The following is a 109469-nucleotide window of genomic DNA, read 5'->3' on the forward strand; positions in this document are numbered from 1 at the left end:
CCGCCGCCAGCGCCGCGCCGGGTATAAAGAGATCAAGACCCCGCAGGTCGTCGACCGCGTGCTGTGGGAGAAGTCGGGCCACTGGGACAACTACCGCGAGAACATGTTCATCGTCGAGGTCGACGAGGAAGGCGCGAAGGAAAAGCGCATCAACGCGCTCAAGCCCATGAACTGCCCCTGCCACGTGCAGGTCTACAACCAGGGCCTGAAATCCTACCGCGACCTGCCGCTGCGGCTGGCCGAGTTCGGCGCGTGCCACCGCTACGAGTCCTCGGGCTCGATGCACGGGCTGATGCGGGTGCGCGGCTTCACGCAGGACGACGCGCACATCTTCTGCACCGAGGACCAGATCGAGGAAGAGTGCGGGGCGTTCATCGCGCTTCTGTCCTCGGTCTACAAGGACCTGGGCTTCGAGAGCTTCGACATCAAGCTGTCGACCCGCCCCGAGGTCCGCATCGGCTCGGACGAGACCTGGGACAAGGTCGAGGGCGCGCTGAAGGGCGCGATCGAGCGGCTGGGCCTGCCCTACGAGATCAACGAGGGCGACGGCGCCTTCTACGGGCCGAAGCTCGATTTCAAGCTGACCGACGCGATCGGCCGCCAATGGCAGTGCGGGACCTTCCAGGTCGACCCGAACCTGCCGGACCGTCTGGGCGCGGAATATGTCGGCGAGGACGGGGCCAAGCACCGCCCCTACATGCTGCACCGCGCGATCCTGGGCTCGTTCGAACGCTTCATCGGCATCCTGATCGAGAACTACGCCGGGAAATTCCCGCTCTGGCTCGCGCCGCGGCAGGTGGTGGTGGCCTCGATCGTTTCCGATGCGGACGATTACGTGCGCGAGGTCGTCGCGGCGCTCGAGGCGGTGGGGATCCGGGCCGAGGCCGACACCCGCAACGAGAAGATCAACTACAAGGTCCGCGAGCATTCCGTCGGCAAGGTGCCGGTGATTCTCGCGATCGGGATGAAAGAGGTCGAAGAGCGCACTGTTTCCGTTCGGCGCCTCGGCGAGACCCGGACCGAGACCTTGGGGCTTGATGCTGCAGTTGCACAACTGGCAGCCGAAGCCCGGACGCCGGACCAGCGCTGAGGCGCCGGCGGGCGGGGCAAGCCCCCGTCCGCCGCACGCGAGGCTTGATTTTCAGGCCGAATCCCTCACTCTGATTGTTGCGTGGACGCAGACTTTCCTACCGCTTCCTTACCAAGGCAGCCGGAGCCGAAAGAGCTGGCTGCACGGCTCGCGGGCAATTCAGCCCGCGGATGAAGGGATGATTGTGAGGAGAGGCGCGGTCATGGCCACTGGCACCGTGAAATGGTTCAATAGTACGAAGGGTTACGGGTTCATTGCGCCCGACGAGGGCGGGAAGGATGTGTTCGTCCACATCTCCGCGGTGGAACGGGCGGGTCTGAAGGGCCTCAACGACAACCAGAAGATCGCCTACGAACTGCAATCCGGACGCGACGGTCGATCGTCGGCGACGGACCTGAAACTGCTCTGACGCCTTCCGCAGGGAAGGCACGCAACGGCTCGCCACCGGCGGGCCGTTCGTGTTCGTGCCGCCCGGCCGCCGCCGAATGCGGGGCCGCATCCTGAAGCCGGGGCGGCCCGCCGCGATCAGGCGCCGGCGGCCATGAGGTCGTCCAGCGTCGCGGCCGACCACCCCAGCGTCAGCGTCGCCCCCGCCCGCACCACCGGGCGCTTCATCAGCGTCGGATGCGCGGCCAGCAGCGCGTCGGGCGCCGCGGCACGCTCGGTCTCGGACAGCCCGCGCCAGGTGGTCGAGCTGCGGTTGATCAGCCTGTCGCCGAAGGCCGCAAGGAACTCGGCCCGCTCGTCCGGCGTCAGCGGCTCGGCCCGCAGGTCGCGGAAGGTGACCTCGGCCCCCGCCTCGGCCAGCGCGCGCCGCGCCTTGCGGCAGGTGTCACAGGTCGCAATGCCGTAAAGGATCATCAAGAACGCCCCCAGATCTGTCGTCCGCCCCCGGGCATACCCGATTTTCAGGCCCCGTCCAGCCAGTGCCGTCCAGCCAGTGCCGTCCAGCCGGAGCGATCCGGCCATTGGCCCCATGCCGCCCCCGCCGGGGCCGTCAGCCGGCGATCGCGCGGGTGATGGTGACCCCGGCCCAGGCCGAGATCCCGGTCAGCACCGTGCCCCAGACGAGGTCGGTCGCCACCATCGCCGGGTTCCAGCCCCGCAGCGTCGCGAAATTGGTGAATTCGTAGGTGCCATAGGCCATCGCGCCGACCAGCGCCCCCTGCCACAGCGCCTGCGCCGGCGCGCCCTCGCGCAGCGCGGGCCAGGACACCAGCGCGATCAGCCCCGCGACATAGGCGGCATAGAAGGCCGCCGCCGGCGCCATCCGCAGCTCTGGCGCCATCAGCGCGCCGACATGGCGTTCGAACAGCGGGTGGATCACCGTCTTCAGCATCGCCGCGTCAAGCGCGAGGAAGACGACGGCGGTCGACAGGTAGAGTGACAGCATCTGCATGGCGCGGGCCTCCGGTTGCAACGGGGGTACGCGCCGCCCCCCGTGCCGGATCACCCCGGCGCGAGGCCGCGGGCGCCTGGCCGCCCCGCCCCCCCGGGCTGCACCGTCACTGGCAGTGCACGCGGTAGGACAGCGCCGTCACCGCCGCCGCGCCGCGGTTGCCGATCACGATGCTCGACGGCTTGTGCCCGACCGGGATCTTGCCGCGCGCGCTGCACAGCGGCCGGATCAGATGCGCCGCGCCGCCGGGGCCGACGAAGCCCGGATCGACGACGACGGTGTAGTTGTCCGCGCCCGAGCGGGTCACCCGGTAGAGATAGGGCGCGATGTCCAGCGGCACGCTCAGCGTGGTCACGCCGCCCCGGGCGCCCGCGACGGTGCCGGCGGCGCTGGCCGGGGTGGCGATGCCAAGGCCGGCCGTGGCCAGCGCCAGCGCCATCCCGGCGGCCATGGCGCGGAAACTGAGGGTACGGAAGCTGCGGAAAAGGGTCATCGGAACATCCTCGGGTCGACTGCGGCTACGCGCGAGACGATAGTGCGCGGCGCGCCCCGGGCAAGACAGCGGCCGGCCTTCATGGTATACGTATGCATACCAAATCGGGAGGCCCCGCGATGATCCTGGCCCTGCACCATGTCCAGCTGGCGATGCCGCGCGGTGGCGAGCCCGCGGCGCGGCAGTTCTACGGTGGGGTCCTCGGCCTGCCCGAGGTCGCCAAGCCCGCCGCCCTCGCCGGTCGCGGCGGCTGCTGGTTCGAAAGCGGCGAGCTGAGGCTGCACCTCGGCGTCGAGACGCCGTTCGTTCCGGCGCGCAAGGCCCACCCCGGCCTGCAGGTCGCGGACCTGTCGGAGCTTTGCGCGCGGCTTGACCGCCATGGCATCGCCGTCACGCCCGACGCCGCGCTACCCGGGCTTCGGCGCGTCCACGTCGCCGACCCGTTCGGCAACCGGCTGGAACTGCTCGAGCTGCTCGCACCCGGCCCCTCCGGCTGATCCCGCGCCCGGCCCCCGAAGGTCCGCGCCGGGGCGACGGCCGCGCCCCGCCGGCCGGGCACGATCCGCCCGGCCTCCCGACCGGATCCCGCCCTGCGCGGGCCGCCCGCACCCGGCCCTTGCTGCGCCGGGAAACCGCCTGCCGCGCGCGGTACGGGATCGCCCCGCGCGTCCTCCCGTCACGGCGCCACGGCAGGGGGCCCGGTCAGGCAGCGAAGTCAGTCGGCGGTGTCAGTCGGCGGGGCGGTGCTGCCGCGCCAGCGCCTCGACCAGACCCGCGTCGCGGGCGCGGGCCAGCGCCTCGACATCCTGCCCCGCCGCGGCCTCGGCCATCGCCGCGACCAGCGTCGCCTTCACCGTGTCGTCCAGCTGCGGCGCCCCGAGATCGGCCCACCAATCCTCCATCGCCGGCCCGATATGGTCGAGGAAATGCGCCATCCCGCCCTCGCCGCCGGCGAGGTGGAAGGTCAGGTGCGGCCCCATCAGCGCCCAGCGCAGCCCCGGACCCGAGACCAGCGCCGCATCGACATCGGCAAGCGAGGCCACGCCCTCGGTCACCAAGTGCACCGCCTCGCGCCACAGCGCGGCCTGCAGCCGGTTCGCGACATGGCCCGGCACCTCGCGCCGCAGCCGGATCGGCCGCTTGCCCAGCCGGCGGTAGAAGGCCATCGCCAGCGCCAGCGTCGCCTCGGACGTGTCGCCGCCCCCCACCACCTCGACCAGCGGGATCAGGTGCGGCGGATTGAACGGGTGGCCGATGACCAGCCGCTCGGGGTGGCGCATGTGCACCTGCATCGGCGTCGGCATGATCCCCGAGGTCGAGCTGGCGATCACCGCCCCGGGGTCGAGCACGGCCTCGATCTCGGCCAGCAGCGCGCGCTTGACCTCCAGCCGCTCGGGCGCGTTCTCCTGCACCCAGTCGGCGCCCTCGGCCGCCTCGGCCGGGGCGGCGAAGCACGACAGCCGCACCAGCGCGGGCTCGAGCGACTCGGTGGTCAGCCCCAGCCGCTGCATGTCGGGCCAGGCCCGGGCGACGAAGGCCGCGACCCGCGCGCCGGCGCCCGTGGCCGGGTCGGCGACCCGCACCGACAGCCCCGCCGCAAGGAACCGCGCGGCCCAGCTGGCCCCGATGCTGCCCGCCCCGATCACCGCGACGGTACGGATCGCGCCCGCCTGTTCCGCCGCCTGTTCTGCCGCCTGTTCTGCCATCTGCATCGGTTCCCCCGGCTGTGCGTTGCGCCAGCATAGCCGGTGGCGGCGGGGATTCCAGCGCGCGAGGGACATCGGGTTGCGCATTTCGCGCCGCGGTTGACGTCGTTTCGCCACGGTTCCGGCACCGGCCCCGTGGCCCCCGGATTGTTGCGATGCCCCTAATATCTGCCCCGGAATCACCTTTGCGGCTGTCGATTAAGGCCGGATTTCGACGCCAGTCAGGCCGGCGTAGACACAAAGGAAAGGTCCCAGAATGGGTCTCCTCAGCAGTATCGGAAGTGCCGGAAGCGCCCTTACCCCTGCGCTGGCCACGCTGGCCACCCCGACCACCGTCGCCCCGGCGGATCAGGACACCACCACCACCGCGGCGTCCCAGCCCGCGACCGCCAGCCCGGCCGAAAGCGAACCGGCATCGACGGCGCCCGCGGTCGTGATCGACATCTCGCCCGAGGCGCTCGCGGCGGCCGCGGCCGCCTCCGAGCCGCAGGCGGACATCTCGACAAAGCCGCAGGCGGACACCCCGACAGAGCCGCAGGCGGCCATCTCGACAGAGTCGCCGGCCGAAATGCTCGCCGAAGCGCAGGCCGAAGCCTCCGGTCCCGCCGCCTCCGGTTCCGCTTCGGACAATGGCGCCTCTTCGGCCAGCGCCGTCGCGGCGAGCCGCGCCGCGTCCGGGGCCGGGCTTGCCGCGGACAGCGCGACCGCGGGCACCGCCTCGGTCACGGTCACGGTCACGGACTCGCTGGCCGAGACCGCCAGCGCCACCGACGAAGAGACCGCGGCCGACCGCTCCGCCGCGCTCGCGCTGCGCGACCGGCTGGCCTTCGCCGAGATCTTCGCCGAGGCCGAAGAGACCGACGACACGTCGGGCACGCTGCTCGCCCCCGTCGACCGCAGCGCCCGCGCGCAGGGCGCCTATGGCGAGGCGCGGCAGCTGGGCGCCGCGCAGTCCGGCGCCGCCGGCGACAGCATGCGCAGCCTCTAGGCCGCGGCGCCCTCGGGCGGCCGGGCCCCGGGCCCGGCCGTCACCCGCAGCACGACCACGGTGACATTGTCGCCCCCGCCCGCCGCCAGCGCCGCATCGACCAGCCGGCGGCAGGCCTCGGCCGGCGTCGCCCGCCCGACCAGCGCCGCGATCCGCGCCTCGGCGACCTCCTCGGTCAGCCCGTCGGTGCACAGCAGGTAGCGGTCGCCGGGCTCGACCCGGTCCAGCAGCGTCTCGGTCATCGGCCGCGTCCCCACGCCCACCGCCCGCGTCAGCATGTTGCGCCGCGGCCAGCGCAGCGCCTGCTCGCGCGTCAGCGCGCCGGCGGTGACCAGCTCCTGCACCTCGCTGTGATCGGTGGTCATCTGCGCCAACTGCCCCGCGCGCAGCCGGTATACCCGGCTGTCGCCGGCCCAGACGCAGGCCAGCTGCCGGCCGTGCATCAGCACCGCCGCCACCGTCGCGCCGATCGTCGCCCCGCCCAGCACCTCGGACCGGCACTGGATCTCGGCATGGGCCCGGCCCAGCCGGTCGAGGAAGCGCGCGCGCTGCCCCGCCGCCGACCGCGGCCGCCCCATCGCCGCAAGCGCGTCGACGATGGCCCCGGCCGCGAAGGCCCCCGCCTCGTGCCCGCCCATCCCGTCGGCGACCACCCACAGGCCCGCCGCCGGATGCAGCAGGAAGCGGTCCTCGTTCTGCCCGCGCACGAGACCCCGGTCACTGGCCCCCGCACCCTCGAGCCTGAGGCTCTCGTCGATCATCCGTCCCTCCGCGCACCGCGACCGCCCCGGGGCCGAAGCCCCGCCCGGGATCGCCGGCCGCGCCCGGCCCGCGGCCGGCCGGCGCGACGGGGCGCGGGGGCACGGCGGAACGGACCGGAAGACGCAGCGAAGGGGCGGCGGGGGCGGATGCGTGGCAGATTGCAGGTTCCGCGCCGCGCGGCAAGACACGAGGCGCCACCGGACGGGCCCCGGATCGGCGCCGAACCGGGCCCGCATCGGCAGGCCGCCGCCGGCGCCGGGCGCAGGCGGCAACCCACCGCCGGTTCCGACGCCGGTGAAAGTCCGATGGCAGGGGTGGTGCGATGGCAGGGACGGTGCGATGCCAGCGGCCCTCGGGCGGAACCCGGCGCGGACGCGACAGCCCTTCGACGGCGTGCCCTGACCAGACGGCGCCGGACAGCCGGCGCGCCCGGCTTGGGCCCCCGGCTTGGGGCCCATCTCTCCGGCACCGGCTTTGCGAATCGCGGCATTGGCGCTAGGTACGGCCCCGCGCCCCTATAGCTCAGCTGGTAGAGCGTCTGATTTGTAATCAGAGGGTCGGCGGTTCAAGTCCGTCTGGGGGCACCATCCGAACCCGTCCCGTCTTTTGCCACACCGTCTTTTGCCACGCCGTTGCGGCGTGCCACGCCCACGGGGTGCAAAGCCCCCGGGTTGCAAAGCCCCGGCAGACGACCGGCGCCCCCCGCCCATCATCGCCGCGACCGCGGCCCCGCGCGGGCCATGCGCTTCGGGGGCCTTGTCCGGCGTCCGAACGCCATCAGGTCCCGTGCCCGACCGGAGAGGGAGCGGTCGCGCACGGGACCTTCCGGTGCGGCGGCCCCGGGTCTGGTGCGGCAGACAGGGCGCCGGATCACCGACTGCCCGGCCGGGGCCCGCGGGACCGGCTGCCCGCCCGCGACAGGGGACGGATCGCGACCGCCCCCCGCGGCCGATCCGCCCCCCGCCGGTGCGGGTCCTGCTCGATCCTCGCCCGTATCTAGTGCGCGCCGTACATCCGGGTGTGCGGCTCGCGGATCTCGCGCTCGGCCAGATCGTAATCCTCGACCGCCAGAGCGGCGCAGATCTGCATCAGCTCGTCACGGACCGGCAGGCTCTCGCGCCGCTCGATCCGGGCCAGCCGCTCGGGGTCGAGCCGCGCGCGCGCGGCCAGGTCCAGCCGGCGCAGGCCCAGCGTCATCCGCCAGGCCGCGACCGGGCTCACGCCGCGGTGGATCATCCGCTCGGCGATGCGCCGGCTGCGTTCGTCATGATATGCCAGGGTCGGCTCGATCTGCTGATACGCGGTCATTCTATCCTCCGTGCGACCGTTCATGGGCTCCTCACACGTTAAAGGTGACTCGGAATTGTGAAATAAGTTGGGCAATCAACCATAAGATGCACTCTGCATCGCGGCATGGCGATGCTGCCGGTTGCAAGCCCGCGCCGGATCGGCTTGCATCCCGGTATCCGGCCCCTCCCGCCGGAGCCGTCTCCCCGTTGTGCTGCCAGAGGTGCCATGCTCTACGCCCCCGATCTTCTCGACCGGCTTGCCGCCGGGCTGCGCGCGGCGCTGCCGGCCTGGGGCCTCGGGCCCGGGACCGACCTGCGGCTGCTGACCGTGTCCGAGAACGCGACCTTCCTCGCCACCCTGCCCGACGGCAGCCGGCGGATCTTCCGCGTGCACCGCCCCGGCTATCACACCCGCGCCGAGATCGAGAGCGAGCTGGCCTGGATCGCGGCGCTGCGCGACGCCGCGACGGTCGACACCCCGCGGCCGATCCCGACCGCCGCCGGCGCGCTGCTGCACGAGATCGACGATGCCGGCACCCCGCGCGAGGTCGTGTGCTTCGACCATGTGCCGGGCGTCGCCCCGGACGAGGACGGCCAGCTTGGCCTGTGGTTCCGCCACCTCGGCGCGATCGCGGCGCGGCTGCACGGCCAGGCGCGCGACTTCGCGCGGCCGGCGGGCTTCGTGCGCAAGCACTGGGACTGGGACACGATCATCGGCCCCGGCGCGCACTGGGGCGACTGGCGGGCGGCGCCGGGGCTGTCGCCGGCCGACATCGCCCTGCTCGGGACCTGCGCCGACCGGCTGCGCGACCGGCTCGCGGCGCTTGGCCAGGGCGCGGCGCACTGGGGCCTCGTGCATTGCGACATGCGCGCGGCGAACCTGCTGGTCGACGGCGCACCACCGGCCGGGCGGTTGTGGGTGATCGATTTCGACGACTGCGGCTTTTCGTGGTTCGGCTACGACTTCGCGGCCTCGGTCAGCTTCATCGAGACCGACCCCGCGCTGCCGTCGCTGATGGCGGAGTGGATCGCGGGCTACCGCTCGGTCGCGCCGCTCGATCCCGCGACCGAGGCGGCGCTGCCGGTCTTCGTCATGCTGCGCCGGATGCAGCTGACGGCCTGGCTCGCCTCGCATGCCGAGACGCCGACCGCGGCCGAACTGGGCGCGGCCTTCCCCGCCGGCACCGTGGCGCTGGCGCGCGCCTGGCTCGCGCACGAGGGGGTGGCGGCATGAGCACGCAGATCCTCGACCTCAACCGCTACGATCCCGCGGCGCCGCTGCCGCCCGGCCGCCTTGGCGAACGGCTCGCGGCGCGGGCGCGCCATGCGGGCGCAAGCTCGGTCCTCGTGTATTCCCACCCGGTCGAGATGGTCTCGGGCGAGGGCGTCTGGCTGACCGATGCCGAGGGGCGGCGCTATCTCGACACCTACAACAACGTGCCCTCGGTCGGGCACTGCCACCCGAAGGTCGCGGCCGCCATCGCCGCGCAGGCGGCGCGGCTGACGACCCACACCCGCTACCTCAACGCCGTGGTCGAGGCCTATGCCGAGCGGCTGCTGGCGACCTTCCCGGCGCCGCTCGACAACCTCGTGATGACCTGCTCGGGCACCGAGGCCAACGACCTCGCGCTGCGCATCGCGGCCGCGGCCACCGGCCGGCGCGGGGTCATCGTCACCCGCGCGGCCTATCACGGCAACTCGGCCGCGGTGACCGAGATCTCGCCCTCGGCCTGGAAGACGCAAGGGCCGGCGCCGCATGTGCGGCTGATCGATCCGCCGCGCGGGCCGGACCCGGCGGCACGGTTCGCGCAGGACGTGAAGGATGCCGCGCAAAGCCTTGACGACGCTGGCATCGGACTGTCGGCGCTGGTCGTCGACACGATCTTCTCCTCGGACGGGATCTTCGCCGACCCCGCCGGCTTTCTTGCCCCCGCCGTCGCGGCGGCGCGCGCCGCCGGCGGCCTGCTGATCGCCGACGAGGTGCAGCCGGGCTTCGGTCGCACCGGCGAATTCCTCTGGGGATTCCAGCGCCATGGCGTGACGCCCGAGATCGTCACCATGGGCAAGCCGATGGGCAACGGCTTCCCGATGGCCGGCGTCGTCACCGATCCCGCCCGCCTTGCCGGGTTCTGCGAGGAAACCGGCTATTTCAACACCTTCGGCGGCAATCCTGTCGCAGCCGCCGCCGGGATGGCGGTGCTCGAGGTGATCGAGCAGGAAGGGCTGATCGCGAACGCGGGCCGGGTCGGAGCGTATTTCCTGCAAGGACTCCGGGACCTTGCGACCCGGCATTCCACCATCGGCGAGGTGCGCGGCGCGGGCCTGTTCATCGGTCTCGACCTTGTCGATGCCGAGGGCCGCGCCGACACGCCGCGCACCAATGCGGTGATCAACGCGCTGCGCGCAAACGGCATCCTGATCGGCTCGGCCGGGCTTGCGGGCAACACGCTGAAGATCCGCCCGCCGCTGCCGTTCTCGACCGGGAATGCCGACCAGTTCCTGCGCACGCTGGACCAGATCCTGACCGCCTGACCGCAAAATGGCAAAGGGGCGCCGAAGCGCCCCTTTCCGACGTCCCGGGCACCGCCCCCGTCAGGGATGGGCGGCGTAGATCTCGACCAGGCGGGCGACGGCGGCCTCGGGGCTCATCTCCTCGCTCTCGCCGGTGCGGCGGCAGGTCAGCTCGACCTTGTTCTGCGCCAGCCCGCGCGGGCCGACGGTGATCCGCCACGGCAGGCCGATCAGGTCCATCTTCGCGAATTTCGCGCCCGCGCGTTCGTCGGTATCGTCGTAAAGCGGCTCGAGCCCCTTGGCGGTCAGCGCGGCATAGAGCGCCTCGCAGGCCGAATCCGTGGCGCTGTCGCCCTGCTTGAGGTTCACGATCCCGGCCTGGAACGGCGTCACGCCCTCGGGCCAGATGATGCCCTTGTCGTCGTGGCTGGCCTCGATGATCGCGCCCAGCAGGCGCGACACGCCGATGCCGTGGCTGCCCATCTGCACCGGCACCCGTTCGCCCTTGTCGGTGACGACGACCGCGCCCATCGGCTCGGAATACTTGGTGCCGAAGAAGAAGATCTGCCCGACCTCGATGCCGCGGCCGACGCGGCGGCGCTCTTCGGGGATCTGGTCGAAGAGGGCGGCGTCGTGGGTCTCGTCGGTGCGGGCGTAGACGGTGGTGAACTCGTCGCAGATGCCCTTGACCTGCGCGCGGTCGTCGAAGTCGACGGCGCGGTCGCCCAGCTTCAGCTCGGTCACCTGCTGGTCGTAGAACACTTCGGACTCGCCGGTCGAGGCGAGGACGAGGAATTCATGGGTGTCGTCGCCGCCGATCGGGCCCGAATCCGCGCGCATCGGGATCGCCGTCAGGCCCATCCGCTCGTAGGTGCGCAGGTAGGCGACCATGTGGCGGTTGTAGGCGTGCAGGCCGTCCTCGACCGTCAGGTCGAAGGTATAGCCGTCCTTCATCAGGAACTCGCGCCCGCGCATCACGCCGAAGCGGGGGCGGACCTCGTCGCGGAACTTCCACTGGATCTGGTAGAGCGTCAGCGGCAGCTGCTTGTAGCTGGAAACGTTGGCGCGGAAGATGTCGGTGATCATCTCCTCGTTCGTCGGCCCGAACAGCATGTCGCGCTCGTGCCGGTCCTTGATGCGCAGCATCTCGGCGCCGTAGTCGTCATAGCGCCCCGACTCCCGCCACAGGTCGGCGGGCTGCATCGTCGGCATCAGCACCGGGATGTGGCCGGCGCGGGCCTGTTCCTCGTGCACGATCTGCTCGATCCGGCGCAGGACCTTCAGGCCCATCGGCAGCCAGGAATAGATCCCCGCCGCCTGCTGCTTGATCATGCCGGCACGCAGCATGTAGCGGTGCGAGACGATCTGCGCCTCGGCGGGGTTTTCCTTCAGGACGGGCAGGAAGTAGCGGCTCAGGCGCATGGGCGGTCCCCGGGGGTCGGACATGAGGTTTCCGAGGGGTGTAGGCGGAAGCGCCGCGCCGCACAAGACGCAGCCGCCCGGCACGGCCCCGATCGCGCGGCCCGATCGCGCGGACCCGGGCAGGACCGGGCGTCGGATGCCGGGCGTGCAGGGCGGGCGTGTCGCCCCGCCCCCGCCGCCCCGGTTGCTGTTGCCCCGTCGCTTTCGCCCCGTCGCTGTCGCCCCGTCGCCGGGCCTTGCGGTCAGCCCCGCAGGCCCGCGCCAGAGCCGGCGCCGGCGCCGGCGCCGAAGCCGTGGCGCAGCACCGTCACCAGGAAGACCAGCATCGAGGCGAAGCTGACCAGCGAGCCGATGATCGCGAGCCCGTGCCCCGCCCCGAGGATGCTGAGCGCGATCCCCGGCACGAAGAGCGCCACCCCCAGGATCGCGAGCCCCGCATGGATCCGCGCCAGCGGCCGCGCCGCGGCGGCGGGCGTCATGCGGTAATAGATGCCGAACAGCGCCAGCGTCACCCAGCCCACGAGGTTGAGATGCGCATGGGCGGGGGCGAGCATGAAATCCTCGGCGATGCCCATCTGGATGCCCCAGGCCATGCCCAGGGTCACCGAGACCGCGGCGGCGGCGAAGAAGGCGAAGGGGACGCCGCGGCTCATGGCTCGCCCTCGGCGGCGACGATCACGGAGAACCGCGCCGCGAGGCTGGTGACGCGCCAGTCATGCGCCACCCCGCGCGCGAGGCTGAGCACCTGCCCCGCCCGCAGCGCCCGGCGGCCGCCGGGCGTGGTGACCGACAGCTCGCCCTCGATCACCACCAGCGCGATGTCGCCGCGTATCTCGGCACGAAGGCCCGAGCGCGCGTCGAGCGGTTCGTGGTGGTCGCGCCGGATCGGCCGGCAGAGCGAGACGGAACAGGGATCGAGCGACGGCGGGCCTGCCAGGTCGGTGGGAAGCGTGGCGCGAAGGTCGGATGCGGCGCCCGGGTGCCGTGAGTCCGGCTGTTGAAAATGATCGAGCATGAAATCCTCGCGAAACAAAATGACTTAAAAACGCGCCCGGAAGATCAATTCGACCGGGTGCGCGCGGAGTAGCACGAAGCGGGCCGCCCGGGCAAGGGATTTCATGTGTCGACCAACAACCCGGGATTGTCGCGCCGGTGCCGCGGCGCGGCGGTCCGGGGCCGCGGCGGGGCCGGCAAGAGCCGAGCGCGGGGTGGTCAAATGCCGCGGCGCGGCGGGCAGAGGCGGCGGCGGACCTTGTGCTTCGGGCGCGGGACGGCAATATCTTGCAGGTCCGAAAAAGGAAAAACGCGATGGCACTGCCGGTGCGGCAACAGGTGAAGTACTGGGGGATCGCGGCGGTCGCGTTCCTGCTGGTGCTGTGGCTGCTGGGAGGCGTGATCGTGCCCTTCCTGATCGGCGGCGCGGTCGCCTATTTCATGGATCCGGTCGCCGACCGGCTTGAGCGGATGGGCTTTTCGCGCGCGGCGGCGACGGCGATCATCTCGGTGATCGCGCTGGTGATCTTCATCCTGGCCGCGCTGTTGGTGGTGCCGACGCTGGTGCGCCAGCTTGCGCAGCTGATCAGCACCGCGCCGCAGATCCTCAACCAGTTCCAGACCTTCCTGACCGAGCATTTCCCCTCGCTGATGGATGACCAGTCGGTCCTGCGCGAGACGCTGGCCTCGTTCGGCGAGATGATCCGCCAGCGCGGCGGCCAGCTGGTGACGACGGCGCTGTCCTCGGCGATGGGGGTGGTCAGCTTCGTCGTCTTCCTTGTCGTGGTGCCGGTGGTGGCGTTCTACATGCTGCTCGACTGGGACCGGATGATCCGCCATCTCGACAGCTACCTGCCGCGCGAACACGCGCCGACGATCCGGCGCCTGGCGCGCGAGATCGACGAGACGCTGGCGGGCTTCGTGCGGGGCCAGGTGCTGGTGTGCCTGATCCTCGGGGTCTATTACGCGGTGATGCTGACGGTGGTGGGGCTGAACTTCGGCTTCGTCGTCGGCGCGATCGCGGGCTTCCTGACGTTCATTCCCTATGTCGGGGCGCTGGTGGGCGGCGGGCTGGCGATCGGGCTGGCGCTGTTCCAGTTCTGGGGCGACTGGTGGTGGATCGTCGCGGTCTGGGCGATCTTCCAGTCGGGCCAGTTCGTCGAGGGCAACATCCTGACGCCCAAGCTCGTCGGCGGCTCGGTCGGGCTGCACCCGGTGTGGCTGCTGTTCGCGCTCTCGGCCTTCGGCACGCTTTTCGGCTTCGCGGGGATGCTGGTCGCCGTGCCGGTCGCGGCCGCGCTTGGCGTGATCGCGCGGTTCTCGATGAGCCAGTACAAGGACAGCAAGCTTTACCAGGGCATCGACGATCCCGTCTACGAACCCGACTATCGCGTCGAGGTGCGCATGACCGACGAGCTGCGCCCGACCGCGACCACCGTGCTCGACCGCGAGGGGCGCGTGATGCGCACCGGCGGGCCGGGGACCGGGACGGGTGCGGGTGCGGGACCGGCGGCGGGTGCCGCGGCCACGGACCAGCCCGCGCCATGATCCCCAACCAGCTGGCCCTGGACCTGCCCCTCGCCCCGGCGATGGGGCGCGAGGCGTTCATCCCGGCGCCCTCGAACGCGGTTGCGCTGCGCCAGGTCGACGACTGGGCGCACTGGCCGGCGGGCAAGCTCGCGCTCTGCGGGCCCGAGGGCAGCGGCAAGAGCCACCTGGCGCATCTGTGGGCCGAGGAGACCGGGGCCGAGCTGGTCCCCGCGCGCGAGCTGGCGCTGGCCGACCTGCCCGAGCTTGCGCAGGCCGGGCGCGTGGTGGTCGAGGATGCCGACGCGATCGCGGGCTACGGCGAGGGCGAGCGGGCGCTGTTCCACCTGCACAACATGGTCATGGCCGAGGGCGGCCGGCTGATGGTGACGGGCCGCGCGGCGCCGTCGCGCTGGGGCATCGTGCTGCCCGACCTCGCCAGCCGGATGCAGGCCACCGCCACGGCGGAGCTGCTCGAACCCGACGACCGGCTGCTGTCGATGGTGCTGGTCAAGCTGTTCGCCGACCGCCAGATCGCCGCGCCCGCCGCGCTGATCCCCTGGCTGGTGGCGCGGATGGACCGCTCGCTCGCCGCCGCCGGCCGCCTGGTCGAGCGTCTCGACCGCGAGGCGCTGGCCCGCGGCCGCCCGGTCGGCCGCGCGATCGCGCAGGCGGTCCTCGCCGAGGGTCTCTGACCCCCTCGCCCCCCCCCCCGCGGCAGCGGCGCGCCCCGCGCCCTCCGGCATCGGCAGCCCCCGGCCGGGCATCGCGCCCAGGCGCAGGGGGGCGGGGGGGGAGGCGCGCCTCCCCCCGCCCTTCGTCGGGCCGCGCCGGCGCCGCCGCCCGCAGCGCCCGCTCTGGCCAAGCGCCGCGCGGCCCGGCATAGTGGTGGCAAACCCGCAGATAACAAGCCCCAAGGGCGGAAGACCCCCATGAGCAGTGCCGATTTCCTCAGTGACCCCTTCCCCGCCGCCAAGGTTCCGACCGCCGCCGAACGGCGGGTGATGAAGCGGTACTTCAACCGCGAGATCAGCTGGCTCGCCTTCAACTGGCGGGTGCTCGACGAGGCGCGCAATCCCAAGGTGCCGCTGCTTGAACAGCTGCGCTTCCTGTCGATCTCGGCCACCAACCTCGACGAGTTCTACACCGTGCGCGTCGCGGGCCTGCGCCAGCTGCGCCGCTCGCGCCCGAACGGGCTGTCGGACGACGGGCTGACCCCGGCCGAGCAGCTTTCGGCGATCAATGCCGATGCGCGCCGGCTGATGGACACCCAGCAGCAGATCTGGAACCGCCTGCGGCGCGAGATCGGGCGCAAGGGCATCCACATCGTGCCGCGCACCCGGCTGCGCAAGACCGACCGCGACTGGCTGAACGACTACTTCCTCGCCCGGGTGTTCCCGGTGCTCTCGCCGCTGGCGATCGATCCGGCGCACCCGTTCCCCTTCATCCCCAACACCGGCTTCTCGCTGGGGCTGGAGCTTGAGCGCACCACCGACCGACGGCGCCTGCACGCGCTGTTGCCGGTGCCCGCGCAGCTGCCGCGCTTCATCGCGCTGCCCTCGCGCGCGGGCGAGGCGCGGTTCCTGCCGCTGGAGGAGCTGCTGCTGTTGCACCTGCACGCGCTGTTCCCCGGCTATGCCGAGGTCGGCCATTGCGCCTTCCGGGTGCTGCGCGACAGCGACCTCGAGGTCGAGGAGGAGGCCGAGGACCTGGTGCGCGAGTTCGAGACCGCGCTGAAGCGGCGCCGCCGCGGCGAGGTGATCCGGCTGAAGATCTCGGCCGGCGCGCCCGAGGGGCTGCGCGCGCTGATCATGGAAGAGCTGGACGTCGATCCCGACGAGGTGGTCGAGGTCAAGGGGCTGGTCGGCATGGCCGACGTGAAGGAGCTGGTGCTGGACGACCGGCGCGACCTGCTGTGGCCGCCCTTCACCCCGCGCATCCCCGAGCGGGTGCAGGATCACGACGGCGACATCTTCGCCGCGATCCGGCAGAAGGACATGCTGCTGCACCACCCCTACGAGACCTTCGACATGGTGATCCGGTTCCTGCAGCAGGCGGCGCTGGACCCCGACGTGCTGGCGATCAAGCAGACGCTCTACCGCACCTCGCGCGACAGCCCCGTGGTGGCGGCGCTGTGCGAGGCGGCCGAGGCCGGCAAGTCGGTGACCGCGCTGGTCGAACTCAAGGCCCGCTTCGACGAGGCCGCCAACATCCGCCAGTCGCGCCGGCTGGAACGGGCGGGGGCGCATGTCGTCTACGGTTTCACCAACCTCAAGACCCATGCCAAGATCTCGACCGTCGTGCGGCGCGAGGGCGACCGGCTGGTGACCTACACCCATTACGGCACCGGCAACTATCACCCGATCACCGCGCGGATCTACACCGACCTGTCGTTCTTCACCTGCGACCCGGCGCTGGGGCGGGATGCCACCAAGGTGTTCAACTACCTGTCGGGCTACGTGCAGCCGGTGGCGCTCGAGAACCTCGCGATCTCGCCGATCAGCCTCAAGCCGCGGCTTCTGGAGCTGATCGAGGCCGAGGCCGCGCATGCCCGCGCCGGCCGTCCGGCCGAGATCTGGGCCAAGATGAACTCGCTCACCGACGTGACGGTGATCGAGGCGCTCTATGCCGCGAGCCAGGCCGGGGTGAAGATCAGCCTGGTGCTGCGCGGCATCTGCGCGCTGCGCCCCGGCATCGCCGGGCTGAGCGAGAACATCCGCGTGAAGTCGATCGTGGGCCGGTTCCTCGAACACAGCCGGATCGTGTGCTTCGGCAACGGCCACGGCCTGCCCTCGAAGAAGGCGCGGGTGTTCCTGTCCTCGGCCGACTGGATGGGGCGCAACCTCGACCGCCGGGTCGAGACGCTGGTCGAGACCGCGAACCCGACGGTGAAGGCGCAGATCCTCAGCCAGATCATGGCCGCGAACATGGCCGACACCGCGCAAAGCTGGGTGCTGGCGCCGAACGGGCGCTACCTGCGCGACACCGGGCGCGAGAACCCGTTCTCGTGCCACCGCTTCTTCATGGAGAACCCCTCGCTGTCGGGGCGCGGCAAGGCCGGTGCGGGCGATGTGCCGCGGCTGGCGCACGCCAGCGACTGATCCCGGGCGTCAGCCGCCCGGCACGCCCTGCGAGAAGACCGACGGCGGCAGTCCGAAGAGGCTGCCGCCGGGCGCGCCCGCCGGGGTGGCCCGGCCCTGGCCGAGCCCCGCGCCGATCTCCCCGAACAGTTCCGGCGTCTCGCCCGGCGCGGCGGCGGCCGGCAGGGCGACGGACGGCAGGACGGGGTCCGACGTCGCCGGCGGCGCGGCGCCCATAGCGCCAGCCGGCGCGCTTCCCGTGACGCCATCGGGCGCGGTCCCTGCCACCTCTGCCAGCGCCGGCGGCGGCGCCATCGCCAGCGGGTCGAGCGTGGCGGCGCGGGCGCCGCCCCCGGGCGCTGTCGCCAGCGCAAGGCTCAGGACGGCGGCGGTGCAGGTCACGGGCATGGACACGGGCATGGACACGGAGCGGCGGGGACGGGACGGGATCACGGGCGGGCGGCCTCCTTGGCCCGGCAGGCCTAGCACGGCTGAGCGGCGGCGCACGCGAAATCGCCGCCGCCCCGGCCGATCCAGGGGCGGGCGGGGCTTACGCGCTTGAAATCGTTGGCGCGGCACCCGTCCCCGTCCCCGGGCCCTGGCACCGGCCGGCCCTGCCCGCGGCGCAACAGTGGCCCGCCGCGCCCCGATCCGGCGACGGCGCGGAAACGATGGCCGCCCCGCGCCCTGCCATGGCGTCGGCCGCGACATCCGCGCTTGTGCGGGACGCCGGGTCTTGGCATTCAGGGGCACGAAGGCCCGCGCCCCGGCACGGTCCAGCGAAAGGGAGCAGACCATGGACGACAACGCGGCGGTGCCCGGCGAGGACTGGGGCCCCTTCGGCCGTCCCCTGTTCGAGGATCCCTCGGCCCGCGCGCTGCGCCGGGTCGGTGTCGTCGACGTCGGCTCGAACTCGGTGCGGATGGTGGTGTTCGACGGCGCGGCGCGCAGCCCGGCGTATTTCTTCAACGAGAAGGTCATGTGCGGGCTGGGCCAGGGCCTGGCCGCGACCGGGCGGCTGAACCCCAAGGGCCGCGAGCGGGCGCTGGCGGCGCTGGCGCGCTTCGCGATGCTGGCGCGCGGGATGGACATGGCGCCGCTGACCTGCGTCGCGACCGCCGCGGTGCGCGACGCCGAGGACGGGCCCGAGTTCCAGGCCCGGGTGCTGGCCGAGACCGGGCTTCGGCTGCACGTGATCGACGGCCCCGAGGAGGCACGGCTGTCGGCGCAGGGCGTGCTGCTGGGCTGGCCCGGGGCCGAGGGGCTGGTGTGCGACATCGGCGGCAATTCCATGGAACTGGCCGAGCTGACCGGCGGCGCGATCGGCAAGCGCGTCACCTCGGCGCTGGGGCCGTTCCGGCTGCAGCAGATCGAGGCGGCCGAAAGCCCCGCGGCGCTGGCCGCGCATATCAAGGACACGATCACCCGCCTGCGCGAGCAGGTGCCGGGCAGCTATGACCGGATCTACCTCGTGGGGGGCAGCTGGCGCGCGATCGCGCGGCTGGACATGGAGCGCACCGGCTATCCGATGACGGTGCTGCACGAATACCGGATGCTGCCCGAGGCCGTGCTCGAGACGGTGGACTGGATCGCCGGGCACGACCTGCAGCAGCTGCGCGGCCGCGTCGGCATCTCGAGCGACCGGATGGAGCTGGTGCCGCTGGCCGCGCAGGTGCTGGCCGAGCTGATCCGCCAGTTCGGCCCCAGCGAGATCGACATCTCGTCCTACGGCATCCGCGAGGGGATGCTGTACGAGCAGATGCCCGAGAAGCTGCGCAAGCGCGACCCGCTGATCGAGGCCTGCCGCTTCGCCGAGGCGAGCCAGGCCCGCCTGCCCGGCTTCGGCAAGCGGCTTTACGACTTCCTGTCGCCGCTGTTCCGCGACGCGACCGATGCGCGGGTGCGCATCATCAAGGCCGCCTGCCTGCTGCACGACACCAGCTGGCGCACCCACCCCGACTATCGCGCCGAGGCCTGTTTCGACAACATCACCCGCGCCAACCTTGGCGGGCTGTCGCATCCCGAGCGGGTGTTCCTGGGCCTGGCGCTGCTGCACCGCTACAAGAACAGCCGCTCGGGCAGCCGGATGGAGCCGATGTTCGGCCTGCTGGACGAGGCCACGATCCGCGAGGCCGAGATCCTGGGCAAGGCGATGCGCTTCGGGGCGATGTTCACCATCGACGACCCGCGCGAGGCGGGCACGCTGAAGCTGGGCAAGAAGAACGTGCTGGAACTGACGCTGGAGCCCAAAGGCATCGCGCTGTTCGGCGAGGTCGCGCAGGCGCGCTTCGCCTCGCTGGCCGCCGCGCTGGGCGCGACCACCCGGGTCAAGGCGGCGAAGCGGGCCTGACGGCGCTCAGAGGTCGATCGACTGGCCCGGCGGCGGGTCGGGCAGGCCCGGCACCGCGTCGGGCACGTCGTCGCCCGGCGTCACCTCCTGCGGGGTGCGGCGGCGGATGATGATGTCGCCGTTCGGCAGCTTCTCGGGCATGTGGTAGTCGGTGACGTCGCCGATCATCGCCTGAAGCTCGCGCAGCATCGGGCCGATCTCGCGCAGGGCGGGTTCGGCATTCTCGAACATCTCGCCGAAGAACTCGCGCGCGCGGTCGGAAAACCCGTCGAGCCCCGGCCCCTCGTTGGCGGGCGGATCGGCGAGGGGCGCATCGGACTGCGCGACGGCGGGGGTCACCGCGACCCCGACGGCGGGCGCGGCAAGCAGCAGGCTCAGCAATAGCGGGGCGATCGGGCGTGTCATGCCATCAAACATAGCCCGTCCGCGTCACAGGTCGATGTCGAGCGCGACGGGAAAATGGTCCGAGGCATCCAGCAGCGCCTCGCGCAGCACGACGTCGCGGTAGATGTGGGGATCGTCGAACGGGTGCCAGATCGCCCAGCGCGGACCCGCCGCGCAGAGATCGGGCGAGACCAGCACATAGTCGAGCATGGCCGAGAAATACTGCCGCTCGCTCGCCAGCCAGAACCGGGCCGAGGCCGGCTGGGCCGAGGTCGCGTGCGCCGTGCTGGCGCGGGCATGGGGATCGTGCAGCCGCCGGTCGGCCGGCCCGCCGCTGCCGGTCACGATCTCGAGCCCCGAGCGGCCGAACAGCGCCTCGAACTCGTCAAGGCCGGCGCCGTCGTTGAAATCGCCCAGCACCACCAGGCTGTCGCCGCGCGCCAGGTGCTCGTCGACGCGGGTGCGCAGCCAGATGCACTGCGCCAGCTGCTTGCGCCGGTTCTGGATCGCGAGCCTGCGGGCATGGTCGGGGTCATGCGCGCCATGCGGGGCCTTGGACTTCACGTGCACCCCGATCACCCGCAGCGCCCGCCCGCCCGCGGTCAGCGCCGCCAGTTCGAGCGGCGGCTTCGAGAAGCGCACCTCGTCCAGCGTGGCGTCGATGTCGAGGTCGATGCGGAAGCTCTGGTCGAAGCGCGGGCTGCCGCCCTCGTCGCCGCGCCCGACCGGCGGCGCGACCGGGCCCTGCGGATCGTGCGCCAGCGCGATGCGGTCGGGGTCGTGCAGGGCCGCGATCTCTTGCTGGCTGTCGCTGGCAAAGCCGATCAGCGCGCTGCGCGCCCGCAGGCCGAAGCGCGCGGCGATCGCCTCGAGCATCGCGGCGGTGTGGCGGTTGCGCCCCTCGTCGGGGGCCTCGATCACCATCAGCAGGTCGGGGTCGAGCCGTTGCAGCACCGTGCCCACCGCCGCGACCTGGCGCGCGCGGCTGACGCCGTAGCGCGCCGAGGGCGCCGGATCCTCGGCCAGCGGCCGCCCGGCGTCGTCGAACAGCGCGTTGAACCATTCGACGTTCCAGGTGGCGATGCGCACCGCCCCGCCCTCAGCCCGCCAGCGCGGGCTTCTTGCCGCTGATCTCGTCCCAGGCGCGGTTGACCGCGATCAGCCGCGCCTCGGCCAGCTTGATCGCCTCGGTCGGCAGGCCGCGCGCGGTCAGCCGGTCGGGGTGGCTGTCGCGCACCGCCGTGCGCCAGGCCCGGCGCGCCTCGTCGACCGAGGCGGTGGGCTCGATCCCCAGCACGCTGAACGGGTCCGGATCCTCGCCCTCGACATGGCGGGCGCGGATGCCGCGGAAGGCCGCGTCCGAAATCCCGAAGATCCGCGCCACCTCGGACAGGAAGCCGTCCTCGGCCGGGTGATAGCCGCCATCGGCGACGGCGACGTGGAACAGCCCCTCGATCACGTCGTTCAGCACCGGGTCGCCGGGGCCGAACATCCGCGCGATCTTGGTGGCCCAGGCGTCGAAGCCGGCGACGTCCTGACGCGCGAGGTTGAAGACGGTGGCGGCATGGGCCTCTTCGCCCGGGGGGATCATGAACACCCGGCGGAAGGCCGCGACCTCGTCGCGCGTCACCGCGCCGTCGGCCTTGGCCATCTTCGCCCCCAGCGCGATCACCGCGATGGTGAAGGCGACCGAGCGCTCGGGCGCGGCCGGCTGGGCCCAGAGCCGGTCGAAGGCGGCCGACAGCCCCTCGCCCTTGGCAAGGGCGGCGAGGGCGTCGGCGATGCGGGTCCAGATCGACATGGCCGCGATCCTAGCGCGGGCGGGCGGCGCTGTCAGCGCGCGATCGTGTCGCTGGCGCGAGCGTGATGCCCTGAAATGTCAGAGGATCTTCTGCATCAGCAGCAGGTCGTGCCAGCGGCCGAACTTGTGCCCGACCTGCGGCACACGCGCGACCTCGCCATAGCCGATGGCGGCATGGAAGGCCCGGCCGGCGGCATTCTCGGCCGAGACGCCGCCGATCATCGCGTGCACCCCCGCGGCGCGGGCGTGATCCTCGAGCACCGCCATCATCGCCCGGCCAAGCCCGCGGCCCCGCGCGCCCGGCCCGAGGATCACCGTGTGCTCCATCGCCCGGGCATAGCCGTTGCCGGCGCGGAACTGGGCATAGGTGACATGGCCAAGGATCGTGGGCCCGCTCCCGGTCCCGGTCCCGGGTTCGGCCTCGGCCACCCAGAAGTCCCAGCCCTTCGCCCGCCGCTCGGCGATGGTGGCGGCCAGCCCCGCGGGCGTGCGCTCTTCGGACGAGAAGGTGACGATCGTGTCGCGGATCAGCGGGTTCCAATAGCTGCAGACGGCCGGCAGGTCGGCCTCGGTCGCGGGCCGGATCAGCACCCCGCCCGGTCCGGCGATCGCCCCGGCAGGCGCCGCGACACCCGCCCGGGCGGGGTCCGGCGGAGCGGCGGCGGGGTGCGGCGCGGGCCCATCGCCCGGCGGCGCCGCGGCGGTCATTCCAGCACCCGCACGCCATGCGGCGTCGCGATCTCGGCCCGCAGCGCGACCGGCCCGGGCACCACGACCAGCCGCGGATCGGCCAGCCGCAGCGCCGCCGCCAGCGCCTCGGCCTGCGGATGCGCGATCTCCAGCCGCTGCAGCCGGCAGCCGGACCCGGCCAGCAGATCGCGCGGATGCAGCCCGCCCTGCCACTGGATCAGCGCCGGGAAGGCATCGTCGAAGGGCAGCCGGCCGTCGTCGGGCACGGCCATCCGCCAGCGCAGCGCCCCCCGCTCGAGCGCCACCGGCAGCCCGAGCCCGGCGGGCGCGGCCCCGAGCGCGGCCTCGAGATCCGGGCAGGCCGCGACCCAGTTCGTCAGCCGCACCCCCTGGCGTTCGTCCAGCCGGAACCAGCGCGGCCGCCCCGGCCCCGGCACCGAGGGGTCGGGCGCGATCACCTCGAGATAGCTGTCGCCCAGCCCCAGAAGCCGGTTCCACGTCGCCATCAGCGGGTGGCGCCCGCCGGGCGCCAGCGCCAGCCCCAGCGCCGCCTCGACCGCCGCCACGCCCTCTTCGAGCGAGGGCGCGGTGACCGCCAGGTGATCGAGTGTCCACATCGCCGGCCCTCCATGGCCCCGCCGCCTGCGCTGTTGGCGGTCGTGCCGCCTGCCCTGCCGCCAGCCGCGCCGCCTGCCCGCCCGCCATCGCGTCCGCTTCCGCCGGGCCCCGCGACCCTACCCGCGCGGCCGGGCGCGCCGCAAGCGCGGCGCATCGGCACCGGTCGGGCCGAAAACGACCGCCCGGCCCTTGAAATCGCGCCGCCCAGTGTTGAACGCCCTGCATGGGAGCCCATCTCCCCTTGCAATGCTCAACGCTTTCGAAAGGACAGATCCGACGATGTCATTGATGACCGCCGTAACGAATATGCTGAAGCACGATGCCGCAGGCGGCATCGCCCTGATGATATCGGCGGCCCTCGCCTTCATCGTCGCGAACTCGGCGCTCCAGCCGGCCTACGATCACATCCTGCATCTCTACGCGAGCTTCTCGATCGGCGAGAGCGGCATCTCGCTGTCGCTGCTGCACTGGATCAACGACGCGCTGATGGCGGTGTTCTTCTTCCTCGTCGGGCTCGAGCTGAAGCGCGAGATGCTCGAGGGCAAGCTGAAGAAGCCCGCCGACATCGTGCTGCCGGGCATGGCGGCGGTCGGCGGCATGGTGGTGCCGGCGCTGATCTACGTGGCCTTCAACTTCGGCTCGCCCGAGACGATCGGCGGCTGGGCGATCCCGGCGGCGACCGACATCGCCTTCGCCGTGGGGGTGATGGCGCTTCTGGGCAAGCGGGTGCCGGCCTCGCTGAAGATCTTCCTGCTGACGCTGGCGATCCTCGACGACATGGGCGCGATCCTGATCATCGCGCTGTTCTACACGGCCGAGCTGAACACGACCTACCTGCTGCTCGCGCTGCTGCCGATCGCCGGGCTCTGGGCGCTGAACCGCCGCGGCGCGCACCGGATCGCGCCGGCGATCCTGCTGGGTGTCGTGCTGTGGTACTTCGTGCTGATGTCGGGGATCCACGCGACCCTGGCCGGCGTGGTGACGGCCTTCTTCATCCCACTGAAGGACCGCCACGGCAAGTCGCCGCTGCATTCGCTGGAGCATGGCCTCTCGCCCTATGTCTTCTTCCTGATCGTGCCGGTCTTCGCCTTCGCCAACGCGGGCGTGGTGCTGTCGGGCATGTCGGTCTCGGACCTCTTCGCGGCGCTGCCGCTGGGAATCGCGGCGGGCCTGTTCCTGGGCAAGCAGATCGGCGTCTTCGGCGTCACCTGGCTGATGGTGAAGATGGGCCTGGCCCGGATCCCGGCCGGCGCGAACTGGATGCAGGTCTGGGGCGTGGCCTGCCTTGCCGGCATCGGCTTCACCATGTCGCTGTTCATCGGCTCGCTCAGCTTCAGCGACGCGGCGCTGATGAACGAGGTGCGCCTCGGGGTGCTGCTCGGCTCGTTCCTGTCGGCGGTGGTGGGCTACGTGCTGCTGCGCACGGCGCCTCCGGGCGACGTGAAGGTCCGCGACCAGCAGCGCTACGACAGCCACGCCCTGCCCGGCTGAGGCGTCGCCCGGCCGAGCCGTCGCACGGGGGCGCTGCCCCCGCGCCTGCGGCGCTCCCCCGGGATATTTGGACAAAGTCGAAACCGCGTTCGACTTTGCGAAAATATCCCGGGGGTGAATTGGCCGCAGGCCAAGAGGGGGCGGCGCCCCCTCTTTTCCGTGTCCGCCTTGCGGGACCGGCCGCGTTTTCCTATATTTCCCGAAAGCGAAGGGTGCGCGATCCGGGATGGATCCCGCCCGGCCAGACCTCGACCCCACACGAGAACGGATCCCCCATGTTCGGCATTCCCGGCAAAGCCCCGGTCACCCTGACCCCCGCCGCCCGCGCCCAGATCGCGCGGCTGATGGCCAAGGACGGCGCGCATGGCCTGCGCGTCGGCGTCAAGAAGGGCGGCTGCGCGGGCATGGAATACACGATGGAGATCGTGGCCGCGCCCCAGCCGATGGACGAGGTGATCGAGGACGGCCCGGCGCGGGTGATGATCGCGCCGATGGCGCAGATGTTCCTGTTCGGCACCGAGATCGACTATCAGACCTCGCTGCTGGAATCGGCGTTCAAGTTCAACAATCCCAACGTCGCCGAGGCCTGCGGCTGCGGCGAGTCGATCTCGTTCAAGACCCAGCCCGCGGGCTGAGCGCGCGCGCCGCGCCGTTAGCGGTAACCAGCGGATTCCGCGCGCCTTTCCTGTGGCTTTCCCGCGCCTTTCCGGTTTGCTTCCCCGCGGCCGCGCCCTAGTGTCTGCTCCGGACCCTGAACGGAGGACGGGATGCGCAGCAAGCTTGCGGCCGGCAATTGGAAGATGAACGGGATCTCGGCGGCGCTGGCCGAGGTCGAGGCGCTGAAGGTCGACTTCGGTGCGCCGGGCGTCGAGATCCTGGTCTGCCCCCCTGCCACGCTGATCGACCGGCTCGCGACGCTGGCCAAGGGCAGCCCGGTGATGGTCGGCGGCCAGGACTGCCACGAGAACGAGACCGGCGCGCATACCGGCGACATCTCGGCGCGGATGCTGCATGACGCGGGCGCGAGCCACGTGATCGTCGGCCATTCCGAGCGCCGCGCCGACCACCACGAGACCGATGCCATGGTGCGCGCCAAGACCGAGGCCGCGCTTGCCGCCGGGCTTGTGGCCGTGGTGTGCCTTGGCGAGAGCGAGGCCGAGCGAGACGCGGGCGAGACGCTGTCGGTGATCGGCCGCCAGCTGCGCGGCTCGCTGCCCGATGGCGCGACCGCGGCCGGCGTGGTCGTGGCCTACGAGCCGATCTGGGCGATCGGCACCGGGCGCACGCCGACGCTCGGGCAGATCGGCGAGGTGCACGGCTACCTGCGCGCCGAGCTGGTGCGCCGCTTCGGTGCCGAGGGCGACGGCATCCGGCTGCTCTACGGCGGCTCGGTCAAGCCCGCGAACGCGGCCGAGATCTTCGCGGTGCCCGATGTCGACGGCGCGCTGGTGGGCGGCGCCTCGCTCAAGGCCGCGGATTTCGGCGGCATCATCCGGGCGCTGGAGCAGGCCTGACCGCGGCGCGACGGGACCCGAGCCCGATGCCCACAGGCCCCCTTCCCACCGCCGACCTTCCGAGCCTGGCGCAGGCGCCGACCGATCCTGCCTTCGTGCAGGATCCCTACCCGTTCTACGACCGGCTGCGCGCGGCCGGGCCGCTGGTGCGGTGGCAGGACTACGGGCTTGTCGTCTCGGCCCGGGCGGCGGTGGTGGGACAGGTGCTGCGCGACCGCCGGTTCGGCCGCGCGGCACCTGCGGGCTTCGGCCCCGCGATCCCCGAGCGGCTGCGCGCCTTCTACGACATCGAGGATCACTCGATGCTGGAGCTGGACGGCCCGCGCCATGCCCGGCTGCGCGGCCGCGTGCTGCGGGCCTTCACCTCGCGCCGGATCGCCGGCATGGCGCCCGAGATCGAGGCGCTGGCACACCGGCTGATCGACGCGCTGCCCGCCACCGGCAGCTTCGACCTGATCGAGGGCTTCGCGCGGCCGCTGCCGGTGATCGTGATCGCGCGGCTGCTGGGCGTCGACCCGGTGCATGCGCCGCGGCTGCTGGAATGGTCGAACGCGATGGTGGCCATGTACCAGGCCCGCCGCAGCCCGGCGATCGAGGACGCGGCCTGCGCCGCGGCCGCCGCCTTCGCGGCCTTCCTGCGCGACCGCCTTGCCGAGACCCGGCGCGCGCCGGGCGACGACCTGCTGAGCGCGCTGGTCGCGGCCCGGGAGAATGGCGGCGAGGATGGCGGCGGGGACGCGCGGCTGGACGAGGCCGAGATCGTGGCGACCGCGATCCTGCTGCTGAACGCCGGTCACGAGGCCACGGTGCACACGATCGGCAATGCGGTGGCGGCGATCCTGCGCCATCGGGCGCAGGCGGCGACCGGGCCCGCGGCGGTCGAGGCGCTTGTCGAGGAGGTGCTGCGATTCGATCCGCCGCTGCACCTGTTCACGCGCTGGGTGCACGAGCCGTGCGAGATCGCCGGCCACGTCTTCGCGCGCGGCGACCGGATCGGCTGCCTGCTGGCGGCGGCGAACCGCGACCCCTCGGTCTGGGCCGAGCCGGCGCGGTTCCTGCCGGGGCGCGCGGCGAAGCCCAACCTGTCGTTCGGGATCGGGCCGCATTTCTGCCTGGGCGCGCCGCTGGCGCGGCTTGAACTGCGGGCGGCGCTGGGGGTGCTGTTCGCGCGGCTGCCGGGGCTGCGGCTGGCCGAGAGCCCGCGCTTCGCGGATCTCTACCATTTCCACGGGCTCGAGCGGCTGGTGGTGCGGCGCTAGCGCCGTTCGGGGGTCTTGGCGAAGATCAGGATCCGGCCGTATTCGTAGACCCGGGCCAGGCGCAGCAGGTACTGCACCCAGATCGCGCCCAGCCGCACCCGCATCGGCGCCTTCGCCCCCATCAGCCGCAGCGAGGACGAGATCGACGGCAGCAGCCTGAACGGCAGCATCAGCAGGAAGCCCGCGATCAGCCGGCCGCGGCCGCGCTTCTCGACCTTCTGGAACAGCTTGCCGCCTTCGACCCGGCGGCGCTTGCGCACCAGCGCCGAGAGGCTGGCGCGGGCCGGGTGGGCGACCTCCATCGCGGGGTCGAGCGCGATGTCGAAGCCCTTGGCCTGCGCCCGCCGGCCCCAGTCCTGGTCGCCGCCCGACATCAGCCGGTCGTCGAAGGGACCGACCTTGGCGAAGAGGTCCGCCCGGGTCGCCATGTTGGCCGTCACCGACCAGCCGCGGTCGCGGTTGCGCTCTTGCCGGAAGGCGGTGAGCAGGTCGTAGCATTCGGCAAGGTTCGGCGGCTCGCCGGAGGTCACGCGCACCGGGCCCATCGCCCGCGGCGCGCGCCCGCCCTCGATCACCGAAAGCCCCGCCGCGATCCAGCCGGGCGCGGGCGTGCAGTCGGCGTCGGTGAAGAAGATCACCCCGGCCCCGCCCGATGCGTCAGGCCCGTTACCTTCCTGCCCCGTCCCGATCCCCGCCGCGTCGAGCGCGCGGTTGCGCGCGGCATAGGAGCCCGGGCGCGCCTCGTCCAGCACCCGCCCCCCCGGCGGCAGCCGGAAGCCCGCGGGCGCCGGGTCGGCGGGGGCGTTGTTGACGAAGATCACCTCGTCCGGGCGCCGGGTCTGGGCGGCAAGGGCGTCGGCGCAGATCTGGGCATCGGCCCAGTCGTGGTAGACGGGAATGATCACGCAGACGCGCATGGGGGCAACGGGCTCTGGCAAATGGCTCGAGAAGGCTTGGCGGCTCATGCACCCTGGCCCGGGGGATGCGCAAGCCCGGGATGCGCAAGATCGCGCGGCGCAAGCTCCGGGTGGCCGTCGATGCCGGCCTCGGCCCGGATCTTGCCCGAGCGGCGGGCATGGGTGATCTGGCCGCGGTGGATGCGGATCTTCTCGGCATCCTTGTAGCCGCGGGGATGGTCGAGATGGACAAGCGGCGCGGTGAAGCGCACGTGCCGGCCGCGGACGCCGGAATTTTCCAGCCGGATGCCGAATTCCTTGTCGCCGCCGCCGTATTTCATCGTCTCGTCGAGCCCGTTCACCTTCAGGATCGCGGCGCGGTAGGCCGAGCCGTTGGCGCCGCACCAGTTGCGCCCGACCGGGTAGAGCGCCTCGAGCGCCGAGGACAGCCACTTCGGCCAGGCCCCGGCCTTCAGCCGCGTGGTGAAGCGCCGGAGCGTGCCGGTCCGCGCGAGCCAGCCGCGGTCGAAGACCCGGCCCGACAGCACGTCGTCCTCGGTGACCGCCTCGGTGGTGGGCGTGTCGAGACGGATCAGGCTGCCCGACAGGAACCGGTCGGGCCGCGCGAGTTCGAGGTGGCGGGCGATGAAGCCGGGGTGGATCAGGCAGTCGCCGTCGATGAACACCATGTACTCGGCCGTCGACGAGCCGACGCCCTTGTTCAGGATCTCGTTCTTCTGGAAGCCGCGATCCTCGTGCCACAGGTGGCGCAGCGGGATCTGGGGATGTTCGGCGCGGAAGCGGGCGATCACCTCGGCGGTCTCGGGGCCCGAGCCGTCGTCGGCGACGCAGATCGAGTCCGGCAGCCGCGTCTGGCGGGTGACCGACAGCAGCGTCAGCCACAGCGCGCGCGGGCTGTTGTAGGTGGACAGGATCAGTTCGGTCTGCATGCGCGGGCGGCTCCTTGGTCCGAGCATATGCCTGCGGCGCGAGGCGGATTCAACCTCGGGGTCGCGCCGGCGCCTGCCCCTTGGGGCGGCGCCGGCGCGGTCGTCACGTCAGTAGCGCGGCGGGCACGGCGCCGGGGTGCCGTCCGCGTAGGTGCAGCGGCGCGCGCCGGTGTTCGAGCCGATGGCGGCACCGCCGGCGGCGCCGGCGAGGGCGGCGGCGACCTTCACGCTGTCGTTCGCATCGGCGAGGTCAGCGGCGGCGAGGCCGGCGGCGGCGCCGCCGAGGCCGCCGATCGCGGCGTTCTGGTTCGGGGTGTAGCTGGCGCAGGCCGAGAGCGAGAAGCCCCCGACGGCGAGCAGCAGCATCATGGTCTTGGTCATGCCCTTCATTCCTTCCTGGAACTGCAGTCTTTGTGGGCAATGAGCTAGGGCGGCCGGCGGGGAAAGTCGATCTCAAACCGTTGCTATCGGATAACCACTGCGTTTTCGCGCAGGCTCCCGCCGATGCCGCAGCGGCAGGCGCGGGCCCGTGGCGGCCCCGCCCCTTCGCGCCGGGTCAGCCGGTCTCGGCCGCCTGCAGCGGCAGCAGCGTGGTCGACTTGATCTCCTCCATCGACAGGAGCGCCGTGACGTTGTGGATCCGCACCTCGGAGATCAGCGCCTGGTAGAACTTGTCGTAGGCGCGGGCGTTGCGCACCCGCACTTTCAGGATGTAGTCGATGTCGCCCGCAAGCCGGTGCGCCTCGAGCACCTCGGGGCGCGCGCGCAGGGCGGCGAGGAACTTGCGCTGCCATTCGGCCTCATGCTCGGAGGTGCGGATCAGCACGAAGAAGCAGGCCTCGAGCCCCAGCGCCTCGGCGTCGAGGATCATGGTCTGGCGCCCGATCACGCCCGCCTCGCGCAGCTTGCGGATCCGGTTCCAGACCGGGGTCTTGGAACTGCCCACCTTGCGGGCGATTTCGTCGAGCGACTGGCCCGCGTCCTCCTGCAGCTCGGCAAGGATTTTCCGGTCCATCTCGTCGATGCGGACAGTCATTCGCGTCTTTCCCCGTTGCCGGAACATCCGGCCCATGCGGCGCGCATAATCGAACACCTGTCCTTTTTGGCAAGGCCGTATGGTGCCGAGGGGGGAGTTTTTTCTATATAGAGACCACGCAGCAAGCCACGCCGCAGCGCAGCAGCATGGGAGAGGAAGATGAGCCGCAAATACGTGCCGAAAGTCGTCACCGCGAACGACCTTCTGGAAGGCGATGTCATCTACCAGACCGCCGACGACCGCTGGACCCGCGAGCATCGCGAGGCCGAGCTGATCGAGGACGAGGCCCATGCCCAGCTGCGCCTGCTGAAGGCGCAAGGCCAGCCCGGCCGGGTCGTCGGCGCCTATCTCGCCGATGCCAAGGCCGGCCCCGACGGCCCCGAGCCGGTGCATTTCCGCGAGGCGTTCCGCACCCGCGGCCCTTCCAACTACGCCCACGGCAAGCAGGAGACGGCGCATGTATAACTACACCGAGTTCGACCGCGCCTTCCTGGCCGAGCGCAACGCCCAGTTCCGCGCCCAGGTCGAGCGCCGCATCGACGGCAGCCTGACCGAGGACGAATTCAAGCCGCTGCGGCTGATGAACGGGCTGTATCTGCAGCTGCACGCCTACATGCTGCGCATCGCCATCCCCTATGGCACGCTCAACCCCGACCAGATGCGCCGCTTCGCGGACGTGGCGGCGAAGTGGGACAAGGGCTACGGCCATTTCACCACCCGCCAGAACATCCAGCTGAACTGGCCGAAGCTGCGCGACGTGCCCGACATCCTCGACAGCCTCGGCGAGGTCGGCATCCATGCGATCCAGACCAGCGGCAACACGATCCGCAACGTGACCGCGGACCATTTCGCCGGCGCCGCCGCCGACGAGATCGAGGACCCGCGCCCGGTGGCGGAACTGCTGCGCCAGTGGTCGACCGACCACCCGGAATTCCAGTTCCTGCCGCGCAAGTTCAAGATCGCCGTCTCGGGCTCGGCCCATGACCGCGCGGTCGTGCGCGCCCATGACATCGGCCTGCTGGCGAAGACCAACGCCCGGGGCGAGGTCGGCTATGAGGTGCTGGTGGGCGGCGGTCTCGGCCGCACGCCGATGATCGGCCAGACGATCCGCGACTTCGTGTCGAAGGCCGAGCTGCTGCCCTACCTGGAAGCCGTGGTCTCGACCTACAACGTGATGGGCCGGCGCGACAACAAGTACAAGGCGCGCATCAAGATCACCGTCTTCGAGAACGGGCTCGACACCTTCCGCGCGGCCGTCGAGGAGCGCTTCGCCGAGACGCGGGCGCTGTTCTCGCCCGCCGTGCTGGACGCGCTGGCCGACATCGAGGCCGACTTCGCGCCGCCGGCGTTCCGCAATGCCGGCACCGAGCCCTTCGACGCGGCCTATGCCGCCGACCCGGTGTTCCGCGCCTGGGCCGACACCAACCTCGCCGCCCACCAGGCGCCGGGCTATGCGATCGTGACGATCAGCCTCAAGGCCCATGGCGCGACGCCGGGCGACGCGACCGCGGAGCAGATGCGGCTGATGGCGGATCTGGCAGAGAAATACGCCCATGCCGAGCTGCGCATCAGTCACGAGCAGAATGTGGTGCTGCCGCATGTCCACAAGTCGGACCTGCCGGCGCTGCACGCGGCGCTGAAGACCGAGGGGCTGGCCACCGCGAACATCGGGCTTGCCTCCGACATCATCGCCTGCCCCGGCATGGACTACTGCGCGCTGGCGACCGCCCGGTCGATCCCGGTCGCGCAGGAACTGGCCGTGCATTTCCGCGACGCGGGCCTGGAGCACGAGATCGGCAAGCTGCAGATCAAGATCTCGGGCTGCATCAACGCCTGCGGCCATCACCACGTCGGCCATATCGGCATCCTCGGGCTGGATCGCGCCGGGGTCGAGAACTACCAGATCACGCTGGGCGGCGACGCGACCGAGACGGCCGCGATCGGCGAGCGCGCGGGCCCGGGCTTTGCCTACGACCAGGTGGTGCCCGCCATCGACCGGCTGCTGCGCGCCTATCTCGACAAGCGCGCGGACGACGGCGAGACCTTCCTGCAGGCCTATCGCCGGCTGGGCCCGGCGCCGTTCAAGGCTGCCCTCTATCCCGACGAGGCCCGCGATGCCGCTTGAAGCCGCCTTGCGCAAGCCCGTCCTCGATCCGATCGGGGAACGGGTGACGCGCCTCAACGACCGCTACCGCCACCACGGCGCGGTCTCGGTGCTGGAACACGCGCTGAAGGATGCCGACCTCGGCCGCATCGCGCTGGTGTCGTCCTTCGGCGCCGAAAGCGTCGTGCTGCTGCACTTGATCTCGGTCATGGACGCCAATCTGCCGGTCGTGTTCATCGACACGCAGATGCTGTTTCCCGAGACGCTGGAGTACCAGTCGATGCTGGCCGACAAGCTGGGGCTGACCAACATCCGGCGGATCCGCGCGACCGATGCGGCGCTGGCGCTGGACGATCCCGACGGGACGCTGCACCAGTTCAACACCGATGCCTGCTGCGCCCTGCGCAAGACGGTGCCGCTGGAGACCGCGCTGAAGGACTTCGACGCTTGGATCACCGGGCGCAAGCGCTATCAGGGCCAGACCCGCGCCGGCATCGAGTTCTTCGAGGAAGAGGACGGCACCGGCCGCATCAAGATCAACCCGCTGACCCACTGGGGCCGCGAGGATCTTGAGGAATACATGGTCGAGAACCGCCTGCCCCGGCACCCGCTGGTGGCCAGGGGCTACCCCTCGATCGGCTGCGCGCCCTGCACCACGCCGGTCAAGCCCGGCGAAGACCCGCGCGCGGGCCGCTGGCGCGGTTCGCAAAAGACCGAATGCGGCATACATTTCATCGGGGGCCGCGCGGTTCGCGGCCCGGTCGCGGTCGAGTCGCTCTCGCCCGCCGTCACCGATGGCCATGGGGAGAACGAGGAATGAGTGTCATTGTACGAGACGATGGGTTCCACCCGGACGACTGGCAGGGCGAGGTGCTCGACCTTGCGCCCGACGCCTGCCTGAGCACGCTCGAGGGCAGGATCGGCGGCCAGAAGCTGGTGCGCATCGACTTCCCCAGCTTTGCCGACGGGCGCGGCTTCACCATCGCGCGGCGCGTGCGCTCGATCGGCTATCTCGGGCGGCTGCGGGCGCGCGGCCACGTGCTGGCGGACCAGTACGCGATGGCGCGCCGGGTCGGCTTCGACGAGGTCGAGATCTCGGACGAGCTGGCCGCCCGCCAGCCCGAGGACCAGTGGCTGGCCCGTGCCGACTGGAAATCGAACGACTACCGCGCCCGCCTGCGCGGCTGACGCCGACACCATGCCGCCCGCGCGTCCCGGCGCGGGCCGGTCCCCGCCCGGCGGGGCCATTTTCGCACCAACCCCACAACCGGCTTTGCCGGCTGGACCGTTTCGTCTAGAAAGGCCCCCGTCCCCATGAACGATCAGAGCTCTCCCGTGACCGAAGCCGTGCAAGCCGTTCCCGCCCCGAAGCACCTGCCCGACGCCCAGACCGTGACCACGGTCACCCACTGGACCGACAGCCTGTTCTCGTTCCGCGTGACCCGGCCGCAGAGCCTGCGCTTCCGCTCGGGCGAGTTCGTGATGATCGGGCTGATGGGCGACAACGGCAAGCCGCTGCTGCGCGCCTATTCCATCGCCTCGCCGAACTGGGACGAGGAGCTGGAGTTCTATTCGATCAAGGTGCCGGACGGCCCGCTGACCTCGAAGCTGCAGCACATCAAGCCCGGCGACGAGATCATCCTGCGCCCGAAACCCGTGGGCACGCTGGTGCATGACGCGCTCCTGCCCGGCAAGCGGTGCTGGTTCCTCGCCACCGGGACGGGGCTTGCGCCCTTCGCCTCGCTGATGCGCGACCCCGAGACCTACGAGAAGTACGATCAGGTGGTGATGATGCACACCTGCCGCACCGTGGCCGAGCTGGAATACGGCCGCAAGCTGGTCGAGGATCTGGCGAACGACGAGCTGATCGGCGAGATGGTGGCGGGCAAGCTGCTGTACTACCCGACCACGACGCGCGAGGATTTCGCGCGCCAGGGCCGGATCACCGACAACCTGTCGTCGGGCAAGGTCTTCACCGACCTCGGCATCGCGCCGATGACGGCAGAGGCCGACCGCGCCATGGTCTGCGGCAGCCTCGCCTTCAACAAGGACGTGATGGCGGTGCTGGAAAGCTTCGGCCTGCGCGAGGGCGCGAATTCCGAGCCGCGCGAATACGTGGTCGAGAAGGCCTTCGTCGGCGAGGGCGTCTGACGCCCCGCCGCGGCGTCCGGCAGGACCGCTGACAGGACCGCTGACAGGGTGTCTGGCAGGCCGTGTGGCCGGCTGTGGCGCCCGCAGCGGACCGGTATCGGACCCGCACCAGACAGGAAACGGGCAGATCGGGGGAACGCTCGGGCTTTGCGGGCGTTTTCCTGACATATCCGTGACGACTCGGGTTGAAGGCGGCGGGCGAGATGCCTATTTTGCGCGCCACCACATTTGGATGCTTGGCCATAGAAGGATTTCAGCCATAGCTCGCAGACCGCATAACGCCCCGCCGCAGCGCGACACCGGACCCCGCGTCAACGACCGGATCCGGGCCCCCGAGATCCGCCTGATCGGTGCGGACGGGGAGAATGTCGGCGTGGTGCCCCCGGCGCGTGCCATGGCGATGGCCGAAGAGGCCGGGCTGGACCTGGTCGAGATCTCGCCGAACGCGGTGCCGCCGGTCTGCAAGATCATGGACTTCGGCAAGTTCAAGTACGAGCAGCAGAAGCGCGAGGCCGAGGCCCGCAAGAAGCAGAAGACCATCGAGATCAAGGAGATCAAGTTCCGTCCCGGGACCGATACCCATGATTACGACGTCAAGATGCGCTCGGTCTTCAAGTTCCTCGAAGAGGGCGACAAGGTGAAGATCACCCTGCGCTTCCGTGGCCGCGAGATGGCCCACCAGGAGCTGGGGATGGAACTGCTGAACCGCGTCGCCGCCGACGTGAACGAGCAGGGCAAGATCGAATCGATGCCGAAGCTGGAAGGCCGGCAGATGGTGATGATGATCGCCCCGCGCTGATCGGACCGCTCTTTTCGCCACGCGCCGTTCGGCCCAAGCTGACAGATCGTGCGATCCAGACCGAATTCGACCCCGTCCAGACATCTGGGCGGGGTCTTTTAATGATGAATTCGGGCATCCCCGGCCTGACCCGGCCAAATTAACCCGGCCTTATCTTCTGTGACGCGAATCTGGTGGAATGTTGCGGGACCAAAGGCCCCGCGCCCTGCAAAGGCCATCGAAGGAGGAGGCCATGACGATCGTCGCCATCCGCCCGTCGATGACGGGCACGTCCGGCTCCGGCTCTGCCGGCACCATCCAGTCCGCATCGGCCGTCGCCCAAATCGCCTTGCTGCAACGCGAGGTGGCCGCGGCGGAAACCGCGCGGCCGGTCGCGCCGGCGACCCAGACCGCCGCCGTCGCCGATGATTCGGGGCTGCGGCAGGAAAGCGTCGCGCTGCTCGCCGCGCTGACCCGGCTGGGCCCGGCCGACGAGAATTCGGTCGAGCTGTCGCAGCTGCGCGACCGGACCGAAGCCTACCTGGCCGCCCTGCGCCCGGTCGCAGCCGCCGAGCTTGCCTCGCGCGGGCGGCAGATGATCGTGCTGCTGTCGCAGGGCAGCCAGCCGGTCGCGCTGCCGGCCGCCGGGGCGCCCTCCGGCGAGGCGGCGGGCGACCAGGCCGCGGACCAGGCCGCGGCCCGCGCCGCCGAAAGCGCCGCCCTGCGGGCCGAGGCGGCGCGGCAGTCGGCCACGCAGGCCGATCGCCTGGCCGACAGCCGGCCCTCGGGGGCCGATCCGGATGCGCTCTTTGCCGCGCGCCGGCTCGCGGCGGTGACCGAGGACGGGCTGCCCGCGGGGCTGCCCGACACCCGCGCCGGCGGCACGACGACCGCGCTGCCGGAGCGTCCGGTCGCGATCCAGCCGGGGTCCGTGGCCCCGGACCTGCCGGGGGTGGTGATGTCCTCGGCCGAAAGCGTGGTGCGCGCGCAGGCGGTGCCGATGCCCGGCGCGACGCAGGCCTCCTCCGCCCCGACGGGGGCGGCACCGCTGCCGGGGCTCATGCGGGCCGTGGCGGGGGTCGCAACGGGGCTCTGGCTGGCGGTTGCCGCCTATTCGGCGACGGCCGGCGGTTGGGCCGGGGCCTGACCGCCCACCTGCCCGGCTGCCCGCCCGGGATCACTCCACGACGCGACCGGGCGACCAGCCGCCCGCGACGCGCACCCTTGGCGCAGTGCCCCAGTGCGCCTGCTTGGCAAGGGATGTACCCAGCACCGCCCCCAAGGCGGGCGCCGGCAGAAACTCAGGCCTCCGGCCCGGCCGCGGGACGGTCTTTGGGCCGGCCGCCAAGCGCGACATCGGCGGTCGGCCGATCGGTACAGCGGTCAGCCGCCGAGGGTAGAATCGTCCGGCAGCTAAGTACGGCATCGGCCGGCGGCCAATCGGCGCCACGACCGGGTGCCGAGCGGTGCAGTGGTCGGCGGCAAAGTGGTGCATCGGCTGGCAGCCAGGTCGCGCCCAGGCTGGCGGCCAAGCGGTGCCACGGCCGGGAGCCGAGCAATGCAGTGGTCGGCGGCAAAGCTGTGCATCGGCCGGCATCCTAGTGGTGCCACGGCCGGCGGCCAATCGGCGCCACGGCCGGAGGCCGAGCAGTGCAGTGGTCGGCGGCAAAGCTGTGCATCGGCCGGCAGCCAGGTAGCGCCCCGGCTGGCGGCTAAGCAGTGCCTCGCAAGGCGGCCGAGCAGTGCAGACATCGGGGGCAAAGCGGTGCATCGGACGACAGCCAGGTAGCGCCTCGGCTGGCGGCAGGGCGGTGCCGTGGCCGGTGGGCCGCGCGACGCCGGGGCCGGTCGCCGTGCGGCGACCGGAGAGCGGCCGGGCCGGGGCCGGGCCGCGGAGGGTCCTCAGACCATGCCGAGCGCGGTCTTGTACAGCTCGAGGATCGCCTCTTCCTCGTCGATGTCGTTCTTGTCACGTTTGCGCAGGGCGATGATCTTCTTCATCACCTTCGTGTCGTAGCCGCGTGCCTTGGCTTCGGACATCACGTCCTTCTGCTGCTCGGCGATGTCCTTCTTCTCGGCCTCGAGATGCTCGTACTGCTCGATGAACTGCCGCAGTTCGTCGGCCGTGACGTTATAGGCGCTGTCGGTGACCGGGCTGCTCATCTGCCTCTCCATTCCTTGGTTCTGGTCGTTGCCGGCGCGTTGGTAGTCGCGCCGGCCACGGCAGGCAAGCCCGCCGCTTGCACCGCCGGTCGGTTTCCGCCAAAGCGGACCGCAGAGGCGGGGCATGGGCCCGCGGCAGGGCTTCCCGGGGGACGGGCGATGGACTGGATGATCTGGACCGGGGCGGTCGTCTCGGCACTGGGGCTGGCGGGGATCGTGTGGGCCGCGGCGCAGGTCGCGCGCGACCGGCGTGCCGGGCTTGATGATGCGGCGCTGCGCGCGCGGCTGCAACGCGCGGTGGCGATCAACCTCGGCGCGCTCGCGGTCTCGGTGCTGGGCCTGATGATGGTGGTGATGGGGATCGCGCTGGGCTGAGCCCCGCGCGACCCCGTTTCCGCGATTCCGCCCCCCCACGCGGGGGCGGCGCTAGAACCCCTTCCCCGCGCGGATCCCCGCCTCCCATGCCGGGGCCGGTTCCCAGAAGGCGGCGGCGGTCTCGCCAAGGCCAAGCGCCAGAAGGCCCGCGCGGTCGCGCAGCAGGTTGCGCGCCGCGAGAAGCCGGCTGCGGCCGCCGAGCCGCTCGGCCCAGAGCATGGGCCCGCCGATCTCCGGGGTGATCCGCAGCGCCGCGCAGGCCACGAGATCGAGGGTCGCGGCATCGCCGACACAGCCGTCGGCCAGCATCCGAGCCCCCTCGTTCGCCAGCGCCGCAAGACAGGCCTCGGCGGCCTGGGCGGCATCGGCCGGCGCCTCGGCGCCCTCTGCCGCCGCCCCCGCACGGAACAGCGGCGCGAAGCCCGGCTCGGGGAAGCGGCCGCGGGCGGGCCCCATCGCCGCGATCCGGGCCGCGAGCGCCCGGGGCCCCAGCGCCCGCGCCGCGGCCACCGGCGCGCAGCCGATCCCCGCCCGCGCGAGCGCGTCGTCAAGCGCCGCCGGCGCCGCGCCAAGCGCCAGGCAATCGGCCGCGGCGCGCCACAGCGCCACCCGCAGCCGGACCGAGGCCGCTGCCCGCCCCTCGGGCAGGACCACCGCGGCAGCCCCCAGCGCCTCGGCCAGCCCGGCCAGCCGCGGCAGCGTCGCCTCCGGCCCCAGGCCAGGCAGGATCTCGACCAGGCTGCCGCCCTCGGCGCCAAGGCTCGGGCACAGCGCCGCGATCGTGCCCGGCACGGCGGCGAGCACCGCGCGCACCGGGCCCTCGGGCAGCAGCCGGCCGATCTCGGCCTCGGCCTCGGGGGTGGCCGACAGCGCGATCTCGATATCGGCCAGCGTCGCGGGGTCCAGCGTGGCGCCGATCTGCGACCAGGCGAGATCGCGGGCCGCCGCGGTCATCGTCCCCGCGTCGACGGCGCGGTCCTGCAGGCCGGCCACCGCCTCGAGCGCGAGGCGCAGCCGGTCAAGATCGGGATCGCAGAGCGTCACCGCGACATCGGCCGCCAGCAGTCGCGCCGCGATCTCGGCCGTGGCCGGCGTGGCCCCGACCAGCGCCACCGTCGCCGGCACCGGCCCGGCGAGCGCGTCGCGGGCGCGGTTGCGGGCGTGGCGCAGCAGGGCCGCCGCCTGCGGCATGCGCGCGAACCCCGCGAGCGCCTCGGCCCCGATCTCGTCCGCGGCCGGGGCCGGCAGCAGCAGCGCCGCCTCGACGCCGTCGATCGCCGCCTCGGCCAAGGGCGCGAGCGGCCCCTGCCGGGCGGCGGCAGCCTGCGCAAGGAAGGTCTCGGGGTCGGCGAGGGCCGCGCAGCGGTCCTGCAACATCGCAGCCCCGCCCTCTTCCATCAGCCGCCGGGCCGCGATCTCGGCCGAGGCGGGCTCGAAGCTGGTGGCGATCTCGATGAAGCCGGCCTGTTGCGCGGCTTGGTGCCCGATGAGCTGCCCCGAGAGCACGGCCTCCAGCGTCGGGCCCGCGCCGCAGCGCGCCGCCGCCAGCCGCAGCGCCCCGCCCATCGGCAAGAGGCCCAGCGCGTGTTCAGGGAAGCCGAAGCGCAGGCTGGGCCCGGCGACGCGCAGCTCGGCCGCCAGCGCGACGGTGGCCGCGGGGCCCGCGACCGTGCCGGCGAGGCGGGCGACGACCGGTTTGCCCGCCCCGGTCAGCACCGCGACCAGCGCCGAAAGCGCGGCCTCGGTCGCCGCGACATCCGCCGCGGCGGCCAGCAGATCGGGCGGAAGCGCCGTCGCCGGCAGCGGCGCGCCGAGGTCGATCACCAGCGCCCCGGTCGCGGCATCGTCGAGCGTCGCGCGGCAGAGGGCCGCGAAACCGTCGATGCCGGCGGGGCATGACAGGTCGGGCGCGGCGAGCAGCACGGGTTCGGGGACCGGCGCGGGCACCGGATCGGGCTCCGCCTCGGGCTCCATGTCGGGCATCGGCCCGAAATCGGGTCCGAAATCGGGTCCGAGCCTTCGCGCGGGGTGTTGCGGCGCACCGCTCGTGACGGGGTCGCCGTCCAGCGGAAAATCGAAATCGAGGGTGAAGTCCGGGGCCTTCGCGCCGTCGGGCAGGATCATCTCTGCCATTCCGTCGCGGATCGCGGCCAGGTAGTCGCCTGTCATGCCATGCCTCTCCGTCCCTTTTTTCAGACATGCTACCGCAGCGCGGCCGAGGCTCAACATTTCTGCGCCGGGGTGATTCGTTTTGCCGCCACCCGTTGCGGTTGCGTAACAGGATTGGAAAATTTTATCGGATCGCCCCCGCGCCCTGCCCCGGCCGCGGGTCGCGTCAGGTCAGGCCGGGCCAGCCCGGCTCGCCCGCCTCGTCCGGCGGCTCCCACCCGCCTGCCCCGGTCGAGAGCGGCATCAGCGTGTCGGACGCGGCATCGATCGCGGTCACCATCGGCCCGCCGCCGCCGCTCGTCGCAAGATCCAGCCGCAGCGCGCGCTGGCCCTGCTGGCGACCAAGCCGCGCCCGGGCGACCAGCCGGCCGCCCGGCCCCTCGACCCGCGCGGCGTCGAGCGCGCCGGCCGGAAGCTCGATCGTCTGGCCGGGCGCGAGCGACAGCACCCGGCCGAGCGGCAGCGACACCCGGGCCAGCACCCCGTTCAGCAGCCCCGGCGCCTCGAGCACCGCGGCCTCGAGCCGTCGCGCCCAGTCCTGCAGGTCCTCGGCCGGGGCGGCGGCGCGCGGCTCGGCCGCCAGCCGCTCGACCGCGAGGTGCCGCCCCCGCCCCTCGGCCGGCAGCACGAGCAGGCAGGTGCCCGCCCGCGCCTGCCCGGTGGGGCCGAACTCAAGCTCGAACCGGAAGGCGCGATAGGCCGCGTCTTCCAGCATCAGCGGCAGCGGGCGCGGATCGTCGAGATACGAGCCGTAGCGGAAGCCCCCGGCCCAGATCAGCTCGAGCGTGCCGGCCAGCGATTCCTCGAGCGCGACGAGGAAGGCGTCGATGAAATCGGCGGCCATGGTGGCATCGGTGCGCGTCGGCCGCCGCGCCGCCGGCATCTGCGCCGCCAGACGGCCGATCGTGCGCATCTCGATCAGCGCCGAAAGCATCGGCGGCGGCACCACCATCAGCCCCGTCCCCTCGCCCGGCCCGTTCAGCAGCGCCATCAGCGCCCGATCCTCGAGGAATTCGGGCAGGTCGGCGAGCGTCACGCGATGTTCCTGCTGGCGCATCACCCGCAGCGGCAGCGACAGCAGTTCCTGCGCGGCACGGGTCATCGACTGGCCCATCGCCTTCTCGGTGGTCATGACGAAGGCTTCCTCCGGGCGGCGCCCGGCGTCCAGCTTGCGGCGCATGACCGATCCCGCTGTTGCCCCGTCCATTCGTGATTCCCGCATTGTTCCTGCCCCGACCGTCCCCTTGGGTCCCATATCTAAGGTTACGGGGGCGTTATCCCCGGCCCGGAGCGGGATCAGTTTTGCGGCGGCGCGGCGTCGGCGGCGCAGACGGCTGGCCCGGGCGATGGACCTGCGGATGGCCCTGCGGCTGGCCCTGGACTTGGCCCTGAACCTGTCCCTGTGGCGGGCGCCAGCGGACCGGCAGGCTGACGCGGAAGGCGGTGCCGCCCTGTCCCGGCAGATAGACGATGCTGCCGCCGAGGCTGTCCATGATCTCGCGGCAGATCGCGAGGCCGAGCCCGGCGCTGCCGGCGCGGTGATCGGGCGAGAGACGGGCGAATTTCTCGAAGATGATCGACTGGCGGTCCGCGGGAATGCCCGATCCGTTGTCGATCACGTCGATCTCCAGCCGCTCGCCGCGGCGCCGGGCGGCGATGGCGATCTCGGGCTCGGGCGCGTCGCAGTACTTGCGGGCATTGCCGATCAGGTTGACGAAGACCTGCACCAGCCGGTCGCCGTCGGTGATCACCGCCTGATGTTCGCCCGACGGGTCGCGGACCACGCGGAAGGCACGGTCGGGGCGGGTCGCGGCGGCGGCCCGGAAGCTGCGCTCGATCAGGTCGTGCAGGTTGGCCGGCGCGATCTGCAGCCGCACGCCGCCCTGCTCAAGCACCGAGAGATCCAGAAGGTCGTCCAGCAGCCGGGTCAGCCGCGCCGATTCGTCGTGGATGATCCCCGCCGCGTGCGACGGCCCCGCCGCACCCGCCAGCTCGTCCTTCAGGATCTCGGCGAAGGCGCGGATCGAGGTCATCGGCGTGCGCAGCTCGTGGCTGACCTGGCTGAGGAAGGCGTCCTTCTGCACCGACAGCTGGGTGAGCTTCTCGTTGGCCTCGGTCAGGGCGCGGGCGGTGCGCGCAAGCTCGGCCGACTTGCGTTCCAGCTCGGCCGAGTATTCGAGGATCTGCTGCGCCTCGGAGGCGACCGCCATCAGGTCGCGCACCGTCACCGCCGCGCCCTCGGCCAGCTGGCCGATCATCGCATGGGCCGTGGCCGCGCCGACCGACCCCGCGAGCCGCGTCTCGAGCGCGGCGATGAAATCGGGGGTGGGATCGGGCAGGAAGCCCGCCTTGCCCTGCGCCTCGGCCTGGGCCTGGAAGAAGTCCTGCGCCGGCGCGCTTCCCAACACGCCCTGCGCCATCGCCAGCAGGTCCTCGGCGGCGGCGCCGGTGCGCGACCAGCCGCCCTGCGGCTGCGGCTGGTCGAAGACGTTGACGAAGGCCACGCCCTGCAGCCGCTCCATCGGCGCGGGGAAGCTCAGCAGCGAGCCGAGGCAGAAGAGCGCGGTGTTGCCCGCCAGCGACCAGACCAGCGCATGCAGCACCGGGTCGAGCCCGGTGACCCCGAACAGCGCCTGCGGCCGCAGCCAGTCGATGCCGAAGGGGCCGGCGGCGACCAGCGTGGCCGGCAGCAGGCTGCCCGGCCCGAACGAGGGCAGGAACAGCGTGTAGAGCCAGAGCGCGAAGCCGGCGGTCAGCCCGGCCGCCGCCCCGACCCGCGTGGCCCCGCGCCAGTAGAGCGCGCCAAGCAGCGCCGGCAGGATCTGGGCCACGCCGACGAAGCTGATCAGCCCGATCGCCGCCAGCGCCGAGGTCCCGCCCGACAGCGCGTGGTAGCTGTAGCCCAGCCCGAGGATCCCCGCGATCGACAGCCGCCGCGCCATCAGCACGAGCCCGCGCAGGTCGCCGCGCGGCCGCGCCCCCCGGCCGCGCCCGCCGGTCCAGGGATGCAGCCGCAGCCGCAGCCACAACGGGATCACGACGTGGTTCGACACCATCGTCGCCAGCGCGATCGCCTCGACGATGACCATCGATGTGGCCGAGGAGAAGCCGCCAAGAAACGCCAGCATCGCCAGCCCGCCCTGCCCCTGCGCCAGCGGCAGCGTCAGCACGAACAGGTCCGGGTTCGCCCCCGCCGGCAGGGTCGCAAGCCCCATCAGCGCGATCGGCACGACGAAAAGGCTCATCAGGCACAGGTAGAGCGGGAAGGCCCAGCTCGCCGTGGCCAGGTGGCGCTCGTCCCCGGTCTCGACCACCATGACCTGGAACATCCGCGGCAGCGTCAGCACCGCGGTGGCCGACAGCATGACCAGCCCCGCCCAGCGCCCCGGGGCCGGCACCCAGGCGGCGGGGTCGGCGGTCTCGAGCCGGGCGAGGATCTCGCCCGGGCCGTCGGCGACGGCCCAGACGGTGAAGATCCCGACGCCCACGAGCGCGACGAGCTTGACCACAGCCTCGAGCGCGACGGCGGTGACGATGCCGTTGTGACGCTCGTTGGCATCGAGGTTGCGGGTGCCGAAGAGGATCGCGAAGACCGCGAGCCCGCCCGCGACCCAGAGCGAGGTCGTGGCGCTGTCCGAGGGCAGGCGCATGCCCATGACCGCGCCGCCGCTGCCCGCCACCGCGGGGGCGGCGAAGACGTCGAAGGCCAGCACAACCGACTGCAGCTGCAGCGCGATGTAGGGGGTGGCGGTGACGACGCAGATCAGGGTGACGATGACGCCCAGCAGGTTCGACTTGCCGAAACGCGACGAGATCAGGTCGGCGATCGAGGTCACCCGCTGCACCCGCCCGATCCGCACCAGCTTGCGCAGCAGGAGCCACCACCCCGCGACCACCAGCGACGGCCCGAGGTAGATCGTCACGAATTCGAGCCCCGAGCGCGCGGCGTATCCGACGGCGCCGTAGAAGGTCCAGGCGGTGCAGTAGATCGACAGCGACAGCGTGTAGACCAGCGGCGAGCGCAGCCAGCGGCCGCGGCCGCGGCGCACCTCGCCCTCGGCCCAGAACGCGACCAGGAACAGCAACAGGACGTAAAGCAGGCAGACCCCGACCAGCTGGTTGAACGGCACCATCAGCCCGCCGCCCCCGTCCGCCCGCCGGCCCGGCACGGTCCCGCGCCATCGCCGCCCCGCCTGCCCGGCGCGCCCGGCCCCAGGGCCGACCGGAGGGCCGACCACCGTGCCGACCACGGGGCCGACCGGGGGCCCGACCGCGGGGTCACCCGGCGACCGCCCGGCCCCCGCGCCGACAGCGACGCGTCCCGGGCCCACCTGCCGGACCGCGGGGTGGCCAAGACGGCCGCCCCGCGGCCCGGCCGGCGATCGGCGCCGGTCCTGTCATCCCCTGCAGCGCCGGAGCCTGTCCCGGATCGCCCCGGCCAAAGCGGCGCGGGTCCTGCGGCGCGTGCGGCCACTTTGGGGTGCGCCCGGGGCGCGGCGATCCGCGCCGGACCGCAGCCACCCGCCTGCCGGGGCGCCACGGACCGGCGCCCTGCCGACGATCCGTGCCCCGCGCGCCGGAGGGCCGCCGTCTTCACCCCTGTCCATCCGGCACACCACCGGCCGCCCGCACCGGCCGTGGCCTCGGCCCCCCCGTCGCCCCCGGCGACGCCGGGCCGTGCCGGACGCGCGGCCTGCGCCCAGCGCCCGGGCGACCTGCCCGGTCCGGGGATCGCCGCCGGGACGGCGACGCGTCCGGCCGGCGCCCCATGGGCCGCCGCAGCCGAGGGGCCCGGGTCCCGAAGGGCGGCGGCAGAGCCGCTGGCCGAGCCTGCGGTCCCCGCCGGCCCGGACGGTGGCCCGGCGAAATCGGGCGCGGTGCCGACGCGCGGCGGTGGCGGCGGCGGTGGTTGCGGTGGTGGTCGCGACGGTGGCCCCGCGGGGCCGGATGGCGGGGACGGCGGCGGCAACCCGGAGGCATCGTCGCTGTCGGCCGCGCGGCGCAGCGGTCCCGACAGGATCGCCGCCCCGAGGATCAGCGCGCCCCAGACCGCGAACAGGTGGATGACCCGCGTCGCCGCCCCCGGCCCGGGCGCCGTCCACAGCAGCGGCAGCATCCACAGGCCCAGCGCCGCCACCGGCAGCATCCGCGCCGCATCCATCATCCGCCGCCGCCGGTAGCCGCGCCGGGCAAGGAACAGCGGCCGGCGGCGCGGCGAGGGCGGCGCGGCCAAGCCTCAGGCCCCCGCCAGCGCGCGCAGCGCCTCGACCACCTCGGCATTGGCGAAGGGCTTGGACAGGAAGCGGTCGGCCCCCGCGCGCTCGGCCGCCTCGCGGTCGCGCGCCTGCCCGCGCGCCGAGAGCATCAGCACCGGCAATCCCGCCGTGGCCGTGGCCCCGGGCGCACGGATGTCGCACAGCAGCTCGAGCCCCGAGCGCCCCGGCAGCATGATGTCGAGCACCAGCACGTCGGGCGCGAAGGCCCGGATCGCCTCGAGCGCGCCCGCGCCCTCGCCGTGGATCGCGACCTCCCAGCCCTCGCGGGTCATCAGGAAGCGGATCGCCTCGGCGATGTTGGGCTCATCCTCGATCAGCAGGACGCGCTTTGGCATCCGTCTCCTCCCCCCCCGGCTCCCCCCGGCGGCTCCCGGCCGGCCCCCTCCCGGACCGGTGTCGAGGCGCCGCTCGCGGCTTCGTTATCGCGCGAAGCCGGGGCGGCTGTCAAAACCCACCATGGTCGCGCGCAGCATGCCGGATCGCCCGCGGCCGGACCAGCCCGCCACGCGGCCGACCGCCCCCGGCCGAAGCGGGATCCGGCCCCTGGGCGGCTGCGCCCCCGGCCCCGATGGCCGCGTCGCGATGCCCGGCCAACCGTGCCTTGCCACCCGTGCCTTGCCACCCTTGCCTTGCCCACCTGTCGCCGGCCTCTCTCCGGTCCCGAGACAGGGGCTTCGGGTGAGGCGGCAAAGGATGAGAAAGGCAAGGCGCACGGAATGGCCCCCCGGTCACGCGACCCAGCACAGGGCATGTGCCCGGGATCGCTGCGGATGGCTGGTCCATGGCCGGGCAACCGAGCGGCCAACGCCCGCGGATCGGCCCGTGGCTGGGCGCATCACCGGGGCGTGGCCTTTCCACCAGCCCCACCCGCCATGAGTGGGTCCGGCCGAAGCAGCCCTCTCACCAACAAGCCCGCCCCGCACCCGGCACAACGACGCGACGGACGAGAAAACCGTGCGCCCGACCGCAGGGCTGCGGGAGCCGTCCCGGACGCGGACAACCGCGCGCCGCCCGGTCAGACAGGGCCTTGCCACCCGATGGCAGACCTGCCCGTCGGGATGCGCCCTCTGCCCAGAGGGCTTAGCCCGCCCTGCGGTGACAGACATCGCGGCGCTTCACGCCGGGCGCCGGCAGGCCGAACCGCGGACAGCGCCGGACGGTCGCAGCGGCCGGGCCCCGCGCGGCCCGCGGCGCGCCAAGGCGACGCGTCCGGCCAGCCGGTGGCCGGGACCGGAAGGCCGGTCCTGCACGGCAGGCGCAGCGACGGGCGGAACGAAAAACCGCCCCAGCCCGCGCGGAATTCGCCATGGCGTGGCGGTCAGGACCCCGCCCCGGGGGCGCCGGGCGCAGGCGCTCCGGTCGCGGCAAAGGGGGCCTCCGCCCCCCCGCCGGGGGCCCCGCCGACCGGAGCGCCCGGCGCGAGCATCCGCTGGTAGAGATGTTCGAGGAACCGGCCGGCCTCGGGATAGGGGTCCTGCCCCTCGACCGGGCCGAGGACGCTGCGCACCTGCGCGTCGAAATCGGCATAGTGCTGGGTCAGCGCCCAGACCGAGAAGATCAGGTGATGCGGATGCACCGGCGCGATCCGGCCCTCGGCGATCCAGCCGCGGATCACCGCCGCCTTCTCGTCCACCAGCGCCTTCAGCTCGCCGCCGATGATCCCGGTCAGCCGCGGCGCGCCCTGCAGCACCTCGTTGGCGAACAGACGGCTCTCGCGCGGGTAGTCGCGGCTGAGCTGGAGCTTGCGGCGCACGTAGCCCAGGATCTCGTCGCGCGGCTCGCCCGACGGGTCGATCGCCCGCAACGGCGCGAGCCAGTCCGCCAGCAGCCGCGTCAGCACCGCGACATGCATCGCCTCCTTCGAGGGGAAGTAGTACAGCAGGTTGGGCTTCGACAGCCCGGCATGATCCGCGATCTGGTCGAGCGTGGCGCCCCGGAAGCCATGGGTCGAGAACACCTCGAGCGCGGCCTCGAGGATCGCCTCGGTATTGCGCTTCTGGATGCGGGTGGCGCGGCGGCGCGGGTGCGGCGCGGTCGCCTTGGCCGGCGCGGCGGTCTCGTCGCTGGGCTGGTCTTCGGGCACGGGTCTCGGTCGTCCTGGATGCGGGCCACCAAGGCTAGGCCAGCGACCGGTCTTATGCAACGCGGCAGCGGGCGCCAGCCGGGGGGCCGCGATGGCATCGGAGCGTTGCGAGGGGCGGCTCTCCCGCCCCCCCGGGGTTCAGGGAGGGCAGCGGGGAAGCGCGGCACCGGTGCAGGCCGCCGCCTGCTGGCGCAGCGCGCCCAGCGCCCCGGCGGTCGGGATCACGGTGCCGCCGTGGCGCGGCGCCTCCTCGGGCAGGCTCAGCACGATCTGCGCGCCGTCGGGGCGGCGCAGCACCACCCCGCCGCCGGGCCGCTGCCCGACCGCCCGCCCGGGCACGAGCGCCATCGTCGCCCCCGCCAGCAGCGCCCGCAGCGGCGGGGCGCAGGCATCGCCCACCGCCGCCCCGGCCGTGGCGGTGACCGGAACCGCCGCCGTCGCGCCGATCACCGCCACGGCCTCGGCCGCGCCGGGCAGCAGGCCCGCGGTCCATCGCAGCGCGAGCGGCGTCGCCGGCAGGCCGCTGCACCCAAGCCCGATCGCCGCCCCCGAGGGCAGCGCGAAGACCACGCCTTCGCCCAGCGCCGGGCTGCGGCCACGCGACCAGCCGGGCACCAGCCCGGGCGGCGGCGGCGCCACCGCGGCCGGCGCCGCGGGGTCGCGACCCTGCCCCCAGGAGCCGAAGAGCACCCGCTCGTTGCAGCGGGTGTCGATGCACTGCTGATAGGCGGGGTCGGTCGCGTCGCGGCTGTCGGCAAGGCAGCGCCAGACGCAGCGCTGCACCTCCATCGCGGCGTCATCCTGCGCGACGGCCGCGCTCCCGGCCAGAGCCGCCAGCGCCGCCAGCGCCGCCGGCACGGCAATACGGCACATCTCCCTGATCATCCCGCGCACCACCGCCCCCCTCGCCCGCCCATCGACAGAACGATGGTGGCGCCTCGGCCGGCGCCCGGCAAGCGCCGCAGGCGCCCTGGCCGACAGGCCGGGCCCCCGCCGGATCATCCGCCGGACGCAGTCCCCGGCCACCTGCCGGTCGGCACCGCTCGGCGGACCGCCGTGTCGCCGCGGTATCGCAGACGACAAGCCCCGCCGGCGCCCCGGATAGACAGGTCGACAGATCGACAGAAGCAGGATGGTCCTCCCGGGCCCGTCCCCGGGCACCCGCCAGTCGGCATCGCCGGACGGGCTTCCGTACTGCCGCCGCGGCTGCTCCCCCGAACGCCGCCCGCGCCTCGGATCACTGGGCCAAGCCCATGCCGGATCCTCCCCGGAGATTGTCGCGGCCACTTGACGGTCGGAACCGCTCTCGGGCAGCCCAGTGGCGACCGAGGCGGCGGCCGGCAGGGTCCGCGGGTGGTTCTGGCAGGCCAAGCCCGCGCAGCCTTATCCCCCGCACGCTGTCCAGAGGCGCCTGCCCGTCGGCACCGCTCGCCGGGCGCCCGTGTGGTCACCGCGGCGGTGCCAGCTCCCCCGGAGCACCGGGCCGAGTCCGTACGGGATCTTCCCCGAGCACTCTCCCCGGCCACCTCCCGCTCGGCATCGCTCGGCGAGCCGCCGTGTCACCGTGTCGCCGTGTCGCCGTGTCGTCGCCGACAAGGACCGCCGGCGCCTCGGGCGACAGCCCAAACCCTCGCAGGATCATTCCCCACAGGCAGTGTCGAGCGGCCTGCCCGTCAGCATCGCTCGGAGGGCCACCGTGTCGTCACCGCGGCGGCGCCCGCGCCTTGGACCGGGCCGAGCCCGTGCGGGAGCCTCCCCGGACACTGGCGGCGGCCATATGGCGGCTTTGCTTGGCCGCCTGCCAGTCGGCATCACTCGGCAGCCCGTCGGGTAGCGGCCGGCAAGCACGGCAGCTGCCTCGGGGCGACAGGCCAGGAGCGCTCGGGATCCTCCCCGGACAGTGGCGCGGGCCACCTGACGGTCGGGATCGCTCTCGGGCAGTCGGGTGGCGTCCGGCCCGGTGGCGGGCGCGGTGGCGGCCTGAAGGGGAAGCGGGCGCTTCAGGGGGTCAGGCCGAGCCCGCGCAGGATCATCCCCCGCACGCTGTCCTTGGCCGCCTGCCAGTCGGCATCGCTGAGCGGGCCGCCATTCAGAACCTCGATCTGGTGGCCGAAATCGGCGTAGTGCTGGGTCGTCGCCCAGATCATCCACAGCAGGTGGCGCGGATCGACCGGCGCCATCCGGCCCTCGGCGATCCAGGCGCGGATCATCGCCTGGCGGTCCTCGCTCCAGTCGCGCAGCGTCGTCTCGAGGTAGTCCTGGATCACCGGCGCGCCGTGCATCACCTCGGCCGCCCAGACCTTGGAGCCGGCCGGGTACCGGCGCGAGATCTCCATCTTGGCGTCGATGTAGCCGCCGATGCCCGCCGCCGGCCCCTCGGCCGCGTCGAAGCTCTCGGCCGCCTGCAGCCAGATCAGGAAGATCCGCTCGACCACCCGGCGATAGAGCGCCTCCTTGGTGGGGAAGTAGTAGTGCAGGTTCGCCTTCGGCAGGCCCGCGAGGTCGGCGATCAGCTGCATGGTCGCACCGCCGAAGCCCGCCTCGGCGAACACCTGCTCGGCCGCGGCGAGGATCTGGCCCTCGATCTCGCGCCGGTTGGCCTCGCGCCGCCCCGGCACGGTCGCGGCCTCTGCCGTGGTGTCGTCCCCCGTCTGCATCCGTCCTGTCCCCGTTCCTGCCTGCATTCCTGCCTGCCCTCCGCGCCCCCCGGCGCCTCCCGTGGCGCGCCGCCCGCCGTCGCCGGAACATGCCCCCGGCACGGCGAACGGCATCCCGGCCCATGGCCCGCCCCCTGCACCGCCGGCGGCCGTGCCCGCCACCTCCAGCCCGCCCTTGCCAATGGGCGGCCGAAGGCGCTTGACCGCCGCGTCGCGGCGTGTAGCGTTAAACCTGACCATACGGTCAACACAGGATTCGCCGCAAGGCAGACCCCGGCGACAGATCGGGGCGCCCCGGCAGGGAGATACCGACATGCCAGCACCCGGAGAGAACCTCCGCATCGATTCCGCGCGCCTCTGGGACAGCCTGATGGCGATGGCGCAGGTCGGCCCCGGCGTCGCGGGTGGCAACAACCGCCAGACCCTCACCGACGAGGATGCCGAGGGCCGCGCGCTGTTTGCGCAGTGGTGCGAGGCCGCGGGCATGACCATGGGCACCGACACGATGGGCACGATGTTCGCGACCCGCGCGGGCGAGGACCCCGATGCCCTGCCCGTCTACATGGGCAGCCATCTCGACACCCAGCCCACGGGCGGCAAGTTCGACGGCGTGCTGGGCGTTCTCGGCGCGCTCGAGGTCGTGCGCACGATGAACGACCTCGGGATCCGCACGAGGCACCCGGTCGTGGTGACGAACTGGGCCAACGAGGAGGGCGCGCGCTTCGCGCCGGCGATGCTGGCCTCGGGCGTCTTCGCCGGGGTGCACAGCCAGGACTACGCCTATGCGCGCAAGGACCTCGAGGGCAGGACCTACGGCGAGGAGCTGGCGCGGATCGGCTGGCGCGGCGACGAGGAGGTCGGCGCGCGCCGGATGCACGCCTATTACGAGCTGCACATCGAGCAGGGCCCGATCCTCGAGGCGGAGGGCCGCGACATCGGCGTCGTCACCCATTGCCAGGGGCTGTGGTGGCTGGAATTCACGCTGACGGGGCGCGCCGCGCACACCGGCTCGACCCCGATGGAGATGCGGGTGAACGCGGGCCTGGCGATGGCGCGGATCCTCGAGCTGGTGCAGCGGGTGGCGATGGATGCCCAGCCCGGCGCGGTGGGCGGCGTCGGGCAGATGACCTTCACCCCGAACTCGCGCAACGTGATCCCCGAGGCGGTGGTCTTCACCGTCGACATCCGCTCGCCCGACCAGGACAAGCTCGACCGGATGCGGGCGCAGATCGAGGAGGGCGCGGCGGTGATCTGCCGCAGCCTCGGCGTCGGGATGGCGGTCGAGCCGGTGGGGCATTTCGACCCCGTCACCTTCGCGCCCGAGCTGGTGGGCGCCGTGCGCGGCGCGGCCGAGCGGCTGGGGCTGAGCCACATGGACATCATCTCGGGCGCCGGCCACGACGCCTGCTGGGCCGCGAAGGTGGCGCCGGCGACGATGATCATGTGCCCCTGCGTCGACGGCATCTCGCACAACGAGGCCGAGGAGATCAGCCCCGACTGGGCGGCGGCGGGGACGGATGTGCTGTTCCATGCCGTGCTCGAGACGGCGGGCGTGGTGAGCTGAGACGGGCCGCCGGGGGCGCCGCCCCCGGACCCCCGGGATATTTGAGCCAATGCGAAAGCGGGAACAGCCATGAGCACTGTGATCAAGGGCGGCACCATCGTCACGGCGGATCTGACTTACGAGGCCGACGTGCTGATCGAGGCGGGGCAGATCGTCGGGATCGGCCGCGGCCTGAAGGGCGACGAGGTGCTCGATGCCGCGGGCTGCTACGTCATGCCCGGCGGGATCGACCCGCACACGCATCTGGAAATGCCGTTCATGGGCACCTATTCGGCCGACGATTTCGACAGCGGCACCCGCGCGGCGCTGGCGGGCGGCACGACGATGGTGGTCGACTTCGCCCTGCCCGCCCCCGGCGAGGGCCTGCTCGACGCGCTGAAGATGTGGGACAACAAGGCCGCGCGCGCGCATTGCGACTACAGCTTCCACATGGCGGTGACCTGGTGGGGCGAGCAGGTCTTCGACGAGATGAAGGCCGTGACCGAGCGCGGCATCAACACCTTCAAGCATTTCATGGCCTACAAGGGCAGCCTGATGGTGAACGACGACGAGATGTTCGCCTCGTTCCGCCGCTGCGCCGAGCTGGGCGCGGTGCCGATGGTGCATGCCGAGAACGGCGACATCGTCGCCGAGATGTCGGCCCGGCTGCTGGCGGCGGGCAACACCGGCCCCGAGGGCCATGCCTATTCCCGCCCGAGCCAGGTCGAGGGCGAGGCCACCAACCGCGCGATCATGATCGCCGACATGGCGGGGGTGCCGCTTTATGTCGTGCACGTCAGCTGCGAGGAGAGCCACGAGGCGATCCGGCGCGCGCGCGCTTTGGGCCGCCGGGTCTGGGGCGAGCCGCTGGTGCAGCACCTGGTGCTGGACGAGAGCGAATATGCCCACAAGGACTGGGACCACGCCGCGCGCCGGGTGATGTCGCCGCCGTTCCGCAACAAGGCGCACCAGGACAGCCTCTGGGCCGGGCTTGCCAGCGGCTCGCTCAGCTGCGTCGCCACCGACCACTGCGCCTTCACCACCGCGCAGAAGCGCTATGGCGTCGGCGACTTCACCAGGATCCCGAACGGGACCGGCGGGCTCGAGGACCGGATGCCGGTGCTGTGGACGATGGGCGTGGGCACCGGGCGGCTGACGATGAACGAATTCGTCGCCGTCACCTCGACCAACATCGCCAAGATCCTGAACGTCTATCCGAAGAAGGGCGCGGTACTGGTCGGCGCCGATGCCGACCTGGTGGTCTGGGACCCGAAGGCCAGGAAGACGATCGCGGCCGCCAGCCAGCAGTCGGCGATCGACTACAACGTCTTCGAGGGGATCGAGGTCACCGGCCTGCCGCGCTTCACCCTGTCGCGCGGCCATGTCGCGGTGACCGAGGGCAGGATGGCCAGCCGCGAGGGCCACGGCAAGTTCGTCGCCCGCCCGCCGCGCGGTGCGGTCAGCCAGGCGCTGAGCGCCTGGAAGCAGGTCACCGCGCCGCGCCCCGTCGTGCGCGCGGGCATTCCCGCCAGCGGGGTCTGAGCGCGCGATGGCGCCGGCGGGATCAGGGCACCAGCGCCTCGAGCTCGGGCAGCAGCACGACGCTTTCCTGCTCGTGCGGGTCGGTGCGCGCGATCACCGCCACCGCGGGGTCGGGCCCGGGGTTCATCGGCAGGTGCGGCATGCCGGCGGGGATGTAGAGCAGCTCGCCCGCCGCGATCTCCATCCGGTGCTCGAGCCGCGGGCCCCAGTACATCACCGTCGCGCCCGAGACCGCGAAGATCGCGGTCTCGTGGCCGGCATGCAGATGCGCCTTCGCGCGCCCGCCGGGCGGGATCGTCAGCAGGTGCATGCAGATCGCCTGCGCCCCCATCCGCTCGCGCGAGATGCCCTCGAGATAGGTGAACCCCTGCTTGCCGTCGTAGCTGCCCGACGGACTGATCTTCTGACATGATGTCACGGCGCTTGCCTCCCCTATGCCGGTCCCTGCCCGCGATCCTGCGCCCAAGCGCGGCGGCTGGGAACGGAAAAGACCACGACAGGACGACGAGAGAATGACCAAGGTTGCGCTGATCACCGCCGGAGGCTCGGGCATGGGCGCGGCCTGTGCCCGCAGGCTCGCCGCCGACGGCTACCACGTGGGGGTGCTGTCGGCCTCGGGGCGCGGCGAGGCGCTGGGGGACGCGCTGGGCGGCTTCGGCGTCACCGGCTCGAACCTCGACCCCGAGGCGCTGGCGCGTCTGGTCGCCGGGGCACTGAACCGCTGGGGGCGGATCGACGCGCTGGTGAACTCGGCCGGGCACGGGCCGCGCGGGCCGGTGCTGGAGCTGTCGGACGACGACTGGCACCAGGGGATGGAGACCTACCTGATGAACGTGATCCGGCCCGTGCGGCTGGTGGTGCCGCAGATGGTGGCGCAGGGCGCGGGCGCGATCGTCAACATCTCGACCGCCTGGGCGTTCGAGCCGTCGGACATGTTCCCGACCTCGGGCGTGTTCCGCGCGGGACTTGCGGCCTTCACCAAGCTGGTCACCGATGCCTATGCGCCCAAGGGCGTGCGGATGAACAACGTGCTGCCCGGCTGGATCGACAGCCTGCCCGAGCGCGACGAGCGCCGCGCGCAGGTGCCGATGGGCCGCTATGGCCGCGCCGACGAGATCGCGGGCACGGTCGCCTTCCTGCTGTCGGCCGAGGGCGGCTATATCGCCGGGCAGAACCTGCGCGTCGATGGCGGGCTGATGAGGGCGGTGTGATGACGGCGGCATTCCTCGGCCTTTCGGCCTTCCCCGTCACCCCGGCCGATGCCGCGGGCCGGGTCGACACCGATGCGCTGGGCCGGCTGGTCGCGCGGGCGGCCGCGGCGGGCGTGCAGTCGCTGGGGGTGCTGGGCTCGACCGGCGCCTATGTCTACCTGCCCGTGCCCGAGCGCGCCCGCGCGCTCGCCGCGGCGGTCGAGGCGGCGGGCGGCGTGCCGGTGATCGCGGGCGTGGGCGCGCTGCGCCAGGACGAGGCGATCGCGAATGCCAGGGTGGCCGAGGCCGCGGGCGCCGCGGGCCTGCTGGTCGCGCCGGTCTCGTACCTGCCGCTGACCGAGGACGAGGTCGCGGGGCTGGTGGCGGCGGTCGCCGGCGCGACCGGGCTGCCGGTCTGCGTCTACAACAACCCGACGACCACGCATTTCACCGTGACCGAGGCGCTGCTGGCGCGGCTGGCGGCGATCCCGCGGGTCGCGGCGGTGAAGAACCCCGCCCCGGCCGACGGCGATGTCGCGGCGCAGATCGCCCGGCTGCGTCCCGCGGTGCCCGCCGGCTTCTCGCTGGGCTATTCCGGCGACATGACGATCGCGGCCGCGCTCGGCGCCGGGGCCGATGCTTGGTATTCGGTGCTGGCGGGGGCCTTCCCGGCGGTCGCGGCCGAGATGTGGGCGGCGCGGGGCGATGCCGGGCGGCTTGCCGCCATCGACGCCCGCCTCGCTCCGGTCTGGGAGGCGTTCCGCCGCCACACGAGCTTCCGCTGCGTGCACGCCGCGGTGGCGATGCTGGGCCTGGGGCGCGCGATCCCGCCGCTGCCGATCCGGCCGCTCGCGCCCGAAGCCGAGGCCGAGTTCCGCGACGCGCTCGCCGCCGCCGGGCTGGAGACCGCGCCATGAGCGCCCCGGTGATCGAGGCGCGACGGCTCGGCCTGACCTTCCACGCCGCCGACGGGCCGGTCCATGCGCTCAAGGATGTCGACCTGACGATCGGCCCGGGCGAGTTCGTCAGCTTCATCGGCCCCTCGGGCTGCGGCAAGACCACCTTCCTGCGCTGCGTCGCCGCGCTCGAGCAGCCGACCGAGGGCACGCTCAGCGTCAACGGCGTCCCGCCCGACGAGGCGCGGCGCCGGCGCGCCTATGGCTACGTGTTCCAGGCCGCGGGGCTGTACCCTTGGCGCACCATCGCCGGCAATGTCCGCCTGCCGCTGGAGATCATGGGCTTTCCCCGCGCCGAGCGGGCCGAGCGGGTGCGCAGGGTGCTCGAGCTGGTCGAGCTTCAGGGCTTCGCGTCGAAATTCCCCTGGCAGCTGTCGGGGGGCATGCAGCAGCGCGCCTCGATCGCGCGGGCGCTGGCCTTCGACGCCGAGATCCTGCTGATGGACGAGCCCTTCGGCGCGCTCGACGAGATCGTGCGCGACCGGCTGAACGAGGAGCTGCTGAAGCTTTGGGCGCGGACCGGCAAGACCATCGGCTTCGTCACCCATTCGATCCCCGAGGCGGTCTACCTGTCGACCAAGATCGTGGTGATGTCGCCGCGCCCGGGGCGGATCACCGACGTGATCGACAGCCCGCTGCCGCGCGAGCGGCCGCTCGAGATCCGCGACAGCCCGGAATTCATCGCGATCGCGCACCGCGTGCGCGAGGGCCTGAGGGCGGGGCACGGCGATGCGGTCTGATCAGCAAGGGGGCGCTGCCCCCTCGGACCTGCGGTCCTCACCCCCGGGATATTTGGACAAAGTCGAGGGGGCCGCGACGTGAGACACGTGCTGCCGGTGCTCGCGGTCGTGGCGGCGATCATCGTCGCCTGGTACGGGGCGGCGGCCTGGATGAACAGCCAGTGGACGCTGGACCAGGCGGCGCGCGAGGGGCGCGAGCTGACGATCGTCGACATCGTCAACGACACGATGGTGCAGGAGCGCCCGAAGCTGCCGGCGCCGCACCAGGTCGGGGCCGAGCTGTGGAAGACCGTCGTCGCGACGCGGCCGGGATCGAAGCGCAGCCTGCTGTGGCACGGCTGGGTGACGCTGTCGGCGACGGCGGCGGGGTTCGGCATCGGGACGGTGGCGGGGCTGCTGCTGGCGGTGGGGATCGTGCATTCGCGCGCGATGGACCTGTCGGTGATGCCTTGGGCGGTCGCGAGCCAGACGATCCCGGTGCTGGCGATCGCGCCGATGGTGATCGTGGTGCTGAACTCGGTGGGGGTTTCCGGGCTGCTGCCGAAGGCGGTGATCGCGGGCTGGCTGTCGTTCTTCCCCGTGGTCGTCGGCATGGTGAAGGGGCTGCGCGCGCCCGAGCCGATGCAGCTTGACCAGATGGCGACCTGGAACGCGAGCCGGGGGCAGCTGTTCTGGAAGCTGCGGCTGCCGGCCTCGATGCCGTGGCTTTTCGCCTCGCTGAAGGTGGCGGTGGCCGCGGCGCTGGTGGGCACGATCGTGGGCGAGCTGCCGGCGGGCGCGACCTCGGGGCTGGGGGCGCGGCTGCTGTCGGGCAGCTATTACGGGCAGACGGTGCAGATCTGGGCCGCGCTGGTCGCCGCCGCGGTGCTGGCGGCGGGGCTGGTGGCGCTGGTGGCGGCGACCGAGCGGCTGGTGCTGGGACGGATGGGGATGCGGCGATGAGCTGGCTTCTGGCCGCGGCGGTCGTCTGGGCGGGCTGCACCTGGGCCGCGCTGCGCATCGCGCGCGGCCCGCTGTCGCGCCGGCGCGCCGGGCAGGTGGCGGTGGCGGCGCTGTTCGGGGCCACGGTGCTGGTGCTGTGGGAAGGGGTCGTGCGCGGGCTGGCGGTCAGCCCGGTGATCCTGCCGCCGCCCAGCGCGATCGCGGCCACCTTCGCCGGCGCGCTGCCGGTGCTGTGGGGCGACTTCGTGCAGACGATCCTGAAGGGCGCGCTCTCGGGCTGGGCGATCGGCTGCGGCGCCGCGGTGGCGACCGCGATCGCCATCGACCGCTCGGACTTCCTCAAGCGCGGGCTGCTGCCCGTCGGCAGCTTCATGGCCGCGCTGCCGATCGTCGGCGTGGCGCCGATCCTGGTGATGTGGTTCGGCTTCGACTGGCAGTCGAAGGCCGCCGTCGTCGTGGTCATGGTCTATTTCCCGGTGCTGGTGAATGCCGTCGCAGGGCTGGGCCAGACCGACAGGCTCGCGTGCGACCAGATGGCGACCTGGGGCGCGAGCTGGGCGCAGGGCCTGTGGAAGCTGCGCCTTCCGGCCGCGCTGCCCTTCATCTTCAACGGGCTCAAGATCGCCTCGACGCTGGCGCTGATCGGCGCGATCGTGGCCGAGTTCTTCGGCTCGCCCACCCGCGGCATGGGGTTCCGGATCTCGACCGAGGTCGGGCGGCTCGCGCTCGACATGGTCTGGGCCGAGATCTGGGTCGCGGCGCTGGCGGGCTCGGGATTTTACGGGGCGCTCGCGCTGATAGAGCGTGCGCTCACCTTCTGGCATCCCGCGCAGAGGGCGCGGGGCTGAGGCAAACCGGCGCCGACCGGAGGCACATCCGGCGGCCCATCCAACGGAGAGGACCACGGACATGAAGATGCTTGTACCCGCCGCGCTCGCGGCGCTGATCGCGGGCCCGGCGCTGGCCGACGAGGCGGTGACGCTGCAGCTGAAATGGGTCACCCAGGCCCAGTTCGCCGGCTACTACGTCGCCGAGGACCAGGGCTTCTACGACGAGGAGGGGCTCGACGTCACCATCAAGCCGGGCGGTCCCGACATCGGGCCGAGCCAGGTGCTTGCCGGCGGCGGTGCCGACGTGATCATCGACTGGATGCCCTCGGCGCTCGCCGCGCGCGAGAAGGGGCTGGCGCTCGTCAACATCGCCCAGCCCTTCAAGTCCTCCGGCATGATGCTGACCTGCCTGAAGGAGACCGGCATCACCTCGCCCGAGGACTTCAAGGGCAAGACGCTGGGCGTGTGGTTCTTCGGCAACGAATACCCGTTCCTCAGCTGGATGGGCACGCTCGGCATCCCGACCGACGGCGGGCCCGAGGGGGTCGAGGTCCTCAAGCAGGGCTTCAACGTCGACCCGCTGCTGCAAAAGCAGGCCGCCTGCATCTCGACCATGACCTACAACGAATACTGGCAGGTGATCGACGCCGGCATCAGCCCCGACGACCTCGTGACCTTCAAGTACGAGGACGAGGGCGTGGCCACGCTCGAGGACGGGCTCTACGTGATGGAGGACAAGCTCGCCGATCCCGCCTTCAAGGAGAAGATGGTCAAGTTCGTCCGCGCCTCGATGAAGGGCTGGAAATGGGCCGAGGAGCATCCCGACGACGCGGCGATGATCGTCCTGGACAACGACGAGACCGGCGCCCAGACCGAAGAGCACCAGAAGCGGATGATGGCCGAGGTGGCGAAGCTGACCGCAGGCTCGGACGGCGCGCTGGACCCGGCCGATTACGAGCGCACGGTGAAGATCCTGCTGGCCGGCGGCTCGGACCCCGTGATCTCGAAGGAACCCGAGGGCGCCTACACGCTCGAGATCACCGACGAAGCGCTGAAGTGACCGCGACGCGGCGCGACGCGGCCGCGACGTGAAAACGGGGGGGGCGGTCCGGCCGGGCCGCCCCCTTTGCCGTCGCGCCCCCTTTCCGTCGCGCCCGCCCGCAGCCCCCCGCGTGTCGCGCCCCCTTGCCGCCCCCCGGCCGACCTGCGATCCTGCGCCGATGACGCCGGGCCTGCGCCTTCACCTGTCCCTGTTCCTCCGCCGGCTGGTCGCCGCCGCGGCACTGGCCGGTTTCGCGCTGGCCGCCCCGGCCGCGCCGCGCCCGGCCGAGGCGGGCCCGGCCAAGCTCGCCCGGCCCGAGATCGCCGCCCTCGCCGCCCCGGCGCGGGTCATGGCCGCCGTCGCCAAGGCCGAGCCCGACGGCGCCCGTCCGCCGGCGCTGCTGCCGGGCAGCGCGGCGCCCGTTCCGCCCCGCGCCCTCGCGCGCCGGGTCGCGGCCGCCCCCGCGGCGCCGCCGGCCCGCCCGGTGCCGCAGACCGGCGCCGCCAGCGCCCGGGCACCGCCCCGCCTGTCCTGACCCGATCCTTGGCGCCCGGCACTCCCGCCGGCGCCGGTTCCCGTCACGGAGAGACACCATGAGCTTCCATCCCGCCGCGCTGACCGGGCTCTTGCCGCTTGTCGGCGCCGCAAGCCTGATGCTGCGCGCCGCCGCGCGCCGCAAGGAACGACGTGCCGCGCCGGGCGGCAACCTCGCGCGCATGATCCAGATGCCGAAAGAGCCCGCGCCGCCGCCGCCACCGCGGGGGCAGACCCCGCCGGCCGCGGCCCGGCCCTGCCCCGACTGCGGCAACGACCTCGACCCCGGCGAAGCGCGCTGCCTGCCCTGCCGCCGCGCCGGCGCGCGCCCCGACGCGCGCAGCCGGCGCGAGACGCTGCTGCACTGGGCGGTCTTCGCCGCCGGCCTCGCGGTGATCGGCGCGCTGGGCTGGATGCTGGGCTGACCGCGCCGGCCCGCCACGCCCTGGGTCAGCCGTCGTACTGCGGCTCGGGCGTGGCAAGGCCGTTGGCGGCCAGCGCGCTGCGCGCCGAGATCGCGGCGATCTCCTCGCGGGTGCGCGGCAGCGCGTGCGGCATCTCCTTCTGGATGTACGAGATCAGCTTCTCGCGCATCTCGCAGCGCAGGTCGAAGGTCTGCGCCGCGTTGCGCGCCGAGGCCAGCACCCGCACCTCCATCGTGCGCTCCTTGAAATCGGTGACCTGCAGCGCATAGACCTTGCCGTTCCACAGCCGCGACGACTTCGCGATCTCCAGCCCCTTGTCGCGGATCTTCTCGACCGGCGCCGAGTGGTCGAGATACAGCATCACCATCCCGATCAGCTCCGAGCTGTCGCGGGTCCAGTTCTGGAACGGCTGCTCGATGAAATAGCTCAGCGGAATGATCAGCCGGCGCCAGTCCCAGACCTTGACCACCACGTAGGTCGAGGTGATCTCCTCGACATTGCCCCACTCGCCCTCGACGATCAGCGCGTCGTCGATGCGGATCGGCTGGGTGATCGCCAGCTGGATGCCCGCGAACAGGTTCTTCAGCACCGGCTGCAGCGCCAGGCCGACGACGAGGCCCGCGGCACCGGCCGAGGCCAGCAGCGACACGCCGTACTGCCGCACCGGCTCGAAGGTCATCAGCACCGCGGCGATGGTGATCAGCACGATCAGGATGTGGGCGACCCGCATCAGGATCTTCGACTGGGTGATGTGCTTGCGCGCCAGCCAGTTGTCCTCGCTGTCGAGCGAGAAGCGCCGCAGGTGGATCGTGGTCCAGATGTAGAGCGCCGTCTGGCAGATCCAGGCAATGCAGACGATGAAGCCGATGCCGACCAGCCGCTGGATGATCGCCTCGGGCCGCTCGGCCAGCGGCGCGAGCGCGGTGGTGGCGAAGCCGAGCGCCATCAGCACGAACATCATCCGGAACGGCATCACCCCGCGCTGCACGAGCGACCGCCAGAACAGGTCGCGCCCGGCGACGGCGCGGGTCAGGATCCGGTTCAGGATCCGCCAGATCACGACGCCGGCGAGCGCCGCGGCGACTAGGATCAGGATCGACGCCGCCCAGTCCGGCATCCAGCCGGTCAGCCGGGTGGCCACCTGCTGCACCTCTTCGGTCAGAATCTCGTCCAGCGGCTGGTCCATGCATGCTCCGTGTCCTCGCCCCTGCCGGGCCATCGCCCCTAGGATAGGGCATCGCCAGCGGCTGTCACCCGGGGCGCCCGCTAAAAATGCCGCGATGCGGCGCGGCGTCGCCCAGACCCGCGGACCCCCACCCGGGTCCGTCACAGATCTCCCGCCCGATGCCCACGGCGCCGCGCCCGCAGCGCGCGCCCGTCGCCGCCCCCGGCGCTCGACCCCGGCGCTCGACCCGCATGCTCGCCCCCGGACCTTGGCCTCGGCCATCGCCCCAGCTCTACGGCACCGCTTCTCCGCCCCTGTCCTCGACTTTGCCCAAATATCCCGGGGGGCCCCGCAGGGGCGGGGGCAGCGCCCCCTCTGCGGCGGCCCGCCCGCGCGGCCGGTTGCCCCGCAGCGCCTTCGCTGCCAGACTGCCTGTCCAGACTGCCGCCCAAGATCCGCCCGTCGCCCCCGCGATCCCCGAGGACCCCGAGACCCCATGCCCCGCGCCGCCCTCACCGGCACCCGCATCCGCGAACGCCGCGCGCAGCTGGGGCTGAAACAGGCCGAGCTTGCGCGCAGCGTCGAGGTGTCGCCCGCGCTTTTGAACCTGATCGAGCACAATCGCCGCCGGGTGTCCGAGCCCTTGCTGATCCGGCTCGCGGCGGCGTTGCAGACCGAGCCCGCGATCCTCGCCGAGGGGGCCGAAAGCCGGCTTTACGACGCGCTGCGGCTTGCCGCGGCGGCCGAGCGCCCGGACCCTGCCGGCACCGCGCCGCCGCCGCCCGAGCTGGACCGGATCGAGGAATTCACCGGCCGCTACCCCGGCTGGGCGGCGCTGCTGGCCGAACGGCAGGAACGCGTCGGCGCGCTCGAGCGGCTGGCCGATGCGCTGGGCGAGCGGCTGGCGCATGACCCGCGGCTGTCGGCAAGCCTGCATGACGTGCTCTCGGCGGTGACCTCGGTGCGCTCGACCGCCGCGATCCTGGCCGAGACCGAGGACATCGACCCCGACTGGCGCGCCCGCTTCCATGCCAACCTGCACGACGACGGCGAGCGCCTCGCCCATGCCGCCGAGGCGCTGGTGGCCTATCTCGACGCCGGCAGCGACGAGGCGACCGAGCTGCGCTCGCCGCAGGAGGAGCTGGAGGCCTGGATCGCCCGCCACGACGGCCGACCCGAAGCCGCGGACGGCGGGGACGGCGGGAAGCAGGACGGCGAAGGCAATGACGGCGGGGGCGATGCCGAGACCCGGATCCGCACCGCGCCCGAGCTGACGAGCCCCGAGGCGCGCGCGCTGGCCCGCGGCTGGCTTGCCCGGGCCGAGGCCGAGGCGCTGGCCCTGCCCGAGCCCGCCTTCCGCCGGGCGCTGGCCGAGATCGGACCCGATCCCGGGCGCCTTGCCGCGCGGTTCGGCGCGGCGCCGCTCGCGGTGTTCCGCCGGCTCGCGGCGCTGGCCGATCCCGCGCCGGGGCTGGTGCTGTGCGACGGCTCGGGCACGCCGACGCTGCGCCGCCCGGTCGAGGGCTTCACCCTGCCCCGCTTCGGCGCGGCCTGTCCGCTCTGGCCGCTCTACCTCGCGCTGATCCGGCCGGGGCAGCCCCTGCGCGCCACGGTCGAGATGGCCGGCCGGATGCCCGCGCGCTTTCTGGCCTATGCCCTGTGCGAGACGCGCTGGCCCGAGGGCTTCGACGGCCCGCCGGTGGTCGAGGCGGGGATGCTGCTGTTCCCGCTCGACGGTCCGGCCGAGCCCGGCGACCTCGGCGTCGGCTCGACTTGCCGGGTCTGCCCGCGCGAGGCCTGCGCCGCGCGCCGCGAGCCGTCGCTGCTGACCGGCTGACCCGGGCGGCTGACCCGGGCGGCTGATCCGAGAAACGGGGCGCGCACGACGGCCCGTGGCCGCCGTCCCCCGCCGTTCCGCGCCCCACCCGCCGCCCGCGCCCGGGACCCAGGCGACACCCCGGCCGCCCGCGGCAGACGCAGGCCGGGTGCCGGCGTCGGGGCGGGACGGTCACCGCAGAAGGGCAGTCGCGGGACGGCGGTCGCGGGCGACCTTGCGCCGGCGGGGCGGCTTTGGCAGGAAGGCGGCATGGCCAAAGCCCCCTCGACGACCTTCACCTGCACCGCCTGCGGCGCGATCCACAAGAAATGGAACGGCCGCTGCGACGCCTGCGGCGCCTGGAACTCGATCGTCGAGGAGGCGCCGCTGTCCTCGGGCGGCGCCAAGGCGCTGACCGGCAAGGGCCGCACCGTGCCGCTCACCGATCTTGCCACCGAGGAGGCGCCGCCGCCGCGCAAGATGTCGCGGATCGAGGAATTCGACCGGGTGCTGGGCGGCGGGCTGGTCGAGGCCTCGGCGATCCTCGTCGGCGGCGACCCGGGCATCGGCAAGTCGACGCTGCTCTTGCAGGCCACCGCCGCCTTCGCCCGCGCGGGCCTCAAATGCGTCTACATCTCGGGCGAGGAGGCCTCGGCCCAGGTGCGGATGCGCGCGCAGCGGCTGGGGCTTGGCGACGCGCCGGTGCAGCTGGGCGCCGAGACGGCGCTGCGCGACATCCTGACCACGCTCGACGCCGAGCGCCCCGACCTTGCGATCATCGATTCGATCCAGACCATGTGGGCCGACACCGTCGAGGCCGCCCCCGGCTCGGTCAGCCAGGTCCGCGCGGCCGCGCACGAGCTTGTGACCTTCGCCAAGCGCCGCGGCGTCGCGATCATCATCGTGGGCCACGTCACCAAGGAAGGCCAGATCGCGGGCCCGCGCGTGGTCGAGCACATGGTCGACACCGTCCTCTACTTCGAGGGCGAGCGCGGCCACCAGTTCCGCATCCTGCGCGCGGTCAAGAACCGCTTCGGCCCCGCCGACGAGATCGGCGTCTTCGAGATGACCGGCGCGGGCCTGGCCGAGGTCACAAACCCCTCGGCGCTGTTCCTGTCCGAGCGCGGCACGCCGCAGCCCGGCTCGGCGGTCTTCGCCGGGATCGAGGGCACGCGGCCGGTGCTGACCGAGATCCAGGCGCTGATCGCGCCCTCGACGCTGGCCTCGCCGCGCCGGACGGTGGTGGGGCTCGACTCGGGGCGGGTGTCGACGATCCTGGCCGTGCTCGAGGCGCGCTGCGCGATCCCCTTCGCCGGGCTCGACGTGTTCCTCAACGTCGCGGGCGGGCTTCGGGTGAGCGAGCCGGCGGCGGATCTGGCGATCGCCGCGGCGCTGCTGTCTGCGCGCGAGGACATCGCCGTGCCGCCCGAGATGGTGATTTTCGGCGAGATCAGCCTGTCGGGGGCGCTGCGCCCGGTCGGGCAGGCGGAAAACAGGTTGAAAGAAGCCCGGAAACTTGGTTTTTCACAGGCGATCGTGCCGGAGGGAACCAAGACCGGCGCGGAAGAGGGCATGAAGATCGGCCGCTACGCCGATCTGGCATCCTTCACAGGAGAGATCTTCGGCGCGGGCTGACGCCCCGCCGACCGGACGGGCCCGGACGGCCCGGGACCAAGATGCCCCCGGACACGAGGGGTTCCCGGGACGGCCAGCCCCCCGGTCGAAGGAGCGAAGGCACGCATGGAAGGCTTCACCATCATCGACGCCGTGGTGGCGGTCGTGATTCTGCTGTCGGCGATCCTCGCCTACAGCCGCGGACTGGTGCGCGAGATCATGGCGATCGCGGGCTGGGTCGCGGCGGCGGTTCTCGCGTTCCTGTTCGCCCGCCAGGCCGAACCGCTGGTCCGCCAGATCCCGGTCCTGAACGATTTTCTCGCCGACAGCTGCGAGCTGTCGATCATCGCGGCCTTCGCGGCGGTCTTCGCGCTGGCGCTGGTCGTGGTGTCGATCTTCACGCCGCTGTTCTCCTCGGCGGTGCAGCGCTCGGCGATCGGCGGCATCGACCAGGCGCTCGGCTTCCTGTTCGGCGTGGCGCGCGGCGTGCTTCTGGTGGCGGTGGCCTTCGTGGTCTACGACCGGGTGATCGTGAACGCCGACGTGCCGATGGTGGAAAACTCGCGCTCGGCGCAGGTCTTCGCCTCGTTCCAGTCCAACCTCGACGAACAGATGCCGCAGGACGCGCCGGGCTGGATCGTCGCGCGCTACGAGCAGCTGGTGGGGTCGTGCGGCGCGCCGGTGGAATCGGTGCAGCCGATCGCGCCGGGCACCAACGGCTGACAGGCCCGCCCCAGAGACGACAGGATGCCCGGGCCGCATGGCGCCGGGCATTTTCTTCGCCTGCCGCCCCCCGCGGCCCGGGCGAAGCGCCGCCCGGCCGCGGCGGCAGGCCGGCCCCGGCAGGCCCCCCCGCGCGCCCCGGACACTGGCAGGCGGGTAGGCGCGGCGGGCGGCATGAAAAAGCCGGCCCCGCGCGGGGCCGGCTTGATCGGGATCGCAGGTCCGAAAGGAACAGGGCCGCGAGAAACAGGGCCGGGCGAAACAGGGCTGGGCGGACCAGTGCCGGGGGGCGGGCGCGTCAGCCGCCCGCGGCGGCATCGGCCATCGGCGGCAGGTCGAACCCGGCCTCGGCCAGCGCCGGGCGGATCTGCTGGTCGATCACCCGCCGGGTGATCGGGCCGGCGAAGCGCAGCAGCACCTTGCCCTTGCCATCGACGACGAAGGTCTCGGGCACGCCGTAAAGGCCCCAGTCCAGCGACATCCGCCCCGAGGGGTCGGCACCGATCGCGCGATAGGGGTTGCCCATCTCGGCCAGGAAGCCGGTGGCATTGGCGAAGCCGTTGGCATCGTCCTTGTAGTTGATGCCGTAGATCGGCACCCCCATCGCCGACAGCGCCTCCAGCTGCGGATGCTCGACCCGGCAGGGCGCGCACCAGCTGGCCCAGAAGTTCACCAGCTTGGCCTCGCCGTCGCGCAGCGTGGCATCGGTGAAGGGCTCGCCCTGCCCCGGCAGCGCGACCAGCGACACCTCGGGCACCTCACGGCCCTTGAAGGCGGTGGGCAGCTGGCCGGGGTCGTCGCGGTTCATGCCCCACAGGAACAGCCCCGCGAGACCGGCGAACAGCACCGGCGGCACCACCGCGAGAACAGGTATCCTAGCCATGCCGCCCCATCCTCGCCTCCTGCGCCCTGAGCGCGCGCTTCACCCGGGCGGCGCGCCACGCGACCGCCAGCACCAGCACCGCGATCAGCGCCAGCGACGCGCCATAGGCGCCCAGCACCGTGACCGCGTATTTGCCCAGATCCGGCATCATGCCATCCTTTCGCGCGCTTCCAGCGCCTTCAGGCGGCGCAGGCGGATCTCGGTCCGGGTGCCCACCAGCACCAGCACCAGAAACAGCAGCACGAACCCCGCAAGGCACAGCAGCAGCGGGTACCAGAACACGTTCGACACGTGCTCGGCCTTGTCCATCGACAGCGAGGCGCCCTGGTGCAGCCCCTGGTTCCAGAAGTTCACCGCGTAGCGGCTGAGGAAGGCGAAGACCGAGCCGACGAGGCACAGCACCGAGGTCAGGTCGGCCGCGGTGTCGGGGCTTTCGACCGCCTCCCACAGGGCGATGTAGCCAAGGTAGAACAGGAACAGGATCAGGAACGAGGTCAGCCGCGGGTCCCAGGCCCACCAGGTGCCCCACATCGGCTGGCCCCAGATCGCCCCGGTCGCCAGCGCGATCATCGTCATCACCATTCCCACCGGCGCCGCGGCCTTGGCCGCCAGCGCCGAGACGTGGTGGCGCCGGATGATCCAGATCAGCGAGGCGACCAGCATCATCGCCCAGGCGTTGATCGCGATCATCGCCGAGGGCACGTGGATGTAGATGATCTTGACCGTCGAGCCCTGCCGGTAGTCGTCGGGGGTGAAGAAGAAGCCCCAGATGACGCCGGTCACCAGCGTGACGGCGGCAAGACCCGCGATCCAGGGCAGGACCCGGCCCGAGGTCTGCATGAACAGCTTCGGATTTGCATAGTCCCAGAGTGACATGCGACCTGTTTCTCTCCTTCGCCCTGCCGTGTTGAACAGCATGGGCCTGTTTAGCGCAAGTTGACGCGCAGCGCAGCGGCTGCGGCGAAGGGCAGCAGGGCGAAGGCGCCCACGCTGATCGCCGCCAGCAGCAGCAGCGCGGTCTCGACCGCCCGGCCATCGGCGCCGCGGATCACCACCTCGGCCCCGAAGATGAGGCTGGGGATATAGAGCGGCAGCACGATGAGCGAAAGCAGAAGTCCGCCCCGTTTCAGCCCGACCGTCAGCGCCGCGCCGAAGGCCCCGATCGCCGACAGCGCGGGCGTGCCCACCGCGAGCGAGGCCACCAGCCAGCCATAGGCCGGCCCCGGCAGCTGCAGCAGCACCCCCAGCACCGGCGCCGCCACCACCAGCGGCAGCCCCGTCGTCAGCCAGTGCGCCACCGCCTTCAGCGCCACCGCCGCCTCGAGCGGCACCGGCGCCGTCGCCAGAAGGTCGAGCGTGCCGTCCTCGTAGTCCAGCGCGAAGATCCGGTCGAGCGACAGCAGGCAGGCCAGCAGCGCCCCCACCCACAGGATGCCGGGCGCGATGCGGGCCAGCGTGCCGCCCTCGGGGCCGACGCCGAAGGGCACGAGCACCGTCACGATCAGGAAGAAGGCGAGCCCCAGCCCGAACCCGCCGCCGGCACGGGTGGCAAGCCTGAGGTCGCGCACCAGCAGCGCGATCATCCGAAGGCCCCGTCGAAGCTGTCGTCGAAACCGCCGGCCAGCCCGCCCTCGGCCGGGCTGCGGGCCTTGAACGCCGCCACCTCCAGCACCTCGGCCTGCAGGCCAAGGTCGATGTGGGTCGCCAGCAGCGCCGCGCCGCCCGCGGCCAGATGCGCCCGTACCACCGCGCCGAAAAGGGCCACCGACGCGGTGTCGAGCGAGACGGTGGGTTCGTCGAGCAGCCAGATCGGCCGCCCGGTGACCAGCAGCCGCGCCAGCCCCAGCCGCCGCTTCTGCCCCGCCGACAGCGATCCCGCCCGCCGCCGGGCCAGGCTTTCGAGGTTCATCGCCGACAGGGCATCGCCGATCCCCTCGGGGCGGCCATGGATCGCGGCCCAGAACGCGAGGTTCTCGGTCACGCTCAGCACCGCCTTGATCCCGTCGGCATGGGCGGCATAGGCGATCGCCTCGGGCGGGGCCGAGATCCGCCCCGCCAGTGGCGGCTGCAACCCGGCGATGGTGCGCAGAAGCGTGGTCTTGCCGGCGCCGTTCGGGCCGCGCAGCACCAGCGCCTGCCCCGGCCCGACGCGGAAGCTCACGCCTTCCAGCAGCGCGATGCCGCCGCGGTCGACCGCCAGCCCCTCGACCTCGAGCCCGCCATCAGGCCCGCCGTGAGGCCCGCCGTGAGGCCCGTCCTCCGGCGCCCGCGTGGCGGCCCGCCCCATGCTCAGGCCGCCGGCAACAGGGCGGCCGCGACGCGGCGCCCTTCCGAGACGAGCACGTTGTAGGTCCGCGCCGCGGCGGCCGAACCCATCGGCTCGATCCCGAGGCCCGCGGCCTCGAGCGCCTCGCGCAAAGCCTTGGGCAGATAGGCCATCTCGGGCCCGGTGCCGATCAGCAGCACGTCGACCTGCCCCGCCAGCGACAGCAGCGTCGCGGCATCGCCGTAGCCGCCCCAGCCGCGCGCGCCCTCGGCGCCCACCAGCACCGGCCCCGCGATCACCTCGCCGCCCACGCGCCAGAAGCCGGGGCCATAGCCCTCGATCGCGACGGCGCCGTTGAAGCTTGCCTCGGATATCCGCATTGCCGATCCTTTCCCGGGGACCCGCGGCTCAGTCCGCCTTGGTGGCGAACTGGGTGCCCGCCGGCCCCTCGTCCTTGGTCTTGGTCCAGTCGCGCTTGACGCCCAGCCACAGCACCACGTTCTTGGCGACGTAGACCGAGGAATAGGTGCCGATGACGATGCCGAAGGTCATCGCGAAGACGAAGCCCCGGATCACGTCGCCACCGAATACCAGAAGCGCCACCAGCGCGATCAGCGTGGTGCCCGAGGTCATCACCGTCCGGCTCAACGTCTCGTTGACCGACAGGTTCATCAGCTCGCGCAGCGGCGTGGTCTTGAACTTGATCAGGTTCTCGCGCAGCCGGTCGAAGACGACCACGGTGTCGTTGATCGAATAGCCCACGATCGTCAGCAGCGCCGCGATGATCGACAGGTCGAACCGCAGCTGGAACAGCGAGAACACCCCGATCGTGATCAGCACGTCGTGGACCAGCGACACCACCGCCCCGATCGCGAACTGCCATTCGAACCGCAGCCAGACATAGACCGCGATCGCCGCGGTCGCGGCCAGCACCGCCAGCACCGCCTGCTGGATCAGCTCGCCCGAAACCTTGGGCCCGACCGATTCGACCGAGGGGAAGGTGATCGAGCCGTCGACGCCCTTCAGCGCCTGCTCGACCGCGTCGATCGTCGCGGGGGTGACGCTCTCGGCCTCGCCCTGCGCGCCGATGCGGATCATCGCCACGTGCTGGTCGGCGCGGAAGTTCGGGTCGAACACCTCGGTGATGATCACGTCGCCCTCGACCACGCCGGACACGGCCTGGCGATAGGCGCCGACATCGACGGCCTCGGTCGACTCGGTGCGGATCGTGGTGCCGCCCTGGAAGTCGATGCCGAAGTTCAGCCCCATCACCAGCACGCAGACGACCGAGGCCACGGCCAGCAGCGTCGAGACGCCGAAGGTGACGACCTGGGCCTTGAAGAAGTCGATGTTCGTCTCTTCGGGGACGAGCTTCAGACGGAATGCCATGATCTTGGTCCCCTCAGACGGTGATGGTTTTCGGCCGGCGGCGTTCCATCCACATCACGATCAGCAGGCGCGTGACGAAGATGGCCGAGAAGACCGAGGTGACAAGCCCGATCACCAGCGTGACCGCAAAGCCCCTGACCGGCCCCGAGCCGAGGAAGAACAGGATCAGGCCGGTGATGAAGGTGGTGATGTTGCCGTCGATGATCGCCGACAGCGCCCGCTCGAAGCCGAGGTCGATCGACCGGGCCGGGCCGCGGCCGCGCTTCAGCTCTTCGCGGATGCGCTCGAAGATCAGCACGTTGGCGTCGACCGCCATGCCCATCGTCAGCACGAGGCCGGCGATCCCCGGCAGCGTCAGCGTCGCGCCCATCATCGACATCGCGCCCAGGATCATCGCCATGTTCACGATCAGCGCGAAGGTGGCGAAGACGCCGAACAGGCCATAGCTAGCCACCATCATGAACACGACCGCGACCATGCCGACGATCGCGGCGATGCGGCCGGCGTTGATCGAATCCTGCCCCAGCTCGGGGCCGATGGTGCGTTCCTCCAGGAAGGTCAGCTTGGCCGGCAGCGCGCCCGCGCGCAGCAGCACCGCAAGCTCGGTCGAGCTTTCGACGGTGAAGCTGCCGGTGATGATGCCCGAGCCGCCGGCGATGTGGCTCTGGATCTGCGGGGCCGAGATCACCTCGTCATCCAGCACGATGGCGAACAGCTGGCCGATGTTGGCGGCGGTGTAGTCGCCGAACTTGCGCGCCCCGCCCGGGTTGAAGGTGAAGCTGACCGCCGGGCGGCCGTTCTGGTCGAACGACGGCTGGGCGTTGGTCAGTTCCTCGCCGGTGACGACGGGCGCCTGCTCCAGCACGTAGTAGACGCCGGGCTCGTTGGCGGCGGGCGCGAGCATGTTGCCCGAGCCGGGGGGTTCGTTCGGGTTGTCGGTGCGGCGGACCACCGGCTGGAAGTTCAGCTGGGCGGTGGTGCCGATCAGGCTTTTCAGCTCTTCGGCCGAGCCGATGCCGGGCACCTGGATCAGGATGCGGTCGTCGCCCTCGCGCTGGATCGTCGGCTCGCGGGTGCCGACCTCGTCGATCCGGCGGCGCACGATCTCCAGCGACTGCTGCATCGTGCGGTCGTCGGTCGCGGTGCGCTCGGCCTCGGACAGGCGCACGGTCACGGTGTCGCCCGCGCCGGTGACCTCGAGGTCGTTCTGGCCGACCCCGGTCATCGACACGACGGGCGAGGCAAGGCCGCGCACGACCTCGACCGCGCGCTGCAGGCCCGCGGGCTGCGAGATCTGCACCTTCAGCTCGTCGGGCGCCGAGGGGGCGCGGCGGATGGTGCCGACCTCGTCGCGCGCGTCGCGCAGCCGGTCGCGGACCTCGGGCCAGAGCGCGGTCATCCGCGTCTCGTAGACCTCGGCGAGGTTGACCTCGGCCAGAAGGTGCGCCCCGCCACGCAGGTCGAGCCCGAGGTTCACCAGCCCCGAGGGGATCCAGTTCGGCCAGGCGGCGAGGGCCGCCTCGCTCTCGGGCGTCTGCACGCCGGATTTCTCGACGGCGGCAACGGCATCATTATGCCCCTCCACCCTTGCGTAAAAGGCGTTCGGCAGCGCGGTCAGGAAGCCGGCGATGACCACCAGCCAGATCAGGACGCGCTTCCACGAGGCAATCTGCAGCATTCTCGGGCTCAGGCTCGGGCCCCCGGGCGGTGCCCGGCGGCGACGGAAGGGGGCGGCGGGACCGGGCTGCCGCGGCGGGCGGCCCGGAGCGTCGTCACGTTACTTGGTGGCGGCCGGCTTGTTGGCGGCCTGCGCGGGCTCGGTCTTGGACAGCACCTGGGCGATCGAGCCCTTGACCACGCGCACCTTCACGCCGTCGGCGATCTCGACCTCGACCTCGGTGCCGTCGTCCTTGACCTTGGCGACCTTGCCGATCACGCCGCCCTGGGTGACGACCATGTCGCCCCGGCGCAGCGCCTCGACCATGTTGCGATGCTCCTTGGCCTTCTTCTGCTGCGGACGGATCAGCAGGAAGTACATGATCGCGAAGATCAGGATCAGGGGCACGAACTGGGCGAAGGCGGCGGTGCCGCCCGCGGCGCCACCGGCAGCTTGGGCGAAGGCGGGAGTTGCGAACATTTGTCGTCCTTTTGCGGTCGGGTGTCCCTCGGGTTCCGGCGTCCTTGCGGGGCCGAAAGTCGGCGCGGACCCTAGCCGCGCCCCCCCCGAATGGCAAGCGCGGGCGGCGCGCCCGGCTTGGCAGTTCCCGCGCGGTCACGCATTGTTCAAGCGCGACCCGCGCCGCGCGCCGGTCCGGGCCGGGATTTCGGGCGCCGCCCCGGGGCAGGATGCGGGCCCGGATGCAGGCCCGGATGCGGGCGGGGAAGCGGGTCGGCAAACGGCCGGGACGACGGGCACCGCAGAAGGGGGAGCCGCAGGATGACGCGCAGGACCGATCCGGACGGGGCCCGCGGCCCGCGCCCCGCCGCCGCCCTCGGCAGGTCATGGTGTCCATGGCCGCCCCGATCGATCGCCTGCCCGGCGCGCGGGGCGGACGGGCAACGCTCTCCCGCCGCCGACCGGCACCGCATCGTGGCGGCTGGACCCCTGGCCGGGCACGACCGCGCCGGCCCGATGCCCGGAAAGGATCCGGCCGGCCGCGGCCACGCGCGGCCGAACCGGCGGGGCCGGCGGGGCGCGGTGCCCGCGGCGCTTCCGGCCTGGGTGCTCGCGCTGGGGCTGGCGGTGATGCTCGCCGGCGCCGCCCGTGCGCAGGACCCGCGCGAGGACCCCGAGCGCTTCCAGGCCGCGCAGCCGGTGCCGCCGGGCGGGATGGCGCGCTGGCCCGCCGTCGGCCGGCTCGCCCGCACGCTCGCACCCGATCCGGACGAGATGATCTGCACCGCGACCCTCGTCGCGCCCGACCTCGTGATCACCGCCGGCCACTGCCTGCCCCGCAGCGGCAGCCCGAGCGTGGCCCGGCGGCGGCTGTTCGCGGCCGGCTACCAGGACGGCGCGGCCGCGGCCGTCAGCGCCGGGCGCTACGTGGTGCAGTCGACCCTGGCCAGCGATCCGGTCACCGGGCTCGCGCTTCTGCGGCTGGCCACGCCGCTGCCGGCGGACACGGTCGCGCCGATGCCGCTCGCCGCGCCGCCCGAGGGGATCACGCCCTTCACCATCATCGCCTATCGCAACAGCGACCGGGCGCGGCCGGTGGCGTTGCCGGGCTGCCCCGGCCGGATCACCGGGCCGACGACGGTGCAGGTCGACTGCCCGGTGGTGTCGGGCAATTCCGGCGCGCCGCTTCTGGTCGAAACCGCCGCCGGCCCCGCGCTCGTCGCCGTGATCACCGCCCACACCCGCGGCGGCCCCCGCCGCCAGGCGCTCGCGACGCGCATTCCCGGCGACCTGCTGCGCCTGATCGCCGAGGATCGCGCCGCCGCGCTGCCCCCACCCTGAAAGCCGCCCCTCCCTGAGACCCCAAGCCCTGGGATGGGCACGGCCTGAGACCGGCCGCGCCCCGGACCACCCCCCGCGCTGCCGGCCTCCGCCTTCCGGCGGTCTTGCACCAGGCCCGGGCGGGGCGGCATGATCGCCGCAAGGAGGATCGCCATGCCCCGCCCGCCCGGTCGCCCCGCCCCCGTGCCCCGTCCTGTGCCCCGTTCTGTGCCCCGTTCTGTGCCCCTTCCCGGGCCCGCCCCCGCCGCGACAGCACGGCGCAGCCTGGCCGCCCCCCGGCACCGCCTCATGGCCCGTACCGCACTCGCCCCGCTGGCACCCACCGCGTTCGCCTCCCTGTCGCGCACCGCGCTCCGCACCCTGACGCGCACCGCGCTCGGGGCGCTGACGCTCGCCGCGCTGGGGCTGGCGGCCGCCACGCCCGCCGCCGCCACCCAGCGCAGCCTCTCGGCGCCCGAGGCCCGCCCCTTCGCCGCGATCGGCCGCATCGCCTATGTCGATGCCCCCGCCCCCGGCGGCGCGATCTGCTCGGGCGTGCTGGTCGCGCCCGACCTCGTGCTGACGGCGCTGCACTGCGTGCTGCCCGCGACCGGCGCGCCGCAGCCCGGCACGATCCGCTTCGCCGTCGGCTGGCGCGACGGGCGCGCCGCGGCGATCCTGCGCGGCGCCGAGGTCATCCCCCCGCGCGAACGCTGGAACGCCATCACCGATCTGGCGCTGTTGCGGCTGGCCGCGCCGGTGCCGGCGACACTGGCGATCCCGCTGCCGATCGCCGCCCCCGCCCGCCCCGGCGAGACGCTCAGCCTCGTCGGGTGGCGCCGCGACGCGCCCGAGGCGCCGGTGCGCGACGACGCCTGCCGGGTCGAGACGGTGGTGCCGCGGATGGCGGGGCTGGGATGCGAGGTCGTCTCGGGCAATTCCGGCGCGCCGATGATGACGCGCGGGCCCGCGGGCTGGGAGATCCGGGCGATCACCGTCGCCACCTCGCGCACGCCCGAGGGCCGGGCGCGGGCGCTCGCCTCGGACCCGCCCGCCGACCTGCGCGCGGTGATGGCGGCCGCGACCGCCTCGCTGCGCGAGTAGGCCGCTTCCCGCCCCCGCCGCGTCCACGGCCCCCGGACACCCCGCGCCATCAAGGGCTTTCCCCCCGCGCCGCTCTCGGGCATATCTCGCCGCGGTGGCCGCGGGCGGCCGCCCGAGGCGACGACATCGCCAAGGACATTCCCGGAGGGACCCATGCACGACATCCGCGCGATCCGCGAAAACCCTGCCGCCTTCGATCTGGCGCTCGGCCGTCGGGGGCTGTCGCCGATGTCGTCGGAAATCCTGTCGCTGGACGAGGCGCGCCGCGCGAAGATCCTCGCCGCCGAAACCGCGCAGGCCGAGCAGAACAAGGCCAGCAAGGAGGTCGGCGCCGCCAAGGGCCGCGGCGACGAGGCCGAGTTCGAGCGCCTGCGCGCGCTGGTCGCCGAGAAGAAGGCCGAGATCGCGCGCCTGAACGACGAGGCCAAGGCCGACGATGCGGCGCTGCGCGACCTGCTGATGACGATCCCGAACCAGCCCGCCGCCGACGTGCCCGACGGCGCGGACGAGGCCGGCAACGTCGAGATCCGCCGCTGGGGCACCCCGCGCACCTTCGCCTTCCCGCCGGTCGAGCACTACCAGCTTGCCGCCGTGCAGCCCGGCCCCGCCTCGGGTCTCGACTTCGAGGCCGCGGCGAAGCTCTCGGGCGCGCGGTTCATGGTGCTCAAGGGCGCCCTCGCCCGCCTGCACCGCGCGCTCGCGCAGTTCATGCTCGACACCCATGTCGACGCGCATGGCCTGACCGAGGCCTGGACCCCGGTCCTCGTGCGCCCCGAGATGATGTACGGCACCGGGCAACTGCCGAAGTTCGGCGAGGACAGCTACGAGACCACCAACGGCTGGTGGCTGGTGCCGACGGCCGAGGTGACGCTGACGAACCTCGTCAACGACGAGATCGTGCCCGAGGCCACCCTGCCGCGCCGCCACGTCGCCCACACCCAGTGCTTCCGCTCCGAGGCCGGCTCGGCCGGGCGCGACACCGCCGGGATGCTGCGCCAGCACCAGTTCGAGAAGGTCGAGATGGTCTCGATCGTCGCCGCCGCCGACAGCGCGGCCGAGCACGAGCGGATGACCGGCTGCGCCGAGGCGATCCTGCAAAAGCTGGGCCTGCCCTACCGCACGATCGTGCTGTGCACCGGCGACATGGGCTTCGGTGCGGTCAAGACCCACGATCTCGAGGTCTGGCTGCCCGGCCAGAACACCTACCGCGAGATCTCGTCGGTCTCCAACTGCGGCGATTTCCAGGCCCGCCGGATGAACGCGCGCGTCAAGCCCGCCGACGGCGGCAAGCCCGAGTTCGTGCACACGCTCAACGGCTCGGGCCTCGCGGTCGGCCGCTGCCTGATCGCGGTGCTGGAAAACGGCCAGCAGGCGGACGGCTCGGTCGACCTGCCCGAGGTGCTGCACCCCTATCTCGGCGGCAAGACCCGCCTCACCGCCGAGGGTGCGCTCGCCTGACGCTGCCGCCCCCGGGCAGCACGGACCATGGGCCCGGGGGCAGCGCCGCCCCCGGCCCCCCCACCCCCGCGCCCCTCGACTTTGTCCAAATATCCCGGGGGAGTCGCGGCCCGCCGCGACGGGGGCAGCGCCCCCAATCTTTCTTTCCGGGGCAGCGCCCCCAATCCTTCTTTCGGGGGCAGCGCCCCAATCCTTCTTTCGGCCGCAGCGCCCCCGGTGGCTTCCGGCGCGGGGATCGCCCTCGGCATCCCCGCGACAGCAGAGTCCCCGGGGGTCCCGCGGCGGCGAGGCAGGCCCCTAGATCTCCTTGTCCGAGGCGTCGGCCTGCCCCGCGACCCAATAGCCCGCGGCCTTGATCCAGACCCGGTCGACCCCGCGCGCGACCAGCGCGTCGCGCAGCGCCCGCGTCACCCCGGCTTCGGCGGCGATCCACACGAAGCTGCGCGGCCCGATCGTCAGCCCGTCCAGCGCCGCCAGCAGCGGCGCCGCATCCGTCCCGTCCGCCCGGTGGACCCAGCGCGCGTCCAGCGCGGCGGCAGTCTCGAAGACCTGCTCGTCCGCGCCGCCCGGCACCGCGACGAGGCTCGTGACCGCCACCCCCGCCGCCATCTCCTCGATCCGCCGCCCGATCGCCGGCAGCGCGGTCTCGTCGCCGATCAGCACCCAGTCCGCGATCGGCCCCGCGATGACCTGCGAGCCGCGCGGCCCCCCGATCGTGACCGCGTCGCCGACCCGCGCCGCCAGCGCCCAGGCCGTCGCCGGCCCCGCCTCGTGCAGCGCGAAATCGATGACCAGCAGCCCGCGCGCCGTGTCGAAGCGGCGCGGGGTGTAGTCGCGCATCGCCTCGCCCCCCGCGCCGTCCGGCACCACCAGCTTCACGTGGTCCTCGGGCGAGAGCGACGGGAAATCCGCCATCTCGGGCCCTTCCAGCGTCAGGCGCAGCATCGCCGGGCTCAGCCGCTCGATGCCCGACACGGTCAGCCTGCGCCGCTTCAGCTCGTGGCGGTGGCGCTCGATCTGCGGACGCTCGGGGGAAAGGGTGTCGGTCATCGTCGCTCCTGTCGCGGGGCCGGCGCCGCGCGCCGGATCATTCCCGACAAAAGTACTAAACCAATTGCGGCGCCGCAACCCTGCCAAGGCGCACAGCCCCCTGGCCGGTGGCGCACCACGACGGGATGGACGGCGCCGCAAACCGAGCCATATCCGACATCATGAACCGTTCCAGAACCCGGGCCGTCTGGCTTTTCGCCCTCACCATCGCGCTGGCGCTGTCGCCGCTGGTCGCGCCCTCCGTCCGCGGCTACGACCCGCGCGACTTCGCCTATTCGATCGCCGATCCGCCGGTGCAGCCGGCGGGCTATGCCTTCTCGATCTGGCTGGTGCTGTTCGCCGGGCTGATCTGGCACGGCTGGCGGGGGATGACGGCGCGCGCCGCGGCGCCCGACTGGGACCGCATCCGCCCGGCGATGATCGTCGCGGTGCTGATGGCGGCGCTGTGGCTGAACGTCGCGGCGCTGCTGCCGCTGCTTGCGACCGCGATGATCCTGGGAATGGCCGGCTGCGCGGTGGCCGCGCTGTTGCGCACCGCACCGACGGCCGAGCCGGCGCTGCGCTGGCCGGTGGCGGCCTTCGCCGGCTGGTCGACGGCCGCGGCCGGCGTGGCGGTGGGCGTGGTCGCCGGCGGGATGGGCCTTGTGTCTGCCTTCCTCGCCGCGCTGACGATCCTGCTCGCGCTCCTGATCATCGGCATCGCCGTCGCACTCAGGGCGCGCTCGGCGCTCTACGCGGGCGTGCTCGCCTGGGCGCTGTTCGGCATCTTCGTGGGCAACCTCGGCTCGGCCCCCGCGGTGCGCTGGGGGGCGCTCGCCGGCGCCGGGATCATGATCGCCGTGGCGCTGATCGCCGCGCGGCGCGCCCGCAGGCTGGCCTGAGGGTCACGCCCCGCGGGCCCGACGCCCGTGGTCGCCGCCGCCAGAGGGGGCGCGGGGGAGACCCGTCTCCCCCGCCACCCCGCCCGGGTCACTTCTTGCGGGTCTTGCCGGCGTCGACATGCTTCTTCAGCCGCGACGGGGTCGACCACTTGCGGTCCTTGAACGGGTTCTTGTCGCCCTGGCTGCGCATGATCAGCCGGATCGGCGTGCCCGGCATGTCGAAATCGGTCCTGAGCCCGTTGACCAGATAGCGCGAATAGCTCTCGGGCAGGTCGTCGGGGCGCGAACACATGACCACGAACTGCGGCGGCCGGGTCTTGACCTGGGTCATGTAGCGCAGCCGGATCCGCCGCCCCCCCGGCGCCGGCGGCGGGTGCGCCTCGGTCATCGCGCCCAGCCACTGGTTCAGCTTCGCCGTCGACACCCGCCGGTTCCAGACGTCATGCGCCTTCAGGATCGCGTTGTGCAGCCGATCGAGCCCCTTGCCGGTCTTGGCCGAGACGGTGACCAGCGGCGCCCCCTTCAGCTGCGGCAGCAGCCGCTCGAAGCTCTCGCGCAGCTGGTTGAGCTTCTGCGGCTTGTCCTCTTCCAGGTCCCACTTGTTCGCGGCGACGACGACCGCGCGGCCCTCGGTCTCGGCGAAGTCGGCGATGCGCAGGTCCTGCTGCTCGAACGGGATCTCCACGTCCAGAAGCACCACGACCACCTCGGCGAAGCGCACCGCGCGCAGCCCGTCCGCGACCGACAGCTTCTCCAGCTTCTCCTGCACGCGGGCCTTCTTGCGCATGCCGGCGGTGTCGAAGATCCGCATCGGCACGCCCATGAACTCGGTCGAGACCGAGATCGCGTCGCGGGTGATCCCGGCCTCGGGCCCGGTCAGCAGCCGGTCCTCGCCGAGGATCTTGTTGATCAGCGTCGACTTGCCCGCGTTCGGGCGGCCGATCACCGCGATCTGCAGCGGCTTCTGCCGGGTCGGGCGGTGATCCTCGTCGGCGCCCTCGGTGTTGTCGTCGGTCTCGCCGACCTCGACATCGGTCTCGGGCGCGTCCTGGAAGCTCTCGGCGTCGAACTTCTCGGCCAGGGGCTTGAGCAGGTAGTAAAGGTCGTCCATCCCCTCGCCGTGCTCGGCCGAGATCCGCACCGGCTCTCCCAGCCCCAGCGAGAAGGCCTCGATCGCGCCCGCGTCGCCCGCCTTGCCCTCGGACTTGTTCACGCCCAGGATCACATGCGCGTTCTTGCGGCGCAGGATGTCGGCAAAGACCTCGTCGGTGGGGGTGACGCCGGCGCGCCCGTCGATGACGAACAGGCAGATGTCGGCCTGCTCGACCGCGCGCTCGGTCAGGCGCCGCATCCGGCCCTGCAGGCTGTCGTCGGTCACCTCCTCGAGCCCGGCGGTGTCGATCACGGTGAATCGCAGGTCGAACAGCTTGGCCGCGCCCTCCCGCAGGTCGCGGGTGACGCCGGGCTGGTCGTCGACCAGCGCAAGCTTCTTGCCCACCAGCCGGTTGAACAGCGTGGACTTGCCGACGTTGGGTCGGCCGACGATGGCAAGCGTGAAGCTCATGGCAGGCGGGCTCCGAGTGATGAAGTCCGCCCCCTTACACCGGTTTCAGATCAGCGGAAAGCCAGAAGCTTGCCATCCTTCGACACGACATAGGCGGTGTTGCCCGCCACGGCGAGCCCGGTGGCGGCGCCGCCCGGGATCGGGACCGCCCCGGTCATCGTCCCCGAGGCCGGGTCGAAGGCGCGCAGCTGCCCGTCGGACGAGGCGATGAACAGCCGCCCCCCCGCCAGCACCGGCCCGTGGTTCTCGACCACCTCGCGGCGGTTCTTGGCCCGGCGGGTGTGCACGTCATAGGGCAGGTCGACCGCCCAGACCAGCGCGCCCGAGGCCGCGTTGACCCGCACCAGCCGGCCCGCGTCGGTCACCGCGAAGACCGAACCGCCGGCGACGGCCACGGGGGCGGCGGCGCCCTCGGGGATCGTCCACTGCGCCTGGCCCGAGGCAAGCGCGGTCGCGCCCATCTGCCCGGCCGAGGTGCCGGCATAGACGGTGCCGCCCGCGATCACCGGGTCGCCCGAGACATCGCCGAAATTCGCATAGGCCATGCCGGTGCGCCGCCCCGACAGCGACCGCACCCAGCGCCGCTCGCCGCTCGCGGCATCGACGCCGACCAGAAGCCCGCCCTGCAGCGGGAAGACGACGGTGCCGCCCGAGACCGCGGGGGCCGAGACGCCGGTCTGACCGGCCGGGGCGCGGCTGCCCTGCACCTGCCACAGCGCGCGGCCGTCGGCGGCCCGGATCGCCCAGCCCGCGCCGTCGCGGGTCGAGACATAGACCGTGCCGTTCGCGACCGTCGGCGCGCCGCCGATGCCCACGTCGACGCCCTGGCGCCAGACCACGGCGCCGGTCGCGGCATCGAAGGCCACGACCTCGCCGAACCCGGTCGAGGCGAAGACCCGGCCGCCGCCATAGGCAAGCCCGCCGCCGGTGGCGCCGCCGACCCGCTCGCCCGCCGGCACGGCCGAGGCGCGCCAGGCGACCTGGCCGCCGGTGGTGACGGCGGTGACCTGCGCGTCGCTGTCCATGGCGAAGACAAGCCCGCCCGCGACCACGGGATCGCCGACCAGCCGGTGGCGCTGGCGCGAGGCCGCGCCGATGCCCGCGCTCCAGACCAGCTGCGGCTGGGCGCGCAGCGCCACGTGGCCCGGCGCATGGTCGGCGCTGCCGGCGCGGTTGGTCCAGTCGGCATTGGTGCTCTGGCCCGGCAGCGCGATCGCCACGGCGCGCGCGCCGCTCGGGACCGCGTCGACCGGGGCCATGCCGATGGCGCTGCGGGTATCGACGCGCTCGCCCGGCAGCCGGGCCTCCTCGGTGCAGGCGGCCAGCGCCATCCCGATCACCAGCGCCGCACCGCCCAGCAGCCTCGCCGACCCGCCGCGGCGGGGGGCGGCCTGCCGCTCCGTCCTGACTTCGCTCACTGCCCGTCCTCTCGTCTGTCCGCCCGGTGAAGATCCGGCGGTGTCGTCCGCGCCGTCGCCGGCGCCGCAACCGGACCCCCGCACGGCGGTCTTCCGGTGGTCTGCCGGCGGTCTCGCCGGAAATCTGCCCGCTCGCCTCGCCGCCCGCCCCTGCGGCCGCCGCCCCGGGTCGCCTCTGCGGCGCTCGCCCGGGCCGACGGTCACGAAGCGGCCGGATCCGCGCCCAGCGTCACCATCAACTGTGTCACACGGCGGCGCAAGCCCGCGGTCACGCCGTCCTCCTCGAGCAGCGCGCGCAGCGCGCCGACCGCGCCATCGGTATCGCCCGCGGCGACCATGTCCAGCGCCTGTCGCTCCTGCGCGAGCAGCCGGTAGGGCGCGCCCGGCGCCACAAGGCGCTGCAGCGCGGCACCGCGATCGGCCGCCGACATCTCGTCGCCATTGGCCAGCAGCACCCGCTTGAGCAGCGCAAGCTGGCTCAGCGTCGCGGGGATATCCCCCTGCGCCGCGACCCGGTCATAGGTGGCAAGTGCCGCCGCGCGGTCACCGGCCTGCGCCGCGGCCGCGCCGGACAGAAGCCCGCGCACCGCGTCGCGCTCGGGGCTGCCCTCGGGCAGCGCCGCCAGCGCCGCGGCCCGCGCCGCCGGGGTCTCGGCCTGCATCGCGGCCATCACCGCGTCGCCGAAGGCGCGCGCCTCGGTCTCCTGCGCCGACCGGCGCCACTCCCAAGCGGCGGCGCCGCCCACGATCAGCACGATCAGCAGGATGCCCAGCCACCCCCAGCGCCGGAACAGCGCGAAAAGCCGGTCACGGCGAACCTCTTCGGTCACCTCGTCGATGAAGCTGTCGCTGTTGCTCATGCCGGCCTCCGGAAATCCGGCCCCCTCTTACACTTGGCCGGGGCGGCTTGCCAAGGCCGCCGCCCGCGGCCCCGCGCCGCCTCCGTCGAAGGAAGGGGGCGCCGCCCCCTCTTGGCCTGCGGCCAATTCACCCCCGGGATATTTTCGCAAAGTCGAATGCGGTTTCGACTTTGCCCAAATATCCCCGCCGGAGGCGCATCTCTCCACCCCGCGCCAGGGCCGGGGCGGGGCACAGATCAGGGCGTTCAGGCGGCCTCGTCGACCTCGGCCGACTGGCGGGCCCACATCGCGGCATAGCGCCCGCCCTCGGCGAGAAGCCGCTCGTGCGTGCCCTCCTCGACGATGGTGCCCGCCTCGAGCACGACGATCCGGTCGGCATTGGCCACCGTCGAGAGCCGGTGCGCGATGGTGATCACCGTGCGCCCCTGCCCCATCGCCTCAAGCTCGGCCTGGATGTCGGCCTCGGTCTGGGTGTCGAGCGCCGAGGTCGCCTCGTCCAGAAGCAGGATCGGCGGGTTCTTCAGCAGCGTGCGCGCGATCCCCACGCGCTGCTTCTCGCCGCCCGAGAGCTTGAGCCCGCGCTCGCCGACCCTGGTCTCGTAGCCCTCGGGCAGGCCCAGGATGAAGTCGTGGATCTTCGCGGCCTTCGCCGCCGCCTCGACCTCGTCGCGGGTGGCGCCGCCGCGGCCATAGGCGATGTTGTAGTAGATCGTGTCGTTGAACAGCACCGTGTCCTGCGGCACGACGCCGATCGCGTCGTGCAGCGAGGCCTGCGTCACCGCGCGCAGGTCCTGCCCGTCGATCGCGATCGATCCGGCGGTGACGTCGTAGAAGCGGAACAGCAGCCGCCCGATCGTCGACTTGCCCGAGCCCGAGGGCCCGACGATCGCCACCGTCTGGCCGGCGCCGACCTCGAGGTCGATCCCCTTCAGGATCGGCCGCGCCGGATCATAGCCGAACTTCACCCCGCGCAGCGTGATCGCGCCGCCCGCCACCGCCAGCGCGGGCGCGCCGGGACGGTCCGTCACCTCGGCCGGCTGGCGCAGAAGGTCGAACATCTCGCCCATGTCCACCAGCGCCTGCCGGATCTCGCGGTAGACGGTGCCGAGGAAGCCGAGCGGCATGGTGATCTGGATCATGTAGGCGTTGACCATGACGAAGTCGCCCACCGTCAGCGTCCCCGCCTGCACCCCGCGCGCCGCCATCGCCATCACGATGACGAGGCCGCAGGTGATGATCAGCGACTGGCCGGCATTGAGCAGCGCCAGCGACTGCCCGGTGCGGACCGCGGCGCTTTCATAGCCCGCCATCGCCGCGTCGTAGCGGCTGGTCTCGCGGCCCTCGGCGGCGAAGTACTTCACCGTCTCGTAGTTCAGCAGGCTGTCGATCGCCTTCTGGTTCGCGTCGGCATCCTGGTCGTTCATCTGCTTGCGCAGCTTCACCCGCCACTCGGTCACCTTGAAGGTGAAGGTGACGTACAGAGCGATCGTCACCACCACCACCAGCGCGTACCAGATCGAGAAGGCGAGCGCGAAGATCACCGACACCAGCGCCAGTTCCAGCGCCAGCGGCCCGATCGAGAACAGCATGAACCGCAGCAGGAAATCGACGCCCTTCACCCCGCGCTCGATGATGCGCGACAGCGCCCCGGTCTTGCGGGTGATGTGATAGCGCAGCGACAGCGCGTGGATGTGCTGGAACGTCTCGAGCGCGAGCGCGCGCAGCGCCCGCTGCCCCACCCGCACGAAGATCGCGTCGCGCAGCTCGCCGAAGGCGACCGAGCCCAGCCGCGCGAGCCCGTAGGCCACGACCAGCCCGATCGCGCCCACCGCCAGCAGCAGCCCGTCGCCGCGGCTCTCGCCGGTCAGCCCGTCGACCGCGGCCTTGTAGATGAAGGGCACGCAGACCGAGACCACCTTGGCCGCGACCAGCGCGATCATCGCCAGCACCACGCGCTTCTTCACCCAGGGCGCGCTGTCGGGCCAGAGGTAGGGCGCCACCTTGCGCATGGTCGCGATCCCGCTCGACCTGCCGGACCCGGCCGCGGCCGCCGCGGCGGGCGCGCTCGCGGCCTCGGCCGCCTCGCGCGCGCGGCGCTCCTCGGCGCGGGTCTTGGGTGGCTCGGTCCCCTCGGGGGCCTTGCTGCCTGCCATGTGCCGCATGTCTCAGCCTTTCCGTCTCCGCCGCCGCGCCGGGGCTCGGCGCGCGGCGCCGGCCCCCCGCGGGCCGTCGGTTGATCCGACCGCAGAGATCGCTTACATCCACAACAATTCAAGGGTTGCTGAGTAATTGAATGATGGAGCAGCGTAAAGTGCTCGACGCGCTGTCGGCGCTGGCGAGCGAGACCCGGCTGGAGCTGATCCGGCTGCTGGTGCCTGCGGGCAAGGACGGCCGCAGCGCGGGCGATCTGGCGCGCGCGCTTGGCGTCTCGGCCTCGCGGCTGTCGTTCCACCTTGCCGCGCTGGAACAGGCGGGGCTGGTGACGTCGCGGCGCGAATCGCGCAACGTGTTCTACGCGGCCGACCACGCCGGCATCGGCAACACCTTCGGCTGGCTGATCGCCGACTGCTGCTGCGGCCACCCCGAGGTGCGGGCCTGCTGCGGCTGGGACGGCAGCGACGGGGACGCGGCCCCCGGGGCGGCCTGCGACGCGCTTCCCGACGCGTCGCGTGCCCCGGCGCCCGCGCCCCGGCTCACTCGCGCCCCGGGATCGTGAACACCTGGCCGGGATAGATCAGGTCCGGGTTGCGGATCAGGTCGCGGTTGGCCTCGTAGAGCTTGAGGTACTGCATCCCGTCGCCGTAGTTGCGCGTGGCGATCGCCCAAAGCGAATAGCCCGGCTGCACGGTGATCTGCACGAGCCCCCCCGTCGCCGGCGGCGCTCCCGCCCCGACGCCCGGCGCGGCCGGCCCCCCCGGCGCCGCACCGGCCACGTCCGGGGCCATGCCCGACGCCATCTCCAGTCCCGCGACCTGCGCCCCGCCCTCGCCCCCGGCCGCGGCGGGCATCGAGGGATCGGCGCTTGCCGCGACCGGCGGCGGGGCCGCAGGCGCGGCAGGGGCCCCGGCGGGCGCCGCGCGGGCCGTCGCGGCGGCCAGCGCCTCGGGCGTCTCGCGCTGGAACGGCGTCTCGAAGCGCGACACCACCTGCCCCGCGGCATCGACCTGATCGACGCGCAGCGTGTAGACCCCGCCGGCGAGATCGGGCAGCGTCAGCTGCCAGCGCCGGTCGGCGCCCAGCGGCACCGTCGCCGCCAGCCGGTTGTCGATGTAGACGCGCACCGCCCCGCCCTCGCCCGGCGCCGCCCGGCCCGACAGGCCGACCGCCCCGGCCGCATCGTAGCCGATCGCGTCGATCACCACCTGGTCGCTTGCCGGCGCCGACAGGACCGAGACCCCCTCGGGCCCGGTCATCACCACCGAGGGCGGCGCGGCCGCGGCGAGCGTCGCGGTGCCCCCGGCCCCCTCCGGCGCGGGCGCCGTTCCGGGGGCGGCCGCAGGCGCCGTCCCCGGGGCCTCGCGCGGCGAGACGATCACATGCGCGTCCGACAGCGTCTCGTCCCCGCCCGAGCCCGCGGCCGCAAGCGTCAGGTCGCGCGGGCGGCCATCCAGCGGCAGGTCGACGAGCAGGGCGAAATCGCCGCGGGCATTGGCGGTGGCGCGGCCGATCTCCAGCCCGTCGGCCAGCAGCCGGACCTGCGCGCCGGGCGCCGCGCGCCCCGCGACCTGCAGCCCGCCCTCGGCATCCGCCCGCACCGTGTCGAACCGCGGCGCCGCCGTGGCCCCAGTCGCAGTTGCAGTTGCAGTCGCAGTCCCATCCTGCCCCTGCGCGGGGTCCGCCTTCGGCGCCGTGGCCCCGGCCGCTGTCTCCGTCACAGTCGCCGTCGTCCCGGCCGGCGCCGGTGCGGCAGCCTCGCCGACGGCCTTCGTCCCTGCCTCGGGCGCGCGCTCCGCCGGGCCGAGGCCCAGCCACAAGAGCACCGCCCCCGCCACGCATCCCAGCGCCACGCCGGCGCCGATCCGCCAGCCGCCGCCCGCCACCGCGGGCTCCTGTCCCGAAGGCCCCGTTTCCGTCGCCATGACTTTCCCCAAGAGCTTGTCCCAAGCCCACGCGCGGTCCCGCCCGCGCGGTCTTCATCCCCGTGCGGCCCTGCGTCCGCTTGAGACAGGGTAGCAACGCCGTTATCACCGGTCAAAAGCCCAGCACCACAACCGACCACAAAGCCACGAGCCGGGGGACGACCGATGCCGAAATACACCTGTTCCGTCTGCGTTTTCTGCGGATCGCGCCCCGGAACCGCCCCCGGCTACGTCGCCGCCGCGCAAGAGACCGGCCGGATGCTGGCCGCAAACGGCTGGCGGCTGGTCTACGGCGCGGGCGATGTCGGGCTGATGGGCGAGGTGGCGCGCGCGACCCAAGGCGCGGGCGGCGAGACCTTCGGCGTGATCCCGGTGCACCTTCTGGGGATGGAGGTCGGCAAGCGCGACCTGTCGACCTTCGTCGTCACCGAGACGATGCACGAGCGCAAGAAGGTCATGTACATGAATTCCGACGCCTTCGTCGTGCTGCCGGGCGGCGCGGGCACGCTGGACGAGCTGTTCGAGATCGTGACCTGGCGCCAGATCGGCCTGCACGACAAGCCGGTGTTCGTCGTCAACACCGAGGGCTACTGGGACCCGCTGATCGCCATGTTCGACGCGGTGGTGGCGGGCGGCTTCGCGGCCCCGTCGCTGCGCGACTTCATCACCCCGGTCGCCGACATCCCGGCGCTGCGCGCGGCGCTGGCCGCGGCGCTGCCGGCCCCGGCCACCACGTGATCGCCACCTGATCGGCACCTGATCGGCGCAGGCCCGCGCCCCCGGACAGCCACCCGAGGCAGCCCCGGGGCGCGGGCGCGACCGCTCAGGCCGCGTCCAGCTCGGCCGCGACGATCCGTGCGATCTGCGGCAGGGTGTGGCCGGTCAGGGTCTTGGGGCACTGCGCCACCAGCGCCCGCCGCGCCACCGCGCCCAGATGCGGCCGCATCGCGCCCAGCACCTGCGCCGGCGCCGCGATCACCAGCCGCGGCGCGGCCCGCGTCGCCGCCTCGGCCTCGACCACGCCGGCCAGCTCGGCCGCGAAGGCCTCGCCCGCGATCCGCGCGTAATCCGCCTGCTCCAGCGCCGAGCGCTGGCCGGGCGCCTTGTCGGCCATCCGCCCGGGCCGGTCGGTCGCCCCCGCCAGCGCCTCGGCCGGCACCTCGTGGCGCGCCAGCACCGACAGCTCGGGCGCATCGGGCGTCCCGGTATTCTCAAGCATCAGCGCCTTCTCGGCATCCGCGACCAGAATCAGCGTGCCTTTCGCCATCAAAGCCATGGACGGACCTCCTTTTCGTTGCCTGTCCGACCCAACCCGCGCGCCCCGCCCCCCGTTCCCGCCGCCGCCCGCCGCCCCCCCGACGCCGGCAACGCGCCGCCGCCCGCCGGCGGCCCCCCGCCGGCCGCCCCGCCGCGGGGGCAGGACCCGGCCAAAGGAAAGGGCCCGGCGTTGCCGCCGGGCCCCTCCTGCATCGCCGTCGCGCGCGTCTCAGAGACGGCCGGCGACGTTGTCCCAGTTCACCAGCTTCTCGAGGAAGTTCGACAGGTAGGCCGGGCGCTTGTTGCGGAAATCGATGTAGTACGAGTGTTCCCACACGTCGCAGCCCAGCAGCGCGGTCTGGCCGAAGCACAGCGGGTTCACGCCGTTCTCGGTCTTGGTGACCTTGAGGCTGCCGTCGGTGTCCTTCACCAGCCAGCACCAGCCCGAGCCGAACTGGCCGGCGCCGGCGGCGGCGAAGTCTTCCTTGAACTTGTCGACCGACCCGAACGACTCGGTGATCGCCTTTTCCAGCTCGGTCGGCATCGTCTTGCCGCCCGGGCCCATCATTTCCCAGAACTGGTTGTGGTTCCAGTGCTGCGAGGCGTTGTTGAAGATGCCCGACTGCGCCACGGCGGTGGCGTTGTAGGTGCCCTTGATGATGTCTTCCAGCGACTTCGATTCCCACTCGGTGCCGGCGATCAGCTTGTTGCCGTTGTCGACATAGGCCTTGTGGTGGATGTCGTGGTGGAACTCGAGCGTCTCCTTCGACATGCCCAGATCGGCGAGGGCGTCGTGGGCATAGGGGAGTTCGGGAAGCGTGAAGGCCATGGGTTCGTCCTTTCGCAGGCTTGCGGAATTTGCCTGTGACATAGAAGCGCCGACAGCCCCGAGGTCAAGGGCGGATGACCGCCCCCGACCCTGTGCGCCGGCGCGCGGGACCTAAAGGTCCGAGCCCGACCGCGCGGCGTTGGCAAGGCAGCCGAAGACATAGGCCGCGACCGAGCGGAAGCAGACCACCGACCATTCGTCGGCGCCCGATTTCCACGTCGCGGCGGCCACTTGCGCGAAGCGCGACCGGCGCACCTCGTCCGCGTCCATCGCGTCGAAATCCACCGGCGCCAGCTTGCGCAGCGCATCCGTCGCGGCCGCGCCGGTGACGGTGAACAGCGCCCGGGCGTCCGAGACCTCGACCGCGAGGTGATGCGCCCCGGCAAGGCTCTCGTCCAGCCGCGCCACCGCGGCCGGCGCCTCGGCATGGGGCACGAGGATCAGAAGCTCGTCGGGCGACATCCACAGCACCGCGCCGGTGCCGCCGCTGGTGACCCGGCGCGGGGCCGGCAGGTCGAGCCCGGTCACCGCCCGCACCGCCTCGGCGGTGGCGGGCGCGGACAGGTCGGCGCGCAGGGTGATCATGCCCTGAAGGCCGGCCTCGGCGACGGTTACGAAACCGGATGAGCTTTTGCCCGCAAGGGCGCTGACGGCCTCAGACATTCTGTTTCGCCCCTTCCTTGTCGAAGAACACCGGATCGCAGATCCGCGCCTTGATCATCTTGCCCTCGGTGTCGGGGAATTCCAGCACCTCGCCCATCCGCTTCGGCCCGTGCTTCACCAGCGCCATCGCGATGCCCTTCTTCAGCGTCGGCGAATAGTAGGTCGAGGTGATGCGGCCTTGCGTGTTGCGCTGGCCATAGTGGTTGGTGCCCTCGGCCGGGAAGTAGAGCCCGTCGGGGATCACCGAGCCGTCGAGCGTCTCGAGCCCGACGAGCTGCCAGCGGTCGGGATCGGCCAGGTGCGAGCGTTCCTGCGCGCGCTTGCCGAGATAGTCTTCCTTCTTCTTCGAGATCGCCCAGGACAGCCCGAGATCCTGCGGGATGATCGTCCCGTCGCTCTCGTCGCCGATCATGATGAAGCCCTTCTCGGCGCGCAGCACGTGCAGGCATTCGGTGCCATAGGGCATGACGCCCAGCTCGGCCCCCTCCTTCATCAGCCGGTCCCAGAACGCGCGGCCCTGCGAGGCCGGCACCGCGATCTCGTAGCTGAGTTCGCCCGAGAACGAGATCCGGAAGATCCGCGCATCGAAGCCGCCAAGCGTGCCCGCCGCCCAGGTCATGAAGGGCAGCGTCTCTTTCGAGACATCCATGCCGCCGAGCTTTTCCAGAAGCTTGCGGGCGTTCGGGCCGACGACGGCGATCTGGGCGAACTGCTCGGTCAGGTTCGCGGTATAGACCTTCCAGTCCCACCACTCGCACTGCAGCCAGTCCTCCATCCAGGCGTGGATCCGGTCCGCGCCGCCGGTGGTGGTGTGGCACAGCCAGCTGTCCTCGGACATCCGCACCACGACGCCGTCATCCATCAGGAAGCCGTTCTCGTTGCACATCAGGCCATAGCGGCATTTGCCGATGCCGAGGTTCGACATCATGTTGGTGTAGAGCATGTCGAGGAATTTCCCCGCATCCGGCCCCTTCACCAGGATCTTTCCAAGCGTCGAGGCATCGAGAAGGCCAAGCTTCTCGCGGGTGTTGGTGACCTCGCGGTTCACCGCCTCGTGCACGGTCTCGCCGGGCTTGCGGTAGCAGAACGGACGGCGCCAGTGGCCGACGGGCTCCCAATGCGCGCCGTTGGCGTCGTGCCAGGCATCGGCCGGCGTCTTGCGCAGCGGCTGGAAGATCTCGCCCCGCGCCTCGCCCGCGATCGCGCCGAAGGAGATCGGCGTGTAGGGCGGGCGGAACGTGGTGGTGCCGGTGGCCGGGATCGGTTGATGCAGCGCATCAGAAAGCACCGCCAGGCCGTTGATGTTCGAAAGTTTCCCCTGATCGGTCGCCATGCCGAGCGTCGTGTAGCGCTTGGTGTGCTCGACCGAGGTGTAACCCTCGCGCGCGGCGAGCTGCACGTCCGAGACCTTCACGTCGTTCTGGTAGTCGAGCCACATCTTGGCGCGCATCTTGGTGGGCGCGCCCGCGGGCATGACCCAGGCGGTCATCATCGGCGCCTCGGCCGGGCCCGAGGCAGCGGGGGCCGCGCCCTCGCCGCCGCCAGCGGCATGGGCATCCTCGAGCACCTCGCGGATCGTCATCGCGCCCGAGGCGCTGCCGGCGGTCACCGCCAGCGGCTGGCCCTTGTCGCCCAGCGGCGGCCGGGTCGGATCGGGGCGGAACATCGCGAAGGCCTCGTCCCAGGTCAGCTTGCCGCCGCAATGCGACCACAGGTGCACGACCGGCGACCAGCCGCCCGACATGGCGACGCAGTCGCAGGGGATCTCTTCCAGCACGGCGCCCTCGCCGACCTGCGCGCAGACCGAGACGCGGGTGACGCGCTTGGAGCCGTGGGTCTTGGCGATGGCGCGGCCTTCCAGCACGCGGATGCCCTTCTCGCGCACCAGTTCCGGCAGCGCGCCGTCGGCGCGCGGACGCGCGTCGATCACCGCCGCGACCACGAGGCCCGCGTCGAACAGCGCCAGCGCCGTGCGATAGGCGTCGTCGTTGTTGGTGACGACGACGGTGCGGTCGCCGGGGCTGATCGCGTAGTTGACCACGTAGTCGCGCACCGCCGAGGCCAGCATGACCCCGGGGATGTCGTTGCCGTAGAACGACAGCGGCCGCTCGATCGCGCCGGTGGCGGTGATCACCTGCCCCGCGCGCATCCGCCACAGCCGGTGGCGCGGACGCCCGTCGCCCGGCGTGGTGTCGGCAAGCCGTTCGTAGACCAGCGCATAGCCGTGGTCATAGAGACCCGAGACCATGGCGCGGGTCTTCAGCGTCACGTTCTCCATGCCCCCGAGCGCGGCCAGCGTCGCGTCGATCCAGGCCTGGGCCGGTTCGCCGCCGATCTCGCAGCCGTCGACCGGGGCGCGGCCGCCCCAGGCGCCGGTCTGTTCGACCAGCCAGACGCGCTTGCCGGCCTTCGCGGCGGCCAGCGCCGCGGTCAGCCCGGCGACGCCGCCGCCCGCGACCAGCACGTCGCAGAAGCCATACGCCTGTTCGTAGGTGTCGGCATCGGGCTCGTGCGGAACCTTTCCGAGACCCGCGGACTGGCGGATGATCGGTTCGTACACGTGCTTCCAGAAGGCGCGCGGGTGGATGAAGGTCTTGTAGTAGAAGCCCGCCGGCAGGAACCGGGCGAGCGCGTTGTTGACCACGCCCACGTCGAACTCGAGGCTCGGCCAGTGGTTCTGCGACCCGGCGACGAGGCCGTCGAAGGTTTCGGTCGTGGTGGCGCGCTGGTTCGGCTCGAACCGGTTGCCGGTGCCCAGACCCATCAGCGCGTTCGGCTCTTCCGCGCCCGAGCCGACGATGCCGCGCGGGCGGTGGTACTTGAACGACCGGCCGACCAGCAGCTGGTCATTGGCCAGAAGCGAGGCCGCCAGCGTGTCGCCGGCGAAGCCCTGCATCTTGCGGCCGTTGAAGGTGAACGAGACGGGCGCGCTGCGGTCGATCAGGCGACCGCCACGGGTCAGACGGGTGCTCATTTCGCGGGCTCCCAGGTCGGGCGCTTGGCCTTGATGGCAGCGATGATTTCGGGGGTCGGTTCGGGGGTCTGGGCGCTGTAGGTGCCGAAGACCTCGAGCGTGGCGGTGCAGCGCGCGGCCAGGAACCACTTGCCGCAGCCATAGGCATGGCGCCAGCGTTCGAAATGCACGCCCTTGGGATTGGCGCGGCTGAACATGTAGCCGGTGAACTCGTCATCGGACGAGCCGGGGCCGAAGCGCTTCAGATGCGCCTCGCCGCCGGGCGACAGTTCGGTCTCTTCCGCGGCCACGCCGCAGTAGGGGCAGGTCAGGGTCAGCATGGGCAGGCTCCGGCGCGGGGGCTGAGGGTCCGCGCCGGGGCGCGGGTGTCAGCCGGGAAGGTCGATGGTGATCTCGGGCTTGTCGGCCGCGGGCGCCTCGCCGCCCGACCAGACGAACCAGCCGATGGCGAGCACGGCCACCACGACGGCGCCGAGGATGAAGGCGAAGGCATTCGAGGAAGAGCGGTCCATTCGGTCACGTCCATGTTCGTGTCGTTGCTGGACACGTGAACGTGAGCCGCCCTGGCGCGGTTCCCGAAACGATCGCCCGGTATCGTTTCGCGATATGCGGGGAATGGCGCCATCAGTGCGCCACCCCGGCGGCGACGGATTCGTCGATGAAGCGGCCTTCGCGGAAGCGGTTCAGCCCGAATTCCGAGGCGAGCGGCCCGGGCTGGCCCTTGGCCACCAGTTCCGCCATCGCCCAGCCCGAACCCGGGATCGCCTTGAAGCCGCCGGTGCCCCAGCCGCAGTTGACGAAGATGTTGCCCACGGGCGTGGTGGACAGGATCGGCGAGCGGTCGCCGGTCATGTCGACGATGCCGCCCCACTGGCGCAGCATCTTGAGGCGCGAGATCATCGGGAAGGTCTCGACCAGGGCGCGTACGGTCTCTTCGACATGCTGCCACGATCCGCGCTGGGTGTAGTTGTTGAACCCGTCGGTGCCGCCGCCGATCACCATCTCGCCCTTGTCGGATTGCGACATGTAGCCGTGCACGGTGTTGGCCATCACGACCACGTCCATGCAGGGCTTGATCGGTTCCGACACCAGCGCCTGCAGCGCCAGCGATTCGATCGGCAGGCGGAAGCCCGCCATCTCGGCCACGACCGAGGAATGGCCGGCGACGACGATGGCCAGCTTGTCGCAGTCGATCGCGCCGCGGGTGGTGTCGATGCCCTGCACGCGGCCGTTCGCGGTGCGGATGCCCGTCACCTCGGTCTGCTGGATGATGTCCATCCCCATGGCCGAGCAGGCGCGGGCATAGCCCCAGGCGACCGCGTCATGGCGCGCGGTGCCGCCACGGGCCTGGTACTGGGCGCCCAGCACCGGATAGCGCGGACCGTCGAGGTTGATGATCGGCACCAGTTCCTTGACCTTGGCGGGCTCGATCCACTCGGTCTCGATCCCCTGCAGCTTGTTGGCGGCGACGGTGCGCTTGTAGCCGCGGACCTCGTGATGGGTCTGCGCCAGCATCAGCAGGCCCCGGGGCGAGAACATGATGTTGTAGTTCAGGTCCTGGCTCAGCCCCTCGTAGAGCGAGCGGGCCTTTTCGAACAGCGCCGAGGAGCTGTCCTGCAGGTAGTTCGAGCGGATGATCGTGGTGTTGCGCCCGGTGTTGCCACCGCCGAGCCAGCCCTTCTCGATGATCGCCACGTTCTTCACGCCGTGGTTCTTGCCGAGATAGTAGGCCGTGGCCAGGCCATGGCCGCCGGCGCCGATGATGATCGCGTCGTAGCGGCGCTTGGGCTCGGGGCTTTTCCAGGCCTTTTCCCAGCCCTGGTGCCAGTTCAGCGCCTCGCGGGCGACGGCGAATACCGAATAGCGCTTCATCCCACCAAACCCCGCATGACATGACCCCTTCGTCCGCTTGCACCGAATCTCCTGACGGAGTGGTGTCTCATTCCGCTTTCTGGCCTCTCCCCCGGTCTGCCACAGGACGGCAAACGTCGGAATAGCGACAAATGCGACATGCATGACTCCGCTTGCACAAGACGCATGGCACGCGGGGCTTTGCCGGGCGTGTTCACGATCGCGCGGGGGGCGATCCGTCGCGGCGGCAGGGCCGGTTTGGCCTTTCGCCCGGGGCCGCGAATGCCTAAATCCGACCGCGACGAAGGGGCCCGGCGAAGGGGGCGGACATGCTGTTCTGGATCTTTGCGGTGGGCGCGGCCCTGGCCGTGGCGCTGCTGATGGGGCGGGCGCTGATGCGACCGGCGGCCGGACCCGCCGGCGCGGCGGCCTTCGACCTGTCGGTCTACCGCGGCCAGATGGCCGAGATCGAGCGCGACCGCGCCCGCGGCACCCTGTCGCCCGAGGATGCCGAGCGCGCGCGCACCGACATCGGGCGCAAGATCCTCGACGCCGACCGGCGGCTGGCGACCGAGACGGTGCAGGCGCAGCCGCGCGGCGCGACGCTGGCCGTGGCCGGGATTGGCGCGGCGGTGATCGCGGGGGCGTTCCTGCTGTATGGCGAGATCGGCGCGCCGGGCTACGGCGACCTGCCGATGCGGGCGCGGATGGCCACGGCGCAGACGCTCTATGCCAGCCGGCTGCCGCAGGCCGAGGCCGAGGCCGCCGCGCGCGACAGCGGCGCGGTGCCCGAGCCGGCCGCGCCCTCGGCCGAGGTGGCCGAGCTGATGACGCGGCTGCGCGCCGTGGTGGCCGAGCGGCCGGGCGATGTGCAGGGGCTGACGCTTCTGGCGCGCAACGAGGCCGCGCTGGGCAATTTCGCCGCCGCCGCCGCCGCGCAGGGCCAGCTGATCGCCGCCAAGGGCGCGCAGGCCACGCCCGAGGACCACGCGATGCAGGCCGAGGCGATGATCCTGGCCGCCGGCGGGCTCGTCTCGCCCGAGGCCGAGGCCGCGCTGCGCGCAGCCCTCGCCGCCGATCCGAAGGACCAGACCGCGCGCTACTACATGGGGCTGATGCTGGCCCAGAGCGGCCGGCCCGACCAGACCTTCCGGATCTGGGCCGAGCTGCTGGACGAAGGCCCCGCCGACGCGCCCTGGGCCGCGCCGATCCGCAGCGCGATGCCCGAGCTGGCCTGGGTCGCGGGCGAGCCCGACTATCAGCTGCCGAAGGCGGCCTCCCCATCCGGGTCCCTCCCCGGCCCGTCGCAGGCCGACGTGGCGGCGACGGCGGACATGGCCCCCGAGGATCGCCAGCAGATGATCCGCGGCATGGTCGAGCGACTGAACGACCGGCTTGCGTCCGAGGGCGGCAGCGCCGAGGAATGGGCGCGGCTGGTCGCGGCCCTGGGCGTCCTGGGCGAGACCGACCGCGCCCGCGCGATCTATGCCGAGGCGCAGACCCATTTCGCCGGCCGCAAGGCCGATCTTCAGGCGCTGTCGGCGGCAGCGGAACAGGCGGGGATCCTGCAATGATCTGTGCGACCATCGAGGAATTCGCCGCCGTGCTGAAGCCGATGCGCGCCGTCGGCGGGCTCGACCTCGGGACCAAGACGATCGGGGTGGCGGTCTCGGACCGGATGCGCTCGGTCGCCTCGCCGCTCACGACGATCCGGCGCGAGAAGTTCACGCTGGACGCGGCCGAGCTGCTGACCATCGCCACCGACCGCGAGCTGGGCGGGCTGATCCTGGGGCTGCCCTACAACATGGACGGCTCGGAGGGACCGCGCTGCCAGTCGACGCGCGCCTTCGCCCGCAACCTCGAGAAGATCACCGACCTGCCGATCGGCTTCTGGGACGAGCGGCTGTCGACCGTGGCGGCCGAGCGCGCGCTGCTTGAGGCGGATACGTCGCGCAAGCGTCGCTCCGAGGTGATCGACCACGTGGCGGCCGGGTATATCCTGCAGGGCGCGCTGGACCGCATGTCGCACATCGCGCGCGGCTGAGGCGGCTTCGGGACGGCGCGGCGACGGTACGGGGCCTGGACGGCCGGGGCGGCTGACGTCGCCGGCGGACAGGAACGGCGGACGGGATCGGGGAGACGGGATGACGGACGAGATCTGGGCCCGGGACGAGGTCGAGAGCCCCTGCGTGAAGGTTTGCGTGATGCATCCCGCCGAGGGGCTGTGCCTGGGCTGCTGGCGCACGCTGGACGAGATCGCCGCCTGGGGCACGATGCCCGCGGCCGAGCGCCGCGCGCTGGTCGCCGCCCTGCCCGACCGGGCCGAGCGGGTGAAGGCGCGCCGCCGCGGCGGCCGCGCGGCGCGGGTGCCGCGGCCATGACCGCGGCGCCCCGGCTGCCGCTGCGCCCGGCCGGTGCCGGCGACCTGCCCGCGATCGCGGCGCTGGTGGCCGAAAGCTATGGCCCCTGGGTCGCGCGGATCGGCCAGCGGCCCGGCCCGCTTGACGACGACTACGGCGCGCTGGTCGCGGCGGGCCGGGTGCTGGTGCTGGAGGAGGACGGCGCGGTGCGGGCGCTGCTAGTGCTGATCCCCGAGCCCGGCGCGCTGCTTCTGGACAACGTGGCGGTGGCGCGGGCGGCGCAGGGGCGCGGCCTTGGCCGGGCGCTGGTCGCCGAGGCCGAGGCGCGGGCCCGCGCGCTGGGCCTGCCGGTGCTGCGGCTTTACACCCACGCCCGGATGGACACGAACATCGCGCTTTATCAGCGGCTGGGATTCGAGATCACCGACCGGCGGGTGCAGAACGGCCGCGAGCGGGTGTTCATGGCGAAGGCGCTGGAACGCTAGGACCGGCGGGATCGGGATCGGGATCGGGCTGGCGCCGCAGGCGGCGCGCGACCGCCGCGCGGATCGGCTGTTCGACGAGCGCATGCGACGCGGCCGCGATGACGACGGTCAGCGCCGCGCAGGCCAGCGCCTCTGCCACGCCCGAGACCGGGCGGTCGAGCAGCCCCGCGAGGACCCGGGGGGCCAGCTGGTGATAGACGTAGATCCCGTAGGAGATGCGCCCGAGATAGACCAGCGGCGGCGCCTCGAGCAGCACGCGCGCGGCGGGCGCGCGCATCCGCCGCGCACAGGCAAGGACGATCGCGGCGAAGAGGCAGGCGGCGGCGGTGTTCCTTGGCCCGGCGAGCGGCAGGATCTGCGCCGCGGAGAGGCCCCAGCCCAGCGCCGAGGCCGCGAGCAGCGCCGGCACCAGCACCCGGTGCGGGACGCCGCGCCGCAGCGCCACCGCCACCAGCGCGCCGAGCCCGAGGCTGTCGAGATGCGCCATCGGCAGGACCCAGATCCCGAACGGTCCGAGGCCCGCGCTCGACCAGGCGCTGCGAAACGCCAGCGCCCCGCCGATGGCCAGCAGCACCGCGCCGGGCAGCCATCGCCGGGGCACCAGCGCGATGACCCAGGGCCAGACCAGGTAGAACTGCTGCTCGACCGACAGCGACCACAGATGCGCATCCACCGAGCCCCAGCTGTTCCAGAGCACGATGCGCAGGTTCGTCAGGTAGACCGCATCCCAGGGGATCAGCTGCCAGGTCCAGCTGCCCCCGAGCACCCGGAAGGCCAGCAGGTACAGAAGCAGGCAGGGATAGAGCCGGGCGAGCCGGGCGAGCATGAACCGGCCGAACTCGCGCAGCGGATCCTCGCCAAGCCGGTCGCGGTCCAGCAGGAGCCCGGTGATCAGGAAGCCGCTGAGCACGAAGAACAGCCGCACCCCCTGTTCGCCCCAGTAGACGCCCCGGTACCAGTAGGGTTCGGGCAGGTAATGCGTGTAGAGCACGAGGGCCACGGCGAGGGCCCGCAACGTGTCCAGCGCGGGCATGTAGCCGGTCCCGCGCGCCCCGTCCCTCACCATCCGACCATTACCCCACACCTGATTCGCCAACGATGTCCGCGAGTATACCCGCCGGCGCGGTCTCGTCTTCGGCCGTGTCTTCGGTCGCGTCTGCGGTCGCGTCTTCGGCCCTGTCCGCGATCCTGCCGGCGCCCGGGGTCGCCGGCCCGCGCGGCCCGGGCCGTCAGGCGGCGGCGCGGGTGACCTCGGCCTCGGCCCGGTCCAGAAGCGCCAGCGCCTCGGCGGGCGTGGCGACGCGCGCGGCCTCTTCGGACAGGCGGCGGCGCCAGAGCCGGGCGCCGGGGCGGCCGTGGAACAGCCCCAGCATGTGGCGGCTGATCTGGTGCAGCCGGCCGCCCTGCGCGACATGGGTCTCGATCCGCGGCCGCATCGCCTGCAGCACGCCATGGGGATCGGCGGTCGCGCCGGTGCCGAAGATCGCCGGGTCGGCGGTGCCCAGGATGTCCCAGGGCCGGTGATAGGCCGCGCGCCCGATCATCGCGCCGTCAAGCCCGCGGTCGAGCAGCGCCTGCGCCGCCTCCAGCGTCTCGATGCCGCCGTTGACCGAGACGTGCAGGTCCGGGAAGGCGTGCTTCATCGCGACGACGAGGTCGTAGTCCAGCGGCGGCACGGTGCGGTTCTCGTGCGGGGACAGGCCCTGCAGCCAGGCCTTGCGGGCATGGACGATCACCCGGCGCACGCCCGCCTCGCGGATGCGCGCGAGGAAGGCGGGCAGCACCTCTGCCGGGTCCTGGTCGTCGACGCCGATGCGGCACTTGACGGTGATCTCGGTCCCGGGCGCCGCGGCGGCCATCGCCTCGAGCCCGCGGGCGACGAGGTCGGGGTCCTTCATCAGCACGGCGCCGAAACAGCCCGACTGCACCCGGTCCGAGGGGCAGCCGCAATTGAGGTTGATCTCGTCATAGCCCCAGCCGGCCGCGACGCGCGCCGCCTCGGCCAGGGTCGCAGGGTCCGAGCCGCCGATCTGCAGCGCCACCGGATGCTCGGCCGGCGAGAAGTCCAGCAGCCGCGCGCGCGGGCCGTGGATGATCGCCTGGTCGACCACCATCTCGGTGTAGAGCAGCGCCTCGCGCGACAGCAGCCGGTGGAAGAACCGGCACTCCCGGTCCGTCCAGTCGAGCATCGGCGCGACCGAGAGCCGGGCGGCACGGGTCGCGCGGCCGCTATCGGTCCCGCTGTCGGTCCCGCTGGCGGCCCCGCTATGGGGGCGGCTGTCGGGGCGGCGGGGATCGGCGGGCTGCGGGGCGGCGGGCATCGGTCGGGCAAGGCCTTGGCTGGGACGGGAGGGTGCGGCGGCCTTATAGCGCGACCGGCCCGGCGGCGCGAGGCGCTTCTGACCCCGCCCCTTCACGCCCCGCCGCGCCACACCCCGGGAGCCCCGGCGCCGCCCCGCCGCCAGGGACAGCCCCCCAAGCCCGCCATCAGCCTTGGCATCAGCCCCCATCAGCCCCCCATCAGCCCCGACACCCGGCGGCACGGGCGGGCGCAGCCACTGGCCACGGGCGGTGCCTGATGGCGCGGCAACCGGCCCAGGGGTGCCGTGGACGCATGGCTGCCCTGCGTCGATATGTGCAGCGAAAATGCGGGTTTGGGCTGGGAATGGCCGTCACGGCATGCGACCTTGGCGCAAGTGCCATGACCGCAGTGACCTGACATGCCCACACCGCCGCCCCAGGCACCCCTGCCCGATCCCGACCCGGGCACCCAAGCCGTGCTCGTGGTGCTGCTGGTGGTGGTTCTCGTCGCCACGGTCTCGGCCGGCGTCGCGATCGCGCTGATCTGAGGCGCGCCCCCCCCCCGACATCCCGCGCCCCGACGTCCGGCCGATCAGCGCCCAGCCCCTATGCGCCACCCTCACAACCCCGTGTCATCGCCGGATCTTTCCGGCCACCGCCCGAGTTTCGGTTCCGAGCGGCGACCGCCACCGGCGCGGTCGCGCATGGATATCCGCGAAACCGGAAGGGCAGGACATGGATCTCAACATCAAGGGACGGCGCGCATTGATCACCGGGGCGAGCGGCGGCATCGGGCGCGAGACCGCGCGGCTGCTCGCGGCCGAGGGGGCGGCGCTGTTCCTCACCGATCTCGACGGCGACAAGGTGGCGAAGGTCGCGGCCGAGTTCGGCGCCGAAAGCGCGGCGGGCGACCTGTCCTCGCCCGAGGGCTGCGCGGCCTTCCTGAAGACCGCGGGCACCGATTTCGACATCTGGGTACACGCGACCGGCGTCACCGGCGCCAAGGGCGACCCGCTGCAGATGGCCGAGGAGGACTGGCAGGACGCGCTCGACATCGACTTCCTGTCGGCGGTGCGGATGGCGCGCGCGCTCTGCCCGGCGATGATCGGCCGCGGCTGGGGCCGGGTCGTCTTCGTCACCTCCGAGAACGTGGCCCAGCCCTATCCCGACGAGACGGTCTACAACGCCTCGAAATCGGCGCTGCTGAGCTTTGCCAAGAGCGTGGCGATGCAGCACTCCGCCTCGGGGATGCTGGTCAACTGCGTGGCCCCCGCCTTCATCGAGACGCCGATGACCGACGGCATGATGGAAAAGCGCAGCGCCGAGACCGGCGAGAGCTTCGACGAGGCGGTCGAGAGCTTCCTCAAGGAGCAGCGCCCCTATCTGGTGCTGAACCGGCGCGGCAGGCCCGAGGAGGTGGCGGCGGTGATCGCGATGCTGTGCTCGGACCTGGCCTCGTTCGTGACCGGCGCGAACTGGCGCGTCGACGGCGGCGCGGTCGGCTCGATCAACGTATGACGCGCGCGCCGCAGGGCTGGGCGGCGCTGGCCGCCCATATCCGCGCCCACCCGGTCGAGGGCAGCCCCGCGCGGCGGCGTGCCGCCTTCCTCGCGCTGTCCTGCGGCGGGCCGGCGGGGCGCGACGAGGCGATCGGCGGGGTGCGCTGCGTCCGGCACGGGCCTGAGGGGGGCGTGCCGGTCCTGTGGCTGCACGGCGGCGGCCTCGTCTTCGGCAGCCCCGAAAGCCATGCCGCCGGCGCGGCGCGGCTCGCGGCGCTGACCGGGCGGCCGGTGATCCTGCCCGACTACCGGCTTGCGCCCGACCATCCCTGGCCCGCCCCGCTCGACGACACGCTGGCGGTGATCGACGCGCTGGCCCCGGGGATCGACCTCGCGGGCGACAGCGCGGGCGGGCTTCTGGCGCTCTGCGCGGCGCTGGCGCGCCCGGGCCGGATCGGCCGGCTCGCGCTGATCTCGCCCAATACCGACCGCTCGGGCCAAAGCCTCACCCGCGCCGCCAATTCCCCGCGCGACCTGATGAACGACGACGCGACGGATGCGGCGCTGGCGCGGCTGGCCTTTGGCGGAGCGCCTCCCGCCACCGCCCGCCCGCTCGAGGCCGACCTCTCGGCGCTGCCGCCGGTCTGGATCACTGCCTCGACCGACGAGGTCCTGGCCGATGACGCGCTTCTGCTCATCCGCGCGCTGGGGCTTGCCCGCGTGCCGGTCACCGCCGAGATCCGCGCCATCCCCAGCCACATGTGGACGCTCTGGCCCGAGGCCACGCCCGAGGCGCAGGCGACCTATGCCAGCCTCGCCCGCGCCCTCGCCCGGCGCGACGCGCCTCCGCCCTGACACACCCCGCGACACGCACGCGAAGAGGGCAGGAACCGCGGTCCCTGCCCCCTCTTTCGCATTGGCCCAAATATCCCGGGGGGCGCCGCGCCATCGGCGCGGCCGGGGGGCAGCGCCCCCCGCGGCGCCCGCAGGCGCCGTCCGCCACCGCGGCCCGAACCCCCGAAGCGGCCCGGCCCGACGCGGCCGTCCTCAGGCCGCCTTCTCGACGTTCGAGCCGATGAACCAGGCATCCTTGTCGACGATGCGGCTGGCCTCGGTGAAGAGGTCGGCCGTGTCGGCGTCACCCGCCTCCTCGGTGGTGTCGATCGCCGCGCGCAGGCTCTCGCCCAGGGTCTTGTAGCGCGAGGTCAGTTCCTTGACGTGGTCCTTCACCGCGACGAGGTCGGTAGGATAGGCCGGCAGCTTCGTCTCCTTGGCGATCGCCTGCGAGGTGCCGTCGGGCGTGCCCCCGAGGATCACCGAGCGTTCCGCGAACTTGTCGAGCACGTCGCGCAGGTTGGCGACGGCACCGTCGAGCAGCTCGTGCACGCCGATGAAATTGGTGCCGCGCAGCGTCCAGTGCGCCTGCTTCACGGTCAGGGACAGGTCGGTCACCAGGATCAGGTTCTCGTTGAGGGCCTTGATCGAGGTCTTGGCGGCATTGTCGCTGACGCCGCTGGCGAAACGTTCCCGCATGGAAGGTCTCCTTTGATGATGTTTCGGGGCCATAACGGCGCCGGGGCCCCGGCTGTTCCATCACCGCGACGCGACTTTCGCGCCGCCCCCTCCCGTTCGCCCCCCGCCCACGCCACGCGGCGCCCCCCGCCGCGGCCCGCACGCACCGCAAACGGCGCGGGCCACAGAGGCGGGCTGAGACAGCCGGGCAACGAGGGGCGCGCAGGCGACACCGGGCGGACCGATGAGAGACACGATCAGGTGACGCCAGGCTTGGGCCGGGCGCAGCGGTCGCGATTGCCCCATGGAACGACACCGGACAACCCGGGCGGTGAGACGTTCGCCCGACCTTCGGCCCGCCTGCCTCCCCGGGTCCGCTCGAAACCCGCGCGCGGACGGCCGGCACCCGACGGGGCGTGCACACAGGATGGCCGCCGGGTCCGGACGCGCGCGGCAGTCGCGATTGCCCGACGGAACGGCCACGGACAGCCAAGGCGACGCGACTTTCGACCGACCTTCGGCCTACCTGCCTCCCGGACCCGCCCGAAGACTGCGCGTGGACGGCCGGCACCCGACGGGGCGTGCACACAGGATGGCCGCCGGATCCGGGCGCGCGCGGCAGTCGCGATTGCCGGGCGGAACGGCCACGGACAGCCAAGGCGGCGAGACGTTCGCCCGACCTTCGGCACAGCCGCCTCCCGGACCTGCCCGAAGACAGCGCGCGGACGGGCGGCACCCGGTGGGGCGCACGCGCGATGGCCGCGGGGACCGGACCGCGCGCCGGGGTCGGGACCGACCCGTGCCACCGCGGCGCGGCGTTCGCCTTGGCTGTCTTGCGGGTCGCCCGCGCAGGCCGGGCGCCCGGGCTGACACCGATGCCGCGCTCACGAAAGCCGGCGGGCGGGGAACGCCCGCGGCCGGGCGACGTTGGGTCCGGACCGCGCGCCGCGGTCGCGTCTTTCCGCGGACAGGCCCCGAACCGACCCCGAACAGCACACGGGCGGTCCCGGCCGGCCGCGCGCACCGCGATCGCCGACCCTGCGCGCCCCAGAACCGGAGAGAGCCATGAAGGACCAGTCGACCCCGACCGAGGACCGCCACGCCAGCGACCGGGTCCCCGCCGGCCCCGCCATCGTCACCGGCGCCGACAGCGGCATCGGCCGCGACACCGCGCTCGCGCTCGCCCGCGCCGGCCGCGACCTCGTGATCACCTACCACACCGACCGCGAGGGCGCCGAGGAGACGGTGCGCCGCGCGCGCGAGATCGGCGTCGCCGCGCAGGCGCGCCGCTGCGACCAGAGCGACCCGGCCGAGATCGCGGCCCTGTTCGACGCCCTGACCGGGGCGCCCGCGCCCGCGATCCTGATCAACAACGCCGGCATCGATGCCGACGGCACCCGGATGGTCGACATGGAGGATGCCGACTGGATGAAGGTGATCGCCACCGACCTGTCGGGCCCGTTCCTGCTGGCGCGTGCCTTCGCCCGCGCCCGCAGCGCCCAGGGCGGCGGCGGGCGCATCGTCAATGTCAGCTCGATCCACCAGGAGGTGCCGCGCATCGGCTCGTCCGCCTATGACGCGGCCAAGGGCGGGCTGCGGATGCTGGCGCGCACGCTGGCGCTGGAACTCGCGTCCGAGGGGATCACGGTGAACAACGTGGCGCCCGGGATGATCCTGACCCCGATCAACCAGGCCGCCATCGACGACGCGGCGCTGCGGCGCGAGATGGAAAGCCACATCCCCCTTGGCCGGGCCGGGCGCCCCGACGAGGTCGCGGCGCTGATCGCCTTCCTGTGCTCGGATGCCGCGGCCTACATCACCGGGCAGAGCTTCTTCATCGACGGCGGTCTGTCGATCAACCTCGGTCAGGGGGCCTGATGCGCGACGAGCATCCCCAGACCCCCGCCCAGACGATTTCCCGGACCACGTCCCCGGACCAGGGGCCCCATCCCTGCACCGCCCGGATCGAGGCGCCCCGGCGCGACGGCGACGGGTTCCTGCCGCTCGAGGGCTACGGCGCGCTGGGCGAGGGCCGCTCGGTCGCGCTGTCGGGCGAGGACGGCGCGATCGACTGGTGGTGCGTGCCCAACATGGACAGCCCGCCGCTGTTCGACCGGCTGCTGGCCGGCGACGCGCCGCTGCCCGACGGCAGCACCGCCGGCCATTTCACCATCCGCCCGCGCGGCCCCGTCACCGTCACCCGCGCCTATCGCCGCCATTCCAACGTGCTCGAGACCCGGTTCGAGGGCGAGAGCGGCACGGCGGTGCTGACGGAATCGCTCAACAGCGGCATCGCCGGCCGCCTGCCCTGGTGCGAGCTTGCGCGGCGCGTGGAGTGCACCGAGGGCGAGATGACCTTCGACGTGACGCTGCGGCTGGGCCACCGCGCCGGCGAGCGCAGCCCCTACCGCGCGCCGAACGGGCCCTACAAGCTGTTCCATGTCGGCCGGGTCATGGGCCTGTTCCTGCACGGCCCCGCGCTGCGGATCGCCCACGAGGACGACGACCTGACCGAGGGCACGCTGACCCTGCGCGCGGGCGAGCGCGACCTGCTTGCCATCGTCGCGGGCGAGGAAGAGCCGCTGGTGGTGCCCGACCTTGCCGACATCGACGCGCGGATCGAGCGGTCGGACGAGGAATGGCGCGACTGGTCGGCGGAATTCGGCGACGACAGCCCCGAAAGCGCCTTTCTCCTGCGCCAGGCGCTGGCGCTGAAGCTGCTGCTGTATTCCCCCTCGGGCGCGATCGCCGCGGCGGCGACGACCTCGCTGCCCGAGCGGATCGGCGGCGACAAGAACTACGACTACCGCTACGCCTGGGTGCGCGACGCGGGCTACACGATCGTGTCGTTCCTGTCGCTGGGGATCGAGGCGGAGGCGAAGGCGGGGCTGACCTGGCTTCTGAACCAGCTCAACGCGCACGGACCGCGGGTGTGCTTCGCGCTCGAGGGCGGGGTCGAGGAGCGGATGTCGGAACTGGCGATGCCGGGCTGGCGGCACTCGCGGCCGGTGCTGTGCGGCAACCGCGCGGCGCTGCAGCACCAGCATTCGACCTATGGCGACATCTTCGAGACGGTGGCGGCCTTCGTCGGGCGCGGCAACATCGTCGACCACCGCTCGGCCGAGACGCTGTCGCATCTGGCCGACGATTGTGCCGACCGCTGGCGGCAGAAGGACAGCGGCATCTGGGAGCTGCCGGAGCTGGAGCACTACACCGGCTCGAAGATCAGCTGCTGGCAGGCGCTGAACCGGGCGGTGGAGCTGGCCGACAGCGGTCACCTGCCCACGACCCAGCGCGACCGCTGGGCGCGCGAGCGCGACCGCATCGCCGCCTGGATCGACGACAACTGCTGGGACGAGGACCTGCAGGCCTATGTCATGCATCCCGGCACCCGGCGGCTGGACGCATCGCTGGCGCTGGCGGTGCGCTTCGGCTTTGACGGGGCGGACCGGCTGGCCTCGACGCTGTGCGCCATCGACGAGGCGCTGGGGGCCGGTCCGTTCCACTACCGCTACGGCGGCATGGACGAGGAAGAGGGCTGCTTCCTCGCCGTGTCGTTCTGGATCGCCGAGGCCTGGGCGCTGCTTGGCCAGCGCGACGAGGCGATGGCGCGGCTGACCGCGCTGCGCGAGGCGACGGGTGGCGGCGTGGGCATCCTGCCCGAGATGATCGATCCCGACAGCCGCGCGTGGCTGGGCAACCTGCCGCAGGGGCTGAGCCATCTTGCCGCGCTCGAGGCCGCATGCACGCTGCTGGACCGCAGGCCCGCCGGCCACCGCACCCGCGGCGCCACCGTGCGCCCGCGCGGCGGCGCCTGAGGGCAAAGCGCGCGCCCGGCCGTCGCGGCGCCCGCTTCGCCCTGCCGTCGCCCGGGCCATCCCGGGAGGCGACCCCAGGTGCCGTGCCAAGAGGTCAGCCGTCCGTCGCCGATGCTCCCCTCCGCGCTGCGGCCGCGGGGCATCGGCGGGCGGCGTGCCTCGCCCCGTTGCGACGTCGCGGGGAGGCCCGACCGCGCCCGGCACCGCCGTGCAGCTTCCTCGCGGGACCGGGCCGCCGATCCGCAGCCGCGCGCCGATTCCATGGCGCGGCGGGAGGGCGGGGGCGCTCTGGCCAGCGAACCACTTACTGGGGACGGCCGCGCGGGGACGGCCGGCGGCGGCCCCCGCGCCGGCAGCGGGTCATCTTCCGCCCCGTCGGGAGTGGCAACTTCAGAGAACGGGCGGGGATGCGCGCGCCCGACAGGACGGCGGCCAGGCGGTCAGCTTTCGGCCAGCCCGCGCAGGCCTGCGGCGTCGGTCACGGTCAGGCTGCCGCGGCCCTGCGCGATCCAGCCGCGGCGTGCGAAATCCTGCAGCGTGCGCGACACCACCTCGCGCGCCGTGCCCAGTTCCGCCGCCAGCGCCTGATGGGTGGCGCGGATCTCGGGACCCTCGTCGGCGCGGGCCAGAAGGTGGGCGGCAAGCCGGATGTCCATGCGCCGGAACGCGACCTCCTCGATCACCGTGAACAGGTCGGTGATCCGGCGGGCATAGGCCGCGAAGACGAAGCGGCGGAACTCGGGCGAGGTGGCGATCAGCTCCTCGAACGCCTCGCGCGGCAAGAGCGCGGCGCGGATGTCGGTCTCGGCCACGCCCTCGGCGGTATAGTCCTCGTAGGCCAGCAGGCAGGCCGTGGTCAGCACGCAGCTTTCGCCCGCCTGCACGCGGTAGAGCAGGATCTCGCGCCCCTGGTCCGAGACCTGGCTGACCCGGACCGCGCCCTGAAGCAGCAGCAAGAGCGCCGTCGGCGCCTGCCCGGGCCCGAAGATCCGCGTGCCCGCCGGCAGCTCGGCGATCCGCACGAGGCTGCGCAGCCGCAGCCGCAGCGGCTCGGGCAGCCGCGACAGGCCGTGAAACCGCAGCGTCCAGTCCTCGTCCCCCAGCTCGCCCCCGTGCTCGCCCATCGCCGCCCCCCCGATCGCCGCCCGAGCCCCCCCGAAAGGCCCAAGCCCCCGCTGGTCCAAGCCCTTGCATGACCAAGCCTTTGCAGGCGATGGGCGCAAGATCAAGACGGCGTGGCGCCGTCGCCCCGCCCCAACAGCCGCACCTCGCGCTGCGGGAAGGGGATGGTGATGCCCTCGGCCCGGAACGCGTCCCACAGCGCAAGGAACACCGCGCCGCGGACATTGGTCAGGCCTTGGGTCGGGTCCTCGATCCAGAAGCGCAGGATGTAGTCGACCGAGCTGTCGCCGAAGCCGGTGACATGGCACACCGGCCGGGTCGTGGTGCTGACGCGGGCGACGGCGACGCAGGCCTCGACCGCCACGGCGCGCACCCGGTGCGGATCGTCGCCATAGGAACAGCCGAAGGTGATGTCGAGCCGCACCAGCGCGTCGGTATGCGACCAGTTGACGACCTGCCCGGTGATCAGGTCCTCGTTCGGGATCAGATAGTCCTTGCCGTCGCGGGTCGAGATCGAGACGTAGCGCGCCCCAAGCTCGGTGATCCAGCCGAAGGTCTCGCCGATGGTGATGACGTCGCCGGGCTTGATCGACTTGTCGAGCAGGATGATCACCCCCGACACGAGGTTCGACACCACCTTCTGCAGCCCGAAGCCGATGCCGACGCCGATCGCGCCCGACAGCACCGCAAGCCCGGTGAGATCGACGCCCACCGCCCGCAGCCCGACGAAGAGCGCGGTGGCGAAGAGCCCGACCTGCAGCCCCTTCACCGTCAGCACCTGCAGCGAGGGCGAGATGTCGGCCCGCGCCCGGACCCGGTCGGACAGCACGCGGGCAAGGAAGCTTGCCAGCGCCATCAGCGCCGCGGTCACGACCACCAGCTTCAGCAGCCCGTAGACCGAGATCCGCGTGCCGCCCGCGTCGACCGCCGCGCGGTCGAGCACGGCCACCGCCTCGTCCAGCAGGCCGGTCAGCCACAGCACCGCCCAGATCCAGGCCCCCCAGCGCACGATGGCGCGCAGCGAGTGGTTGGCGATCAGCCGCGCCGCGAGGCCGACGGCCAGAAGCGCGGTCCCGATCGAGGCCGCGCCCTCGAGCAGCACCCGCTCGGCCGGCGCGGCGCCAAGAACGCGCGCCAGCGCGACGGCAAGCCAGCACAGGAGCGCGAAACAGGCAAGCCCGAGCCGGTCGCGCAGCACCACGAGGCTGCGCAGGCGGCCGCGGCCCCAGCCCTCGCGCGCGCGGATCCAGCCGGTCATCCGCTCCGACAGCGCCCGCCCCGCCGACCAGGCCATGAGCGCGACCCCGGCCAGCACGATGACCTGCCACAGCTGCACCGGCGCGAGCACCGCGTCGAGCGTGGCCCGTCCCGAGGCGATCCAGCCCCGCAATGTGATGAGCAAGCCCTCCAGCATCGCGCCTCCGGGGGCAAAAGCCGCAACGGCGCGATGCGTTCCGCGAAAATCGCGGCCGCGGCGCGCGCCGGACAGGATCATCAACGATGTCAGGATGTTGATGGTGCTGTGAGAGAGGATTGAACTCTCGACCTCTCCCTTACCAAGGGAGTGCTCTACCACTGAGCTACCACAGCGCCGTTCCGCCTGCCGCCGACCCTTGTTCAAGGCCGCCCGGGCGGTGTGGCGCGGATTTAGACGCATTCGCCGGAGGGCGCAAGCGCAATCTCGGCCCTTTTTCAACTTCGGCCCGGTTGCCCCGAAGGCACCCTGGGCAGGACCCCGAAGCCCCCCTGCCCGGCCCCGTCGCACGCCGCAGCCACGCCGCGCGGGCGCGCCGCGCGGATGGGGCCGGACGAGGCCGGACGGGCCCAGGCTTCTGGACGGCGCCCGCGCCCCGCGCTAGGAAGGCCGGCATGGACGCAACCGCGCGCAGACTGGCCCGGCGAGAGGCCGCGAAGCTGGCCCGGGCCGAGCAGGAGGCCCGGCTCAAGGCCGCGCTCAAGGTCAACATCTCCCGCCGCAAGGCCCAGGCGAAGGCCCGCGACGCGGAGGCTTGGGATGCTGGGGCCGGAGAGGCAAGGGCCGGGGACGCAGGGGCCGGGGACGACGGCGAGACCGGCGATGGCGCGGCGGCGGACGACGGCGAGGAACACAACGAGACCGGCTGACAGGCGCCGGCGGAAAGGCATCGGGCAGATGGATTCGATACGTGTCGTGGGCGGGGCCGAACTGAACGGCCAGATCCCGATCGCGGGCGCCAAGAACGCCTGCCTCACGCTGATGCCGGCGACGATCCTGACGGACGAGCCGCTGACGCTGACCAACGCGCCGCGGCTGTCGGACATCCGCACCATGAGCACGCTTCTCGGCTCGCTCGGGGCCGAGGTGGCGGCGCTTCAGGGCGGCAAGGTGCTGGCGCTGTCGTCGCATGACCTGACCTCGGTCCATGCCGACTACGACATCGTGCGCAAGATGCGCGCCTCGATCCTCGTGCTGGGGCCGTTGCTGGCGCGGTTCGGCCGGGCCGAAGTCTCGCTGCCCGGCGGCTGCGCGATCGGCGCGCGGCCGGTCGACCTGCATCTCAAGGCGCTCGAGGCGATGGGGGCCGAGATCGACCTGTCGGAAGGCTATGTCCGGGCGAAGGCGCCCGCGGGCGGGTTGAAGGGCGCGGTGGTCGAGTTCCCGCTGGTCTCGGTCGGCGCGACCGAGAACGCGCTGATGGCCGCGACGCTGGCCCGCGGCACCACGGTGCTGAAGAACGCCGCGCGCGAGCCCGAGATCGTCGACCTCGCGCAGTGCCTGCGCCGCATGGGCGCGCGGATTGAGGGCGAGGGCACCAGCACCATCACCGTCGAGGGGGTCGAGCGGCTGGGCGGTGCGACCCATCCCGTGGTCGTCGACCGGATCGAGCTTGGCACCTACATGCTCGCCCCCGCCTTCACCGGCGGCACCGTCGAATGCCTCGGCGGCCGGATGGAGCTGGTGGCGAGCTTCGCCGAGAAGCTCGACGCCGCCGGCGTCTCGGTCGAGGAGACCCCGGCCGGGCTGAAGGTCAGCCGCAAGAACGGCCGCGTGCGCGCGGTGGATGTCACGACCGAGCCCTTCCCCGGCTTCCCCACCGACCTGCAGGCGCAGATCATGGCGCTTCTGTGCACGGCCGAGGGCACCTCGGTCCTGCACGAGACGATCTTCGAGAACCGCTTCATGCACGCGCCCGAGCTGACCCGGATGGGGGCCCGGATCGAGGTGCATGGCGGCACCGCGACCGTGCACGGGGTCGACCGGCTGAAGGGGGCGCCGGTGATGGCGACCGACCTGCGCGCCTCCGTCAGCCTGATCCTCGCCGCGCTCGCGGCCGAGGGCGAGACGGTGGTGAGCCGGGTCTAT

General features: G+C 72.6%; 108 protein-coding genes and 2 tRNA genes (2 of these 110 only partly in view). 53 read left to right on the plus strand and 57 right to left on the minus strand.

Annotated features, from left to right (window positions below):
- Positions 1 to 1090, plus strand: the 3' portion of a protein-coding gene (gene thrS / locus V8J39_RS05130) for a threonine--tRNA ligase (protein ID WP_336459768.1). 857 nt of this gene lie to the left of the window's left edge; the window shows 1090 of its 1947 coding nt (coding positions 858-1947); the start codon falls outside the window, past its left edge; its stop codon occupies positions 1088 to 1090.
- A 202-nt stretch (positions 1091 to 1292) separates the two neighbouring features.
- Positions 1293 to 1499, plus strand: coding sequence for a cold-shock protein (locus V8J39_RS05135; protein ID WP_336459769.1), 207 nt, complete (start codon positions 1293 to 1295; stop codon positions 1497 to 1499).
- A gap of 116 nt (positions 1500 to 1615) precedes the next feature.
- On the opposite strand, the gene V8J39_RS05140 is transcribed toward V8J39_RS05135, so the two are convergent.
- The 3 genes from V8J39_RS05140 to V8J39_RS05150 all read right to left on the minus strand — a co-directional run bounded on the left by V8J39_RS05140 (position 1616) and on the right by V8J39_RS05150 (position 2982).
- A complete protein-coding gene (locus tag V8J39_RS05140; protein WP_336459770.1) occupies positions 1616 to 1951 on the minus strand; it encodes an arsenate reductase family protein in 336 nt (111 codons plus the stop codon).
- 136 nt (positions 1952 to 2087) lie between these two features.
- Positions 2088 to 2489, minus strand: a complete 402-nt coding sequence (locus V8J39_RS05145; protein ID WP_336459771.1) for a DUF2177 family protein — start codon at positions 2487 to 2489, stop codon at positions 2088 to 2090.
- A gap of 106 nt (positions 2490 to 2595) precedes the next feature.
- Positions 2596 to 2982: a hypothetical protein gene (locus V8J39_RS05150; protein WP_336459772.1), complete on the minus strand. Its 387-nt coding sequence runs from the start codon at positions 2980 to 2982 to the stop codon at positions 2596 to 2598.
- 119 nt (positions 2983 to 3101) lie between these two features.
- On the opposite strand from V8J39_RS05150, the gene V8J39_RS05155 reads away from it, so the two are divergent.
- A complete protein-coding gene (locus tag V8J39_RS05155; protein WP_336459773.1) occupies positions 3102 to 3479 on the plus strand; it encodes a VOC family protein in 378 nt (125 codons plus the stop codon).
- A 231-nt stretch (positions 3480 to 3710) separates the two neighbouring features.
- Here V8J39_RS05155 and V8J39_RS05160 read toward each other — a convergent pair whose 3' ends face one another.
- Positions 3711 to 4694 carry a 3-hydroxyacyl-CoA dehydrogenase NAD-binding domain-containing protein gene (locus tag V8J39_RS05160; protein ID WP_336459774.1) on the minus strand — a complete coding sequence of 328 codons (984 nt, stop codon included), beginning with the start codon at positions 4692 to 4694 and terminating at the stop codon, positions 3711 to 3713.
- 250 nt (positions 4695 to 4944) lie between these two features.
- On the opposite strand from V8J39_RS05160, the gene V8J39_RS05165 reads away from it, so the two are divergent.
- Positions 4945 to 5676, plus strand: coding sequence for a hypothetical protein (locus V8J39_RS05165; protein WP_336459775.1), 732 nt, complete (start codon positions 4945 to 4947; stop codon positions 5674 to 5676).
- Here V8J39_RS05165 and V8J39_RS05170 read toward each other — a convergent pair.
- Complete coding sequence (locus tag V8J39_RS05170; RefSeq protein WP_336459776.1) at positions 5673 to 6437, minus strand: PP2C family protein-serine/threonine phosphatase; 765 nt, start codon at positions 6435 to 6437, stop codon at positions 5673 to 5675. The genes V8J39_RS05165 and V8J39_RS05170 overlap by 4 nt on opposite strands.
- A 512-nt stretch (positions 6438 to 6949) precedes the next feature.
- Between V8J39_RS05170 and V8J39_RS05175 the strand changes: the two genes are divergently transcribed.
- A tRNA-Thr gene (locus V8J39_RS05175) sits at positions 6950 to 7025 on the plus strand.
- 409 nt (positions 7026 to 7434) lie between these two features.
- On the opposite strand, the gene V8J39_RS05180 is transcribed toward V8J39_RS05175, so the two are convergent.
- Positions 7435 to 7746: a helix-turn-helix domain-containing protein gene (locus V8J39_RS05180; RefSeq protein WP_336459777.1), complete on the minus strand. Its 312-nt coding sequence runs from the start codon at positions 7744 to 7746 to the stop codon at positions 7435 to 7437.
- Between the two features lie 207 nt (positions 7747 to 7953).
- Between V8J39_RS05180 and V8J39_RS05185 the strand changes: the two genes are divergently transcribed.
- A complete protein-coding gene (locus tag V8J39_RS05185; RefSeq protein WP_336459778.1) occupies positions 7954 to 8961 on the plus strand; it encodes a phosphotransferase enzyme family protein in 1008 nt (335 codons plus the stop codon).
- Positions 8958 to 10259, plus strand: a complete 1302-nt coding sequence (locus V8J39_RS05190; RefSeq protein WP_336459779.1) for an aspartate aminotransferase family protein — start codon at positions 8958 to 8960, stop codon at positions 10257 to 10259. The genes V8J39_RS05185 and V8J39_RS05190 overlap by 4 nt, the downstream gene beginning before the upstream one ends.
- Positions 10260 to 10319: 60 nt before the next feature.
- Here the strand turns inward: V8J39_RS05190 and proS are convergent, their stop codons facing one another.
- From proS to V8J39_RS05205, 3 genes are all read right to left on the minus strand, one after another.
- Positions 10320 to 11660: a proline--tRNA ligase gene (gene proS, locus V8J39_RS05195; protein WP_336459780.1), complete on the minus strand. Its 1341-nt coding sequence runs from the start codon at positions 11658 to 11660 to the stop codon at positions 10320 to 10322.
- A gap of 242 nt (positions 11661 to 11902) precedes the next feature.
- Complete coding sequence (locus tag V8J39_RS05200) at positions 11903 to 12313, minus strand: hypothetical protein (RefSeq protein WP_336459781.1); 411 nt, start codon at positions 12311 to 12313, stop codon at positions 11903 to 11905.
- Complete coding sequence (locus V8J39_RS05205; RefSeq protein WP_336459782.1) at positions 12310 to 12675, minus strand: hypothetical protein; 366 nt, start codon at positions 12673 to 12675, stop codon at positions 12310 to 12312. Before V8J39_RS05205 ends, V8J39_RS05200 begins: the two co-directional genes overlap by 4 nt.
- Positions 12676 to 12968: 293 nt before the next feature.
- Between V8J39_RS05205 and V8J39_RS05210 the strand changes: the two genes are divergently transcribed.
- The 3 genes from V8J39_RS05210 to V8J39_RS05220 all read left to right on the plus strand — a co-directional run bounded on the left by V8J39_RS05210 (position 12969) and on the right by V8J39_RS05220 (position 17281).
- Positions 12969 to 14201, plus strand: a complete 1233-nt coding sequence (locus tag V8J39_RS05210; protein WP_336459783.1) for an AI-2E family transporter — start codon at positions 12969 to 12971, stop codon at positions 14199 to 14201.
- Positions 14201 to 14875 (plus strand): chromosomal replication initiator DnaA, encoded by a 675-nt coding sequence (locus V8J39_RS05215; RefSeq protein ID WP_336460206.1) that lies wholly within the window; start codon positions 14201 to 14203, stop codon positions 14873 to 14875. Before V8J39_RS05210 ends, V8J39_RS05215 begins: the two co-directional genes overlap by 1 nt.
- A 237-nt stretch (positions 14876 to 15112) precedes the next feature.
- Positions 15113 to 17281, plus strand: coding sequence for an RNA degradosome polyphosphate kinase (locus V8J39_RS05220; protein ID WP_336459784.1), 2169 nt, complete (start codon positions 15113 to 15115; stop codon positions 17279 to 17281).
- Between the two features lie 9 nt (positions 17282 to 17290).
- On the opposite strand, the gene V8J39_RS05225 is transcribed toward V8J39_RS05220, so the two are convergent.
- Complete coding sequence (locus V8J39_RS05225; RefSeq protein ID WP_336459785.1) at positions 17291 to 17668, minus strand: hypothetical protein; 378 nt, start codon at positions 17666 to 17668, stop codon at positions 17291 to 17293.
- Positions 17669 to 18056: 388 nt separating this feature from the next.
- Between V8J39_RS05225 and V8J39_RS05230 the strand changes: the two genes are divergently transcribed.
- Positions 18057 to 19610: a Ppx/GppA family phosphatase gene (locus V8J39_RS05230; RefSeq protein ID WP_336459786.1), complete on the plus strand. Its 1554-nt coding sequence runs from the start codon at positions 18057 to 18059 to the stop codon at positions 19608 to 19610.
- A gap of 6 nt (positions 19611 to 19616) precedes the next feature.
- Here V8J39_RS05230 and V8J39_RS05235 read toward each other — a convergent pair whose 3' ends face one another.
- From V8J39_RS05235 to V8J39_RS05255, 5 genes are all read right to left on the minus strand, one after another.
- Positions 19617 to 20015, minus strand: coding sequence for a hypothetical protein (locus tag V8J39_RS05235; protein ID WP_336459787.1), 399 nt, complete (start codon positions 20013 to 20015; stop codon positions 19617 to 19619).
- 24 nt (positions 20016 to 20039) lie between these two features.
- The gene (locus tag V8J39_RS05240; protein WP_336459788.1) at positions 20040 to 21083 is read right to left on the minus strand and encodes an endonuclease/exonuclease/phosphatase family protein; all 1044 of its coding nucleotides are present in this window, start codon (positions 21081 to 21083) and stop codon (positions 20040 to 20042) included.
- Positions 21084 to 21093: 10 nt separating this feature from the next.
- Positions 21094 to 21795, minus strand: coding sequence for a molecular chaperone DjiA (locus tag V8J39_RS05245; RefSeq protein ID WP_336459789.1), 702 nt, complete (start codon positions 21793 to 21795; stop codon positions 21094 to 21096).
- A 78-nt stretch (positions 21796 to 21873) separates the two neighbouring features.
- The gene (locus V8J39_RS05250) at positions 21874 to 22383 is read right to left on the minus strand and encodes a GNAT family N-acetyltransferase (protein ID WP_336460207.1); all 510 of its coding nucleotides are present in this window, start codon (positions 22381 to 22383) and stop codon (positions 21874 to 21876) included.
- Positions 22384 to 22499: 116 nt separating this feature from the next.
- Positions 22500 to 23102, minus strand: a complete 603-nt coding sequence (locus V8J39_RS05255; RefSeq protein ID WP_336459790.1) for a VOC family protein — start codon at positions 23100 to 23102, stop codon at positions 22500 to 22502.
- Positions 23103 to 23382: 280 nt separating this feature from the next.
- On the opposite strand from V8J39_RS05255, the gene nhaA reads away from it, so the two are divergent.
- The 4 genes from nhaA (at position 23383) to V8J39_RS05275 (ending at position 27367) form a co-directional block, all read left to right on the plus strand.
- On the plus strand, positions 23383 to 24594 hold the full coding sequence (gene nhaA / locus V8J39_RS05260) for a Na+/H+ antiporter NhaA (protein WP_442902549.1): 1212 nt from the start codon (positions 23383 to 23385) through the stop codon (positions 24592 to 24594).
- A gap of 275 nt (positions 24595 to 24869) precedes the next feature.
- Positions 24870 to 25229, plus strand: a complete 360-nt coding sequence (locus V8J39_RS05265) for a HesB/IscA family protein (RefSeq protein WP_336459792.1) — start codon at positions 24870 to 24872, stop codon at positions 25227 to 25229.
- A 132-nt stretch (positions 25230 to 25361) separates the two neighbouring features.
- Positions 25362 to 26108, plus strand: a complete 747-nt coding sequence (tpiA, locus tag V8J39_RS05270) for a triose-phosphate isomerase (protein ID WP_336459793.1) — start codon at positions 25362 to 25364, stop codon at positions 26106 to 26108.
- 26 nt (positions 26109 to 26134) lie between these two features.
- Complete coding sequence (locus V8J39_RS05275) at positions 26135 to 27367, plus strand: cytochrome P450 (protein WP_336459794.1); 1233 nt, start codon at positions 26135 to 26137, stop codon at positions 27365 to 27367.
- On the opposite strand, the gene V8J39_RS05280 is transcribed toward V8J39_RS05275, so the two are convergent.
- The 4 genes from V8J39_RS05280 to V8J39_RS05295 all read right to left on the minus strand — a co-directional run bounded on the left by V8J39_RS05280 (position 27364) and on the right by V8J39_RS05295 (position 30249).
- Positions 27364 to 28284 (minus strand): glycosyltransferase family 2 protein, encoded by a 921-nt coding sequence (locus V8J39_RS05280; RefSeq protein ID WP_336459795.1) that lies wholly within the window; start codon positions 28282 to 28284, stop codon positions 27364 to 27366. The two genes, V8J39_RS05275 and V8J39_RS05280, sit on opposite strands and share 4 nt — an antisense overlap.
- Positions 28285 to 28328: 44 nt before the next feature.
- The gene (locus V8J39_RS05285) at positions 28329 to 29213 is read right to left on the minus strand and encodes a glycosyltransferase (RefSeq protein ID WP_336459796.1); all 885 of its coding nucleotides are present in this window, start codon (positions 29211 to 29213) and stop codon (positions 28329 to 28331) included.
- Between the two features lie 108 nt (positions 29214 to 29321).
- Positions 29322 to 29594 (minus strand): glucose-6-phosphate isomerase, encoded by a 273-nt coding sequence (locus V8J39_RS05290; RefSeq protein WP_336459797.1) that lies wholly within the window; start codon positions 29592 to 29594, stop codon positions 29322 to 29324.
- Positions 29595 to 29769: 175 nt separating this feature from the next.
- Complete coding sequence (locus V8J39_RS05295; RefSeq protein ID WP_336459798.1) at positions 29770 to 30249, minus strand: Lrp/AsnC family transcriptional regulator; 480 nt, start codon at positions 30247 to 30249, stop codon at positions 29770 to 29772.
- Positions 30250 to 30408: 159 nt separating this feature from the next.
- Between V8J39_RS05295 and V8J39_RS05300 the strand changes: the two genes are divergently transcribed.
- From V8J39_RS05300 to V8J39_RS05330, 7 genes are all read left to right on the plus strand, one after another.
- On the plus strand, positions 30409 to 30714 hold the full coding sequence (locus V8J39_RS05300) for a DUF2849 domain-containing protein (protein ID WP_336459799.1): 306 nt from the start codon (positions 30409 to 30411) through the stop codon (positions 30712 to 30714).
- On the plus strand, positions 30707 to 32374 hold the full coding sequence (locus V8J39_RS05305; protein WP_336459800.1) for a nitrite/sulfite reductase: 1668 nt from the start codon (positions 30707 to 30709) through the stop codon (positions 32372 to 32374). Before V8J39_RS05300 ends, V8J39_RS05305 begins: the two co-directional genes overlap by 8 nt.
- Positions 32364 to 33173 (plus strand): phosphoadenylyl-sulfate reductase, encoded by an 810-nt coding sequence (locus V8J39_RS05310; protein ID WP_336459801.1) that lies wholly within the window; start codon positions 32364 to 32366, stop codon positions 33171 to 33173. Before V8J39_RS05305 ends, V8J39_RS05310 begins: the two co-directional genes overlap by 11 nt.
- Positions 33170 to 33541 (plus strand): DUF934 domain-containing protein, encoded by a 372-nt coding sequence (locus V8J39_RS05315; RefSeq protein ID WP_336459802.1) that lies wholly within the window; start codon positions 33170 to 33172, stop codon positions 33539 to 33541. Before V8J39_RS05310 ends, V8J39_RS05315 begins: the two co-directional genes overlap by 4 nt.
- Before the next feature lie 126 nt (positions 33542 to 33667).
- Positions 33668 to 34504: a ferredoxin--NADP reductase gene (locus V8J39_RS05320; protein ID WP_336459803.1), complete on the plus strand. Its 837-nt coding sequence runs from the start codon at positions 33668 to 33670 to the stop codon at positions 34502 to 34504.
- Positions 34505 to 34736: 232 nt separating this feature from the next.
- A complete protein-coding gene (gene infC, locus V8J39_RS05325) occupies positions 34737 to 35303 on the plus strand; it encodes a translation initiation factor IF-3 (RefSeq protein WP_336459804.1) in 567 nt (188 codons plus the stop codon).
- 232 nt (positions 35304 to 35535) lie between these two features.
- Entirely contained in the window at positions 35536 to 36429 is an 894-nt protein-coding gene (locus tag V8J39_RS05330; protein WP_336459805.1) for a hypothetical protein, read from the plus strand.
- Positions 36430 to 37184: 755 nt separating this feature from the next.
- On the opposite strand, the gene V8J39_RS05335 is transcribed toward V8J39_RS05330, so the two are convergent.
- Positions 37185 to 37445: a DUF2312 domain-containing protein gene (locus tag V8J39_RS05335; RefSeq protein WP_336459806.1), complete on the minus strand. Its 261-nt coding sequence runs from the start codon at positions 37443 to 37445 to the stop codon at positions 37185 to 37187.
- Positions 37446 to 37604: 159 nt separating this feature from the next.
- On the opposite strand from V8J39_RS05335, the gene V8J39_RS05340 reads away from it, so the two are divergent.
- Complete coding sequence (locus tag V8J39_RS05340) at positions 37605 to 37820, plus strand: hypothetical protein (protein WP_336459807.1); 216 nt, start codon at positions 37605 to 37607, stop codon at positions 37818 to 37820.
- 51 nt (positions 37821 to 37871) lie between these two features.
- Here the strand turns inward: V8J39_RS05340 and V8J39_RS05345 are convergent, their stop codons facing one another.
- The 7 genes from V8J39_RS05345 to V8J39_RS05375 all read right to left on the minus strand — a co-directional run bounded on the left by V8J39_RS05345 (position 37872) and on the right by V8J39_RS05375 (position 50005).
- Positions 37872 to 39989 (minus strand): enoyl-CoA hydratase-related protein, encoded by a 2118-nt coding sequence (locus V8J39_RS05345; protein WP_336459808.1) that lies wholly within the window; start codon positions 39987 to 39989, stop codon positions 37872 to 37874.
- 166 nt (positions 39990 to 40155) lie between these two features.
- Positions 40156 to 41169, minus strand: a complete 1014-nt coding sequence (locus V8J39_RS05350; RefSeq protein WP_336459809.1) for a FliM/FliN family flagellar motor switch protein — start codon at positions 41167 to 41169, stop codon at positions 40156 to 40158.
- A 94-nt stretch (positions 41170 to 41263) separates the two neighbouring features.
- Entirely contained in the window at positions 41264 to 44119 is a 2856-nt protein-coding gene (locus V8J39_RS05355; RefSeq protein WP_336460208.1) for an ATP-binding protein, read from the minus strand.
- A gap of 1106 nt (positions 44120 to 45225) precedes the next feature.
- The gene (locus tag V8J39_RS05360) at positions 45226 to 45600 is read right to left on the minus strand and encodes a response regulator transcription factor (protein ID WP_336459810.1); all 375 of its coding nucleotides are present in this window, start codon (positions 45598 to 45600) and stop codon (positions 45226 to 45228) included.
- Positions 45601 to 46583: 983 nt separating this feature from the next.
- On the minus strand, positions 46584 to 47267 hold the full coding sequence (locus V8J39_RS05365) for a TetR family transcriptional regulator C-terminal domain-containing protein (protein WP_336460209.1): 684 nt from the start codon (positions 47265 to 47267) through the stop codon (positions 46584 to 46586).
- Between the two features lie 219 nt (positions 47268 to 47486).
- Positions 47487 to 48221, minus strand: a complete 735-nt coding sequence (locus V8J39_RS05370; protein ID WP_336459811.1) for a hypothetical protein — start codon at positions 48219 to 48221, stop codon at positions 47487 to 47489.
- A 1127-nt stretch (positions 48222 to 49348) separates the two neighbouring features.
- Positions 49349 to 50005 carry a TetR family transcriptional regulator C-terminal domain-containing protein gene (locus V8J39_RS05375; protein WP_336459812.1) on the minus strand — a complete coding sequence of 219 codons (657 nt, stop codon included), beginning with the start codon at positions 50003 to 50005 and terminating at the stop codon, positions 49349 to 49351.
- Positions 50006 to 50318: 313 nt separating this feature from the next.
- On the opposite strand from V8J39_RS05375, the gene V8J39_RS05380 reads away from it, so the two are divergent.
- A complete protein-coding gene (locus V8J39_RS05380) occupies positions 50319 to 51569 on the plus strand; it encodes a Zn-dependent hydrolase (RefSeq protein ID WP_336459813.1) in 1251 nt (416 codons plus the stop codon).
- 69 nt (positions 51570 to 51638) lie between these two features.
- Positions 51639 to 53090 (plus strand): dihydropyrimidinase, encoded by a 1452-nt coding sequence (hydA, locus tag V8J39_RS05385; RefSeq protein ID WP_336459814.1) that lies wholly within the window; start codon positions 51639 to 51641, stop codon positions 53088 to 53090.
- 22 nt (positions 53091 to 53112) lie between these two features.
- Here hydA and V8J39_RS05390 read toward each other — a convergent pair whose 3' ends face one another.
- Positions 53113 to 53508 (minus strand): cupin domain-containing protein, encoded by a 396-nt coding sequence (locus V8J39_RS05390; RefSeq protein ID WP_336459815.1) that lies wholly within the window; start codon positions 53506 to 53508, stop codon positions 53113 to 53115.
- A 94-nt stretch (positions 53509 to 53602) separates the two neighbouring features.
- On the opposite strand from V8J39_RS05390, the gene V8J39_RS05395 reads away from it, so the two are divergent.
- The 8 genes from V8J39_RS05395 to V8J39_RS05430 all read left to right on the plus strand — a co-directional run bounded on the left by V8J39_RS05395 (position 53603) and on the right by V8J39_RS05430 (position 59749).
- Entirely contained in the window at positions 53603 to 54301 is a 699-nt protein-coding gene (locus tag V8J39_RS05395; protein WP_336459816.1) for an SDR family oxidoreductase, read from the plus strand.
- The gene (locus V8J39_RS05400; protein ID WP_336459817.1) at positions 54301 to 55197 is read left to right on the plus strand and encodes a dihydrodipicolinate synthase family protein; all 897 of its coding nucleotides are present in this window, start codon (positions 54301 to 54303) and stop codon (positions 55195 to 55197) included. The genes V8J39_RS05395 and V8J39_RS05400 overlap by 1 nt, the downstream gene beginning before the upstream one ends.
- Complete coding sequence (locus V8J39_RS05405) at positions 55194 to 55976, plus strand: ABC transporter ATP-binding protein (RefSeq protein ID WP_336459818.1); 783 nt, start codon at positions 55194 to 55196, stop codon at positions 55974 to 55976. Before V8J39_RS05400 ends, V8J39_RS05405 begins: the two co-directional genes overlap by 4 nt.
- Positions 55977 to 56054: 78 nt before the next feature.
- Entirely contained in the window at positions 56055 to 56918 is an 864-nt protein-coding gene (locus tag V8J39_RS05410) for an ABC transporter permease (RefSeq protein WP_336459819.1), read from the plus strand.
- The gene (locus tag V8J39_RS05415; RefSeq protein ID WP_336459820.1) at positions 56915 to 57766 is read left to right on the plus strand and encodes an ABC transporter permease; all 852 of its coding nucleotides are present in this window, start codon (positions 56915 to 56917) and stop codon (positions 57764 to 57766) included. Before V8J39_RS05410 ends, V8J39_RS05415 begins: the two co-directional genes overlap by 4 nt.
- 61 nt (positions 57767 to 57827) lie before the next feature.
- Positions 57828 to 58808 carry an ABC transporter substrate-binding protein gene (locus V8J39_RS05420; RefSeq protein WP_336459821.1) on the plus strand — a complete coding sequence of 327 codons (981 nt, stop codon included), beginning with the start codon at positions 57828 to 57830 and terminating at the stop codon, positions 58806 to 58808.
- A gap of 160 nt (positions 58809 to 58968) precedes the next feature.
- A complete protein-coding gene (locus V8J39_RS05425; RefSeq protein ID WP_336459822.1) occupies positions 58969 to 59325 on the plus strand; it encodes a hypothetical protein in 357 nt (118 codons plus the stop codon).
- Between the two features lie 58 nt (positions 59326 to 59383).
- Complete coding sequence (locus V8J39_RS05430; protein ID WP_336459823.1) at positions 59384 to 59749, plus strand: hypothetical protein; 366 nt, start codon at positions 59384 to 59386, stop codon at positions 59747 to 59749.
- A gap of 25 nt (positions 59750 to 59774) precedes the next feature.
- Here V8J39_RS05430 and V8J39_RS05435 read toward each other — a convergent pair whose 3' ends face one another.
- The gene (locus tag V8J39_RS05435) at positions 59775 to 60935 is read right to left on the minus strand and encodes a mechanosensitive ion channel family protein (protein ID WP_336459824.1); all 1161 of its coding nucleotides are present in this window, start codon (positions 60933 to 60935) and stop codon (positions 59775 to 59777) included.
- A gap of 475 nt (positions 60936 to 61410) precedes the next feature.
- Between V8J39_RS05435 and V8J39_RS05440 the strand changes: the two genes are divergently transcribed.
- From V8J39_RS05440 to V8J39_RS05450, 3 genes are all read left to right on the plus strand, one after another.
- Positions 61411 to 62751, plus strand: coding sequence for a helix-turn-helix domain-containing protein (locus V8J39_RS05440; RefSeq protein WP_336459825.1), 1341 nt, complete (start codon positions 61411 to 61413; stop codon positions 62749 to 62751).
- Between the two features lie 249 nt (positions 62752 to 63000).
- Positions 63001 to 64365: a DNA repair protein RadA gene (gene radA / locus V8J39_RS05445; protein ID WP_336459826.1), complete on the plus strand. Its 1365-nt coding sequence runs from the start codon at positions 63001 to 63003 to the stop codon at positions 64363 to 64365.
- Between the two features lie 105 nt (positions 64366 to 64470).
- Positions 64471 to 65067 (plus strand): CvpA family protein, encoded by a 597-nt coding sequence (locus V8J39_RS05450; protein ID WP_336459827.1) that lies wholly within the window; start codon positions 64471 to 64473, stop codon positions 65065 to 65067.
- 298 nt (positions 65068 to 65365) lie between these two features.
- On the opposite strand, the gene V8J39_RS05455 is transcribed toward V8J39_RS05450, so the two are convergent.
- From V8J39_RS05455 to yajC, 9 genes are all read right to left on the minus strand, one after another.
- Entirely contained in the window at positions 65366 to 65950 is a 585-nt protein-coding gene (locus V8J39_RS05455) for a DsbE family thiol:disulfide interchange protein (RefSeq protein ID WP_336459828.1), read from the minus strand.
- Positions 65943 to 66101 (minus strand): heme exporter protein CcmD, encoded by a 159-nt coding sequence (gene ccmD / locus V8J39_RS05460; RefSeq protein WP_336459829.1) that lies wholly within the window; start codon positions 66099 to 66101, stop codon positions 65943 to 65945. Before ccmD ends, V8J39_RS05455 begins: the two co-directional genes overlap by 8 nt.
- Positions 66098 to 66826: a heme ABC transporter permease gene (locus V8J39_RS05465; protein ID WP_336459830.1), complete on the minus strand. Its 729-nt coding sequence runs from the start codon at positions 66824 to 66826 to the stop codon at positions 66098 to 66100. Before V8J39_RS05465 ends, ccmD begins: the two co-directional genes overlap by 4 nt.
- A 50-nt stretch (positions 66827 to 66876) precedes the next feature.
- On the minus strand, positions 66877 to 67533 hold the full coding sequence (ccmB, locus tag V8J39_RS05470) for a heme exporter protein CcmB (protein WP_336459831.1): 657 nt from the start codon (positions 67531 to 67533) through the stop codon (positions 66877 to 66879).
- On the minus strand, positions 67530 to 68237 hold the full coding sequence (gene ccmA / locus V8J39_RS05475; protein WP_336459832.1) for a heme ABC exporter ATP-binding protein CcmA: 708 nt from the start codon (positions 68235 to 68237) through the stop codon (positions 67530 to 67532). The genes ccmB and ccmA overlap by 4 nt, the downstream gene beginning before the upstream one ends.
- 2 nt (positions 68238 to 68239) lie before the next feature.
- Complete coding sequence (locus V8J39_RS05480) at positions 68240 to 68596, minus strand: Mth938-like domain-containing protein (RefSeq protein WP_336459833.1); 357 nt, start codon at positions 68594 to 68596, stop codon at positions 68240 to 68242.
- A gap of 28 nt (positions 68597 to 68624) precedes the next feature.
- Positions 68625 to 69605, minus strand: coding sequence for a protein translocase subunit SecF (secF, locus tag V8J39_RS05485; protein ID WP_336459834.1), 981 nt, complete (start codon positions 69603 to 69605; stop codon positions 68625 to 68627).
- Positions 69606 to 69618: 13 nt separating this feature from the next.
- Positions 69619 to 71283, minus strand: coding sequence for a protein translocase subunit SecD (secD, locus tag V8J39_RS05490; protein WP_336459835.1), 1665 nt, complete (start codon positions 71281 to 71283; stop codon positions 69619 to 69621).
- Between the two features lie 99 nt (positions 71284 to 71382).
- Entirely contained in the window at positions 71383 to 71742 is a 360-nt protein-coding gene (gene yajC / locus V8J39_RS05495; RefSeq protein ID WP_336459836.1) for a preprotein translocase subunit YajC, read from the minus strand.
- Positions 71743 to 72303: 561 nt separating this feature from the next.
- On the opposite strand from yajC, the gene V8J39_RS05500 reads away from it, so the two are divergent.
- The 3 genes from V8J39_RS05500 to serS all read left to right on the plus strand — a co-directional run bounded on the left by V8J39_RS05500 (position 72304) and on the right by serS (position 75603).
- Positions 72304 to 73062 carry a trypsin-like serine peptidase gene (locus V8J39_RS05500; protein WP_336459837.1) on the plus strand — a complete coding sequence of 253 codons (759 nt, stop codon included), beginning with the start codon at positions 72304 to 72306 and terminating at the stop codon, positions 73060 to 73062.
- A gap of 288 nt (positions 73063 to 73350) precedes the next feature.
- On the plus strand, positions 73351 to 74145 hold the full coding sequence (locus tag V8J39_RS05505; protein WP_336459838.1) for a trypsin-like serine peptidase: 795 nt from the start codon (positions 73351 to 73353) through the stop codon (positions 74143 to 74145).
- A 153-nt stretch (positions 74146 to 74298) separates the two neighbouring features.
- A complete protein-coding gene (gene serS / locus V8J39_RS05510) occupies positions 74299 to 75603 on the plus strand; it encodes a serine--tRNA ligase (RefSeq protein WP_336459839.1) in 1305 nt (434 codons plus the stop codon).
- A gap of 297 nt (positions 75604 to 75900) precedes the next feature.
- Here the strand turns inward: serS and V8J39_RS05515 are convergent, their stop codons facing one another.
- Positions 75901 to 76653 carry a siderophore-interacting protein gene (locus V8J39_RS05515; protein WP_336459840.1) on the minus strand — a complete coding sequence of 251 codons (753 nt, stop codon included), beginning with the start codon at positions 76651 to 76653 and terminating at the stop codon, positions 75901 to 75903.
- A gap of 161 nt (positions 76654 to 76814) precedes the next feature.
- Between V8J39_RS05515 and V8J39_RS05520 the strand changes: the two genes are divergently transcribed.
- Positions 76815 to 77534 carry a hypothetical protein gene (locus tag V8J39_RS05520; protein ID WP_336459841.1) on the plus strand — a complete coding sequence of 240 codons (720 nt, stop codon included), beginning with the start codon at positions 76815 to 76817 and terminating at the stop codon, positions 77532 to 77534.
- 88 nt (positions 77535 to 77622) lie between these two features.
- Here V8J39_RS05520 and der read toward each other — a convergent pair whose 3' ends face one another.
- From der to V8J39_RS05540, 4 genes are all read right to left on the minus strand, one after another.
- Positions 77623 to 79098: a ribosome biogenesis GTPase Der gene (der, locus tag V8J39_RS05525; protein ID WP_336459842.1), complete on the minus strand. Its 1476-nt coding sequence runs from the start codon at positions 79096 to 79098 to the stop codon at positions 77623 to 77625.
- Between the two features lie 50 nt (positions 79099 to 79148).
- Positions 79149 to 80516: a PQQ-like beta-propeller repeat protein gene (locus tag V8J39_RS05530; RefSeq protein ID WP_336459843.1), complete on the minus strand. Its 1368-nt coding sequence runs from the start codon at positions 80514 to 80516 to the stop codon at positions 79149 to 79151.
- 200 nt (positions 80517 to 80716) lie between these two features.
- Positions 80717 to 81376, minus strand: a complete 660-nt coding sequence (locus V8J39_RS05535; protein WP_336459844.1) for a hypothetical protein — start codon at positions 81374 to 81376, stop codon at positions 80717 to 80719.
- 245 nt (positions 81377 to 81621) lie between these two features.
- Entirely contained in the window at positions 81622 to 83385 is a 1764-nt protein-coding gene (locus V8J39_RS05540; RefSeq protein WP_336460210.1) for an ABCB family ABC transporter ATP-binding protein/permease, read from the minus strand.
- Between the two features lie 284 nt (positions 83386 to 83669).
- On the opposite strand from V8J39_RS05540, the gene V8J39_RS05545 reads away from it, so the two are divergent.
- Complete coding sequence (locus V8J39_RS05545; protein WP_336459845.1) at positions 83670 to 84092, plus strand: ArsR/SmtB family transcription factor; 423 nt, start codon at positions 83670 to 83672, stop codon at positions 84090 to 84092.
- On the opposite strand, the gene V8J39_RS05550 is transcribed toward V8J39_RS05545, so the two are convergent.
- Positions 84070 to 85455 (minus strand): LysM peptidoglycan-binding domain-containing protein, encoded by a 1386-nt coding sequence (locus V8J39_RS05550; RefSeq protein WP_336459846.1) that lies wholly within the window; start codon positions 85453 to 85455, stop codon positions 84070 to 84072. The genes V8J39_RS05545 and V8J39_RS05550 overlap by 23 nt on opposite strands.
- Before the next feature lie 165 nt (positions 85456 to 85620).
- Here V8J39_RS05550 and V8J39_RS05555 point away from each other — a divergent pair, with 165 nt between their 5' ends.
- Complete coding sequence (locus V8J39_RS05555) at positions 85621 to 86193, plus strand: TIGR00730 family Rossman fold protein (RefSeq protein ID WP_336459847.1); 573 nt, start codon at positions 85621 to 85623, stop codon at positions 86191 to 86193.
- An 85-nt stretch (positions 86194 to 86278) separates the two neighbouring features.
- Here the strand turns inward: V8J39_RS05555 and V8J39_RS05560 are convergent, their stop codons facing one another.
- The 7 genes from V8J39_RS05560 to V8J39_RS05590 all read right to left on the minus strand — a co-directional run bounded on the left by V8J39_RS05560 (position 86279) and on the right by V8J39_RS05590 (position 93050).
- Positions 86279 to 86731, minus strand: a complete 453-nt coding sequence (locus V8J39_RS05560; protein WP_336459848.1) for a baeRF12 domain-containing protein — start codon at positions 86729 to 86731, stop codon at positions 86279 to 86281.
- Between the two features lie 210 nt (positions 86732 to 86941).
- Complete coding sequence (locus V8J39_RS05565; protein ID WP_336459849.1) at positions 86942 to 87541, minus strand: superoxide dismutase; 600 nt, start codon at positions 87539 to 87541, stop codon at positions 86942 to 86944.
- A 111-nt stretch (positions 87542 to 87652) separates the two neighbouring features.
- Positions 87653 to 88204 carry a sarcosine oxidase subunit gamma gene (locus V8J39_RS05570; RefSeq protein ID WP_336459850.1) on the minus strand — a complete coding sequence of 184 codons (552 nt, stop codon included), beginning with the start codon at positions 88202 to 88204 and terminating at the stop codon, positions 87653 to 87655.
- Complete coding sequence (locus tag V8J39_RS05575) at positions 88197 to 91178, minus strand: sarcosine oxidase subunit alpha family protein (RefSeq protein ID WP_336459851.1); 2982 nt, start codon at positions 91176 to 91178, stop codon at positions 88197 to 88199. The genes V8J39_RS05570 and V8J39_RS05575 overlap by 8 nt, the downstream gene beginning before the upstream one ends.
- Entirely contained in the window at positions 91175 to 91498 is a 324-nt protein-coding gene (locus V8J39_RS05580) for a sarcosine oxidase subunit delta (protein ID WP_336459852.1), read from the minus strand. Before V8J39_RS05580 ends, V8J39_RS05575 begins: the two co-directional genes overlap by 4 nt.
- A 48-nt stretch (positions 91499 to 91546) precedes the next feature.
- Positions 91547 to 91690, minus strand: coding sequence for a hypothetical protein (locus tag V8J39_RS05585; RefSeq protein ID WP_336459853.1), 144 nt, complete (start codon positions 91688 to 91690; stop codon positions 91547 to 91549).
- 112 nt (positions 91691 to 91802) lie between these two features.
- The gene (locus V8J39_RS05590; protein ID WP_336459854.1) at positions 91803 to 93050 is read right to left on the minus strand and encodes a sarcosine oxidase subunit beta family protein; all 1248 of its coding nucleotides are present in this window, start codon (positions 93048 to 93050) and stop codon (positions 91803 to 91805) included.
- Between the two features lie 308 nt (positions 93051 to 93358).
- Here V8J39_RS05590 and ccmI point away from each other — a divergent pair, with 308 nt between their 5' ends.
- The 4 genes from ccmI to V8J39_RS05610 all read left to right on the plus strand — a co-directional run bounded on the left by ccmI (position 93359) and on the right by V8J39_RS05610 (position 95874).
- Entirely contained in the window at positions 93359 to 94603 is a 1245-nt protein-coding gene (gene ccmI / locus V8J39_RS05595) for a c-type cytochrome biogenesis protein CcmI (protein WP_336459855.1), read from the plus strand.
- Positions 94600 to 95073, plus strand: coding sequence for a Holliday junction resolvase RuvX (gene ruvX, locus V8J39_RS05600; RefSeq protein WP_336459856.1), 474 nt, complete (start codon positions 94600 to 94602; stop codon positions 95071 to 95073). The genes ccmI and ruvX overlap by 4 nt, the downstream gene beginning before the upstream one ends.
- 100 nt (positions 95074 to 95173) lie before the next feature.
- On the plus strand, positions 95174 to 95410 hold the full coding sequence (locus tag V8J39_RS05605; protein WP_336459857.1) for a DUF1289 domain-containing protein: 237 nt from the start codon (positions 95174 to 95176) through the stop codon (positions 95408 to 95410).
- A complete protein-coding gene (locus V8J39_RS05610; protein ID WP_336459858.1) occupies positions 95407 to 95874 on the plus strand; it encodes a GNAT family N-acetyltransferase in 468 nt (155 codons plus the stop codon). The genes V8J39_RS05605 and V8J39_RS05610 overlap by 4 nt, the downstream gene beginning before the upstream one ends.
- On the opposite strand, the gene V8J39_RS05615 is transcribed toward V8J39_RS05610, so the two are convergent.
- Both V8J39_RS05615 and dusA read right to left on the minus strand, forming a co-directional pair.
- Positions 95849 to 96907 (minus strand): acyltransferase family protein, encoded by a 1059-nt coding sequence (locus V8J39_RS05615; protein ID WP_336459859.1) that lies wholly within the window; start codon positions 96905 to 96907, stop codon positions 95849 to 95851. The genes V8J39_RS05610 and V8J39_RS05615 overlap by 26 nt on opposite strands.
- 196 nt (positions 96908 to 97103) lie before the next feature.
- On the minus strand, positions 97104 to 98195 hold the full coding sequence (gene dusA / locus V8J39_RS05620; RefSeq protein ID WP_442902550.1) for a tRNA dihydrouridine(20/20a) synthase DusA: 1092 nt from the start codon (positions 98193 to 98195) through the stop codon (positions 97104 to 97106).
- A gap of 399 nt (positions 98196 to 98594) precedes the next feature.
- On the opposite strand from dusA, the gene V8J39_RS05625 reads away from it, so the two are divergent.
- The 3 genes from V8J39_RS05625 to V8J39_RS05635 all read left to right on the plus strand — a co-directional run bounded on the left by V8J39_RS05625 (position 98595) and on the right by V8J39_RS05635 (position 100529).
- Positions 98595 to 98723: a hypothetical protein gene (locus tag V8J39_RS05625; RefSeq protein WP_336459860.1), complete on the plus strand. Its 129-nt coding sequence runs from the start codon at positions 98595 to 98597 to the stop codon at positions 98721 to 98723.
- Between the two features lie 187 nt (positions 98724 to 98910).
- The gene (locus V8J39_RS05630) at positions 98911 to 99693 is read left to right on the plus strand and encodes an SDR family NAD(P)-dependent oxidoreductase (RefSeq protein WP_336459861.1); all 783 of its coding nucleotides are present in this window, start codon (positions 98911 to 98913) and stop codon (positions 99691 to 99693) included.
- On the plus strand, positions 99690 to 100529 hold the full coding sequence (locus V8J39_RS05635; RefSeq protein WP_336459862.1) for an alpha/beta hydrolase fold domain-containing protein: 840 nt from the start codon (positions 99690 to 99692) through the stop codon (positions 100527 to 100529). Before V8J39_RS05630 ends, V8J39_RS05635 begins: the two co-directional genes overlap by 4 nt.
- 192 nt (positions 100530 to 100721) lie before the next feature.
- Here the strand turns inward: V8J39_RS05635 and dps are convergent, their stop codons facing one another.
- Positions 100722 to 101207, minus strand: coding sequence for a DNA starvation/stationary phase protection protein Dps (gene dps, locus V8J39_RS05640; protein WP_336459863.1), 486 nt, complete (start codon positions 101205 to 101207; stop codon positions 100722 to 100724).
- A gap of 1044 nt (positions 101208 to 102251) precedes the next feature.
- On the opposite strand from dps, the gene V8J39_RS05645 reads away from it, so the two are divergent.
- Positions 102252 to 103064: an SDR family oxidoreductase gene (locus V8J39_RS05645; protein WP_336459864.1), complete on the plus strand. Its 813-nt coding sequence runs from the start codon at positions 102252 to 102254 to the stop codon at positions 103062 to 103064.
- Positions 103064 to 105004, plus strand: coding sequence for a glycoside hydrolase family 15 protein (locus V8J39_RS05650; RefSeq protein WP_336459865.1), 1941 nt, complete (start codon positions 103064 to 103066; stop codon positions 105002 to 105004). The genes V8J39_RS05645 and V8J39_RS05650 overlap by 1 nt, the downstream gene beginning before the upstream one ends.
- Before the next feature lie 440 nt (positions 105005 to 105444).
- Here the strand turns inward: V8J39_RS05650 and V8J39_RS05655 are convergent, their stop codons facing one another.
- The 3 genes from V8J39_RS05655 to V8J39_RS05665 all read right to left on the minus strand — a co-directional run bounded on the left by V8J39_RS05655 (position 105445) and on the right by V8J39_RS05665 (position 107716).
- A complete protein-coding gene (locus V8J39_RS05655; protein WP_336459866.1) occupies positions 105445 to 106128 on the minus strand; it encodes a Crp/Fnr family transcriptional regulator in 684 nt (227 codons plus the stop codon).
- 101 nt (positions 106129 to 106229) lie between these two features.
- The gene (locus V8J39_RS05660) at positions 106230 to 107540 is read right to left on the minus strand and encodes a mechanosensitive ion channel family protein (protein WP_336459867.1); all 1311 of its coding nucleotides are present in this window, start codon (positions 107538 to 107540) and stop codon (positions 106230 to 106232) included.
- Positions 107541 to 107641: 101 nt separating this feature from the next.
- A tRNA-Thr gene (locus V8J39_RS05665) sits at positions 107642 to 107716 on the minus strand.
- Between the two features lie 279 nt (positions 107717 to 107995).
- Between V8J39_RS05665 and V8J39_RS05670 the strand changes: the two genes are divergently transcribed.
- Both V8J39_RS05670 and murA read left to right on the plus strand, forming a co-directional pair.
- A complete protein-coding gene (locus V8J39_RS05670; RefSeq protein ID WP_336460222.1) occupies positions 107996 to 108250 on the plus strand; it encodes a hypothetical protein in 255 nt (84 codons plus the stop codon).
- A 28-nt stretch (positions 108251 to 108278) separates the two neighbouring features.
- Positions 108279 to 109469, plus strand: the 5' portion of a protein-coding gene (murA, locus tag V8J39_RS05675) for a UDP-N-acetylglucosamine 1-carboxyvinyltransferase (RefSeq protein ID WP_336459868.1). Its footprint extends 81 nt past the window's final position; the window shows 1191 of its 1272 coding nt (coding positions 1-1191); the start codon lies at positions 108279 to 108281; the stop codon falls past the right edge of the window.

Origin of the sequence: Frigidibacter sp. MR17.24 (assembly GCF_037095655.1) — a bacterium.
GTDB lineage: Bacteria > Pseudomonadota > Alphaproteobacteria > Rhodobacterales > Rhodobacteraceae > Frigidibacter.

Excerpts from the sequence above, each read along its gene's own strand:
- V8J39_RS05135 (WP_336459769.1), top strand. The coding sequence starts at position 1,293 with ATGGCCACTGGCACCGTGAAATGGTTCAATAGTACGAAGGGTTACGGG.
- V8J39_RS05140 (WP_336459770.1), bottom strand. The coding sequence starts at position 1,951 with ATGATCCTTTACGGCATTGCGACCTGTGACACCTGCCGCAAGGCGCGG.
- V8J39_RS05145 (WP_336459771.1), bottom strand. The coding sequence starts at position 2,489 with ATGCAGATGCTGTCACTCTACCTGTCGACCGCCGTCGTCTTCCTCGCG.
- V8J39_RS05150 (WP_336459772.1), bottom strand. The coding sequence starts at position 2,982 with ATGACCCTTTTCCGCAGCTTCCGTACCCTCAGTTTCCGCGCCATGGCC.
- V8J39_RS05155 (WP_336459773.1), top strand. The coding sequence starts at position 3,102 with ATGATCCTGGCCCTGCACCATGTCCAGCTGGCGATGCCGCGCGGTGGC.
- V8J39_RS05160 (WP_336459774.1), bottom strand. The coding sequence starts at position 4,694 with ATGCAGATGGCAGAACAGGCGGCAGAACAGGCGGCGGAACAGGCGGGC.
- V8J39_RS05165 (WP_336459775.1), top strand. The coding sequence starts at position 4,945 with ATGGGTCTCCTCAGCAGTATCGGAAGTGCCGGAAGCGCCCTTACCCCT.
- V8J39_RS05170 (WP_336459776.1), bottom strand. The coding sequence starts at position 6,437 with ATGATCGACGAGAGCCTCAGGCTCGAGGGTGCGGGGGCCAGTGACCGG.
- V8J39_RS05180 (WP_336459777.1), bottom strand. The coding sequence starts at position 7,746 with ATGACCGCGTATCAGCAGATCGAGCCGACCCTGGCATATCATGACGAA.
- V8J39_RS05185 (WP_336459778.1), top strand. The coding sequence starts at position 7,954 with ATGCTCTACGCCCCCGATCTTCTCGACCGGCTTGCCGCCGGGCTGCGC.
- V8J39_RS05190 (WP_336459779.1), top strand. The coding sequence starts at position 8,958 with ATGAGCACGCAGATCCTCGACCTCAACCGCTACGATCCCGCGGCGCCG.
- proS (WP_336459780.1), bottom strand. The coding sequence starts at position 11,660 with ATGCGCCTGAGCCGCTACTTCCTGCCCGTCCTGAAGGAAAACCCCGCC.
- V8J39_RS05200 (WP_336459781.1), bottom strand. The coding sequence starts at position 12,313 with ATGAGCCGCGGCGTCCCCTTCGCCTTCTTCGCCGCCGCCGCGGTCTCG.
- V8J39_RS05205 (WP_336459782.1), bottom strand. The coding sequence starts at position 12,675 with ATGCTCGATCATTTTCAACAGCCGGACTCACGGCACCCGGGCGCCGCA.
- V8J39_RS05210 (WP_336459783.1), top strand. The coding sequence starts at position 12,969 with ATGGCACTGCCGGTGCGGCAACAGGTGAAGTACTGGGGGATCGCGGCG.
- V8J39_RS05220 (WP_336459784.1), top strand. The coding sequence starts at position 15,113 with ATGAGCAGTGCCGATTTCCTCAGTGACCCCTTCCCCGCCGCCAAGGTT.
- V8J39_RS05225 (WP_336459785.1), bottom strand. The coding sequence starts at position 17,668 with ATGCCCGTGACCTGCACCGCCGCCGTCCTGAGCCTTGCGCTGGCGACA.
- V8J39_RS05230 (WP_336459786.1), top strand. The coding sequence starts at position 18,057 with ATGGACGACAACGCGGCGGTGCCCGGCGAGGACTGGGGCCCCTTCGGC.
- V8J39_RS05235 (WP_336459787.1), bottom strand. The coding sequence starts at position 20,015 with ATGACACGCCCGATCGCCCCGCTATTGCTGAGCCTGCTGCTTGCCGCG.
- V8J39_RS05245 (WP_336459789.1), bottom strand. The coding sequence starts at position 21,795 with ATGTCGATCTGGACCCGCATCGCCGACGCCCTCGCCGCCCTTGCCAAG.
- V8J39_RS05255 (WP_336459790.1), bottom strand. The coding sequence starts at position 23,102 with ATGTGGACACTCGATCACCTGGCGGTCACCGCGCCCTCGCTCGAAGAG.
- nhaA (WP_442902549.1), top strand. The coding sequence starts at position 23,383 with ATGTCATTGATGACCGCCGTAACGAATATGCTGAAGCACGATGCCGCA.
- V8J39_RS05265 (WP_336459792.1), top strand. The coding sequence starts at position 24,870 with ATGTTCGGCATTCCCGGCAAAGCCCCGGTCACCCTGACCCCCGCCGCC.
- tpiA (WP_336459793.1), top strand. The coding sequence starts at position 25,362 with ATGCGCAGCAAGCTTGCGGCCGGCAATTGGAAGATGAACGGGATCTCG.
- V8J39_RS05275 (WP_336459794.1), top strand. The coding sequence starts at position 26,135 with ATGCCCACAGGCCCCCTTCCCACCGCCGACCTTCCGAGCCTGGCGCAG.
- V8J39_RS05280 (WP_336459795.1), bottom strand. The coding sequence starts at position 28,284 with ATGCGCGTCTGCGTGATCATTCCCGTCTACCACGACTGGGCCGATGCC.
- V8J39_RS05285 (WP_336459796.1), bottom strand. The coding sequence starts at position 29,213 with ATGCAGACCGAACTGATCCTGTCCACCTACAACAGCCCGCGCGCGCTG.
- V8J39_RS05290 (WP_336459797.1), bottom strand. The coding sequence starts at position 29,594 with ATGACCAAGACCATGATGCTGCTGCTCGCCGTCGGGGGCTTCTCGCTC.
- V8J39_RS05295 (WP_336459798.1), bottom strand. The coding sequence starts at position 30,249 with ATGACTGTCCGCATCGACGAGATGGACCGGAAAATCCTTGCCGAGCTG.
- V8J39_RS05300 (WP_336459799.1), top strand. The coding sequence starts at position 30,409 with ATGAGCCGCAAATACGTGCCGAAAGTCGTCACCGCGAACGACCTTCTG.
- V8J39_RS05305 (WP_336459800.1), top strand. The coding sequence starts at position 30,707 with ATGTATAACTACACCGAGTTCGACCGCGCCTTCCTGGCCGAGCGCAAC.
- V8J39_RS05310 (WP_336459801.1), top strand. The coding sequence starts at position 32,364 with ATGCCGCTTGAAGCCGCCTTGCGCAAGCCCGTCCTCGATCCGATCGGG.
- V8J39_RS05315 (WP_336459802.1), top strand. The coding sequence starts at position 33,170 with ATGAGTGTCATTGTACGAGACGATGGGTTCCACCCGGACGACTGGCAG.
- V8J39_RS05320 (WP_336459803.1), top strand. The coding sequence starts at position 33,668 with ATGAACGATCAGAGCTCTCCCGTGACCGAAGCCGTGCAAGCCGTTCCC.
- infC (WP_336459804.1), top strand. The coding sequence starts at position 34,737 with ATGCTTGGCCATAGAAGGATTTCAGCCATAGCTCGCAGACCGCATAAC.
- V8J39_RS05330 (WP_336459805.1), top strand. The coding sequence starts at position 35,536 with ATGACGATCGTCGCCATCCGCCCGTCGATGACGGGCACGTCCGGCTCC.
- V8J39_RS05335 (WP_336459806.1), bottom strand. The coding sequence starts at position 37,445 with ATGAGCAGCCCGGTCACCGACAGCGCCTATAACGTCACGGCCGACGAA.
- V8J39_RS05340 (WP_336459807.1), top strand. The coding sequence starts at position 37,605 with ATGGACTGGATGATCTGGACCGGGGCGGTCGTCTCGGCACTGGGGCTG.
- V8J39_RS05345 (WP_336459808.1), bottom strand. The coding sequence starts at position 39,989 with ATGACAGGCGACTACCTGGCCGCGATCCGCGACGGAATGGCAGAGATG.
- V8J39_RS05350 (WP_336459809.1), bottom strand. The coding sequence starts at position 41,169 with ATGCGCCGCAAGCTGGACGCCGGGCGCCGCCCGGAGGAAGCCTTCGTC.
- V8J39_RS05360 (WP_336459810.1), bottom strand. The coding sequence starts at position 45,600 with ATGCCAAAGCGCGTCCTGCTGATCGAGGATGAGCCCAACATCGCCGAG.
- V8J39_RS05370 (WP_336459811.1), bottom strand. The coding sequence starts at position 48,221 with ATGTGCCGTATTGCCGTGCCGGCGGCGCTGGCGGCGCTGGCGGCTCTG.
- V8J39_RS05375 (WP_336459812.1), bottom strand. The coding sequence starts at position 50,005 with ATGCAGACGGGGGACGACACCACGGCAGAGGCCGCGACCGTGCCGGGG.
- V8J39_RS05380 (WP_336459813.1), top strand. The coding sequence starts at position 50,319 with ATGCCAGCACCCGGAGAGAACCTCCGCATCGATTCCGCGCGCCTCTGG.
- hydA (WP_336459814.1), top strand. The coding sequence starts at position 51,639 with ATGAGCACTGTGATCAAGGGCGGCACCATCGTCACGGCGGATCTGACT.
- V8J39_RS05395 (WP_336459816.1), top strand. The coding sequence starts at position 53,603 with ATGACCAAGGTTGCGCTGATCACCGCCGGAGGCTCGGGCATGGGCGCG.
- V8J39_RS05400 (WP_336459817.1), top strand. The coding sequence starts at position 54,301 with ATGACGGCGGCATTCCTCGGCCTTTCGGCCTTCCCCGTCACCCCGGCC.
- V8J39_RS05405 (WP_336459818.1), top strand. The coding sequence starts at position 55,194 with ATGAGCGCCCCGGTGATCGAGGCGCGACGGCTCGGCCTGACCTTCCAC.
- V8J39_RS05415 (WP_336459820.1), top strand. The coding sequence starts at position 56,915 with ATGAGCTGGCTTCTGGCCGCGGCGGTCGTCTGGGCGGGCTGCACCTGG.
- V8J39_RS05420 (WP_336459821.1), top strand. The coding sequence starts at position 57,828 with ATGAAGATGCTTGTACCCGCCGCGCTCGCGGCGCTGATCGCGGGCCCG.
- V8J39_RS05425 (WP_336459822.1), top strand. The coding sequence starts at position 58,969 with ATGACGCCGGGCCTGCGCCTTCACCTGTCCCTGTTCCTCCGCCGGCTG.
- V8J39_RS05430 (WP_336459823.1), top strand. The coding sequence starts at position 59,384 with ATGAGCTTCCATCCCGCCGCGCTGACCGGGCTCTTGCCGCTTGTCGGC.
- V8J39_RS05435 (WP_336459824.1), bottom strand. The coding sequence starts at position 60,935 with ATGGACCAGCCGCTGGACGAGATTCTGACCGAAGAGGTGCAGCAGGTG.
- V8J39_RS05440 (WP_336459825.1), top strand. The coding sequence starts at position 61,411 with ATGCCCCGCGCCGCCCTCACCGGCACCCGCATCCGCGAACGCCGCGCG.
- radA (WP_336459826.1), top strand. The coding sequence starts at position 63,001 with ATGGCCAAAGCCCCCTCGACGACCTTCACCTGCACCGCCTGCGGCGCG.
- V8J39_RS05450 (WP_336459827.1), top strand. The coding sequence starts at position 64,471 with ATGGAAGGCTTCACCATCATCGACGCCGTGGTGGCGGTCGTGATTCTG.
- V8J39_RS05455 (WP_336459828.1), bottom strand. The coding sequence starts at position 65,950 with ATGGCTAGGATACCTGTTCTCGCGGTGGTGCCGCCGGTGCTGTTCGCC.
- ccmD (WP_336459829.1), bottom strand. The coding sequence starts at position 66,101 with ATGATGCCGGATCTGGGCAAATACGCGGTCACGGTGCTGGGCGCCTAT.
- V8J39_RS05465 (WP_336459830.1), bottom strand. The coding sequence starts at position 66,826 with ATGTCACTCTGGGACTATGCAAATCCGAAGCTGTTCATGCAGACCTCG.
- ccmB (WP_336459831.1), bottom strand. The coding sequence starts at position 67,533 with ATGATCGCGCTGCTGGTGCGCGACCTCAGGCTTGCCACCCGTGCCGGC.
- ccmA (WP_336459832.1), bottom strand. The coding sequence starts at position 68,237 with ATGGGGCGGGCCGCCACGCGGGCGCCGGAGGACGGGCCTCACGGCGGG.
- V8J39_RS05480 (WP_336459833.1), bottom strand. The coding sequence starts at position 68,596 with ATGCGGATATCCGAGGCAAGCTTCAACGGCGCCGTCGCGATCGAGGGC.
- secF (WP_336459834.1), bottom strand. The coding sequence starts at position 69,605 with ATGGCATTCCGTCTGAAGCTCGTCCCCGAAGAGACGAACATCGACTTC.
- secD (WP_336459835.1), bottom strand. The coding sequence starts at position 71,283 with ATGCTGCAGATTGCCTCGTGGAAGCGCGTCCTGATCTGGCTGGTGGTC.
- yajC (WP_336459836.1), bottom strand. The coding sequence starts at position 71,742 with ATGTTCGCAACTCCCGCCTTCGCCCAAGCTGCCGGTGGCGCCGCGGGC.
- V8J39_RS05505 (WP_336459838.1), top strand. The coding sequence starts at position 73,351 with ATGGCCCGTACCGCACTCGCCCCGCTGGCACCCACCGCGTTCGCCTCC.
- serS (WP_336459839.1), top strand. The coding sequence starts at position 74,299 with ATGCACGACATCCGCGCGATCCGCGAAAACCCTGCCGCCTTCGATCTG.
- V8J39_RS05515 (WP_336459840.1), bottom strand. The coding sequence starts at position 76,653 with ATGACCGACACCCTTTCCCCCGAGCGTCCGCAGATCGAGCGCCACCGC.
- V8J39_RS05520 (WP_336459841.1), top strand. The coding sequence starts at position 76,815 with ATGAACCGTTCCAGAACCCGGGCCGTCTGGCTTTTCGCCCTCACCATC.
- der (WP_336459842.1), bottom strand. The coding sequence starts at position 79,098 with ATGAGCTTCACGCTTGCCATCGTCGGCCGACCCAACGTCGGCAAGTCC.
- V8J39_RS05535 (WP_336459844.1), bottom strand. The coding sequence starts at position 81,376 with ATGAGCAACAGCGACAGCTTCATCGACGAGGTGACCGAAGAGGTTCGC.
- V8J39_RS05540 (WP_336460210.1), bottom strand. The coding sequence starts at position 83,385 with ATGCGCAAGGTGGCGCCCTACCTCTGGCCCGACAGCGCGCCCTGGGTG.
- V8J39_RS05545 (WP_336459845.1), top strand. The coding sequence starts at position 83,670 with ATGATGGAGCAGCGTAAAGTGCTCGACGCGCTGTCGGCGCTGGCGAGC.
- V8J39_RS05550 (WP_336459846.1), bottom strand. The coding sequence starts at position 85,455 with ATGGCGACGGAAACGGGGCCTTCGGGACAGGAGCCCGCGGTGGCGGGC.
- V8J39_RS05555 (WP_336459847.1), top strand. The coding sequence starts at position 85,621 with ATGCCGAAATACACCTGTTCCGTCTGCGTTTTCTGCGGATCGCGCCCC.
- V8J39_RS05560 (WP_336459848.1), bottom strand. The coding sequence starts at position 86,731 with ATGGCTTTGATGGCGAAAGGCACGCTGATTCTGGTCGCGGATGCCGAG.
- V8J39_RS05565 (WP_336459849.1), bottom strand. The coding sequence starts at position 87,541 with ATGGCCTTCACGCTTCCCGAACTCCCCTATGCCCACGACGCCCTCGCC.
- V8J39_RS05570 (WP_336459850.1), bottom strand. The coding sequence starts at position 88,204 with ATGTCTGAGGCCGTCAGCGCCCTTGCGGGCAAAAGCTCATCCGGTTTC.
- V8J39_RS05575 (WP_336459851.1), bottom strand. The coding sequence starts at position 91,178 with ATGAGCACCCGTCTGACCCGTGGCGGTCGCCTGATCGACCGCAGCGCG.
- V8J39_RS05580 (WP_336459852.1), bottom strand. The coding sequence starts at position 91,498 with ATGCTGACCCTGACCTGCCCCTACTGCGGCGTGGCCGCGGAAGAGACC.
- V8J39_RS05585 (WP_336459853.1), bottom strand. The coding sequence starts at position 91,690 with ATGGACCGCTCTTCCTCGAATGCCTTCGCCTTCATCCTCGGCGCCGTC.
- V8J39_RS05590 (WP_336459854.1), bottom strand. The coding sequence starts at position 93,050 with ATGAAGCGCTATTCGGTATTCGCCGTCGCCCGCGAGGCGCTGAACTGG.
- ccmI (WP_336459855.1), top strand. The coding sequence starts at position 93,359 with ATGCTGTTCTGGATCTTTGCGGTGGGCGCGGCCCTGGCCGTGGCGCTG.
- ruvX (WP_336459856.1), top strand. The coding sequence starts at position 94,600 with ATGATCTGTGCGACCATCGAGGAATTCGCCGCCGTGCTGAAGCCGATG.
- V8J39_RS05605 (WP_336459857.1), top strand. The coding sequence starts at position 95,174 with ATGACGGACGAGATCTGGGCCCGGGACGAGGTCGAGAGCCCCTGCGTG.
- V8J39_RS05610 (WP_336459858.1), top strand. The coding sequence starts at position 95,407 with ATGACCGCGGCGCCCCGGCTGCCGCTGCGCCCGGCCGGTGCCGGCGAC.
- V8J39_RS05615 (WP_336459859.1), bottom strand. The coding sequence starts at position 96,907 with ATGCCCGCGCTGGACACGTTGCGGGCCCTCGCCGTGGCCCTCGTGCTC.
- dusA (WP_442902550.1), bottom strand. The coding sequence starts at position 98,195 with ATGCCCGCCGCCCCGCAGCCCGCCGATCCCCGCCGCCCCGACAGCCGC.
- V8J39_RS05625 (WP_336459860.1), top strand. The coding sequence starts at position 98,595 with ATGCCCACACCGCCGCCCCAGGCACCCCTGCCCGATCCCGACCCGGGC.
- V8J39_RS05630 (WP_336459861.1), top strand. The coding sequence starts at position 98,911 with ATGGATCTCAACATCAAGGGACGGCGCGCATTGATCACCGGGGCGAGC.
- V8J39_RS05635 (WP_336459862.1), top strand. The coding sequence starts at position 99,690 with ATGACGCGCGCGCCGCAGGGCTGGGCGGCGCTGGCCGCCCATATCCGC.
- dps (WP_336459863.1), bottom strand. The coding sequence starts at position 101,207 with ATGCGGGAACGTTTCGCCAGCGGCGTCAGCGACAATGCCGCCAAGACC.
- V8J39_RS05645 (WP_336459864.1), top strand. The coding sequence starts at position 102,252 with ATGAAGGACCAGTCGACCCCGACCGAGGACCGCCACGCCAGCGACCGG.
- V8J39_RS05650 (WP_336459865.1), top strand. The coding sequence starts at position 103,064 with ATGCGCGACGAGCATCCCCAGACCCCCGCCCAGACGATTTCCCGGACC.
- V8J39_RS05655 (WP_336459866.1), bottom strand. The coding sequence starts at position 106,128 with ATGGGCGAGCACGGGGGCGAGCTGGGGGACGAGGACTGGACGCTGCGG.
- V8J39_RS05660 (WP_336459867.1), bottom strand. The coding sequence starts at position 107,540 with ATGCTGGAGGGCTTGCTCATCACATTGCGGGGCTGGATCGCCTCGGGA.
- V8J39_RS05670 (WP_336460222.1), top strand. The coding sequence starts at position 107,996 with ATGGACGCAACCGCGCGCAGACTGGCCCGGCGAGAGGCCGCGAAGCTG.